Source organism: Stenotrophomonas sp. JAI102, assembly GCF_013409105.1.
GTDB lineage: Bacteria > Pseudomonadota > Gammaproteobacteria > Xanthomonadales > Xanthomonadaceae > Stenotrophomonas > Stenotrophomonas maltophilia_AA.
Genome location: NZ_JACCCI010000002.1, coordinates 679,112 through 794,137, shown reverse-complemented (window position 1 = coordinate 794,137; position 115,026 = coordinate 679,112). Strand labels below are relative to the sequence as shown.

Below are 115,026 nucleotides of genomic sequence, written 5' to 3'. Positions count from 1 at the left end.
TCGACGTGTCGTTCTTCGATCTGGTGATCACGCCACCGGGGCCGTATCCGGCGCTGTTCGGCCTGCCGCGCCAGCCGGTCAGCGATGCCGACTACGCGATCGGCCTGTACGCCAGCACGCTGGTGCGCGATGGCGGCACGCTGCAGATCGGCATCGGCACGCTGGCCGATGCGCTCAGCCATGCACTGGTACTGCGGCATACCGACAACGCCCGCTACCGGCAGATCCTGCAGGCGCTGGATCCCGGCCTGGCCAGCCACCCGACCGTGCTGGAATGCGGTGGCCTGGAGCCGTTCGAGATCGGCCTGTACGGCTGCAGCGAAATGCTCAACGAGGGCTTCCGCCGGCTGGTCCAGACCGGCGTGATCCGGCGCAAGGTGCACGACGATCTGGCGCTGCTGCAGCGGATCGAGAACGGCACCGCGTGGACCACCGATTACGCTACGCTCGAGGCCGAGGGCGAGTACCTGCACGGCGCGTTCTACCTGGGCTCGCCGGAGTTCTACCAGTGGCTGCGCGACCTGCCCGATGACGAGCGCAGCGCGATCGGCATGCGCCGGATCAGCGAGATCAACCAGCTCTACGGCGGCGATGAAACGCTGGAGCGGATGCAGCGCCGCGATGCGCGTTTCTTCAACTCCTGCATGATGGCCACCGCGCTCGGCGCCGCCGTCTCCGATGCGCTGGAAGACGGCCGCGTGGTCTCCGGCGTGGGCGGCCAGTACAACTTCGTGGCGATGGCGCATGCCCTGCCCGGCGCGCGCAGTGCGTTGATCTTCCGCGCCACCCGCGAGGACAAGGGCACGCTGCAGTCCAACGTGCGCTGGAACTATGGACACACCACGATCCCGCGGCACCTGCGCGATCTCTACATCAACGAGTACGGCATCGCCGACCTGCGCAACATGACCGACGAGGACTGCGTGATCGCCATGGCTGCCATCACCGATGCACAGTTCCAGGCCGCGTTGCTGGATACGGCGAAAGCCTCGAAGAAGCTGGCGACCGGTTTCACGCCGTCCGCGGATGGTCAGCGCAACACGGCCGCGGCGGTCAGTGCGTCGCTGGCGCCGTTCCGCCAGTCCGGGCTGCTGCCGGACTATCCGCTGGGCAGCGACTTTACCGAGGTCGAGCAGCACTTGGTCAAAGCGCTGGGCTGGCTGAAGCAGAACACGCAGACGCCGATGGCGAAGTTGCGCACGGTGCTGGCCGCGGTGGCCCAACCTGCCGGCGATGGCGATCAGGCCTATCTGCAGCGGATGGGGCTGGATGCGCCGAAGACGTTCGGCGAACGCATCGAAGCACGGCTGGTGCGGTTGGGATTGGCGCGCACCGCAGCCGGGTGACTGGGATCCACGCCGTGGATCTACCCTCGATCAAGGATCGTGGTTTTTGCCCGTCAACAAACGAAAAGGCCGGGGAATATCCCCGGCCTTTCGTTTTGCAGCTACCGGACAGAGCCCGGCGCCACGATCAGTTCGCCAGCTGCGCCTTGGCCGCGGCCACGACGTGTTCGGCGGTGATGCCGAAGTGCTTGTACAGCGCCTCCGCCGGCGCCGAGGCACCGAAGGTGTCGATGCCCACCACCGCACCGTCCAGGCCCACGTACTGGCGCCAGAAACCGGTGACGCCGGCTTCCACGGCCACGCGGTTGCGCACGGCGTTGGGCAGCACCGACTCGCGGTACGCCGCGTCCTGGCGCTCGAAGACATCGGTCGACGGCATCGACACCACGCGGGTCTTGATGCCGGCGGCATCCAGTTCCGCCTTGGCGGTCACGGCCAGGCCCACTTCCGAACCGGTGCCGATCAGGATCACGTCCGGCACGCCGCCTTCGGCGTCGGCCAGCACGTAGCCACCGCGCGCGATCTGGGCGACCTGCTCGGTGCTGCGCGGCTGGTGCGGCAGGTTCTGGCGGCTGAACACCAGGCAGCTCGGGCCGTCCTTGCGGGTGATCGCCGACTTCCAGCTCACTGCCGATTCGACCGCATCGCACGGGCGCCACACATCGTTGTTCGGGATGTAGCGCAGCGAGGCCAGGTGCTCCACCGGCTGGTGGGTCGGGCCGTCTTCGCCGAGGCCGATCGAATCGTGGGTGTATACGTGGATCGCGTGGGCCGGGATCAGCGCGCTCATGCGCACGCCGTTGCGGGCGTAATCGCTGAACACCAGGAAGGTGGCGTCGAACGGAATGAAGCCGCCATGCAGGGCCAGGCCGTTGGCGATCGCGGTCATGCCGAACTCGCGCACGCCGTAATAGACGTAATTGGCGTTCGGGTCATCGGTGGCGACCGACTTGCTGGCCTTCCACAGGGTCAGGTTGGAGTGCGCCAGATCGGCTGAACCGCCCACCAGTTCCGGCAGCAGCGGCGCGAACGCTTCGATCGCCAGCTGCGAGGCCTTGCGCGAGGCGATGGTCTGGCCGTCGGCCTGGACCTGGGCGATGTAGGCATCGGCCTTGGCGATGAAATCGGCCGGCAGCTCGCCGTGCGAACGACGGATCAGCTCATCGGCTTCGGCCGGGTACTGCGCGGCGTACTTGTCGAACTGCTGCTCCCACTCGGCCTGGCGCAGGGTGCCGGTACCGCCGGCACGCCAGCCGGCGTAGATCTCTTCCGGAATCTCGAACGGGCCGTACGGCCAGCCCAGCTGCTTGCGGGTCGCTTCCAGCTCGTCCTTGCCCAGCGGGGCGCCGTGGCTGGATTCCTTGCCGGACTTGTTCGGCGAGCCGAAGCCGATGGTGGTGCGGCAGCAGATCAGGGTCGGCTTGTCGAACTGCGCCAGCGCGCTGTCGATGGCGGACTTGATGCTCTCCGGATCGTGGCCATCGACGCCGCGCACCACGTTCCAGCCATAGGCTTCGAAACGCTCGGGGGTGTTGTCGGTGAACCAGCCATCGGTGTTGCCGTCGATGGAAATGTGGTTGTCGTCCCAGAAGCAGACCAGCTTGGACAGGCCCCAGGTGCCGGCCAGCGAGGCGGCTTCATGCGAGATGCCTTCCATCAGGCAGCCATCGCCGAGGAACACCCAGGTGCGGTGGTCGACGATCTCGTGTTCCGGGCGGTTGTAGCGCTGTGCCAGCAGCTTCTCGGCCAGGGCGAAGCCCACGGCATTGGCCAGACCCTGACCCAGCGGACCGGTGGTCGTCTCCACGCCGGGGGTTTCATGGTGTTCCGGGTGGCCGGCGGTCTTGCTGCCCAGCTGGCGGAACTGCTTGAGCTGCTCGATCGGCAGGTCGTAGCCGCTCAGGTGCAGCAGCGCGTACTGCAGCATCGAGCCGTGGCCGTTGGACAGCACGAAGCGGTCGCGGTTGAACCACTTCGGATTCTTCGGGTTGTGACGGAGGTAGTCGTTCCAGAGCACTTCGGCGATGTCGGCCATGCCCATCGGCATGCCGGGATGACCGGACTTGGCGGTTTCGACCGCATCAGCGGCGAGGAAGCGGATGGCATTGGCCAACTGGCGGCGGGTAGGCTGCGTCATGGTTCTGTCGGAGTCGGGAGGCTCCCGCGGAGCTGCGGGCAGCCCATTGTCCCACAGGTGATCGGCGGGGTCAGGCCGGAGACAGGCCAGGCCCTTAACGAAACGCCCCGCACAAGGCGGGGCGTCGGGAATCCGCAGGCCTGCGCAGGCTCAGTCGCGCGGGGCCGGAGCGGGTGCCGGGGCCGGGGCAACCGCGGCCACGACCGGGCCGTCGTCCACCTCGCCCTTGGCCACCAGGGTGGTCAGGGCCAGATCGCCGGTCACGTTCAGCGCGGTGCGGCACATGTCCAGGAAGTGGTTGACGCCCAGGATCAGGCCGATGCCCAGCGGGTTCACGCCGACCATGGCACAGATCATCGCCACCACCGGCAGCGAGCCGGAGGGCACGCCGGCGGTGCCGATGCCGCCCAGGATGCAGACCGCCATCACCATGATCTGCTGGCCGATGCTCAGGTCCACCCCGAAGAACTGCGCCAGGAAGATCACGGTCACGCCCTCGAACAGCGCGGTGCCGTTCTGGTTGGCGGTGGCGCCCACGGTCAGCACGAAGCGCGAGACCTTCTGCGGCAGGCCCATCTGGTCGGCCACGCGCAGCGCGGTCGGCAGGGTGGCGTTGCTGGAGGCGGTCGAGAAGGCCATCACGGTGGCCTCCTGGGTATCGCGGAAGAACGCCAGCGGCGAGCGGCCGGAGAGCCACACGGCCACGCCGTAGGTCACCACCATGTGCAGCCCAAGCGCCAGCACCACCACGCCCACGTAGGCGCCCAGGCGGATGATCAGCTCGAAGCCGAACAGGGCCGCCAGGTTGAACATGAAGCAGGCCACCGCGTAAGGGGCCAGCCGGATGACCAGGTTGATCAGGGTCATCGAGATTTCGAAGATGCCCTCGATGGCGCGACGCAGCGGGGCGACCTTCGCCTCATCGGTCAGCACCATGCCGATGCCGAACATCAGCGCGAAGAACATCAGCGAGAGGATCGCGCCATTGCTGGACGCCGCCGCGACCACGTTGCTCGGCACGATCGACAGCAGCATGTCCATGCCCTTCGGCACGCCATGGATGCCGGCGACGATTTCCTTGCTGCGCTCGGCATTCTCGGTGAGCATCTGCGCGGCCACGACCGGGTCCACGCCCACCCCCGGCTTGAGCACGTTGACCAGCACCAGGCCGATGCCCACGGCGATGCCGGAGAGCAGGATGGTGTAGGCCAGCGTCTTCCAGCCGATGCGGCCGAGGGCGCGGATGTCGCCCATCTCCGACACGCCCATGATCAGCGCCGAGAAGATCAGCGGCACGATCAGCATGAAGATCAGATTGAGGAACAGGCCCGAGGCCGGGGTGGTGATGTAATCCATCACCCACTTGGCACCGGTATGCAGGCCGTCGACGCTGCCACCGAGGGCATGGACGGTCAGCCCAAGGACCAGGCCGATGATGAAGCCGATGCCCATTTTCCAGTGCAAAGGCAGTTTCTGCCGGGTCGTTGCGGCCTCAGTCATGGAGCGGCGTTCCTCGAAAAAATGAAATCAGCTTAGCAAAGCGGGCCGCCCTGACCGATACGCCTTTTTATGAATGCGCGGGCGGGTACAACGGCGCCAACCCATTGTCCTTGGCGGCCGCAGACGCCCGCCAGTGCGGTCCGTCATGGAAGGCCCGCCGCAGCGACTGCCGCGCCTCGCCGACATCGCCGCCCTGCCCGCCCCAGCGGACCTGCTGCATCCGGATCAGCGTGTCGCGCTGCTGAGCGTCGTCGAGGCGCTCCAGCACCTGCTCCAGGGTCTGCACGCCGCCCATCCCGGCCAGCACGACGATGATCTCGTCGAACCCACCGGCTTCCATGGCCCGGCGCAGGTCGGCGCGGGTGTACGTGCCCGCTGATGGGGCAGAGGACACAGTGCCCTCGCCGCCCCGCACGACCCGCGGACGAGCGCGTCGGCGCCAGCCCCAGGCGAGGGTCAGCAGCCACTGCACCGCCAGGCCGGCCGACAGCGCGATCCAGCCCCACGGGCGCGATGCGGCCTGCATCGGCGCCAGCTGCAGATCGGAGGAAGCGGCCGCCGGTTCGCCCGGCAGGGCCGACGTGGTGTCCACCGGCAAAGTCGGCGCGGCGCTGCCGCCCACACCGGCGGTGATCGCCAGCTGCAGGTCCGGCAGGCTGGCCGTGCGCGCCTGGCCGGCCGCCACGTCCCACCACGCCATGCGCAGGCCCGGGACGGTCAGCGACCCGGCCTGGCGCGGCACGATCGCGAAGCGACGGGTCAGCGTGAGCTGCGGCGTGCTGCCATTGAAGGTTTCATCGAACTGCGGCGGCTCGGCGAATACCTGGGCGCCCGGGCCCACGTCGGGCACCGGCAGTTCCGGGAACTGCGCCTTGGTCGCGCCCTCGGCAACGGCCTCCACCACCACGGTGGCCGCTTCGCCGGCACGGCCGGTGGTGGGCGCAGCGGTGTAGCGAAGGCGCAGCCCATGCAGCGGCAGCCACGGTTGCGGTGCCGAGGCCGGTTGCGCCTGGACCTGCAGGGTGCGCGGGGCGGAGGCCGCGCGCAGGCGGCCATCGCCGCCGAACATGTCATCGAAGAAGCCGCCCGCGCTGCGCCCGTTGAACTGCGCCGCCGGCAGCGCCAAAGGACCGCTGCGCTCGGGGATCAGCAGGAAGCGCCGCTCCACCACGTTATAGCGGCGGCCGTTGACCTCGCGCACCTGGGTGCGGTCTTCGCCGACGCGCTGCAACGATGCGCCGGCAGGCGTATCGAGCACCAGTTCACCACTAAGGAGCTGTGCGGCGTAGAACAGGCGCACCACCACGCCGACGCTCTGCTGCACATACGGCGAGGCATCGTCGACCTCGGTTTCCAGGAACACGGCGGCGTTGCTACTGGCGGTCGCCGGGGCAGCGGCGCTGCTGGCGCCGACCTGCAGGGTCAGCGGCTGGGTACGGCTGCTGCCGACCTGCAGCGCCGGAATATGCAGGGTGCCGGCGCGCTTCGGGGTGAGCGCCACGGCGTACAGCGCGCGCGAGGTCGTCGCGCCATTGCTCCACTGCATCTGGCGGCTGCTGGTCTGGCTGCTGAGGTCGAAATCGGCTCGCAGCGGCGCGTAATCCGGTGCACCGCCGCCGGCATCGGATTCGATGTTGAGGGTAACCGTGTCGCCGTCGGTGATCTGCTCGCGGTCGAGCCAGGCGCGGGTCTGCGCGTGCGCGGCCATGCTCGCGCACAGCAGCAGGGCAAGCCCGGCGCGCAACCAGCGCTGTATCGTGGAATGTGTCATCGCCCTTCCCGTTTCCTGCGTTCGTTTTCCAGCTGGAACTTGGCCCGCAGCAGACTACCCGGGTCATCCGGCACGCGGCGCATCCAGGCTTCGACCGCCTGCTGCTGCTCGCGCTGCTGCGGCGTGCCGCTGACCTGGCCCTGCGCCTTGTCGTTGCCGTCGCCCTGCCCCTGGCGCTGCATGGCCTGCTGCATGCGTTCGCGCTGGGCCGCGTCGGCCTCGGCCTGCGCCTGGCTGTCGGCGGCCTGCGGCGGCGTCCCGCCCTTGGGTTGGCCGTCCTTCGGCTCACCGGTCGCGGGCGGCGGTGACTGGCCCTGTTCACCCTTGTCCTGCGGCGGCGCAGCGTCACCGTTCTGGCCCTGCCCCGGGTTCTTGCCGGGATCGGGCTTGTCGGAGGGCGGCTTCTTTCCGTCCTTCTGATCGTTGTTCCGGTCGTTGTTCTGCGGCGGCCTGCGCTTGCGGGCGGCGTCGACTGCCGCGCGATTGGCGACCGCGTCGGCCATGCCCGGATGCTTTTTCAATGCGCGGTCGTAGGCCTCGATGGCGGCATCGTACTGTCCCTGGCGCGCCAGCGCGTTGCCGAGGTTGTACCAGCCGGCATCGGTATCGATGCCCTCGAACTGCTGCTGCGCGGCCTTGAAGTCGCCTTTGCGATACGCATCCACACCGGTGGACAGGCGTTGCTGATCGAGCTGGTCGGCGCGTTGCCACCACGTGCCTTCGGCAGCGTGCGCCGGCATCGGCATCGCCATCGGCAGCGCCGCGACCATCACCAGCACCGCCAGCGCGCCGCGTCGGCGGAACGCGAACAGCGCCAACAGCGTCAGCGGCGGCAGCAGCCAGAAGCCTTCATCGCGCCAGGTGCGGCCCTGCCCTTCCCGGCTGTCATCGGCACTGACGCGCGGGGTCAACACGTCGAGCGCGGCCAGGTCCTTGTCATCGCTGGCCACGCGCGCATAGCGACCGCCACCGCGGCTGGCGACGCTGCGCAGCGCGCCCTCCTCCAGGCGCGCCGGCACGATCTGACCCTCGCCGTTGCGATAGGCCGCGCCCTGCGGCGTACCCAGCCCGAGCACGGAGACCACGAAGCCCTGCGCGCGGGCCGCGGCTGCCGCCTGTTCGGCATCGGCATCGGCGCGGTCGGTGAGCAGCAGGATGTCGCCGCCGCGTGCGCCGGACTGCTGCAGCAGCTTGACTGCCGTTTCCAGCGCGCGGTCGGCGCGCTGGCCATCGCGGGGCATCACATCGGGGGCCAGCGCATCCAGGTACAGCGCGACATTGGCCATGTCGTCGGTCAACGGCGCCACGGTATAGGCATCGTCGGCGTACACCACCAGGGCGACTTCCCCACCCTGGCGTTCGCGCAGCAGCGTGGCGAGCTTCGCGCGTGCCTGCAGCAGGCGCGACGGCGGCAGATCGGTCGCGGTCACCCGCGAGGACAGGTCCAGCGCGACCACCAGCGGCGACGGCGTCTGCCACAACGGCTGTGCGACCTGCCGCCATGAGGGACCGGCCAGCGCCACGATCGCGATGGCCGTGCCCAGCAACAACAGGATCAGCCCACCCCAGGCGCGACGGTCGCGGCCCACCAGCAGATGGCGGAGCAGATGCGCATCCACGGTCTGGCGCCAGACATTGGCGCGACGCCGGCGCAGCCACCAGATCGCCACCAGCAGCGGCAGCACGAGCAGCCCCCACAACGCATCGGGACGGATGAAATGCAGGGCGTTCCAGCTTGCGGTCATGTCCAGCGCCTCGGCAACAGCCACGCCAGGCCGGCCAGCAGCAGTGCCAACGCCAGCGGCAGGGCGTAACGCTCGATCCGCGGCCGCACCGCCGGCCCGGCCGATTTAACCGGCTCCAGGCGTTCCAGCTCGGCGTAGATGCCGGCCAGCTCATCGGTATTACGCGCCCGGAAAGAGCGCCCGCCGGTGAGCTCGGCGATCCTGTTCAACGTGGCTTCGTCGACCGGATCTTCGCCGGGCGCGATCTGCACGCCGAACAGGCTGATGCCGCCGTCACCGCCAAAGGCCACGGTGTAGACGCGGACCCCTTCGGCCTGGGCCAGTTCGGCCGCACGCAGCGGTTCGAGCACGCCGGCGTTGCTGACGCCGTCGGTCAGCAGGATCAGCACGCGCTGGCCTTCGGGTTGTTCGCGCAGGCGCTTGACCGCCAGCGCGATCGCGTCGCCGATCGCGGTCTCGCGCCCGGCCAGCCCGACCACGCTGTCGCGCAGCTGATCGCGCACGCTGGTGAGGTCGGCGGTCAACGGGGTCAACGTGTAGGCACGCTCGCCGAAGATCAGCAGGCCGACGCGATCACCGACGCGGCGATCCAGGAAGTCGGCCAGCACGGCCTTGGCCGCGGTCAGCCGCTCGACCACCTGGTTGCCGAGCATCATGTCCGCCTCGCTCATGCTGCCGGAGACGTCCACCGCGAGCATCATCTGGCGGCCCTGCTGCGGCGGTGTCACCGCGTCACCGAGCTGCTGCGGTCGCGCAGCCGCCACGCACAGGCAGGCCCACGCCAGCCACAGCAGCGCGCGGCCCAGCCGTGGGCCGGCACCGCCCGCGGCAGCACCCAGCGACTGCAGTTGATCGGCCGCGTAGGGCACGCGCAGTGCGGCGCCCGCGCCGGGCCGTGACGGCCACCAGCGCATCAGGATCGGCAAGGGCAGCGCCAGCAGCATCCACGGCCAGGCGAGGCTGTCGAGCCAGCTCAACCACGCCGGCAGGGTGATCGCGATCATCGGCGCCGCTCCGTGAGCAGCGACAGATAACGGCGGCGTGCAAGGACGCGCAGACGCTGCACCGCTTCGGCGTCGGCACGTGGGCGGTAGCTGCCGTCGAGCAGCAGCGCGCCATCGCCGTCGGAGAAAGCCCGGCTGTTCTTCTCATCGAGGAAGGCCAGCCATTCACTGCCCTGCAGCCGTTCGGCGCCGGGCTGATGCTGGCGCGCCGCGCGGCGCAGCAGGTCGGCGATCGCCGCGATCTCGGCAACCGGCGAGCCGGCCTGGGCCACCTCGGCATCGAACAGCGCCAGCCAGCGCTGGCGCGTACGCCGCCGACGCCACTGCCAGGCCCAGATCGCGGCGACCACCAGCGCAAGGGCCGCAAACACCAGCCACCAGCCGGGCGCCGGCGGCCACCACGGCGGTGAGGGCGGCAACTGCACATCGCGCAGCGGCAGCGAGGCGGCGGCGCTCATGCCACCACCGCAGTCGGCAGCGGACTCAACCAGCTGTCGCTGGCGTCGTCGGTGGCCACCACATGCACCTGGATGCGGCGCGCGGCCAGGCTGTTCTGCAGCGTCTCCAGCGGCGCCACGAACCGCTCGCGCCAGTGCTCGCGCACCGCAGTGCTGCCCAGATCGAGCAGCACGCGACGGCCCTGCGAGAGAAACGGCAGCGCGTCGGCCGGCGGCGCCAGTTCGAGGGGATCGACCAGCAGCATCACCACCACTTCGTGGTGCATGGCCAGCGCGGCCCAGCGCGCACTCCCGATCGTGGCCGCACGCGCCGGATCGGCCAGCACCACTACGCGCGCACCGGGGCGCAGCAGCCGCGCCGCCTGTTCCAGCGCGCGATCCAGCCCGGCATCCTCGGCGGGCGGTTCGGCGTACCAGCGGGTCAGCGCATCGAGCACGCGCAACACGCCGCGGGTGCCACCGGCCGGTGCGATCGGCGGCTCCTGGGTGCTGCCGCGCACGGCCGCGAGGCGGTCACCCTGACGCTGTGCCAGCCACGCTGCCACCGCGCCGACCCGCGCGGCCTGTACGGATTTGAAACGGACCCGGGTGCCGAAATACAGCACCGGGTCGGTATCGGCGACCAGCAGCGTCAACCGCTCGCGTTCGGCCTGGAACAGCTTGGTATGCGCGCGTCCGGTGCGGGCGGTCACACGCCAGTCGATATGCCGCGCGTCATCGCCGGGCACGTAGTCGCGGGACTCGGCATACTCCATGCCGCGTCCGCGTGCGGGCGACGGCGCACTGCCGGCATGACCCAGCCGGCCACGCCGCGCCGGCGGCGCGCGGTGCGCACTGCGGCGCAACGCCACCAGCTCGGCCAGACTCGGCCGCAGGCCATCGCCCTCCAGCGGCGTGGCGCTCTGCGCGGGGGTGTCCATCGCGCTCAGGGCGCCGGCACGCGGGCCAGCAGCTCGGCGACCAGGCGTTCGCCATCCCAGCCTTCGGCGGTGGCTTCATAGCTGGGCAGCACGCGATGGCGCAGCACATCGGGCGCGACGTTGCGCACATCCTCCGGGGTGACGAAGTCGCGCCCGGCCAGCCAGGCGCGCGCCCGCGCACAGCGCTCCAGCGCGATCGAGCCACGCGGGCTGGCGCCCCAGGCGATGCGCCGCGCCAGCGCCGGGTCGTAGCGCGCGGCATCGCGCGAGGCCAGCACGATTTCGATGAGGTAGCGTTCCAGCGCCGGCGCGACATGCAGCGACAGCACCGCCTTGCGGGCGGCGAACACATCGCTCAGCGGCATGCGCACCGGCGCGGCGGCCGGCGTGGACAGCGCTTCACGGGCGCGCTCGCGCGCCAGCCGCAGGATCTCGGTTTCGGCGTCCGAATCGGGGTAACCAATCCGCACATGCATCAGGAAACGGTCCAGCTGCGCTTCCGGCAGCGGGAAGGTGCCTTCCTGCTCGATCGGATTCTGCGTGGCCATCACCAGGAACAGCGAGGGCAGCGGATAGGTATGGCGGCCAACCGTCACCTGGCGCTCGCCCATCGCTTCGAGCAGGGCCGACTGCACCTTGGCCGGCGCACGATTGATTTCGTCGGCGAGCAGGATCGGATGGAAGATCGGACCCGGCACGAATTCGAACCGCCCTTCCTGCGGGCGCCAGATCTCGGTGCCGGTCAGGTCGGCCGGCAGCAGGTCCGGGGTGAACTGCACGCGCGAGAAATCCGCATCCAGCCGGGCGGCCAGCGCGCGGATCGCGGTGGTCTTGGCCAGGCCGGGGGCGCCCTCGACCAGCAGGTGGCCATCGGCCAGCAGCGCGGTCAGCAGGCGCTCGACGAGCGCACTCTGGCCGACGATCTCGGATGACAGGCCGTCGCGCAGCGCGCGGAAGGCATCGTGCAGGCGGTCGTGCTCCACCGGAGCGGGCGTCGGGGTATCGGGCATGGGGGGCGGCAGATTCATGGCATCCATGTGACCTCCACGGTGGGCAGAGGTTCCATCACCATGATGGCAGGACAGTGGCGGTTACGACATCAAGATTGGCTGAACGCAGAAAGGGCCGCACAGGGCGGCCCTTTCCTCATTGCAGCAGCGGTGCGGCTCAGTTGACGGCCGGATTGGCCTTGGCCACGCGCAGCACCTTCGGGGTCACGAACACCAGCAGTTCGGCCTTGTCCTTGTTGCGGCTGCGCTTCTTGAACAGATTGCCCAGGAACGGCACGTCGCCCAGGAACGGCACCTTGTTGATGCTGGTGCGGTCGGTGAACTCGTACACGCCACCGATCACCACGGTCTGGCCATCGTCCACCAGCACCGCGGTATTCACTTCGCGGCGGTTGATGGTCGGGACCTGGCCGTAGCCTTCCAGCAGGATGTACTGCTCCACTTCATCCTTCTTGACCGACATGTTGAGGAACACACGGTTGTCGTTGGTGATGGTCGGGGTGACCTTCAGTTCCAGCACCACTTCCTTGAACTGGACGTTGGGCTGGGCCGCGGCACCGGCCGCACCGCCACCGCTGATGGTGACGTAGCCGATTTCCTTACCCTGCTTGATCACTGCTTCGCGCTGGTTGGTGGTCACCACGCGCGGGTTGGAGATCACTTCGCCGCGCGATTCGGCCTGCATGGCCGATAGTTCCACGTCCAGCAGGTAACCGGCATTGAGGATCGACAGCGCCAGCGAACCGGGGTTGTTGATCGCGGCCACCGGCAGGTTCCAGTTCAGGCCGTCGGCGAACTTGGTCCCGCCACGGACCGGGATCGCACCGGTACGGCCACCGGCCACCCACTCGTTGATCGCCTTCTGGTACTCGAGGTCCTTGGTGCCGCGATCGGTGATGTTGGCGTGGTTCTGATCGGTGTTGGCGCCGAAGAACACGTCCTGGCGGCTGCCGCTGATGCCGAACTTGGCCCCCAGCTCGCGCGCGAAGGTATCGGTGGCGATCACGATCCGGCTTTCGATCAGCACCTGGTCGACCGGACGGTCGATCACGCTGATCAGCTCACGCATCCGCGCGATCTTCTTCGGGATGTCGCTGATCATCAGCGTGTTGGTGCGCTCGTCGGCTACGATCCGGCCGCGCGAGGACAGGAACCCGCTGTCTTCCTGCGAGCTGCCACCGCCACCGCCACCGCTGCTGCCGCCGATGCCCTTGGCTTCGGTCAGCGCTTTGAAGATCGCCGCGGCGTTGTGGTAGTTGATCTGTACGTAATCGGTGACCAGATCCTCGCGGTTCTCGATCGCGATGCGGGCGTCTTCCTTGTCCTGCTCGAACTTGGCCAGCTCCGGTTGCGGCGCCACCCAGATCACGCCGCCATCGCGGCGCTTGTCCAGGCCCTTGGCCCGCAGCACGATGTCCAGCGCCTGGTCCCACGGCACGTTGATCAGGCGCAGGGTCACGTTGCCCTGCACGCTGTCGGAGGCGACCACGTTGAGGTTGGACTCCTCGGCGACCAGCTGCAGCACGGTACGGACCGGCACATCCTGGAAGTTGAAGGTCACCGGCTTGCCGCTGTAGCCGCGCTGGCCGAGTGCCGCCGCGGCCTGGCTCACGCTGGTCGCGGTGATCGCACCGGCGGCCGGGGCCGCCTGGCGCGGGCTGATCTCGACCACGTATTCGTTGCCGCTCTGATACGCCAGCGACTCGAAGGCGGTATTGGTATTGAGCACCAGCTGGGTGCCGCCGCCATAGGGCTTGGGATCGATGCGCTGCACCGGCGTGGCGAAGTCGGTCACGTTGATCGACTTCTGCAGGCTTTCCGGCAGGCGCGCGTTGCCCACGTCGATGACGACGCTGTTGCCCTGGCTGCGCAGGTCCGGGCTGGCGCCCTGGCCGTCGAACTGCAGGATGAGCCGGCCGGCGCCATCGTCGCCGCGCTTGAAGTCGATCTTGGACACCGACAGCGATGCCGGTGCGGTCGCCGGCGCGGTGGTGGCCGCCGGTTTGGGCACGGCGCCGCTGGGCGTGGCCGCCATCAGCGTGCCGTTGGCCACCATGAGCGCGACTCCCAGCGCGCACAGGTGGAACAACTTCTGGCGCCGGACGGAACGCAGCCGCAGGGCGTTGGAAAAGGTCATCGTGCTATCCCCATAATCATTCATTGATCTTCAAGCGCGAGCGTTGCCGGCCGTTCCAGCCAGCCACCCGCGCCATCCGGCACCAGTTCAATCAGCTCAATCCGGTCCTCGAAGACCCCGGTCACCCGCCCGTCGCTCTGCCCCAGATAGACGCCCGGACGCACCCGATAGGTGACCTTGTCCGGCGCCATCACCAGCGCGACGAGCCCGCCCCCACGGCCGATCGAACCCACCATGTCCAGGCTGTCCAGCGGGAAATCTTCCAGCGGCTCCTTGCGGCGGTTCGGATCCGGACGCAGCCCCGATCCCCCTTGCGGATTGGTCCAGGCGTCGGTGAACGGGTCGCGCATCCCCTGCGCGGAATATTCAAACGTCTCGAACTGCTGCATCACCGGCAGCGGTTCGAGCGGCGGTGCCGGGCGTGCACGCACGTCGGCCACCCACTTCTCCAGGTTCGGCGCATCGCCGGGCGTGCTGGTCACGCCGCGGGCGCAACCGGCCAGCAGCAGTACCATCAACAGGCCGCATACCCGTGCGGTCGAGGTCAGGCGGCTCATTTCCGGCCTCCCTTCTTCGCCGCTTTTTCCTTCTCGGCGGCAGCCTTCTCCTGGGCTTCCATCTCCACGTCATCCAGGTAACGGTAGGTCTTGACCGTTCCGGACAACTCCAGCGCACCGCTGCGGGCGGTGATGCCGGTCTTGGGATCCTTCGGCTTCAGGTTGATGTCGTGCATGGTCAGGATGACCACGCGCGGCAGCGAGGCCACACCGCTGACGAACGCGCCGAACTGGTGGTAACTGCCCACCATGCGCAGGGCGATCGGCTTCTCGGCGTAGAACTCCTTGGGCTGCTCGGCACCGGGCTGGAACAGCTCGTTGGACAGGCCGCTGGACAACGCGGTCTGCGAGATGTCGATGATCAGGTCCGGCATCTCGGTCTTGCTGGGCAGCTGGCGCAGCATCTGCTGCAGCACCTGCTCCATCTGGGTCAGCTGCTGCTTGAGCGGCTCGAGGTTGACCGCGCGGCCCTGTTCCTTCTCGAACTCGGCACGCAGCTGGGTCTCGCGGCTTTCCAGCGAGGCCAGCTCATCGCGCTTGCCGCTGATCAGCAGGAACCAGGCCATGATCATGATGAACAGCGCCAGCAGCACGCAGAACACGACCTTGGCCTTCTGCGGCCAGTTGCCGATGTTGTTGAAGTCCAGCTCTTTGAGATTGATCTTCTGGCTCATGCGGCGGCCCCCTTCTGGGCCGGGGCCGGCGCCGCCGGTTGTGCAGGTTGCGCGGAGGGCGTGGACGGCACGATGCGGCTGCTGCCGGTCGGCTTGGCCGGATCGGCGGCATCGGGCGAGACCGGCGCGGCCGGTGCGTCGGCCGGTGCCGGCGACAGCGGGGCGACCGGTGCCACCGGGGTCGCACCCGGCGGGGCGGGATCGGCGGTCGGCTCGATCACGCTGCCATCGGCGGCCAGCTCGGTGACGCTGCTCTGGGCCGGCAGATTGACCTTGACCACGAACATGTACGGCAGCGACTTGATGTCCATCACCGGACCGCTGGCGGCCCCGGCCTTGTCACGCTCCGGCGCCTTGGCCTCGATGATCGACAGCTCCGGGTTGGTCATCCAGCCCGAGCTTTCCAGATTGCGCATGTAGGCACTGACGCGCGCATTGGACTGGGTACGACCTTCCAGGGTCAGCACGTCGCCCTCCTGCTTGAGCGTGGTCAGCACCACCCCGTCCGGGATGGTCCGCACCAGCGCATCGAACAGATGCACCATCTGCGAGCGCTTGGCCTGCAGTTCCTCGATCACGGCCTTGCGCGCCAGCAGGCGATCCTTCTGGCGGTCCAGGCGTTCGATCTCCTTGTTCTGCTCCTTGACCTTGTCGATCTCGGCCTGCAGGAAGGTGTTGCGATCGCCCTGTCCGCTGACCTGGCGGTCGTAGTAGAACCAGATCAACAGCGACAGCAGCAGGCCGCCGATGGCGGCCGCACCGAGCATGGCGTAGAAGTCGCGCTGGCGTTGCTTGCGCCGCTCGGCGCGCCAGGGCAATAAATTGATGCGCGCCATCAGTCAAAGCTCCTCAGGGCCAGACCAGTGGCGATCATCAGCGCCGGGGCATCCTGGGCCAGGGCGTGTGCCTGCACCTTCGGGCCCAGTGTCATCTGTGCCAGCGGGTTGGCCACCACGGTGGCCACGCCCAGCTGCTCTTCCACCATGTCCGGCAGGCCGGTCAGGGCCGCGCAACCGCCGGCAAGCACGATGTGGTCGACCCGGTTGAACTCGCTGCCCGCATAGAAGAACTGCAGCAGGCGGCTGATCTGCTGGACCGTGGCCTCCTTGAACGGCTCCAGCACTTCCATCTCGTAGCTTTCCGGCAGTCCGCCCTGGCGCTTGGCCAGGCCGGCCTCTTCGTAGGTCAGCCCGTAACGGCGCATCACTTCGTCGGTCAGCTGCTTGCCGCCGAACACCTGTTCGCGGCTGTACAGGCTGCGCCCGCCGCGCAGGACGTTCAGGGTGGTCATGGTGGCGCCGATGTCCACCAGCGCGACCACGCCATCACTGGCCACCGGCAGCTCGCTGGCGACCAGGGCGAAGGCGTTCTCCACCGCGAAGGCCTCCACGTCCATCACCCGCGCCACCAGCCCGCCCAGCTCAAGCGCCGACTGGCGCAGCTCGACGTTCTCCGACCGCGAGGCGGCCAGCAGCACCTGGACCATTTCAGGGTTGTTCGGAATCGCACCCAGCACTTCGAAATCGAGGTTCACTTCCTCGATCGGGTACGGGATGTAGTTGACCGCCTCGAGCTCGACCTGGGCTTCCATGTCGTTCTCGTCCAGATCGGCGGGCATCGGGATCAGCTTGGTGATCACGGCCGAGCCGGCCACGGCGGCGGCGGCATGCCGTGCCTTGGTTCCGGAGCGGTTCACGGCGCGTCGAATGGCCTCCCCGACCGCTTCGACTTCCACGATGTTCTTCTCCACCACCGCATTCGGCGGAAGTGGTTCCACAGCGTAATGTTCCACGCGGAAACGATTGCCGCTGCGGGATAGCTGCAACAGCTTTACTGCAGTCGAGCTGATATCGACGCCGATAAGAGGCGACTGGCTTTTTGGGATAAGCCCCACGGTTTCTCCCCTGCCGATGGGCACTTGGACGCAGAACCTGCGACCGCGCATTAATAACGTTTTTTTTGCAAATCGCAACCGTCAAGCTGTAAAACGAGCACCAGTGCTCGTTTCACGCGTCCCCAGACGGTGATCGACTGCTCTCCCCAGGAACACCCCCAGCCGTTCCCTTGCGTAATCTATACTCTGCGACCACGAAATTCGCAATCGGAATCTGTCACTGATGACACGTCTTCGCCGTTGGCTGCGCTGGATGCTGGTCGCGTTCCTGGTCCTGGCATTGATCGGCGCCGCGGTTGCCGGTGGCCTGTACTACGCCGTCTCCTCCAAGCTCCCGGACGTGCAGACCCTGCGCGACGTGGAGATGCAGGAGCCCATGTACGTCTATGCCAGCGATGGCAAGCTGATGGCGGTGTTCGGCGAGACCCGGCGCACCCCCATCACCATGAAGGACGTCCCCGAGCGCCTCAAGCAGGCCTTCCTGGCCACCGAGGACGCGCGCTTCTACGAGCACGGCGGCGTGGACTACAAGGGCATCGGCCGCGCGGTCTGGCTGCTGGCCACCACCAACGACAAGCGCGTGCCCGGTGGGTCGACCATCACCCAGCAGGTCGCCCGCCAGTTCTTCCTGAGCTCGGAATACAGCTACACCCGCAAGCTGGCCGAGATCCTGCTGGCGCGCAAGATCGAGAGCGAGCTGAGCAAGGACGAGATCTTCGAGCTGTACCTCAACAAGAGCTTCTTCGGCAACCGCGCCTATGGCGTGGCCGCCGCGGCCGAGTTCTATTACGGCAAGAAGCTGGGCGAGCTGGACCTGGACGAGATGGCCTCGCTGGCCGGCATCCCCAAGTTCCCGTCCTCCGGCAACCCGATCAGCAACCCCGAGCGCGCCCGCGAGCGCCGCGACTACTATGTGCTGCAGCGCATGGCCAGCCTGGGCTTCATCTCCCAGGCCGAGGCCGACGCGGCCAAGGCCGTGCCGATGCACGCCACCGCGCATGAGCCGCCGCTGCAGGTGGAAGCCCCCTACGTGGCCGAGCTGGTCCGCCAGGAAATGATCGCCCGCTTCGGCGGCGACGTGGTCAACAAGGGCTACCACGTGACCACCACGATCAACGCCGAGCTGCAGACCGCGGCCAACCTGTCGGTGCGCGATGGCCTGCTGGCCTACGACCACCGCCACGGCTGGCACGGCGTGGAGCAGCACGTGGAGGTCCCGGCCGACGCCGATGCCGCCGCGCTGGCCACCAAGCTGTCCGGCATTCCCGCACAGACCGGCCTGCTGCCGGCGATCGTGGCGGCGACCGCCGCCGATGGCAGCGCGACCGTGGTGCTGGGCAACCGCAGCGAAGTGGTGCTGCCCGCCAGTGCTGCCCGCTGGACCAACAAGACCCCGGCCAAGCTGGTGACCCGCGGCGATATCGTGCGCGTGCGGGCCGGCGGAAAGGACGGCGAGTGGCTGCTCGACCAGATCCCGCGCGGCCAGGCCGCCCTGGTCTCGCTGGACGCGGAAAACGGCGCGTTGAGGGCGCTGGTCGGCGGCTTCAGCTTCTCCGGCAACAAGTTCAACCGCGCCACCCAGGCCCGCCGCCAGCCGGGCTCGAGCTTCAAGCCGTTCATCTATGCGGCCGCCTTCGACAAGGGCTTCAACCCGGCCTCGATCGTGCTCGATGCCCCGGTCGTGTTCCGCGACCGCCGCGGCAAGACCTGGTCGCCGCAGAACGACGGCGGCGGCTTCCGTGGCCCGATGCGCCTGCGTGAAGCACTGGTGCAGTCGCGCAACCTGGTCTCGGTGCGCCTGCTCGATGGCATGGGCGTGGATTACGCGCGCAAGTACATCAGCGAGTTCGGCTTCGCCGAGGCCGAGCTGCCGCCGAACCTGTCGATGTCGCTGGGCACCGCCTCGCTGACCCCACTCTCGGTGGCGCGCGGCTATGCCGTGTTCGCCAACGGCGGCTCGCGCGTGGACACCTGGCTGATCGACCGGGTCGTCGACCGCGATGGCGTGGAAGTGTTCAAGGAAAACCCGGCCGTGGCCTGCCGCGACTGCGCCGGCACCAGTGGCGTGCCGGTCAGCCAGGTCGTGGACGGCTTCAACTTCGGCGCCGCGCCCGCGGCCAACGCCGCACCGGCCAAGCCGCAGCAGGCGGCCGCCGTGGAAGCCCCGGCCCCGGTCAACCCGGATGCCAAGGTCGCCCCGCGCGCGATCGATGCCCGCACCGCATACCAGCTCAACTCGATGATGCGCGACGTGGTCCAGCGCGGCACCGGTACCGCGGCCAAGGTACTCGGCCGCGAAGACGTGGGCGGCAAGACCGGCTCGACCAACGATCACCGCGACGCCTGGTTCTCCGGTTTCGGTGGCCCGTACGCGACCACCGTGTGGGTAGGCCGCGACGACTTCCGCTCGCTCGGCTACCGCGAGTACGGTGGCCGTGCCGCCCTGCCGATCTGGATCGAGTACATGCGCGTCGCGCTGAAGGACACCCCGGTCGCGCAGAACGAGCCGCCGTCGGGCATGGTCCAGGCCACGCTCAACGGCGCGACCGAGTGGGTCAAGGTGGAGGACATGGAGAAGCTGGAGGAGTACGACTTCAACAGCCACACCCCGCAGGCCGACGACGCCGCGTTCGACATCTTCTGACCGCATGCGCCGGGTACGCCCGGCGCCGCGATGGAACACAGGCCGGGCAGTGCCCGGCCTTTTTTTCAGCTCTACCCCCCTGTCACATCGCCGGTGTACATTGCCGTGCAGGTCGCCAAGGAGTTCCGGTCATGCATCGAGCCCGTCAGCATGCAGCCACGCAGACCCGGGAGCGCCGCCACCAGCTGGCGCACGAGGCCGCCCGCCTGATGGCCGAGGGCGGCATCCGCGACTACCACCAGGCCAAGCTCAAGGCCGCCACCCGGCTCGGCATCCACGACGATGCCTCCCTCCCCCGCAACACCGAGATCGAAGACGCGCTGCGCGAGTATCAGCGCCTGTTCGCCGGTGCCGACCATGGCGCGCAGCTGCGTCAACGCCGCGAGGCCGCCCTGCGTGCGATGGACTTCCTGCATGCCTTCTCACCGCGCCTGTGCGGCCCGGTGCTGGAGGGCACCGCCGATGCCAACAGCCCCGTGCAATTGCAGGTACACAGCGACGATGCCGATGCCGTGCAACGCTACCTCGATGAGCATGGCATCCCGGCCGAATCGCGCACGCGTCGGCTGCGGCTGGACCGCGAACGCAGCCTGGATGCGCCGGTATGGGTGTTCAGTGCCGAGGATCTGACCTTCGATATCGCCGTGCTGCCTTACGATGGCCTGCGCCAGCCGCCGCTGTCGGCCATCGATGAGAAGCCGATGCGGCGCGCGTCGGCCGCGCAGCTGCGCGAGCTGCTGGCCGACAGCGAGATCGAGGGGTACCTGGGCCGTCGCTGAGCAGGCATCTTGCGGCACTGCCACGGCAGTGGAACACTGACGGTCAGCCAAGGACGGTCACCCAAGGACCTGGAATCCCATGAAGATCATTGCCTCTGCCTCTGAAAGACGCGTCATTGCGCTGCTCTTGATCGCCGCCTTCTGCTGGATGGAGCGGGTCCATATCGCGGATTTCATCGACGGGGTCCTGGTCGGCTTCCACGGCGAGGACACGCCGTACACCGGCCCCTGATTGCCGCCAGCGCGCACATCGATCCACGACACCCTGCGCGGCCCGCTTCAAGTCTCGCCGAACGGGACCAGAAAGCGCTCGATCGCCGCAGCCAAGGCCAGCGGTGTTTCGTTCATCGGGTAGTGACCCGCATTTTCCAGCACCTCCAGAGTCGTCTGCCGATAGCGGCGCAGGTAGGTCCTGTCCATCAGTGCCGCGTTGAACACCGGATCGTGCTCGCCGATCAGCACCTTCACCGGGTGCCGGCCGACGATCTCCGCGCTGAAATCGGTGTCCGCCCAGGCCGGGAAGTACGCCGCGAATGCCTCCGGCGACGCGTGCGCCATCGAGTACTGCGCCTTCCAGTCCAGCCACGCGGCGGGCAACCGCCCACCGGTGCTGCGATCGATGATGCCCCGGCGGAGGCTCACGCTGCCCGCGGCCGCTTCAAGCAATTGCCGTGTGGGGGGATCGTAGGCAATGCCACCGCATGGCACGGGCGCCACGGCGACCAGCGCGCGCACGCGATCCGGGGCGAGCACCGCGATCCGCTCGATGGCCATGCCGCCCATGGAGTGCCCGATCAGGCTGAAGGTCTCGATGCCGAGCGCGTCTGCCAAGGTCAGTGCATCGCTCGCGATCTCATCGATGGTGTAGTTGCCACGCACATCGCGCATCCCGCCGTAGCCGCGGCAGTCCATGAACACATAGGTGAACTCCTCACCGGTCAGCCACGGTTCGATGGGGTCGAACGCGTGCGCGTCGCCAAACCAGCCGTGCAGGACCAGGACAGGATGTGCGCCGGTGCCGACGCGATGAAAGGTGGGGGGCATGGCGGCATTGTCAGGAAGAAAGGCTAGGCGATGATCGTAGGACGTCGGCGCGCGGCCCGCCTTCGATACCAGGTCAATACCTATAGAATCCGGGCCATGCGCAATGCCCTCCTCGATCCGTACGAAGACCTGCCGCGCGCGGTCGTGGTCACCGCGAACGATTACGCCGCCGGAGACGTGTTCCCGACCCACGCGCATCGGCGCGGTCAGTTCGCGTTTGCCTCGCGCGGCACGATCAGCCTCACCACGCCCGAGGGACACTGGCTGGTGCCACCGCAGCGTGCGTGCTGGGTGCCCGCAGGCGTCGCCCACGCCATGGCGATGCGTGGCCCGGTCACGATGCTCAATGTGTTCGTGGCGGCGGAAGAAGTGGCGGCCGCCCGGTTGCCAGCGCGCTGCGGCGTATATGCCGTATCGGCGTTGCTGCGGCACCTGATGGACGATGCGGTCGACCTGCCGGCGATGTACCACCAGAACGGTCGTGCCGGCCGGCTGATGCAGTTGCTGGTCGCAGAGATCGCGGTGATGCCACGCCTGTCACTGCATGCGCCGCTGCCCCGCGACCCACGCCTTGCGCGTGCCTGCCAGCAGGTGTCCGATGCGCCCTCGATCGCCTCCACACTCGATGCGGTCGCCGCGGAGGCCGGCATGAGCCGACGCACGTTCACCCGCCAGTTCCGCGCGGACACCGGGGTGGGGTTTGCCGAATGGCGCCAGCAGGTCTGCCTGCTCGCCGCGATCGAACGCCTGGGTGCGGGACAGCCCGTCACCCGGGTGGCGCTGGATCTCGGATACACCAGCCCGAGCGCGTTTTCGTCGGCATTCCGGCGTGCATTGGGGCAATCGCCCAGCCGCTATCTGGAGAGCCGCCGGACGACGTAGACACCGCACGGCCAAGCGGTAAGGCCGGTTGCCCGCGCAGGGAGGGACAGGCAAAAAAACGCCCCGCAGTGCGGGGCGTTTTCATCACGACCTGCCGGAGCGATCAGCCCTGGTAGTCGCGCACGTCGCTGCCGGTGTAGACCTGGCGCGGACGGCCGATCTTCATTTCCGGATCGACCTGCTGTTCCAGCCAATGTGCGACCCAGCCGGAGGTGCGGCCCAGGGCGAACATGACGGTGAACATTTCGGTCGGGATCTGCAGCGCCTTGTAGATGATGCCGCTGTAGAAATCGACGTTCGGGTACAGCTTGCGGGCGACGAAGTAGTCGTCCTGCAGCGCGGCCTGCTCCAGCTTGACGGCGACGTCCAGCAGCGGATCCTGCACGCCCAGCTGCTTGAGCACCTTGCCGGTCATCTCACCGATGACCTTGGCGCGCGGGTCGAAGTTCTTGTACACGCGGTGGCCGAAGCCCATCAGGCGGAAGCCGGAGGTCTTGTCCTTGGCCTTGAGCACGGCGGACTCGACGTTGTCGGCCGAACCGATCTCTTCCAGCATCTTCAGCACGGCTTCGTTGGCACCGCCGTGGGCCGGACCCCACAGCGCGGTGACGCCAGCGGCGACCGACGCATACGGGTTGGCACCGGTCGAACCGACCAGGCGCACGGTCGAGGTCGAGGCGTTCTGCTCGTGATCGGCGTGCAGGATGAACAGCAGGTCCAGCGCCTTGACCACGTCCTGGTTCAGCTCGTACTGGCCATCGGCGGACTCGAAGGTCTGCTTCAGGAAGCGGCTGACGTAATCCAGCGAGGTGTCCGGCTTGTTGGCCGGCAGGCCCTTGCCGTGGCGGTAGATCAGGGCCGACAGGGTCGGCACCTTGGCGATCAGGCGCACCGCGGCGTGGCGACGCTGTTCGGCGTCGGACAGGTCCAGCGAAGCGTGGTAGATGCCCGACAGCTGCGCGATGGCGGCGGTCAGGATGGCCATCGGATGGGCGTCCTTGGCGAAGCTGCCGATCAGCGTGTTGATCGACGGATCCACATCGGCTTCGGCCGCCAGCTCGTCGGTGAAGGCCTTCAGCTGCTCGGCGCTCGGACGCTCGCCGTTGATCAGCAGGTAGGCCACTTCGACGTAGCTCGACTTTTCCGAGAGCTGCTCGATGGGATAGCCGCGATACAGCAGCACGCCCTTGTCACCGTCGATGTAGGTGATGGCGGACTTGCAGCTGGCGGTGGCGGTGAAGCCGGAGTCGTAAGTGAAGAGACCGGTTTCCTTGGTCAGCTTCGAGATATCGACGCAATCGTTGCCGAGCGTGGGTTTGATGACTGGCAGAACAACCGACGTGTCGCCGGCGTTGAGCGTGACCTGATCAAGATCGGACACTGTGTGCGCTCCTCGAGGGAAGGCGCCCGCCCAAGCGCATGGGTCAGGCACGTGAAGGAAGTCCACGATCGTTATCGTGGATCCCGCCATTATCGCACAGCAACATTTTCGACGCCCTAGGACGGAAGTCGTAGACGCAGGTTCCGGATCGCGCGGAAGGCGTCATCCCAGCGCGCACAAGGGCTGGCGCGGCGTCACGGACACAGCGTTCCGTCGGCGGGGCGTGTGGGCCTCACCTGGCGTTCAGCAATCCGGAAACAACAAAAAACAACGGCCGCCAAGGCGACCGTTGTTTTCAAGCAGTTGCGTCGACAGATCAGGCTGCGGTCGGCGCCGGCTTGCCGAAACGCTTCTGGAACTTGTCGATACGGCCGCTGGTGTCGATCACCTTGTGCTTGCCCGTGTAGAACGGATGCGAAGCCGAGGAGATTTCAACCTTGACGAGCGGGTACTCGTTGCCGTCTTCCCACTTGATCGTGTCCTTGGTGGACATGGTCGAACGGGTCAGGATCTTGAAATCAGAGGTAACGTCGTGGAAAACCACGTCGCGGTAAGCAGGATGAATATCGGCCTTCATGGGCGCGCACCGTAATAAGGGCTGGTGGTCAAGAGCGGCATTATAGTCCCGGCCGCCGCAAAGGGCAAGCCGGGTCCATCAACCGTGCGAAAGGTCCGCCGCAGCGGCGTCGTCAGACGCCGAGTGCCGCCCTCACCTGGGTCTCGAAGCGACCCTGGTCGTAGGCCATCAGCAGCTGGGTGTTGTCCGGCTGCCCGGTCTGGCGGTTCCAGTCGACAATGGTAGCACCCCGGCTGTGCACACCGGCCAGTTCCACGTTCAGGGGACGCGATTCGACCCGCAGCGCGCCTTCCGGCTGCAGCGCCCAGGCCATCGCCAGGGCATCGGCGGCGTACCAGCGCTCGCCCCGGCTGTCTTCGGACCACAGGCGGGTCTGGCGCGAGATCAGCTCGTAGAAACGGGCCTTGTCGCTGTCCGCGGCCAGCCACTGCTCCACATCGGCATGCAGAAGGCCATGGGCCACGGTGGCTTCCCAATCCGCCACTTCGATGTGCGGGAAGCCGGTGAACACGATGTGCGCCGCCTCCGGGTCGAACGCAATGTTGAACTCGGCGGCCGGGGTGATGTTGCCGTGGCAGGTCACCGCCCCGCCCATCACGAGGAAGCGCTTCACGCGCTGCGGCAGGGTCGGGTCGAGCTTCAGGGCCAGGGCCAGGTTGGTCAGCGGACCGAGTGCGACCAGGAACAGTTCGCCGGCGTATTCGTGCGACAGGCGCAGGATCGCCAGGGCGGCGTGTTCGGCCTCGGCCTGGCGCTTGGCGGCCGGCAGGTTGACGTCGCCAAAGCCATCGGCGCCGTGCACATGGGCGGCATCGACCGAGGGGTGCAGCAGCGGATCGGCGGTACCGGCGTAGACCGGCACGTCTTCGCGGCCAGCCACTTCGCACAGTTTCAGGGCATTGCGGACCGTGTGGTCCAGGCCAACGTTGCCGGCGGCGATGGTCAGGCCAACGATATCGTGGCGCTCATCGGCGAAGGCCATCAACAGGGCCAGGGCATCATCGACACCCGGGTCGGTGTCGATCAACAGCGGAATCTTCTTGCTCATCGTTGCCGTCTTGATAATCGGCAAGGGACTTTCGCACCCTGCCATGACAAATACAAGGCGGTGCCCGCCCACTCCGCTTGGCGGCGCGCTATGCCGACGCGTACCGCACGGCCGTGCCGATCCAGCGCCGCACCACCTGATCGGCCACCTCGGGCGCCTCCACCAGCAGCCGCTCGGCAAGCGCGTGCACGCCCGGCAGCAGATCCGCATCGCGGGCCAGATCGGCCATGCGGAACCCGGCCAGGCCGGTCTGCCGCGTGCCCAGCAGCTCGCCGGGCCCCCGCAGCTCCAGATCCTTCTCGGCGATCAGGAAGCCATCGTTGGTCTGCCGCATGGTTTCCAGCCGCTCACGCGCCATGTTCGACAACGGCGCCTGGTACAGCAGCACGCAGCGCGACACCGCCGAGCCGCGCCCTACCCGGCCGCGCAGCTGGTGCAGCTGGGCCAGGCCGAGGCGCTCGGCGTTCTCGATGATCATCAACGACGCATTCGGCACGTCCACGCCGACCTCGATGACCGTGGTGGCCACCAGCAGATCGATTTCGCCGGCCTTGAACGCGACCATCGTGGCCAGCTTCTCGCTCGCCTTCAGCCGCCCATGTACCAGCCCCACCCGCACGCCCGGCAACAGCGCCTGCAGCGATTCGAACGTGGCCTGCGCCGGGGTCGCGTCCAGCTCTTCGCTTTCCTCGATCAGCGTGCAGACCCAGTACACCTGCTGGCCTTCGCGGCAGGCCACCGCGATGCGCTCGATCAGCTCCGGACGGCGGTCATTGTTGAGCGCCACGGTCTGCACCGGCGTACGCCCGGGCGGCAGCTCGTCGATCGCCGAGACGTCCAGATCGGCGTACTCGGACATCGCCAGCGTGCGCGGGATCGGGGTCGCGGTCATCACCAGCTGGTGCGGCACGCTGCGCCCGTCCGCGCCCTTGTCGCGCAGCGCCAGCCGCTGGTGCACACCGAAACGGTGCTGCTCATCGACGATGGCCAGTGCCAGGTCCTTGAACACCACGCTGTCCTGCATCAGCGCATGCGTCCCGACCACCACCTGGGCCTCGCCCGAGGCGACCTCGGCCAGGACCTTGGTGCGCGCCTTGCCGGTGACCTTGCCGGCCAGCCACGCCGTGCGCACGCCCAGCGGCTCCAGCCAGGCGCGCAGATTGTTCATGTGCTGCTCGGCCAGCAGCTCGGTGGGTGCGGCCAATGCGACCTGCTTGCCCCGCTCCACCGCCAGCATCGCCGCCAACGCGGCGACCACGGTCTTGCCCGAGCCGACATCGCCCTGCACCAGCCGCAGCATCGGGTGCGCCTTGGCCAGGTCCTTGCGGATCTGCTCGAACACGCGCTGCTGCGCACCGGTCAACTGGAACGGCAGGCTGTCGCGCAGCTGTGCCACCAGCAGGCCCTGCCCGCGCAGCGATGGCGCGTGGTGCGCCTGCAACGCCATGCGCTGGCGGCGCAGGCTCAGGTGGTGGGCGAGCAATTCCTCGATGGCCAGCCGACGTTGCGCCGGATGGCGGCCTGCGGCCAGCGCGGCAAGATCCGCGTCCGGCGGTGGCCGATGCACGGTCAACAGCGCACTGCGCAGCGATGGCAGGCCCAGGCCGGACAACCAGCCGGCGGGCAACAATTCCAGCGTCGATTCTTCGGGCAACCTGTCCAGCGCCAGCCCGATGAACTTCCGCATCGTCGCCGGGCCCACGCCTTCGACCGCCGGATAGACCGGATCGAGGCTGTCGCCCAGCGCATCCTCTTCATTGCCGCCCATCACCCGATAACTGGGATGGACGATCTCCAGCCCGTGATGGCCGGGCTTGGCGGTGCCGTAGCAGCGGATCCGCGTGCCCACGGCGAACTGCGACACCTGCTGGGCGCGGAAATGGAAGAACCGCAGCACCAGCGTGCCGTACGAATCATCCTCGATCGCCACCTTGAGCACCGGCCGATAGCGGAAGCCGCGCTCGACCGCGCTCACCCGCCCCTCCACCTGTGCCGCCACCCCCGGCTGCAGCGCCGCGATGGTGGTCAGCCGGGTACGGTCCTCATAGCGCAGCGGCAGATGCAGCCACAGGTCCTGCAGCGAAGACAGGCCACGGGCGGCCAGCTTGATCGCCACCGCCGGCCCGATACCGGAGAGCATCGACAACGATGCCTCCCCGGCCGCGGCCAGCGCCGGTGCAGGAGCCCGTGACCGCGCCACGTCAGGCCTGGTCGAGCACCATCACCGCATCGACTTCGAAGTTGGCGGCCTTCGGCAGACCCGCGACTTCGATGGTGGAGCGGGCCGGGAACGGCGCCTTGAAGTAGTCCTGCATGACGGCATTGACCTTGGCGAACTCGCCCAGATCGGTCAGGTACAGGCCCAGGCGGACGATCTGATCCAGCGAACCACCGGCCTCTTCAGCCACGGCCTTCAGGTTGTCGAACGCACGGCGCGCCTGCGCCTCGATATCGCCCACACCGACGATCTCACCGGTGGCCGGATCCAGCGGAATCTGGCCCGAGAAATACACGGTATTGCCCGCACGCACGGCCTGCGAATACGGACCGATGGCGGCCGGGGCCTTGGCACTGGTGATGATCTGACGGGACATGGGAGCTCCACGGTTCAAAAGGGGGAACGCAATTGTACCGCCGGAACGGGTAACGCCACGCCATGCGTGGCTCAGCGGGCCGGAACGGAGCGCATCCACGCGTGGCGTGGATCTACCGGGATGTCGTCATCCGGCTGGTCGCCGGGGCGATTATTGCCGCCGTACCGACTGCACCACCGAAAGACGGCGCAGCCTGCGCATCACTTCCGCCAGATGGTTCCGATCACGCACCTGCACGTTGAAGCACAGCACCGCCGCATTGAAATCGCGATCCAGATAATCCACGCGCTCGATGTTCGAATGGCTCTGCGCGATCGCCGCCGCCAACTGTGCCAGCACGCCGGTCCCGTTCTCGACCTCCACGATCAGCGACGTATCGTAATCGCCCGACACCGTCGTATCCCACCCGATCGGCACCCAGCGCTCCGGCGACTTGCGCAGCTCCGCCAGGTTCGGGCAATCCAGCCGGTGCACCACGATGCCCTTGCCGGCCGTGTGGTACCCCATGATGTCGTCGCCCGGGATCGGCTGGCAGCAGTTGGCGAAGCTCACCACCCCGCGCTCGCTGCCGTTGATCAGGATCTTTTCCTGCGAATGCTTGGAATGCGCCCCGCCGCGCAGCTCCGCATACGCCATCAGTGCCTGCGCGGCCTGGTTCGGCATCCAGTTGCCCAGTGCCACCTCGGCCAGCAGCGCCTCCAGGCGCGGGTACCGGTGTTCGGCCAGGAAGGCATCCAGGCGCCCCTTCGGCAGGCGCTCCAGCGAGCTGTCCATCGCCTCCAGCGCGCGGTCCAGCATCCGGTGGCCCAGTTGCACCGCGTCCTCGTGTTCCAGCTGTTTGAGCTGGTGACGGATCGCGGTACGCGCCTTCGAACTGACCACGAACTCCAGCCACTGCGGCTTCGGCGTGGCCGAACGGGCGGTGATCACTTCCACCGTCTGCCCGCTGACCAGTTTCGTGCGCAGCGGGACCAGCTTCTTGTCGACCCGCGAGGCCACCGCCATGTTGCCCACGTCGGTATGCACCGCATACGCGAAATCGAGCGCGGTGGAATTACGCGGCAAGGCCAGGATCTTGCCCTTGGGCGTAAACAGATAGACCTCGTCCGGGAACAGGTCCACCTTGACGTTGTCCAGGAACTCCAGCGACGAGCCGGCAGCCCGCTGCGAGTCGATCAGTTCCACGATCCACGCATGTGCGCGGCTCTGCGCGCTGTTGGGCGAATCGCCACCGAACTTGTACGTCCAGTGCGCCGCCACGCCGCGCTCGGCGATCAGGTCCATCTCTTCGGTGCGGATCTGCACCTCGATCGGCGAACCGTATGGCCCGAACAACACCGTATGCAGCGACTGGTAGCCGTTGGCCTTGGGGATCGCGATGAAATCGCGGAAACGCCCATCCAGCGGTTTGAACGTGGCATGCACCGAACCCAGCGCGTGGTAACAGTTGGGCACGTTGCGCACCACCAACCGGAACCCGAACACATCCATCACCTGATCGAAGGATTTGTTCTCGTCGCACATCTTGTTGTAGATGCTCCACGGCGTCTTGATACGGCTGACCAGGCGGTGCTCCAGCCCTTCCTTGGCCAGGCGCTGGCTCAACTGGACCTCCACCTGCGCCATCGCCTCGCGGCGCACCACCGGCTGGCTGCGGATGTGTTTTTCCAGGATCGCGTGGCGCCACGGGTACAGCGCCTTGAAGCCCAGGTTCTGCAGCTCGCTCTTGACCAGGCTCATGCCCAGCCGCTGCGCGATCGGGGCGTAGATCTCCAGCGTCTCGCGGGCGATGCGGCCGCGGGCCTCGCGGCTCTGCGCGCCCAGCGTGCGCATGTTGTGCAGGCGGTCGGCCAGCTTGATCATGATCACGCGCAGGTCGCGCGACATCGCCAGCAGCATCTTGCGGAAACTCTCTGCCGCCGCCTCCTGCCGATCGCGGAACTTCAGCTTGTCCAGCTTGGTCACGCCATCGACCAGCTCGGCCACGGCTTCGCCGAACTCGGCGGCCAGCTCCTCGCGGGTCAGCGGCGTGTCTTCGATGGTGTCGTGCAGGATCGCGGCGATCAACGCCTCCACGTCCAGGCCGAGCTCGGCCAGCACCTGGGCCACGGCGACCGGATGGGTGATGTAGGGCTCGCCCGACTTGCGGGTCTGGCCTGCATGCGCGGCCGCACCTACTTCCCAGGCACGGCGCAGCAGCGGCAGTTGATCGGGCGGCAGATAGTGCGCTGCGCGCTCAAGCTGGAGGACATAGTCGGGTACGGCCGCGCCGGCGGGCGTGGCGACCTTGGCAGTGGGGCCTGGGTTCATGCTCAAAGACTATGCCAGCGGCGTGATATCGGCAAATCCCTGAACAGGGAGTTTCACCTGCAACAGGACACCCCGACCGCAGCCAATGGCGGCACAAACGAAACAGCCCGCCAAAAGGCGGGCTGTTCGCAGCAACAACAACGGGCGCGCGAGGCGATCAGTCGTCGTTCTTGGACATGTCTTCGTCGGCGACGACTTCGGCAGCGGCCCATTCCAGTGCTTCACGCTCGGCACGCTCGCGCTCGGCCTTCTCGACTTCGTCGATCAGGGCGTTGTCGATCTTGCGGGCGGCAATTTCGCGCAGCGCCAGCACGGTCGGCTTGTCTTCGGTTTCGCTGTTGTCCAGGGTGGCCTGGACGCCATTGGCCAGCTGACGGGCGCGCTTGGACGCCATCATGACCAGTTCGAAACGGTTGTTCACGACTTCCAGACAATCTTCTACGGTGATGCGGGCCATGCGGGCTCCCGGCAGCCGGTGAGGGCTGCTCAATCGAATGAGGGAAAGGGGACGGATTGTACCGGCCAGGGCTGGACAAAATCAAGCCAACCGGCTAGCACCCCGTTTGGAATCAGTCGTTTGTGGGCGGGTCCTGGGTCAGCAGGGCCTGGATGAGGCCCGCGTGGCGGACCTTCTGGGCCTCCCGGCGCAGGCGGCTGGCCGTGAAGATGGCACACAGTTCATCCACCGCGGTCTCGAAGACTTCGTTGACGATCACGTAGTCGAAGTCGTTGAAGTGCAGCATTTCTTCACGCGCGGCGGCCAGGCGCTGGGCGATCACCGCCTCGCTGTCCTGCCCGCGCTTGCGCATCCGGTCCTGCAGCGCCTGCTTGGACGGCGGCAGGATGAACACGGTGACCGTGCCCGGCACCAGCTGGCGGACCTGCTGGGCGCCCTGCCAGTCGATCTCCAGCAGCACGTCCTGGCCGGCCGACAGCTGCGGCTCGACCGACTGCCGCGCGGTGCCCTTCCAGTCGCCATGCACCCAGGCATGCTCGAAGAAGTCGCCGGCGGCGATCATCGATTCGAATTCCTCGGCGCTGACGAAGTGGTAGTGCTCGCCGTTGATTTCACCGGGGCGGGTGGCGCGCGAGGTGAACGAGATCGACAGGGCGATCTGCGGGTCGCGGGCCAGGGTGGCGTTGACGATGCTGCTCTTGCCGGCGCCGGAGGGCGCGGCCACGATGTACAGGGTGCCGCGTGCAGGCGCACCGACGGGCGGGGTCTGGCTGCTCATTCGATGTTCTGCACCTGTTCGCGGATCTGGTCGATCAGCACCTTCAGCTCGACGGCGGCATTGGAGGTGCGGCTGTCCACGGATTTGGAGCCCAGCGTGTTGGCCTCGCGGTTGAACTCCTGCAGCAGGAAGTCCAGGCGGCGGCCGACCGGCTCGCGCTGCGTGAAGACGCGGCGGATCTCGGCGATGTGGCTGCCCAGGCGGTCCAGTTCCTCATCCACGTCCAGCTTCTGCAGCCACATCACCAGCTCCTGCTCGGCCCGGCCGGGATCGACCGGATGCGGCAGGTCGGCCAGGCGGGCGGCCAGCTTGGTGCGCTGGCCTTCGCGGATCAGCGGGATCAGGGTGGTGACCTCGGCGGCGATGCGCTCGATGCTGTCCACGCGTTCCTGGATCGCGGTGGCGAGCTTGTCGCCCTCACGCTCACGCGCGGCGACAAAGCCGTCCAGCGCGGTATCCAGCAGGGCCAGGGCTTCGGCATGCAGCGCGGCGGCATCGACCGCCTCACCCTGCATCACGCCAGGCATCTGCAGCAGCTCGGTGAAACTCACCTGCAGGCTCGGGAAGCCCGAGGACAACCGGGTCGCCAGCTCGCCGAGCTGGCCCAGCAGCGCATCGTTGACCACCAGGGCACCGGTGACCTCCGGCGCGCGCAGGCGCATGACCAGATCGATCTTGCCGCGGCTGCAGCGCGAAGCGACGCGCTCGCGCAGGTGCGGCTCCAACGCACGCAGTTCTTCGGGCAGGCGCACGCCGACCTCCAGGAACCGGTGGTTGACCGAGCGCAGCTCGCAGGCCAGCGTGCCCCAGCGGGTGGCGCGCTCGCCATTGGCATAGGCGGTCATGCTTCGAATCATGCGGGTTTCCGGTGCTCTCAAAGTGCAAATGGTACCCTAGCGATCTCCTCAGAGCCTCCTCGCCCGCCGGTCCCCGGCCCGGGCGTGGCCCCGCATCCCCCCGTCTTACCGGAACTTGAGCATGACTGATTCCCGTCCCAGCGGCCGCCAGGCCGACCAGCTGCGCGAAGTGCGCATCGAGCGCGCCTTCACCCGTCACGCCGAGGGCTCGGTTTTGGTCAGCTTCGGCGAGACCCGCGTGCTGTGCACGGCCAGCGTGGAAAACCGCGTGCCGGGCTTCCTGCGTGGCAAGGGCGAAGGCTGGGTGACCGCCGAGTACGGCATGCTGCCGCGTTCGACCCACACCCGTAACGATCGCGAAGCCGCCCGCGGCAAGCAGGGGGGCCGCACGCTGGAGATCCAGCGTCTGATCGGCCGCACCCTGCGCGCCTGCATCGATCGCGGCGCGCTCGGCGAGCGCACCATCACGCTCGACTGCGATGTCCTGCAGGCCGATGGCGGCACCCGTACCGCCGCGATCACCGGCGCTTACGTGGCGCTGGTGGATGCGGTGAACTTCCTGATCAAGCGCGGCGACATCAAGCGCAACCCGATCTTCGGTGCGGTCGCCGCCGTCTCGGTCGGCATCTACCGCGGCACCCCGGTGCTGGATCTGGATTACGCCGAAGACAGCGATTGCGATACCGACATGAACGTCGTGATGAACGACGGCGGCGGCTTCATCGAGCTGCAGGGCACCGCCGAAGGCCATGCCTTCCGCCGCGACGAGCTGGATGCGCTGCTGGCACTGGCCGAGAAGGGCATCAAGGATCTGTTCGCCGCGCAGCAGGCGGCCCTGGCCCAGGCATGAACCGTCGCATCGCCCTGACCACCCTGGTGGTGGCCGACTACGACGAAGCGATCGCCTGGTACACCGGCGCGCTGGGCTTCAGCCTGATCGATGACATCGACCAGGGCGACAAGCGCTGGGTGGTGGTCGGGCCAACCGACGGCAGCGCGGCCGCCTTGTTGCTGGCACGCGCCAGCAACGACGAACAGCGCGCGCGGATCGGCAACCAGACCGGCGGCCGGGTCGGCTTCTTCCTGAACACCGATGATTTCTGGCGCGACCACGCGGCGATGACCGCGCGTGGCGTGACCTTCCTCGAAACCCCACGCGAGGAGGTCTACGCAACGGTCGCGGTATTCCGCGATCTGTACGGCAATACGTGGGATCTGCTGGAGCCCAAGCAATGAAACTGGTCCTGGCCAGCGGCAACGCCGGCAAACTGAAGGAACTGCAGGCCATGCTCAGCGGCCTGCCGCTGGAGATCGTGGCGCAGGGCGAACTGGGCGTCAGCGACGTGCCGGAAACCGGCCTGACCTTCGTCGAAAATGCGCTGATCAAGGCACGCCATGCCTGCCAGAGCACCGGCCTGCCCGCGCTGGCCGACGATTCGGGCCTGATCGTGGATGCGCTCGACGGCGCGCCCGGCCTGTACAGCGCGCGCTATGCCGGCAGCCCGACCAACGATGCGGCCAACAACGCCAAGCTGCTCGAGGCGATGCGCGACGTACCGGCCGAGCGCCGCAGCGCCCGCTTCTACGCGGTGATCGTGCTGCTGCGCCATGCCAATGACCCGCAGCCGCTGATCTGCGAAGGCAGCTGGGAAGGCGTGATCGTCGATGAACTGCGCGGCAGCCACGGCTTCGGTTACAACCCGCTGTTCCTGGACCCGGTGCTGGCACAGACCGCCGCGGAAATGGCGCCGGACCTGAAGAACGCGATGAGCCACCGCGCCAAGGCGCTGCAGTTGCTCAAGCAGAAGCTGCCCGACCTGCTCTGATGTCACACGACCACTGCTCCCACCTGCCCGGCGAAGCCTGTTCGGGGGACCACGACCACGCCCCGCGGCTGGTGCCGCCGCCGCTGGCGCTGTACGTGCACCTTCCCTGGTGCGTGCGCAAATGCCCGTACTGCGATTTCAACTCGCATGCGGCCAAGGGCGAGCTGCCGTTCGAGGCCTACATCGATGCGCTGATCCGCGATCTGGACCAGGACCTGCCGCTGGTCTGGGGCCGGGTGGTGAGCAGTGTCTTCTTCGGTGGCGGCACGCCCAGCCTGTTCCCGCCGGAGGCGATCGACCGCTTCCTGCAGGCCGCCTCGGCCCGGCTGCGTTTCGCGCCGAACCTGGAAGTGACCCTGGAGACCAACCCGGGCACCGCCGAGCACGGGCGTTTCGACCGTTACCGCGCGGCCGGGGTGAACCGGATCAGCTTCGGCATCCAGACCTTCAACGACGAGGCGCTCAAGCGCCTGGGCCGCATCCACGACAGCAACGAGGCCGAGCGTGCGGTGAAACTGGCGCAGGACGCCGGCTACGACAACTTCAACATCGACCTGATGTACGCGCTGCCGCAGCAGACGCTGGCCCAGGCCGAGCATGACCTGGAGCGCGCCTTCGCGCTGCAGCCGACGCACATGTCGCACTACCAGCTCACGCTGGAACCGAACACGGTGTTCTTCGCGCGGCCGCCGCAGGGCATCCCCGACGAGGATTCGGCGTGGGACATCCAGGAGCACTGCCAGCAGATGCTGGCCGACGCCGGGTACGCGCAGTACGAGGTCAGTGCCTACGCCAGGGCCGGCCGGCAGAGCCAGCACAACCTCAATTACTGGCGCTTCGGCGACTACCTGGGCATCGGCGCCGGCGCGCACGGCAAGATCAGCAGCGGTGCCGAACAGCACGTGCTGCGCCGCTGGAAGCACAAGCACCCGCAGACCTTCATGGACACCGCCGGTACCGCGGCCTCGATCGGCGGTGACGATGTGATCAGTGCCGATCGCCTGCCGTTCGAGTACATGCTCAACCTGCTGCGCCTGCATGAAGGGTTCGGCCTGAAGGATTTCGAATCGCGCACCGGCCTGGACCGGGCGCAGATCGCCGCGCCGCTGGGCGTGGCCGTGGCCAACGGCTGGATGACCGTCAGCGGCGACCGCGCCACGCCGACTGAACTGGGCCGCCGCTTCACCAACGACGTGGTCGAGCTGTTCCTGCCCTGAAGGACGGCGCCTGCCTCAGGCGGTAGTGCCGGCCGCTGGCCGGCTCCCCGCCTATGCGCCGGCCGGCTCCCCGCATGCGCTGGTAGTGCCGGCCGCTGGCCGGCTCCCCGCGAAACCGTTAGATTCCGTGTTCTCAGGGGAGCTGGAAGAACATCGGATGTCTGCGCCCGCACCTTCGTCGTCCCAGCCCGACATGACCCGCTTCGCGGACGTGGCCGCACCGCCGCGCGTGCGCCGCCTGCTGGCCGCGCTGCACGGGCTGGCGGTGCAGACCCTTACCGCCCCGCTCAAGCTGACCATCGTGGAGCTCGAGCGCGAACTGTTCCGCGACGCCGAACGGGCGCGCAACAGCCAGATCCAGGCCGACATTTTTGCCCAGGCCCGCCAGCTGCACGAGGTCAACGCGCAGTTCGGCCCGCGCTTCCTGGACGCGCTGGCCGACAGCCTGGCCACGCTGCGCGGTCCGCGCCATACCCAGCGCATCGTGCCGACTGACGTCTCGGTCCCGGCGACCGCGCTGACCCTGGTCAACGACACCGACGTGGACCGCGACATCGTGCTGGGGGACATCATCCGCCGCGAAGCCCAACGTTCGGCCAGCGCCCTGCAGCTGCTTGGCCAGCGCTTCGGCGTGCTCGCCGCCGGACCCGCCTTCGATGCCGATGACCTGCCGTTCGGCCCGCAGGCGCTGTGCCGGATCGTGCGCGAGCTGGGCGAACAGTTCGCGCTGGGGCTGGAAACGCAGCTGGCGCTGTACCGCGTATTCGACCGGCAGCTGCTGGAGCGGCTCGGCGAACTGCTGGAGCGCGCCAACATCCTGCTCGCGCACGAGGGCGTGCTGCCCGGGCTGGTGTCCACCCCGTACCTGGCGCGCTCGGCGACCACGCGCCGGATCATCACCGGGCCCGAGCGCGGCCTGCCCGGCGCACGCGGAGGGGCCGCCGCGCGGCCGCTGACCGGCTGGAACGGCGGCGCGCCGCGCGCCGGCTGGGCGGCGATGACCCAGGAGGCCATGGCGATGACGGCGCCGGCTGCCGGCCCGGGCTGGAGCGCGCCCGGCGGTGACGCTGGCGCTGCACCTGCACCTGCACCTGCACCGTCGTCCGCCTCTGCACCGGCCAGCAACACCGCGCCTGCGCCGGCGGACCTCGGTGCCCCGGCGATGTCGGCCCTGCACCAGTTGCTCGGCGCCGCCCGCCAGGCGCATGCCGCCGGCACGGTGCCGGGCGGCGACGCGATGGCCGCGCAGGCCGTCGCGGCGACCAGCGAGCTGCCCGGGCAGTCCGGGCAGTCCGGGCAACCCACCGACAGTGCGTTTCTCGCCCCCGAATCCCCCGCCGCACTGGCCGTGCCCGCCGAAGCCGTGCACGCCACGCTGGCCAGGCTGCAGAGCCAGGCCGTCGCTCCGGGCGGGGCCCGCCGCAGCATGGCCGACCTGCACAACGCCCTGCTCGCCCAGGTCCGCGCCGACCATGGCGCGCACGCGGCCCTGACGGTCAAGGACAGCGACACCTTCGACCTGCTCGACATGTTGTACGGGCAGATCCAGCGCGAGGTCCGGCCCGAGGCCGTGGCCGCCGACCTGCTGACCCGTCTGCAGGTCCCCGTGGCCCGCGCGGCCCTGTCCGACCCGGCCTTCTTCGTGCGCGACCAGCACCCCGCGCGCGAACTGCTCAATGCGGTGGCCGAGGCCGGCGCCAACTGGCTGGGCGAGGAGGACGTGGATCCGCAGCTGGTGCAGAAGCTGGGGCATGCCGTGGATCAGGTGGTCAACGAATACGACGGCGACGTCGCCGTGTTCGACACCGCCAACGAAGAGATCCAGCAGCACTTCCGCGCCCTCGCCCACAAGGCCGAACTGGCCGAGCGCCGTCATGTCGAAGCGGCCCGCGGCAAGGAGCGGCTGGAAGCAGCCAAGCAGCAGGCCAGCGCCAGCATCGAGCAGCTCTGCACGCAGGCCGCGCCGCCCCGCTTCGTGCAGGCGCTGCTGAAACAGGCGTGGTCGGACGTACTTACGCTCACCCTGCTGCGCAACGGCGAGACCTCGCCGCAGTGGCAGCAGCGCCAGCAGGAAACCACCCGGATCGCCGAGGTCACCTGCCTGGCGCCGGGTGCGGCCGAACGCGACGAGGCGCTGGGCACCCAGGTCGAGTCCGCGTTGCTGCAGGTCGGCTACCACCAGGACGAAGCGGCCGCGATCGCGCGCCGGCTGTCCACGCCCGGCGGTGCGGACGACAGCAGCTCGCGTACCGAACTCACCGCCCGCCTGCGCGCACGCACACGCCTGGGCGAACAGGCCGAGGCCAGCGATCCACGCAGGGTCGCCCCACTGGCCCGCAGCACGGCCGAGGACGACTGCTATCGCCAGCTGCGCACGCTGCCGTTCGGCACCTGGTTCGAGTTCACCACCAACCAGCAGGGGGATGTCCGCCGTCAGCGGCTGTCCTGGTACAGCCTGATCACCGACAACGCCCTGTTCGTCAATCAGCGCGGACAGAAAGTCGGCGAACACTCCCTGGACGCACTGGCACGGCTGATGGCGCACGGCCAGGTGCGGATCGTCACTGAAGACAAGGGTCGGCTGATCGACCGCGCCTGGCAGGCCACGCTGCGTACGCTGCGTTCGCTGGCGGGCACCCCTGCGGAGAACGCCGAATGACCTCGCCCGATACCCGACGCGCACCCCGCCGCCAGGTGGCCGAGCTGGTGCCGGTGACCGACCGGATGGCCGAGGCCGTGATCGGTCGGCTGGGCAATGTCTCCGAAACCGGCATGCTGATGCTGGCCTCGGTGCCGATGCAGGACGACGCGCTTTACCAGCTGCAGTTCACCATCACCGGCCCGCAGGGGCAGCCCTTGCTGATCGATGTCGGCGTGCACCTGCTGTGGAGCGAGCAGACCCATGCACCCGGCCAGGCCTGGGTGGGCTTCCGCTTCCTGACCCTGGCGCGCGAATCGCGCGAGCAGCTGCGGCAGTGGATCGCCGAGGAAACTTCGGCAGTCTGAGCGCCGGTTCCGGCACAGCGCCGAAGGCCCGATTGCGGCAGAATCTAGGGCTGCATTCCGCACTGTCAGCGAGCCTCATGCCATGAACCAGCCAGACCTCGGCGCCCTGTATTCCCACCATGCCAGCGTGATGCGCCAACGCGCCGACGAAGCGCTGGCCCGTGGCGGCTTCGATCATCTGGTGATTCCCAGCGGCACCCAGCATTACCAGGCATTCGATGACCGCGATTACCCGTATGCGGTGAACCCGAACTTCAAGGCCTGGCTGCCGCTGACCAAGCTGCCCAACAGCTGGCTGGTGTACACCCCGGGCCAGCGGCCCACGCTGATCTTCTACCAGCCCTTCGATTACTGGCACGTGGTGCCGGATGCGCCGAACGGCTGGTGGGTCGAGCATGTCGACATCGAGATCATCCGCACCCCGGACGCTGCGCTGGCACTGCTGCCCAAGGATCCCGCCCGCTGCGCCATCCTCGGCGAACCGCAGAGCGCGCTGGCCGCGTTCGTGCCGAACAATCCGGCACCGGTCATCGACTACCTGGACTGGCAGCGCGGCTACAAGACCCCGTATGAAATCGCCTTGATGCGCGAAGCGCAGCGGCTGGGCGTACGCGGCCACCGCGCTGCCGAAGCCGCGTTCCGCGCCGGTGCCAGCGAATTCGAGATCCACATGGCGTACTGCCGCGCGGTCGGCCAGGATGCCAATGAACTGCCGTACGGCAACATCATCGGCCTCAATGAACATGCCGCCGTGCTGCACTACACCGACCTGGGCCGCAGCGCGCCGACCCCGCTGCGCAGTTTCCTGATCGACGCCGGCGCCAGCGCCCATGGCTATGCCAGCGACATCACCCGCACCTATGCCGCCAGCGGCCATGACGAATTCCAGGCGCTGATCGACGCGGTCGACGCGGCGCAGCAGCAGATGGGCGCGGGCGTGCGCGCCGGGGTGGACTACAAGCAGCTGCACATCGACGCGCACCTGTCGCTGATGGGCATCCTCAAGGACTTCGGCGTGCTCACCGTCTCGCCGGAGGCCGCGCTGGCCACCGGCGTGAGCGCGGCGTTCTTCCCGCACGGCCTCGGCCATCTGATCGGGCTGCAGGTGCACGACGTGGCCGGCTTTGCCGCCAGTGACCGCGGCGGCCGCATCGAGCGTCCGCAGGGCCACCCGTACCTGCGCATGACCCGCGCGCTGGAGCCAGGCATGGTGGTGACCATCGAGCCGGGCGTGTACTTCATCGACATGCTGCTGGACGAAGTGAAGCAGGCTGGCAACGGCGCCAGCATCAACTGGGACCGCGTGGACTTCTTCCGTCCGTATGGCGGCGTGCGCATCGAGGATGAAGTGCTGTGCACCGAAGGCGATGCCGACAACCTGACCCGGCCGGTGTTCGCGGCCGCCAGCTGAGGGGGAATGCGGGTGCCGGCCCACGGTCGGCACCACCCCGACAATCCCGACATCGCGGTAGTGCCGGCCGCTGGCCGGCTCCTCACGATGCCTGGATTCCATGAGGAGCCGGCCAGCGGCCGGCACTACCGGTGTGATGCGCCGCACGGCCACCGGTGCCTTCGTCACGCATCGCGCAGCCACCCATGGGGTTGCTCTACCCTGGGGCGGATCAGCGCTTCGCCATGTCTTCTTCGATCTCGTCGGCACTGCGTGCCAACGCCGCCGTCAGCACCTGATGGCCGTCCTCGGTGATCAGCACGTCGTCTTCGGTGCGGATGCCGATGCCACGCCAGCGCGCTTCCACGCTGCGGTCGTCCGGTGAGACATAGAGGCCCGGCTCGATGGTGAACACCATGCCGGGCTCCAGCATCCGCGAATCCCCGGCCAGCCGGTAATCGCCGACGTCGTGCACGTCCAGGCCGAGCCAGTGCCCGGTCTTGTGCCGGTAGAACCGCTGGTAATGCGCTTCGGCGATGTTCTCTTCCAGCGTGCCCTTGAGCAGGCCCAGCCGCAGCAGGCCCTCGGTCAGGGTCTCCACCGCAGCCAGGTGGCCAGCTTCATAGGCATTGCCCGGGCGGGCCTGGGCCAGCGCCGCCGCCTGCGCCGCACCGACCAGGTCATGCAGCGCGCGTTGCTCGGCGGTGAAGCGGCCGTTGACCGGGAAGGTACGGGTGATATCGCTGGCGTAGCCGCGGTACTCGGCACCGGCATCGATCAGGACCAGATCGCCATCGTGCGAGCGCGCATTGTTGTCGCGGTAATGCAGGATGCAGCCGTTGGCACCGGCACCGACGATGCTGCTGTAGGCCGCGCACGCATCATTCGCACGGAACACTCGTTCCAGATCGGCCTGCAGTTCGTACTCGTGGATGCCCGGCCGCGCCACGTGCATCGCGGCACGGTGGGCCTGCACGCTGATGTCGGCGGCGCGCTGCATCACCGCGATTTCCGCGGTCGATTTGAACAGCCGCTGCTCGTGCAGCAGGTGGCCCAGCTCGAGGAATTCATGCGGCGGCTGCGCGCCATGGCGCACCTGCGAGCGCACCCGGTTGACCCAGCCGATCAGCTTGAGATCGAACTCGGCATCGCGGCCGAAGTGGTAGTACACCCGCGAACGCCCTTCCAGCAGGCCGGGCAGGATGTCGTCCAGATCGTCGATCGGGTAGGCGTCGTCCATGCCGTACTGCGCCACCGCACCTTCCTGGCCGGCCCGCGCGCCATCCCAGGCTTCGCGGTCAGCGTCGCGCTCGCGGCAGAACAGGATCACCTCGCCATGGCGGCGGCCCGGAATCAGGACCAGCACGGCCTCCGGTTCCGGGAAGCCGCTCAGGTACCAGAAGTCCGAGTCCTGGCGGAACGGATAATGCGTATCCAGGCTGCGCACCCGCTCGGACGCGGCCGGCAGCACCAGGATCGCGTCATCGCCGGCCATTTCCATCAACTGCTGGCGACGACGCGTGTATTCGGCGGCGGAGATGCCGGTCAGCTGCCGGATATCCATCTCAGTTCAGGCGCTGCCGATGGCGCGCGGCCATGACGCAGTCACCGTGCAGCAGCAGCACCGCCACGCGGATGAACTCCTCGATCTCGGCCAGTGCGTCTTCGTCATCGTCGTTGCCGCTCTCGAAATCTTCGCTGGAGGCCTGGGCCAGCTTGGCCAGATCGGTCAGGGCCTCGTCGCCCTCTTCGGACAGCGCCGGGCGGTTCTGGCCCGAGCCGAGCCCGAAGCCCCCGAGGAACGCGCGCGCCCAGGTGAACAGCGCATCGGCCTGCGCCGCGGTGTCGCTGGCATCGCTCAGCAGCAGCTCGAACGCGAAATCGCGGTCTTCCAGCTGCGCCACGCTGGCATCGAGCAGCCGCGCCAGCGCGTCGCCTTCGGCCGGGGTCGGCAGGTTGTCATCGGCCAGCACGCGGGCCGGCCATTCACGCACCGGCGCACCGCCGGCGGACAGCCAGCCGCACAGGCCGCCGTGCAGTTCAGCGGCGCTGGCGCCCAGGCCCAGGGCCTGGCTGGCCTGGTTTACGTCGTCGACACTCGGGAGTTCGGTCATCTTGGGGCTACGGTTTGTGAGCGCTACAGTGTAGCAATCCACCCGTGTCCACCGGGTTGCGGTGGCCGCCACCGGGCCCCGCCCCGGTGCCCCGGGGCCGACCGTCCGCAGGTCCCGTCAATATTCGCTTGACCGCCCCGTCCGCCCTTGCCTATCGTGCCGGACATGGAACCCGCCGATGCCATCGCCCAACTGCAGGCCTTCGCCGCCCGGGTGGAGGCGTTGCTGGAGCGCAACCAGCGCCTGGCCGACGAGAACCGCAGCCTGCGCCACCAGCAGGAACAACTGGTCGCCGAACGCTCCCAGCTGCTGGCCAAGAACGAACAGGCCCGCTCCCGGGTCGAAGCGATGATCACCCGCCTCAAATCCCTGGAGCAGCACACATGAGCCAGACCGAACCGGTCAGTGTCCGCATCCTGGATCGTGAATACACGGTGGGCGTGGGCGCGGAGGAACGCGAGAGCCTGACCGCCGCCGCCCGGCTGCTGGACGCCAAGATGCGCGAGATCCGCGGCAGCAACCGGATGGCTGCGGTCGACCGTGTGGCGGTGCTGGCCGCGCTGAACCTGGCCCACGAACTGCAGCAGCTGCGCGATGAGCACGCCCGCCAGGCGATCGCCCTGCAGCAGACCCTGAGCGATCTGAACCGCCGCCTGGATCGCGCCTTCGACGGCGCAGGGTGATCCACGACGGGTTCCACGCGATGGCCGATTGCACAAGCACATCGCGTGGCCTTCATCGATCTGAATTGACGTGCAATCCGACCGACGAACGGACTGGTCGAATCGCACAAGAGGGCTATAATCCTCGTCGCGTTCTCTGCTGTGAACGACGGCGTGTGCAAACATTCGCCTTGTCCCTTAATTACGACCACGGGTGCGCGACGGCGCCGGGAGTGCAAGTCCGCCTTGTAGCGGGAAGCCCGATGGAACCCCAGCGTACCCACTTGAACCCCGGGTTCAAGGTCGTTTCGCATGCATCGTCACGGCGGAGAATGCAATATTCCAGCAAGAGCGGCGTTCCCTTGGGACGTCGCTCTTGTTTTATCCGCTTCCCCCGCACGCTCCGGACCCAGGCATGACCGACCCGCGCTCCGCACTGCGCCAGCAGCTGCGCCAACGCCGCCGTGATCTCCCCGCCGCCGTGCGCCTGGCCGCCGCCGAACAACTGGCTGATGGCCTGCTCTCCCTTCCTTTCGCGCCCACCCAGGGCCACGTCGCCGGCTACTGGGCGATGGATGGCGAAATCGCGCTGCACCGCTGGCAGATGCAGTTGCCCGCCGGGCTCACCTACTGCCTGCCGGTGCTGCATGAGAAAACGCTGCGCTTCGCGCCGTGGCGCCCGGGTCAGGCGCTGACCGCCAACCGCTTCGGCATCCCCGAACCCGACGTTGCGCTGGACGCCACGCTCGCGCCGGAACAGATGGCCTTGGTGGTGGCGCCGCTGGTCGGTTTCGACGCACAGGGCCGCCGGCTCGGCATGGGAGGCGGCTGGTATGATCGCAGCTTCGCATTCCGCCACCAGCGCCCGGCGCCGCCGTGGCTGGTCGGGGTCGGCTTCTCGGTCCAGCAGGTCGATGACCTGCCGGTACAACCGTGGGATGTCGCGGTGGATGCGATCTGCACCGACGTCTCCACCCTTGTCTGCGTACCGACCAACGGTCGGCACCGACAGTAATCAAAGACTCCGCATGACCGCACGCAAGCGCTACTGGCTGATGAAGTCCGAACCGGACGCCTTTTCCATCGATGATCTGCAGCGCGTAGGCCGGGAGCCCTGGAACGGCGTGCGCAACTACCAGGCGCGCAACTTCATGCGCGACGGCATGAAGGTTGGCGACGGGGTGATGTTCTACCACTCCAACACCAAGGTGCCGGGCATCGTCGGGCTGGCCACGGTGGCCAGCGAGGCCTACCCGGACGACACCCAGTTCGATCCCAAGTCCGATTACTACGATCCCAAGGCGACCCGCGAAGAACCGCGCTGGATGCTGGTGGACGTCGCCTTCGAGCGCAAACTGCGCCACACCATTTCGCTGGACGAGATCAAGCTGCACGCCGATGCGCTGGGCGAAGGGTTCCCGTTGACCGCGCGCGGCAACCGCCTCTCCATCCTCCCGGTGACCGCCGCGCAGTGGAAGCTGCTGCTGTCGCTGGAAAAGCACTGACCCCCTTTCCTCCAAGAGTTGCCCGCCATGTCCGAAGCCAAGCGCCTGGCCGCTGAAAAAGCCATTGAATACGTCGAAGACGGCATGATCGTCGGGGTCGGTACCGGCTCCACCGTCGCCTACTTCATCGACGCCCTCGCCAGGATCCAGCACCGCATCAAGGGCGCCGTGTCCAGCTCGGACCAGAGCACCGCACGCCTGAAGCAGCACGGCATCGAAGTGTTCGAGCTCAACCACACCGGCACCCTGTCGCTGTACGTGGATGGCGCCGACGAGTGCGACGGCAACAAGAACCTGATCAAGGGCGGCGGCGCCGCGCTGACCCGCGAGAAAATCATCGCCGAGGCCAGCGAGCGCTTCGTGTGCATCATCGACCCGAGCAAGCAGGTCAAGGTGCTGGGCAAATTCCCGCTGCCGGTGGAAGTGATCCCGATGGCGCGCAGCCTGGTCGCCCGCCGCATCCTGGACATGACCGGCGGCCAGCCGGCGTGGCGTGAGGGCGTGGTCACCGACAACGGCAACGTGATCCTGGACATCCACCATCTCGAGATCACCGATCCGGTGAAGCTGGAGCGCGAGCTCAACCAGCTGCCGGGCGTGGTCAGCGTCGGCCTGTTCGCACGCCGTCCGGCCGATGTGGTGATCGTGGGCGGTGAGCCGCCGATCGTGATCTGATTCCGTGGCCGTCGCCCCGCGACGGCCGCCCCAACGAGGCACTCCCATGTCCCTGCTGCGCCTGCTGCCCCTGCTCCTGCTGCTGACCCTCGCCGGCTGCGCCAGCACCAACGCCCGTCACTGGGTGGAACTGGACGGCAACCGTTACCACGTTGAACTGGCCACCAACGATGACACCCGCGCCCGCGGCCTGATGTTCCGCGACCAGATGCCCGAGGATCACGGCATGCTGTTCATCCACGAACGCGAAGAACTGCAGGCGTACTGGATGAAGAACACCAGGATCGCCCTGGACATCCTGTACTTCGACGCAGAGCGCCGCCTGGTCAGCCAGCAGCGCGATGTGCCGCCGTGCTCGGCCGGCGATCGTTGCCCGCCCTACCCCAGCAGCGAGCCGGCCCGGTACGTGCTGGAACTCAACGCCGGGCAGGCCGAGAAGATGGCGCTGAAAGACGGCACCGAACTGAAGTTCGGCCCCGGCATCGCCGACGACAAGTAAAACGGCCCCGATAAACGCGCCGCGCCCTTGAATCGCGGCGCGTTTGTCGCCAGTCTTGTCCCATGCAGGGGCAGATCACATTGCCGACGTGGGACTCACTGGCCGAGCTGGACGACGAGGCGCTGCCTCTGTTGCCGACCGCGCTGCTGATCGCCCGGGACGAATACCCGGACCTGGACCCTGCCGTCTACGACGCGGTCCTGCAGAGCCACGCCGACCACCTGCGCACCGAGATCGCCACGATTGACATGTGGCCGCTGAAAATTGCCGCGGTCAATCGCCACCTGTTCGACGAGCTGGGCTACAGCGGCGACCACGGCGAGTACTACGATCCGCGCAACAGCTATCTGAACCAGGTTTTCGAGCGTCGCCTGGGCAACCCGATCTCGCTGGCACTGGTGCAGATGGAAGTCTCGCGCCGGCTCGGCATTCCGTTGGACGGGGTGTCCTTCCCCGGCCATTTCCTGGTGCGCCTGCCGCTCAACGACGGCGTGCTGGTGATGGACCCGTTCAACGGGGGCCGCCCGCTGGGGGTGGAGGAACTACGCGAACGCGCACGCTCGCACCTGGGCGGTGAAGTACCTGACGACGACGTGCTGGCACAGATCCTCGACCCGGCCCCGGCGCGCGCGATCCTGATGCGGATGCTGCGCAACCTGCATGGCGTGTACGTCGAACGGGGGGAATGGGACCGCGCCGCGCGCAGTGCCGACCGCCTGCTGAAGCTGGCGCCCGAGCAGGACGACGCCCTGCGCGATCGCGGCATGGCCTACCTGCAGCTGGACTACGAGGCCGGCGCGCGCAGCGACCTGGGGCTGTACCTCAAGCGCAATGCCAAGGCCAGCGACGCCCAGTTCGTGCGCGAGAAGCTGGTCGGGCTGGGTGGTGCGGTGCCGCGCCTGCACTGAGGGCGCCGTGGTGCTCGCCGGGCGCTGATGCCCGGTCGTGCCTCAGTCCACTCAGTCGACTTCGACCATCTCGAAATCATCCTTGGTCACGCCGCAGTCCGGGCAGGTCCAGGTATCGGGAATGTCTTCCCAGCGCGTGCCGGGGGCGATGCCCTCTTCCGGCAGCCCGTCTTCTTCCCGGTACAGGAAGCCGCAGACAACGCACATCCAGGTGCGGAAGGTGGTGGCGGTAGCGTCGGTCATCGGATAATCACGGCGGGACAGGAGCTGACAGTGGTCATTGTCCCACTCCCGTTGCGCTACCGGTAGCCATTGATGAATCACGCTTCAGCCCCCACGCCGCCCCGCGGCGTCTACCTCATCACCCCCGACGAGCCCGATACCGCGCGGCTGCTGGCGCGCACCGCGCCGTTGCTGGCGGCGGGCGCGACCTGGCTGCAGTACCGCAACAAGACCGCCGACGCCGCCCTGCGCCGCGCCCAGGCGGCGGCACTGCAGGGTCTGTGCGCGCCGTACGCGGTGCCGTTGATCATCAATGACGACGTGGCGCTGGCCCAGGCCGTCGGTGCCGCCGGCGTGCACCTGGGCGAGGACGATGGCGATATCGCCAAGGCCCGCGCCCTGCTTGGCCCGGACGCCATCATCGGCGCGTCCTGCTATGACACGCTGGCACTGGCCGAGCGCGCGGTTGCCGCGGGCGCCAGCTACGTCGCCTTCGGGGCCTTCTTCCCCAGCACCAGCAAGGCCACCACCCGCCGGGCGCCGCCGGACCTGCTGCGGCAAAGCGCCGCACTGGGCGTGCCGCGGGTGGCGATCGGGGGGCTGAGCCCGGACAATGTGGGACTGCTCATCGCTGCCGGCGCCGATCTGGTCGCCGTCATCAGCAGCGTGTACGCCGCGCCCGACCCGGTCGCCACGCTGCACGCCTACCTTGCTTGCTTCCAGGAATCGACCGCATGAACCACGACCAGTCCCACGCCCTGTTCACCCGCGCCCAGAAGCTGCTCCCGGGCGGCGTCAACTCGCCGGTGCGCGCGTTCAAATCGGTCGGGGGCGAACCGTTCTTCGTGCAGCGCGCCGATGGCCCGTACCTGTATGACGTGGACGGCAACCGCTACATCGATTACGTCGGCTCCTGGGGCCCGATGATCGTCGGCCACAACCACACGGCCGTGCGCCAGGCGGTCAAGCAGGCGATCGGCAACGGCCTGTCGTTCGGCGCGCCCTGCGAAGCCGAAGTGACCATGGCCGAGACCCTGACCCGGCTGGTACCGTCCTGCGAGATGGTGCGCATGGTCAACTCCGGCACCGAGGCCACGCTGTCGGCGATCCGTCTGGCGCGCGGCGCCACCGGCCGCAGCCGCATCGTCAAATTCGAAGGCTGCTACCACGGCCACGGCGACTCGTTCCTGGTCAAGGCCGGCAGCGGCATGCTGACCCTGGGCGTGCCCACCTCGCCGGGCGTTCCCGCGGGCCTGAGCGAACTCACCCTGACGCTGCCGTACAACGATTTCGATGCGGCCACGGCGCTGTTCGCCGAACAGGGCGAGCACATCGCCGGCCTGATCATCGAACCGGTGGTCGGCAACGCCAACTGCATTCCGCCGCGCGAGGGCTACCTGCAGCACCTGCGCGCGCTGTGCACGCAGTACGGCACGGTGCTGATCTTCGATGAAGTGATGACCGGCTTCCGCGTGGCCCTCGGTGGTGCGCAGGCGCATTACGGCGTGACCCCGGACCTGACCACCTTCGGCAAGATCATCGGCGGCGGCATGCCGGTGGGCGCTTACGGCGGTCGCCGCGAGCTGATGTCGCAGATTTCCCCGGCGGGCCCGATCTATCAGGCCGGCACCCTGAGTGGCAATCCGGTGGCGATGGCGGCCGGCCTGGCGATGCTGGAGCTGGTGCAGGAACCGGGCTTCCATGATCGCCTGGGTGCCGCGGCGGCACGCCTGTGCACCGGGCTGGAAGCCGCCGCCGCCGAGGCCGGGGTTGCGGTGACCACGACCCAGGTCGGCGCGATGTTCGGCCTGTTCTTCACCGATCAGAAGGTGGAGACCTACGCCCAGGCGACCGCCTGCGACATCGCCGCGTTCAACACCTTCTTCCACGCGATGCTGGAGCGCGGCGTGTTCCTGGCGCCATCGGCCTATGAGGCCGGCTTCCTGTCCAGCGCCCACGACGACGCCATCATCGATGCGACGCTGGAAGCAGCCCGCGAAGCCTTCAAGGTCGTGAAAGGCTGACAAAAACGGGGACGGAGGTAATTAATAACCACCTCCGTCCCTGTTATTCAGCCGAACACGAAACGGCCCTTCATCATCGCGAAGTGGCCCGGGAACGAGCAGAAGAACGTGTAGTCGCCGCCCTTGGTCAGCTTGGCGGTGGAGAAGGTGACGCTGGTGGTCTGCCCACCGCCGATCACCGGCGTGTGCGCCAGCACGCGTGCATCGCCCTTGGGCAGGTAGCTGTCGGCCAACGTCGCGCGCATGCCGGCCATCGCCACCGGCTGGTAATCGGCCGTGCGGGTCAGCACCCAGTTGTGGCCCATCGCCGTCGCGGCGAGCTTGCCGGTGTGGCGCAGCGTCAGCTTCACCTGGGTGCAGTCCGCCGCAACCTTGAGTTCCTTCTGGCTGAAGCTCATCTGGTCGGTGCTGTCGAGGGCGATCGCGCAGACACGCGCATGGGCGGCCGGGGCCAGCATCAGGCCGGCGAGCAACACGGGGGCAAGCAGTTTCAAGGCGATCTCCATCGAACAGTCCCCGCGATTCTAGTGACCGCCCGTGCAGGCGACGTGCGACGCGATGTCGCAGCGCAGCCCCCGGCTGGGGTACGGTCATCCCTGGACCTGGACGAGACTCCCCCGATGCCCCCTGCGATCGAGTGCCTGCTGCTGGATTTCGATGGCGTGCTGGTGCGCTATGCACGGCATCTGCGGGTGCGCCATCTCGCCGCGGGCATCGGCTGCAGTGCGGCGCAGGTGCAGGCGGCGCTGTTCGACAGTGGACTGGAGCGCGCGTACGACAGCGGCATGGCGACGGACGCGTACCTTCAGCAACTGGGTGAAGCGCTGCAGACCACGATCAGCATCGCGCAATGGCAGGCGGCGCGCATCGCGGCGTGCGCACCAGAAGCAGGGGTCATCGAACGCGTGGCACGGATCGCCCGGTCGTTGCCGATCGCGATCCTGACCAACAACGGCGAATTGATGGCACGGACGATTCCGCTGCTGCTGCCGACCCTGGCCGATGCCCTGCACGGCCGCATCCTGTGCAGCGGTGCACTGGGCGGGCGCAAGCCGGACCCGGCGATATTCACCCGGGCAGTGGAACGGCTGGGCGCGTGTGCCGAGCGCACGCTGTTCGTCGATGACCTGTTCGTCAACGTGCGTGGTGCGCGGCAGGCAGGCCTGCAGGCCGAGACCGCGACGGACAGCCGCGCGTTCGGCAAGGTCATGAAACGGTACACCCTGCCGTAGAGCCGACCGTTGGTCGGCTGCGTTCGCCCCAGAACGACAGCAGCCGACCAACGGTCGGCTCTACCGCCATTGGCTAGCGCGACGCGATGAACGAGGCGACCGCTGCGCGAAGCCGCTTCAGGCCTTCGGCGATTTCTTCATCGGTGATGTTCAGCGACGGCACGAAGCGCAGCACGTCCGGGCCGGCCTGCAGGGTCAGCAGGCCGTGGTCTGCGGCGTGGTCGAGGATGGGCCCGGCCTGGCCGGCGAAGTCCTTGTCCAGCACCGCGCCCAGCATCAGGCCGCGGCCGCGGACCTGGCTGAACACCTTGAACTCATCGTTGATCCTGCCCAGGCCCTCGCGCAGCGCCTGCGACTGGCGGCTGACGTTGTGCGCGATCTCGGGTGAGGACAGCTTGCGCAGCGCCACGCGGGCCACCGCAGCCGCCAACGGGTTGCCGCCGAAGGTGGTGCCGTGCGCACCGAACTGCATCACCTCGGCGACCTTCGGGCCGGCCAGCATCGCACCGATCGGGAAGCCGCCGCCCAGCGCCTTGGCCAGGGTGACGATGTCGGGGGTGATGTTGTCCTGCCAGTGCGCGAACAGGGTGCCGGTGCGGCCCATGCCGACCTGGATCTCATCGAGCACCACCAGGGCATTGTGCTGGTCGCACAGCTCGCGCACGCGCTTCAGGAAGCCCGGCTTGGCCGGCATCACGCCGCCCTCGCCCTGGATCGGCTCGAGCATCACCGCGGCGACATCGCCGGCCGCCATCGCGGTTTCCAGCTGCACCTCATCGTTGAAATCGACATAGCGGAAGCCACCGGGCAGCGGCTCGTAGCCTTCCTGGTACTTCGGCTGGGCGGTGGCGGTGACCGCGGCCAGGGTGCGCCCGTGGAAGCTGCCGCGGAAGGTCACGATCACGCGCTGGTGCGCCGGGCGGCCCAGCGAAGAGGCCCACTTGCGGACCAGCTTGATCGCCACTTCGTTCGCTTCGGCGCCGGAATTGCACAGGAACACGCGCTCGGCGAAGCGCGAGGCGGTGACCAGCTCTTCGGCCAGGCGCAGCGGCGGCTCGCTGTAGAACACGTTGCTGGTGTGCCACAGCTTGCCGGCCTGCTCGATCAGCGCCGCGGTCAGGTCCGGATCGTGGTGGCCCAGGCCGCACACGGCGATGCCGGCGGCCAGATCGATGAACTCGCGGCCCTGGGTGTCCCAGACGCGCGCGCCCTGGCCGCGCTCGAGCACCACCTGGCGCGGTTTGTAGACCGGCAGGTAGTAATGCGACAGGGACAACAGCGGATCGGTGGCAGCGGCGGTCATGGCGGTCAGGGGCTCGGGAAATATCCCATTCTCGCGCTTTGGGCCAGTGGGGCACAATGCGGGCCATGCAACCGTTCACCGCCCCCCAGCTCAACCCCGCCACCGAGTCCGGCTGGCGCCGCCAGTGGTTCGACATCATCTACCGCCACGACACCCGGCCCTCGCGCAATTTCGACCTGCTGCTGGTCTACGCGATCATCGCCAGCGTGGTGGTGGTCATGTTCGACAGCGTGCAGCGCTTCCACGCGGCCCATGCCGACTGGCTGTACGTGCTCGAGTGGGGCTTCACGCTGCTGTTCACCGCCGAATACCTGCTGCGGCTGGTGGTGGTCAAACGCCCGCTTCGCTACGCATTCAGCATCTGGGGCATCATCGATCTGGCCTCGATCCTGCCGACCTACCTGTCGCTGTTCATCCCCGGCGCGCAGAGCCTGCTGGTGGTGCGCGCGCTGCGCATCCTGCGGGTGTTCCGGATCCTCAAGCTGACCCGCTACATCGAAGAGAGCGGCGTGCTGATGGAGTCGCTGTGGCGCAGCCGCCGCAAGGTGCTGCTGTTCCTGTTCACGGTGATCACCATCACCATCATCGCCGGCACCATGATGTACGTGATCGAAGGCCCCAACCACGGCTTCACCAGCATCCCCAGCAGCATGTACTGGGCGGTGGTGACCATGGCCACGGTGGGCTTCGGCGACATCGTGCCGCAGACCGTGCTCGGCCGCTTCGTCACCTCGGTGCTGATTCTGATCGGCTACAGCATCATCGCGGTGCCGACCGGCATCTACACCGCCGAACTGGCCAATACGATGCGCGATGCCGAGCATGCCGCGCGCCGGGATGCACGCGGCTGCCCGCACTGTGGCCTGGAAGGCCACGAACCGGATGCCGTGCATTGCCGCCACTGCGGCGACAAACTGCCGCCGGTGTTCAACGTCTGACCAGCGCGCGGCGGGCCGCCAGGCAGCCCGCCGCGTGACCGCTCAGCGTGCGCCGCTGGTCTGGGCCAGGCGGTTGCTCATGTCGACCAGGTCGTTGTAGCTGGCCAGCAGCGCTTCGGCCGAGCCCTGCGGGTTGCTGATCCGCCCACCGCTCTCCATCAGCATCTGCTCGCTGCGGGTGTACGGCTTCCTGGATTCCACGCGCTCGATGCGGCGACCGGCATCGCGGGCCAGCGCATCGGCCGCACGCTCCACGTGCCCCCACATCGCATCGCCCTTGCCGACCTTGTCATCCTGCGCCTGCTGCAACAGGGCCTGGAACGCGGCGAGCTGGGTGCGCGCGACCGCCAGATCCGGGGTCTCGCTGTTGAGCAACTGGGTCAGCTGCTTGCCATCGCCGAGGATCCTGATCTGGTAGTACGCCAGCGAGCGGCCTTCGGAGGCTTCAATCTCCTTCAGCTGTTCCGCGCGACGTTCGTCTTCGCGCTTTTCCAGCGCGGCATCCAGTGCGGTGCCTGCGTCGAAGAAGGCCATATAGGCTTTCATCAGCGGCGCATGCTGGCTGCGCATCCCGGCATGATCGTCGCGCAGGTAGTCCTCGCGGCTGTAATAACGGTCGGCCTGCTCGATCAACGCATACAGGTCGACGAAGGTCTTCTGGTAGTTGCGGGCCGCCGGATCCAGTGCCGGCTCGGCCGGCGTCATCGCGAGCGCAGCGACCATCGGCGCATTGCACGCCTCCACACGATGCGACAGCACCGTGCCCGGCCCACGCACCTTCTTCTCGTTGCCGGTCGGGCCGGCTTCCGGATCCTGCATCCAGCCGATGTATTGCTGGAAGCCTTCGTGGATCGGCTGTTCGACGGCGTTGAAGCAGGCGATGTAGGCATTCACCTTTTCCACGCCCTGGGTATCGGCGACGCTGCCCGGGCCCTTGCTGCAGGCGCCGAGCAGGCTGATCAAGGCGATGGCGGCGGCAAGCGGCGCGGTCCGTGTGCGAAATGACATGCGAGTGTCCATACAAAAAGGGGCACGCACCATACCAGTCCGGGGTGTGCAGCAGTTGTCATCACACGGGCAGCGCGGGCCAGGCGCGCGTCAATCCAGGAACAGATCCGGCAGCAGCGGCTGCGATGGATCGACGGCATAGCCGCTCAGATCGGTGATGCCCGCCTGCGCCAGCACCTCGTCATCGAGCAGGAACTGGCCACTGAAACCGGCGGCCTCCCGGGTCAGCACCGCGTGCGCGGCATCGGCCAGGATCTGCGGCGTGCGGCAGCCGGCGGGATCGACGCCGGGAATCATGTTGATCGCGTCGGTAGCGATGATGGTGCGCGGCCACAGCGCATTGACCGCTACGCCCTGCGGGCCGAACTCGGCGGCCAGCCCGAGGGTGACGAAGCTCATGCCCATCTTCGCCAGCGTGTAGCCGGTGTGCGGGCCCCACCACTTCGGGTCCAGGCTGGGCGGCGGCGCGAGGGTCAGGATGTGCGGGTTGGGCGCCTGCAGCAGGTGCGGCAGGCACGCTTGCGCGCACAGGAAGCTGCCGCGCGCGTTGACCTGCTGCATCAGGTCGAAGCGTTTCATCGGCGTATCCAGCGTGCCGCGCAGCCAGATCGCACTGGCGTTGTTGACCAGGATGTCGATGCCGCCAAACGTATCTACCGTGGCGGCCACCGCCGCACGCACCTGGTCCTCTTCGCGGATATCGCACTTCAGCGCCAGCCCCTGCCCGCCCGCGGCAGTCACCGCCTCTGCAGCGCTGTGGATGGTGCCCGGCAGCTTGGGATTGGGCACCGAGGACTTGGCCGCGATCGCGACGTTGGCGCCGTCGCGCGCCGCACGCAGCGCGATGGCCAGGCCGATCCCGCGCGAGCCGCCGGTGATGAACAGGGTTTTGCCTTGCAGACTGGCCATGTGCGGGTTCCTTCAGTGCGATTGCAATGGACCCGCATTATGCCGCCCCGGCGCACACGCCGGATTCATGCGCGGCGTCGATACTGGGCGTCCACGTTCTGCATGGAATGAGCGACATGACGGCGATCCGCCTTCCCCTGACTGTGCTTGCGCTGGTGCTCGGCGTTGCCGCCTGCCAGCCGGCGGGCGCTCCGACAAGCGCCGAGGCGCAGGCGGCCGCCACCATTCCCGGCACCGCGGGTGGCGCGTCCCCCTTCAGCGAAGCGGCGATCTGGGACGGCGAGGTCGATGCCTGCCGCGGCCAGGCACCGGTCGCCGATGATTGCCTGGCCCGCGCGATGCAGGCCGCCAAGGCCAGCCCGCAGGCGATCGCCGCCGCCCATCAGCTCGGCGCGCAGGGCAATCCCGGCTATGTGAGCGCATGGCGCGAACAGGACGGCGTGGGCATCGCCACCATCGAGTACCCGTTCCGCGCCAATACCAATGAAGGCACGCTGCTGGTCGACAGCGCCGGTCACACGGTGGATGTGGATGCGGACGTGCTGCCGGAAATGTCGCGCGCCGATGCCACGGTCAAGCCGTTCCTGGATGCGCACCCGGAGGCCACGCCCTTCGCACCGGCCGAGGCCAGCGGCAGTGAAGCGCAGCCCGACGGGGGCGTGCGCCTGATCTACGGCACGCCGATGCGTACCTGTCACGCCTGCGCGGATGTCGGGAGGCTGCGGGTCGCCTACGATTTCGATGCGCAACGCCGGTTCGCCGGCAAGCAGATTCTCGATCTACGCTGACTACCATCGCCTGGTCCCGGTCAGCCGGGCGCGCGCCCGGTCATTGCGGCGCGTGCGTGCTGCGCGCGCTCAGGGCTTCGGCCCCTGCCCTTCGTTGTCTTCCCAGTGCAGGATCCTGCGGGTGACGAAACGGTAGACCGGCTTGCCGGTGCGGAACCACAGATCGCGCACCCACGAGGTGCGCTTGAGCAGCCGCTTCTCCACCGGCGTCAGGTACTGCCGGCAGTACATGCGCTTGTGCTTGAGCAGATGGCGCAGGTCTTCGCGGGCCAGCAAGCGCATCCAGCGCGAGCGCGGGTTGCCGATCACCGCCAGCTGGAAATCGATCAGCGCCGGCGAACCATCGTCGCGTACCAGCCAGTTGGCTTCCTTGGCCAGATCGTTGTGCGCGATGCCATGGCGATGCACCTGCTGCAGCAATCGGCGGGCGGCACGGAAGTACGCCAGGTCGCCCTGCGGCGGACGCTGGTACATGGCATCACCGGCCATGAAGCTGCGGTCCAGCCAGCGCCCGTTCCAGGCCAGCAGGCGCGGGGTGTCGGGCATGCCATCCAGATGCGCCAGCGCGCGTGCCTCGCGCCGGGCCAGCCACCATGCCGGCAGCCGCAGCCACCACGGGGTCGCCTCCAGATCACGGCGCACGAAGCGCTGGCCGTCCTGCTCCATCAGCAGGATGCGGCCGAAGCTGTCGGCTTTGAGGGCGGTAGGGGCGGCGTCGGCGGGGCGTGTCATGCCGCCATTCTAGGCGGGTGATCGCGTTCATTCACTGCAGATGCCGCATATTCGCCGCCTCCGGCCGGCAGTCAGTCACTTTGCCCCCTCTATAATCCCCCTATGGACTCGTCATGGATCGATGCCACGCTTGCGTGGATCTCAGCTCACCCCGTGCTTGCCGGTGCGGTCATCTTCCTCATCGCGTTCTGCGATGCGGTCATCGTGCTGGGCGCGATCGTGCCCGCGTTGCCGCTGCTGTTCGCGGTCGGTGTGTTCATTGGCCTGGGCCAGATCTCCGGACCGTATGCGGTCGCCTGCGCAGCCCTCGGCGCGTTTGCCGGCGATGGCATCAGCTACTGGATCGGGCGGCGCTGGGGCGATCGCCTGCGGGGGTTCTGGCCCTTCAGCAAATACCCGCAGCTGCTCGACCGTGGCGAGACGATGTTCCGCCGCAATGCGTTCAAGAGCATCCTGGTGGCGCGCTATGTCGGCGCGATCCGTCCGTTCGTGCCCGCCATCGCCGGCATGATGAAGATGCCGCTGTCGCGCTACATCCAGGCCAGCGGCATCGCCAGCCTGTCCTGGGCGGTGCTGTTCCTCGCGCCCGGCTGGGTGCTCGGCGAGGCCTATGACGCAGTGGCTGCGGTCGCCGGCCGGCTGGTGATGGTGCTGGCCCTGCTCGGCGTGATCATGGGCCTGGTCTGGGCGATCGTGCTGTATGGCTACCGCTGGTCGGCCTCGCGCATGGACAGCTGGCTCGCCAGCCTGCTGGCCTGGTCGCAGCGGCACCCGACGCTGGGCCGCTATTCGGTGGCGGTGTTCGATCCGCAGCGGCGGGAGTCGGTGCCGTTGGCGATGCTGGCGGTGATGCTGCTGCTGCTCGGCTGGGGCTGGTTCGCGCTGTTGATGGCCGTGGTCGCCCACGGCGAACCGCTGATGGTCGATCTGGCCGTGCACCACGCGATGCTGGCGCTGCGCAATCCGCTGGCCGATTACCCGATGGCCGCGCTGGCCTCGTTGGGCGCCTGGCAGGTCCTGCTGCCGGCCACCGCCGCCGGCATGGGCTACCTGGTCTGGCGCCGGCGCTGGATGGCGGCGGCCCACTGGCTGGCCGCGCTCGCCTTCGGCCTTGCACTGTGCAAGCTGCTCGGCGCGACGGTGGACGTGGTCCGCCCGCCGGATGCGAGCAGCGGTTTCGGCTTCCCGTCGGTCTCGGTGACGATGGCCACGATCACCTTCGGCTTCTTCGCCGTGCTGATCGCGCGCGAGCTGCCGGGCCGCACGCGCGTCTGGCCTTACCTGCTCTCGGGCATCATCGTCAGCCTGATCGGCTTCGCGCGCATCTACCTCGGCGCGCATTGGCTGAGCGATGTGATCGGCGGCATGCTGTTCGGCCTGTTCTGGCTGCTGGTGCTGGGCATCGCCTACCGTCGCCGCTTCAACCGCTCGTTCTGGGTCAAGCCGGTGGCGTGGCTGTTCTACGGCACCTTCGCCATCGCCGCGCTCTGGTATGCCCCGCGCAACATCCCGGTCAAGCTGGCGCGTTTCGAACCGGCCCAGCCGACCCCGGCGCCGCTGGATGCCCAGGCCTGGTGGACCACCGAATGGCAGCACCTGCCCTCGCGCCGCAATGAGTTCGATGACGATCAGCGCTGGCCGCTGGATGTGCAGGTGGCCGGTCCGCTGGCCCCGCTGCAGCGTCGACTGGAAAGCCAGGGCTGGCGCGTGCAGCCGCAGGCCGGTTGGGAGCAGGCGCTGTTGATGCTCGACACGTCCGGCGACAAGGACACCGTGCCGGTGCTGCCGGCCACCTTGGACACGCAGGTCGAGTCGCTGCTGATGCTGCGCGCGGGCAATGCGCCCAACGAGATCTTCGCGCTGCGCCTGTGGCCGGCACCCGCACGCCTGGCGGCACCGGACAACGAACCGCTGTGGCTGGGCAGTGCGCAGACGCTGCACTACCAGCAGCACTTCAAGCTGATCGGGATGTGGCGGCCGATGCGTGGCATCGACCCGTCGCTCAATGCGGTCCGCCAGGCCCTGGAGGGCCTGCCGCAGCAGGTCGATACCCATCCGGACACGGAGATGCCGGTACTGCGCGTGCGCATGCCCCCGGCGGAATGAGGCGGCGGCGGGGCGTCCCCGGCCGATCGTGCAGCGGGGCCACGCCCCGCGTTACGGCATCCAGTCCAGCAGCGCCTGCAGGCGCTGGTGCGGATCATCGCGCTGCAGCAGCTGCAGGCGCTGTGCATCCTGGAGCGGCAGCAGTTCGGCCAGGCGCCAGCCGACCCAGCTGGCCTGCTCCATCTGCGCCGGGCTGACCGGGGCGAACGCGGCGCCCGCCTGCTCGATGATGTGCTCGAGCACCGTCGCCATCAGCGCGTGCTCGGGCTGCAGCTCGTCGTCGCTGTCGGGCGCGCACCAGGTCACCTCGGCGATGATCAGTCCGTTGTCGCGCACCCGGCTCCGTTCGACATGGAAGCGGCGCTGGCCGCGCAGGCGCAGCACCAGCACGCCATCGGCACCGACGTCGAAATCCTCGATCCGCGCCTCGACCCCGTATGCGGCGGGCAAGGCCGGCGCGCCGACCTCCTCGCCGTCCAGGATCAGGCAGACACCGAACGCGGTGCCCGCCCGGCTGCATTCGCGCAGCATGTCCAGATAGCGGCGCTCGAACACCCGCAGGCCCAGCGCCGCACCGGGCAGCAGCACGGTATGCAGCGGGAACAGGGGCAGCGAAGCGGTCTCGGTCATGGCCAGCGGCACTCAGGGCTGCTGAAGCTGCGCCAGGAAACGACGCGGGGCGCCGTCGAACCCGCCGTTGGACATGAACACCACATGGTCGCCCGGCGCGGCGATCGCGCCCAGCTGGGCCAGCAGCGCATCGGTGTCGGCTACCGCATGTGCCTCACCCCGCACGGCGGCGATCACGGCGGCGGCATCCCAGGCCAGCTCGGGGCGATGCAGGAACACCACCGCGTCGGCACCGTCCAGCGACGGCGCCAGGGCCTGCGCGTGTGCGCCCAGCCGCATCGAATTGCTGCGCGGCTCCATCGCCACCACGATGCGGGCATCACCGACCTTGGCCCGCAGGCCGTCCAGCGTGGTGCTGATCGCGGTCGGGTGGTGCGCGAAATCGTCGTAGACGGTGATGTCGCGCGCCTGGCCGATCACTTCCAGCCGGCGCTTGACGCTGCGGAACGCGGCCAGCGCCGGGATCACCGTGGCCAGCTCGACGCCCACTGCATGCGCGGCAGCCAGCGCGGCCAGGCCGTTGAGGACATTGTGGCGGCCGAGCAGCGACCAGCGCACTTCACCGACCCGTGCGCCGCGATGGTGCACGACGAACGCGCTGCCATCGGCTTCGACCAGTTCGGCGTGCCATTCCAGCGACGGATCGAAGCCGAAGCGCTCCACCGGGGTCCAGCAGCCCATCGCCAGCACCTCGGCGAGATAGGCATCTTCGCCATTGACGATCAGGCGCCCGCGCGCGGGCACGGTACGGATCAGGTGGTGGAACTGGCGCTGGATCGCGGCCACGTCCGGGAAGATGTCGGCGTGGTCGTATTCGAGATTGTTGAGGATCGCCACCAGCGGCCGGTAGTGCACGAACTTGCTGCGCTTGTCGAAGAACGCGGTGTCGTACTCGTCGGCCTCGACCACGAACTCGCGGCCGCTGCCCACGCGCGCGGACACGCCGAAATCCTCGGCCACGCCGCCGATCAGAAAGCCCGGTTCACGCCCGGCGCTGTGCAGCAGCCAGGTCAGGATGGTGGTGGTGGTGGTCTTGCCGTGGGTGCCGGCCACGGCCAGCGTGTCGCGGCCCGGCAGCACCTGCTCGGACAGCCACTGGGCGCCCGAGATGTAGCGCTGCCCGGCGTCCAGCACCGCTTCCACGGCGGGATTGCCACGCGACAGGGCATTGCCGATCACCACCTCGTCGCAGTCGGGCGCCACGCTGTCGGCGCGGTAGCCGGGATCCAGCGCGATGCCCAGGCGTTCGAGCTGGGTGGACATCGGCGGATAGATCGCCTGGTCGCTGCCGCGGACCGTATGGCCCTTCTCGCGTGCCAGGGCGGCGACGCCGCCCATGAAAGTGCCTGCAATGCCAAGAATATGAATCGTGCTCATGCGTACGATTGTCGCCGATCACCAGCGTCGATGGAGATCGCCGTCAGACAACTCCTAGTCGACTATCAGAAAAGTTCAGCAGGGTGTCGGGGAATTCCCGATAGCGCCGTACTGTGAAGACGGACACAATTTGCGTGGCCAGCCGTAGTACCCCATTGGTCCTACTCCCCAAGAGGCCATCCCCAGGGGGGCTCATGCTGCGGGGCTCTGAGCAAGCCCGCTCGCTGGCACCTTCAAACCCACGCGCCTGGTCCCTTCGGGGGCCGGGCGCGTGGGTTTTATCGATCCTGCACACGCGGCGCGGGTGCGGTGCCGCCGCAGCGGCACCGACCGGCTCAGGCCTGGATCGCGGCGCGGATGCGCGCTTCCACATCGTTCAGTTCGCCCACGCCATCCACGCGTGCGAGCGTGCCGCGGCCGGCATAGAAATCCACCACCGGCGCGGTCTGGTCGTTGTAGACCTGCAGGCGCTGGCGCACGGATTCGGGGTTGTCATCGGCGCGGCCCTGTTCGGCGGCGCGGCCGGCGATGCGCTCGACCAGCAGTTCGGTCGGCACGTCCAGCTGCACGACGGCATCCAGCGGCTGGCCGATCTTGGCCAGCAGGGCGTCGAGCGCGTTGGCCTGGGCCACGTTGCGCGGGTAACCGTCGAGGATGAAGCCCTTGGCCACGTCGTCCTGGCCCAGGCGCGACTCGAGCATGCCCAGCAGGATGTCATCGGACACCAGGTTGCCGGCATCCATCACGGCCTTGGCCTGCTTGCCCAGCTCGGTGCCGGCGGCCACTTCGGCACGCAGCAGGTCGCCGGTGGAAATGTGCGCAATCGACAGGTGTTCCTTCAGGCGCGTCGCCTGTGTCCCCTTGCCCGAACCGGGCGGTCCCAACAGAACCAATCGCATCAACCTGACTCCAACTTGGTAAGAAAATGGAAGGGCGCGCGCCCCGGGATTGTCCACAATCACGCTGCACCGCAATACGCGCACTTTACCCCATACCGGTAATGTCTCTGCAATGTCCTTCCCCCAGACCAAGGTCGCACCATGCCCAACGGTACCCTGCTCTACGCCCAGTCAGGCGGCGTCACCGCCGTCATCAATGCCACCGCCTCGGCGGTCATCAGCACGGCCAGGGCCAAAGGAATCAAGGTCTTGGCCGCGCGCAACGGCATCCTCGGTGCGCTCCGCGAAGACCTGATCGACACCTCCCGGGAGACCGCCGCCGCCATCGCCGCGCTCGCCCACACCCCGGGCGGTGCGTTCGGCTCATGCCGCTACAAGCTCAAATCGCTGGAGGCCGACCGCGGCAAGTACGAGCGCCTGCTCGAGGTTCTGCGCGCCCATGACGTGCGCTGGTTCCTCTACAACGGCGGCAACGATTCAGCCGATACCGCCTGGAAGGTCTCCCAGCTGGCCAAGGCCTTCGACTACGACCTGACCTGCATCGGCGTGCCCAAGACGATCGACAACGATCTGGCCGTGACCGACACCTGCCCCGGCTTCGGCTCGGCGGCCAAATACACCGCCGTCTCCGTGCGCGAAGCCGCGCTGGACGTGGCCGCGATGGCCGAGACCTCGACCAAGGTGTTCGTCTACGAGGCGATGGGCCGCCACGCCGGCTGGCTCGCCGCCGCCGCGGGCCTGGCCGGCCAGGACGCCGACGACGCCCCGCACATCATCCTGCTGCCCGAGCGCGCCTATGACGAGGCCGCGTTCCTGGCCAAGGTGAAACAGGTGGTCGAGCGCGTGGGCTACTGCGTGGTGGTGGCTTCCGAAGGCATCCAGACCGCCGATGGACGCTTCGTCGCCGATGCGGGCGGCGGCACCGATTCGTTCGGGCATACCCAGCTGGGCGGCGTCGCTTCGCAGCTGGCGGCGCGGGTCAAGGATGCGCTGGGCTACAAGGTGCATTGGACCCTGCCCGACTACCTGCAGCGTTCGGCGCGCCACATCGCCTCGAAGACCGACTGGGAACAGGCGCAGGCGGTCGGCAAGACCGCGGTGCAGTTCGCGCTGAAGGGCCAGAACGCGGTGATGCCGGTGATCGTGCGCACCAGCGATAAACCGTATCGCTGGAAGATCGAGGCCGCGCCGCTGCACAAGGTGGCCAATCACGAGAAGAAGATGCCGGCCGGCTTCATCCGGCGCGACGGCTTCGGCATCACCGACAGGGCCCGCGCCTATCTGGCCCCGCTGATCAAGGGAGAAGCCCCGTTACCGTACGGGCCCGATGGACTGCCGAAGTACGTGACGCTGAAGAACGTGGCAGTCAAGAAGAAGCTGCCTGCTTTCGAGGCATGAACGACCCCGGTAGTGTCGGCCGCTGGCCGGCATCGCGGTGTGCGGAAGAGGCCTGGGAGCCGGCCAGCGGCCGGTCTCACCGGGCATCTGACGGTCCGCGTGGAGCCGGCCAGCGGCCGGCACTACCGGGGTGTGGTCAATTCAGTTGCAGGCCTTGCCTTCGACCTTCATCTGCGCGGCGAACATCGGCACCTGGGCGATCTTGCCGGCCGCGGCCTGCTTCTTGGCATCTTCCAGGTAGATGCGCGACTGGCCCTGGCCATCCAGCTCGGGCTTGGTGGTGACCGGCATGCGCCACACACGGACGACGGCCTGCTGCGCCGGGCACGACGCATTCGGCACGCGGATCACGTCATTGAGTTTCCAGCCCTTGGCTGCGCTGGGCTGCGCCTTGTCGTAGTCGACGAAACGGGCACGCGGCTGGCACTGCTCGCTGGTGCGCACCAGGGCGAATGTGTACGGCTGGGCCGCTTCACCGGTGAACACGCCTTCCAGCCGCGCGCAGGCTTCGGGAATCTGGCGCAGGGTGTGGGCCGCGCCCACCGCCTGCGGGGTGCCCGCGGCGCGCTGCAGTTCGGGGGTCTCGGCGGCGAAGGAGGACACGGCGGGCAACAGGGCCAGCCACAACAGATGACGGGGGGACATGGCAGGACTCCAACGGCTGGGGATGGGCCGAGGCTGCCAGTGGGTGGCTGAACGGCGTGGCAAAGGCGGCTCTTCGTCCGGATCGGATCTGCGTGGTTGCCGGCCAGCGGCCGGCACTACCCATGTCACTGACAGTTCGGCCTCGCGCATGCGGTTTGTAATCCTTGCTGGCATGCATCGAGGATTTGCCCGCATACTCGGGTCACCAGGGATTGCTGAACACCGCCACACGCTTGAAGACCGGGCACGGTCTGAACGGGTTGGTTCATGGTTGCAGCCCGTTGTGCCCCCGCGTGGAGAAGTTCATCCGTTCACTGGATGTCATTCCATCACCCGGGAGGGGACATGCTGGAACGTTACGGGCTTTCTCTGGCGCTGTTCTGCGCCATTCTCGCGATTCTCTACGGCATCGTGTCGGCACGCTGGATCCTCCGGCAACCGGCCGGCAATGCCCGCATGCAGGAAATCGCCGCCGCCATCCAGGAAGGCGCGCGCGCCTATCTCAACCGTCAATACCTGACCATCGCCATCGCCGGTGCCGTGCTGTTCGTGCTGGTCGGTTTCTTCCTCAGCTGGTACACCGCGATCGGCTTCGCGATCGGGGCCGTGCTCTCCGGCGCGGCCGGCTACATCGGCATGAACGTGTCCGTGCGTGCCAACGTGCGCACGGCCGAGGCCGCCCGCAACGGCCTGAGCGCGGCCATGGACGTCGCCTTCCGCGGCGGTGCGATCACCGGCATGCTGGTGGTCGGCCTCGGCCTGCTGGGCGTGGCCGGGTATTACGCGCTGCTGCTGAAGCTGGGCCTGGATGTCGCGCAGACGCTGCATGCGCTGGTCGGGCTGGCGTTCGGCTCATCGCTGATTTCCATCTTCGCGCGACTGGGCGGCGGCATCTTCACCAAGGGCGCCGACGTCGGCGCGGACCTGGTCGGCAAGGTCGAGGCCGGCATTCCCGAGGATGATCCGCGCAACCCGGCGGTGATCGCAGACAACGTCGGCGACAACGTCGGCGACTGCGCCGGCATGGCCGCCGACCTGTTCGAAACCTATGCGGTCACGGTGATCGCCACGATGCTGCTCGGCAACCTGATGATCGCCGAGGCCGGTGCCAACGCGGTGCTGTATCCGCTGGTGCTGGGCGGAGTGTCGATCATCGCCTCGATCATCGGCGCGCTGTTCGTCAAGGTGAAGCCCGGCGGCTCGATCATGGGCGCGCTGTACAAGGGCGTGATCGTGTCCGGTGTGCTGGCGGCGATCACGTTCTACCCGATCACCACGCAGTTGATGCCGGACAACGCGCACGGTGCGCTGAACCTGTATTTCTGCGCCTTGATCGGGCTGGTGCTGACCGGGCTGATCGTGTGGATCACCGAGTACTACACCGGCACCCAGTACAAGCCGGTGCAGCACGTGGCGCAGGCCTCCACCACCGGCCACGGCACCAACATCATCGCCGGCCTCGGCGTCTCGATGAAGTCCACTGCCCTGCCGGTGATCGCGGTGTGCGTGGCGATCTGGCTGGCGCACTACTTCGGTGGCCTGTACGGCATCGCCATCGCCGCGACCGCGATGCTCTCGATGGCCGGCATGATCGTGGCGCTGGATGCCTACGGCCCGATCACCGACAACGCCGGCGGCATCGCCGAGATGGCCGAACTGCCGCCGGAAATCCGCGACATCACCGATCCGCTGGATGCGGTCGGCAACACCACCAAGGCGGTGACCAAGGGCTATGCGATCGGCTCGGCCGCCCTGGCCGCGCTGGTGCTGTTCGCCGATTACACGCACAACCTGCAGGCCGCCAATCCCGGCGAGGTCTTCGCCTTCGACCTGTCCAACCATGAGGTGATCATCGGCCTGCTGATCGGCGGCCTGATTCCCTATCTGTTCGGCGCGATGGCGATGGAAGCGGTGGGTCGCGCGGCGGGGGCGGTGGTGGAGGAAGTACGCCGCCAGTTCCGCGAAATTCCCGGGATCATGGACGGCACCGGCAAGCCGCAGTACGACCGTGCGGTGGACCTGCTGACCCGCTCGGCGATCCGCGAAATGATCATCCCGTCGTTGTTGCCGGTCGCGGTCCCGGTGGTGGTCGGCCTGCTGCTCGGGCCGCGTGCGCTCGGCGGCCTGCTGATCGGCACCATCGTCACCGGCCTGTTCGTGGCGATCTCGATGACCACCGGCGGCGGCGCGTGGGACAACGCCAAGAAGTACATCGAGGATGGCCACTTCGGCGGCAAGGGCAGCGAGGCGCACAAGGCCGCGGTGACCGGCGATACCGTCGGCGATCCTTACAAGGACACCGCCGGCCCGGCGATCAATCCGCTGATCAAGATCATCAACATCGTGGCCCTGCTGCTGGTGCCGCTGCTCTGAGGAATGACGGACGCGCTGGCCTCATGCCAGCGCGTCCGTGCAGCGCGTGCGGGTCGCCATGCCTCAACGCCGCCGGAGGAAGAACGTCACCGGCACCATCACCTCCACCGGGTCGCCGGTGATCTCCGCGGGCGGCGGTGGCAACGGGCTGCCGCGCCGCACCGTGGCCAGGGTCTCCTCATCCAGCAGCGCATGCCCGCTGCTCTGGCCCAGCCGGATGTTGGAGGCGTTGCCCTGCCGGTCCACCGAGAAGCGCACATAGGCCACGCCCTGCTGGCGCAGGCGCTCAGCCTGGCGCGGGTAGCGGCGGTACTGTTCCAGATGGCCCAGCAGCAGGCCCTGCCAGGTGACGGCCGCAGGGCCCTGGCGGCCGGCAACGGTCTGCGTGGCGGCGTAGCGCTCGGACGGGCGCGCCGACACATCCGGCGGTGCGAGCGTCTGCGCCACGTTGTGCTGGTCGGTCGGTTCTTCTTCGCGGGGTGTCTCGCGGCGCAGGACGTCCTGCGCGTCCGACGTGTCGTCCGGCGGGAGATCGACCTTGGGCACCGGCGTGGGCTCGGGCCGATGCTGCTCCTGCTGCAACGGCCCGGGCGGCATCTCCTTCGGTGGCGCGGTGGGCGCCTCCGGGACCGGCGCCAGCTCCACCATCACCGCTTCCGCCGGCATATCCCTGACCAGCACCGGCGCACGCTGCTGCCACCACACCGCGCCGCCGATCAGCAGCGCATGCGTGGCCAGCACCAGCGCCAGGCTGCCCGCCCAACGCAGCGATGCGGGAGTGTCGCGGCTCATTCGCTGCGCTGCTCCACGCCAACCAGTGCGATCCGGCGATACCCGGCGGCGCGCAGCGCGTTCATGGTCTGCATCAGCTCGCCATAGGGCACGGCCTGGTCGGCGCGCAGGTAGATGCGCTGCGCGTGATCACCGGCGGTCAGCCGTTCCAGCATTTCTTTCAGCCTGTCCGTGCCGACCGGCACGTCATTGATGCTCAGCGACAGATCGGCCTGCACCGAGAGGAACACCGGTTCCCCATCGCGCGGCTGCGGCTGTGCGGTGCTGGCCGGCAGGTCCACCGGCGTATCCACCGTGGCCAGCGGCGCGGCGACCATGAAGATGATCAGCAGCACCAGCATCACATCGATGAAGGGGGTGACGTTGATCTCGTGGCTTTCTTCCAGCGCGTCGTCGTCGTGGCGGGCGGTCTTGATGGCCATGGCCGCTCCTCAACGCGCGTCGCGCGCGGCAGACGCGTTGCCGCGCCGGTCCAGATCGCGCGAGACCAGTTGCTGCACCCCGGCGGACAGATCGCCCAGCAGCCCGCGGAGGCCGGCCAGCACGCGGGTGAAGTGGTTGTAGATCACCACGGCGGGAATCGCCGCGACCAGGCCCAGCGCGGTCGCGAGCAGCGCCTCGGCGATGCCCGGGGCGACCACGGCCAGGTTGGTGGTGTTGGCGTGGGCGATGCCGATGAAACTGTTCATGATCCCCCACACCGTGCCGAACAGGCCGACGAACGGCGCGATCGCGCCGATGCTGGCGAGCAGGCCGACCCCGCTGCGCAGCTGCCGCGCGTGCGCCAGTTCAATGCGCTCCAGGCGCGAGGCGACGCGCTCCTTGATGCCGACCGGATCGTGCGCGTCCTGCGACAGGCGCAGCTCGGTGCGGGCCGCGTCGATCAGTTCATGGGCCGCGCCCTCGTCGAGCAGCGCATGCGTCTGTGCCGCCGGCAGGTGCGCCGACTGCAGCAGCAGCGCGCGGGCCTGGCGCAGCCGCGTGCGCTGCCGGCCCAGTTCCCAGGTCTTGGCGACCAGCACCGTCCAGGTGGCGATCGAGGCGAGTGCCAGCCCGATCATCACGGTCTGCACCACGCCGTCGGCGGCCTGGTACATGCCCCAGGGGGTCAGGTCATGCGGCAATGCCGCCACGGCGGCAGGAACATTGATCGGGAGGGTCATCAGCAGGGTCGTCTGTCAGGGGCGTCGCGGCGCGAGCGGCGCCGGAGGCAGGAGGGAGGCGGAGAAGTATCGGGGTGATGCGGTGCGGATCCGCGCAGGCGAGGCACTGCGTTCAGCGCTCCGACGGGGGAACCGGCACGCCGGGCGGCCGTGGCGCGGGCCGCGACAGCACATACACCGCGCTGGCCGCGAAGAACACCCCGACGCCAAGCAGCAGCGGCCAGGACGGATGCGCGCCCCAGCAGAACATGACGAAGCCGAACGCCATGCCGGCGCCGGCGAAGGCCTTGCCCTTGCGGCTGATCGCGCCCTGCTCGCGCCACAGGCGCAGCGGGGGCCCGTAACGGGGGTGCTCGAGCAGCCGGCGTTCGAACTTCGGCGAGCTGCGCGCGAAACAGCCGACGGCCAGGATCAGGAAGATCGTGGTCGGCATCACCGGCAGCAGGGCGCCGATGACGCCCAGCGCCACCAGGATCCAGCCCAGGCCGAGCCAGAGCCAGCGCATCACGGGCAGCCGTGGGGGTCCGGCACCGCGGGCGTGGCGCGGGCGGCGATCATGCGAATTCTTCCTCGACATGGCCGTGCACGCTGCGGAAGGCCGCATCGGCCGCATCGATCACCTGCTGCTCCTGCGCGGCGGTCAGCACCACACCATCCAGCGCGGCAGTGAACTCGCGCCAGTGGCGGGCCGCGCCATCCGGATGCGCGGCCAGATGGCGCGCGCCAAAATCGCTGTCCAGACCGAGCCTGGCCGCCATCTTGTACAGCACGGTGCCACCGAGGTTGGAGCCTTCGGCGACGTACAGCCAGCCCAGCGCGGCCGGCAGCGGCAGATCGCCATCCAGGCGGGTCGACGCCGGCAGCGGCTGGGTCTGTTCGAGGTCGGCCAGATCGCGGGCGATCAGCGGCAGACGGCGGCGCTCGTCCAGATCGGGCAGGAGCGCGTCCAGCGCGGGGTTGCCGTAGAGCGCATCAATATCGCGGTGGAAGCGGTACTGCACGCGCAGGAATTTTGCGAACAGCTCGCGGCTGGCGAAGATGTCGCCGGCCATGATGCGCTTGTCCAGCGCGCCATGGCTGTCGCGGGTGGCGGCCTTGAGGCGTTGGCTGCGGGTGGCTTCGGGAGTATCGATGACGATCATGGCAGTGCTTGCAGGGGAAGTGGGCGCGGTTCTCTGTTGAAGACGTCTGGCACGGGTGCAACCCCAAGCCCGTGTCGCGTGGACCCGTGTTGCGTCCGTCACATGCCACCGTCACGGCGTTGCCCCGATAATACGGACCACGCCCTGCCACTGGAATGACACGATGATCACGACCGAACCGCGCATGACCAACCTGTTCCTGCAGCTCGGGCTGGACGCCAGCGAGGCGGCGATCGCGGCCTTCATCCGCGACCACCAGCTCTCCAACGAGATCCGCCTGATCGAAGCGCCGTACTGGAACGACGGTCAGCGCCAGTTCCTGACCGAGCAGCTGCGCTCGGATGCGGAGTGGGCGATCGTGGTCGATGAGCTCAGCGAAGCCCTGCACGCCGATGCGACCCAGCAGGCCAACGCCGGCTGATCGGTTGCGCGATCCTGACAGCGGCCGGGCACGGTGTGTGCCGGCCGGATGCACGCAGGGGCCGGCAATGCCGGCCCCTGTCGTGTCCGGGCATCAGTAGCGGTAGGTCAGCGCCAGCCGCACGGTCCGGCCCGGTGCGGGCATCACGCCCAGCGCCAGCGGATCGAGATAGTAGCGATCGGTCAGGTTGTCCACGTTGAGGTCCACCGCGAACTGCTCGCTGGCCTGCCAGCTGGCGAACAGGTCGACGATGGTCGCCGGGCGGTACAGCTGCTGGATCGCCGAGAGACCGACGTTCCATTCCTTGTCCAGCCTGCTGATCGGGCCAGCGTTGTGGATCACCCGGGTGCCAACGCTCAGACGCTGGTCGAACAGCCGCGAACCCAGGGTCAGGTTGACGGTGTAGCGCGGCGGGTTCTGGGTGTTGCTGTACGACCCTTCGAAGCCACCATCGACGCAGTCCGGCGTGTTCTTCAGCTCCTCGATCTTCCGCTGGATGCCGTAGGCGCGGCGCTCGGCGGCGATGTCCGGCGCACAGGTCTTGGCCTGGAAGTAGTAATGGGCGGACAGATCGGCGAACACCGTGCCCCTGTCATAGCTGGACTGCAACTCCACGCCGGAAACCTTGAAGCGGTCCACGTTGCGGATCAGGCCGGCCGACAGGGTGCGGTAGTCGCGGGTGATCAGATCATCGATGCGCGTATTGAAGTAGGCCAGCTTGAACCCGGCCTGGTCGCCCTCGGTGAACAGGCCGTGCCGCACCGTGCTCGCGCCGATTTCCCAGCTCCCGGCCCGCTCCGGCTTGAGCTCACCGGTCGGCTTGGCCGCGGTGAACAGGCCCAGCGTGGTCTCGAACAGGCTGGGCAGCTTCACGCCTTCGGCGTACTTCACGTACACCATCGTGTCTTCATCAAAGCGGTAGGCAACGCTGGCGCTGGGCATGAAGGCACTGTCGCGGCGACGGATCGGCTGTGACCAGGTCCAGCTGACCGGCACGCGCAGATCTTCGGCGTCATCCGCATCGTAGAAGTTCCAGCCGGTGATGTCGCCGACCGTGCCCTTCTCGTACGGCGAGGCCAGCAGCGAGGCCTCGGTGAACTGGCCATTGGCATCCGGATACCAGTTCAGCATGGCGATGCGCTTGGCCCGCCATGCCGGCAGGTTCGGGTTGCCCTCCAGCAGCTGGGTGTAGCGGTACTGACCGATCACGCCGTAGCTATCCGGCGTGGCCAGGCGGTTGCGGTCATGCACGTTGACGCGGTTGTACCGCCCGCCGAGGACCACTTCCCAATGCTCGTCCGGTTGCCATTTGACCGAGGCCACCGCGCTGTATTCCCTGCGCTCGGCGTTGCGCAGGAAGCGGTTGTTGACCAGGTCGTCGTGCATGACCGGCGAGTGCGGGCCGGGGCCGACGTCCTCGTCGCTGAAGGACAGGCCGTAGTCCAGCGTGAACAGGCCGGCACCGGACGCCAGGTGCGTGGTGTTGCCCACGTCGAAGCCGAGCCGGGTCTGGGTCAGCTCGTTGCGGTAAGCGTCCTTGTAGCCCGGATCGGTGTTGAACGACGGGCCGTCGTACCACTCGGTGCGGCGATCGAAGTACCACGGCGTGATCCCGGTCAGGCCGTTGTACATCAGGCTGTCGGCGTCGGTGTACCAGAGGTTGGCCTTCAGATCGATCAACTCGTTGTCCGGGTTGAAGCGGTAGCGCAGGTTGTAGGCATCCATGTCGACATGGCCCGGATCCCACTGCGGCACGCGGTCGCGGTCCACGCGGATGATCTGCGAGGCCATGATCTCGCCGGCGGTGCCTTCATAACGGCGATAGCCGGCTTCCAGCGTCTGGTTGTCATCGATGCGCCAGGTGCCCTTCAGCAGGAACGACTCCGAGCGGGAGGAGGTATTGAACACCTCGGTGTCCGGCGGATTCAACGGCGCCAGGGTTCGGCGGGTCTGCGGGAAATCATCGTAGCCGTGCTTGCCCGAGAAATAGTTGCCGTTCTCGCGCCAGGCATAGGCCGCCACGAGGTCGAAACGATCCCAGTGCCTGGCGGTGGCGATGTTGAAGAACTGGCTGCCCAGCGCGCTGCGGTCGGTACGCGGTGCGGCGTCGTAGGCGGGCACGTTGTTGGCGCTGGCATTGGCCATGCCGGTGCGCACGCGCAGCCCGGCATCGCGGCCGTCGCGCAGCACGTCCTCGATCTTCAACGTTTCCATCTCGACCACGCCGCCGATGCCACCGGAAGCGTTGACGCCCAGGCTCGGCCCCTTGGTGATGGTGACGTTGGAGATCAGGTCCGGATCGAGATACGTGCGCTGCGACTGCCCCGCGTAACCGCGGTAGGTGTCCATGGTCGACTGCCCGCCATCGATGATCACCGGAATGCGGCTCTGGCCCTGGATGCCGCGGATGTTCACGTCCAGCGCGTTGGCGGTACGCGGGTCACCTGCGGTGACGCCGGCCACGCCCTTGACGATGTCCGCAGTGGAGGTACCGCGGAAGCGTTCGAGGGTGGCGCGCGCGATGTAGGCGCTGGAGCCGGCGGTGCGGTACACATCCAGCGCGCGTTCGGCATCGCTGCCGCCGTCGATGCGGTCACCGGCCACGCTCAGCGCGTCGGTGACGATCAGGCCATCGTCACCAGCCGCCACCGCCGCGCGCTCCAGGGTCACCGCGTCGGGGCCTACCGGGCGCATGCTCAGCCCACTGCCCTGCAGCAGGCGCAGCAACGCCGCCGGCGCGTCCATCTGCCCGGTCACCGGGCTGGAGATCACCCCCTCGGCCAGCGCGGCCGGATAGGCGACCTGCACACCGGACTGGCGCATGTAGGCGCGCAGCGCATCGGACAGCGGCTGGGCGGGAATGTTGAAACGCAGGGTTGCCGCAGCAGACGTCGGGCCGGACTGGGCCAGTGCCGACAGTGCGGGCGCGGCCGCCAGGCCGGCAGTGAGCAGGGCGATGCAGAGACGTGACGGGCGCGGACGATGGCCCGCGCGGGTGGAGATGCGCATGGAAAAACCTGTCAGAGGATCAGTGCCGCAGAGGCGGGTCACCCGCACGCAGGTGCGGATGCAGCGGACGTACGTGGCGGCGGCGGGTACGTTATGCCGGATAAGACGAACGAACGGGGCGCAGCCCCAAGACCAATGCGCGTGCGTGATGTGCGTGACGCGCGGATGCCATGGCGGCATCGCGTGCGGTCTTACTCCGTCGTGGTCGTGGTTGGTGCGACGATCGCCACGCCCATCGGCAGCCGGGTGACGGTCAGTCCAGCGCTCACCGCCAGCGCATCCAGCGCCTGCTCTGGCCGGTCGATGCGGAAGGCCGCATTGACCGACGGCAGGGTCGACAGATCCCCGCGCACGAACGTAGCGCCGGGCCGATAGCGGGCGATGCGCCGGACCGCATCCTCGACACCGGCCGCCTCGATCAGCAGTTCACCCTCACGCCAGGCGGCGATCCGGTCCAGCGCCACGTCCTCCTGCCGGGTCACCCGCTCGCCCGCTGCGAAACGCGCGCGCTGGCCCGCATCCAGGTAGGTCCAGCCCGTACGATCGGCCGCCGCGACGCGGACCCGTCCCTGCTCGACGATCGTCTCCACGTGATCGTCTTCGCGCGCGACCGCGAACGCCGTGGAGATGTCTTCGATCACGCCGCCCTGCGCATCCACCTGGAACGGGCGCGCCGGATCAGGCGTCACCTGGAACCAGGCCTGCCCGCGCAGCAGCGCGATGCGGCGCACCTGGCCGTCGTAGCGGACCGCGATCGCGCTGTCGGCATCGAGCACGGCGCGGCTGCCATCGGGCAGCGCCACGGACTGGATGCCCGTCCCGCTGCGGTGATCCGCCTGCAGCCGCAGCCACGCCTCCGGTGCCACCCAGGTCAGTGCGAGCAGTGACGCGGTGGCCGCCGCGGCGACGGGCCAGCGCGCGCGACGCCGCGACCGTGTCCCAGCCGGGGCCGACGCCGGGCGCGGCCCGAGACTGCGCCACAGCTGACGCTCGTATTCGAAGGTGCGGCGGTTGTCCGGCTCGGCCAGCCACTGCTCGAACGCCTGCATCTGGGTCGGCTCGACCGCTCCGGAGGCCAGCCAGGCAATCCAGGCACGGGCCTGGACGGCAGCAGGATCGGACGGCGGCAAGGGTCGGGGCATCGGAGGCGGTTCGTGCGGGCTCATGGCTGGCGGGGTCGCGCGGTCGCGCGCGGACAAGGGAAGATGCCGGAAGGGACGGCATTATGATCAAGACGGATGGGAAACGGGCTTCCCCAAGCCCGCGTGCATGACGCTCAGCGCCCGCTGCGTGCCCAGGCCAGCCGCTGGAGCGCGCTGCGCACGTGGTTTTCGACGGTTGTCACCGACACGCCCTGGCGTCTGGCGACCTCCACCTGGGTCATGCCCTGCAACCGGTTGAGACGGAAGATGGTACGGGTGGGCTCGGGAAGATGCCCGGCCGCCTCCAGCACGCGCTGCAGTTCGTCCTGCGCCATCGCCTGCTCTTCGGTCGAGAGCACCTCATCCGGCCCCCACAGATAGTGGTCGGCCAACAGCCGCGTGCGCCGGGTGCGTTCACGGCCATGATCGGTCGCCAGGTTCGCCGCCAACCGATACAGGTAGGCCCGGGGATTGCTGATCGCTTGGCCGTTATCGACGCTGCGGGCCTTGAACCAGATCGACTGGATCACATCCTCTGCGCCGCCGTCACTGCCCAGGATGCGCTGGACCAGACGCAGCAGCGCCGGGCGCTCGCGGATCAACAGCTCGGTGAGGGTGGAGGCGATGGAGGACATGGGGCCGATGCACGAAGCGGGACCGCCGGAGGGCGGCCATCCGTAAGGCGCGGCATGTTACTCCCCAAATGAGAATGAGTCACGTTTGAGCGCGTGGCACTACAGGCACTCGGTCAGCCCGTCATAGATGCTGTCCGAGGTTCCCGGCAACGCGACATGCAGTGCGTCGCCTGCCTCCAGGGTCTGCAGCAACACCGCAAGCAGCGTGTCGTCCTGCAGCGGCGCCCGGCAGGCCCAGGTCCGTGCGTCCACCGCGATGCGGCCGGTAACGGTGTCCACGCGCGCGGTGCTGCCGGTGAATGTCCACAGGCATTCCCCCACCCGCCCCGTGGCGGCCTCCACCGAACAGCGGAAACGCAGCGCCTGCAGGTTGTGGTAGTCGCCTTCGCAGAAGGTGTCGCCACAGATGGCATCGAAGCCGCGCACCAGCCGCGCTTCCACTGCACGGAAGCGTTCCCAGCCTTCGGACTGGGTGGGGTACACCCGGGCATCGACGTAGGGCCCGGCAGCATGGCCGGTGGCGACAGCAGTACAGCAGGCAAGCACCAGCAGCACGCGCGGAATGAAGTTCTTCATCGGCAGTCTTCCTGTACGGAGTGAGAGGGACGCCCAACCGGTCAGTTGAGGCAGTCGATCAGGGCGTCGTGCATGGATCGGCCCGACCCGGGCAGCGGTCTGCGCAACGGGTCGCCCAGCGCCAGGACCGCATGCAGCGCCTCCACCGGCGTATTGGCCCCCAATGGCGTGGCGCAGGCCCAGGTACGGCTGTCGGGGACCACCTGGCCGGTGCCGCCGTCCACCTCGAGGTTGCCGGCGCCGATCACCAGGCTGCAGGCGTGGACCGTGCCGCTGGCCGCGTGCACCGAGCAGCGGAACTGGAGCGCGATGTGGTTGCTGTACGCGCCCTCGCAGTAGGTGTCGCCACAGATCTCGTGGAAGGCGCGGATCAGGTGGTCTTCCAGGGCGTAGAAGCGATCCCAATTGGCCTCCTGGTGCGGGAAGTCGACCAGGTCGACATAGGCGTCCTGCCGGGCGGGGGCGCCACTGGCGCCGGTTGCCAGCAGCAGTCCCAGGGCCAGCGACACGGTCGCCAGCGGGTTCATCAGCATCATCACCAGGCTCCAGACGGGTTGGCTGCCATGATCGGCGGCCGCGCCGGGCGGGGACATCGGCGCCAACCGCACCGCTGCGTGGGGATTTCCGGCAGTGGTGCCAGCTCTCCCGCCCGCGGCAGGGTCGGTCAAACACCCTTTGCGCCCCCGGCCGCTGCACGGCGGCCGGCAAAGGCATAAAATGGCGGACTTTGCGCCCTACCCCCTCTCAGCTGGAGCACACCCATGGGTCTGGAACTCGTTTCGCCGGGCAAGAACCCGCCGGAAGAAATCAACGTCATCATCGAGATCCCGAAGGATTCCGAGCCGGTGAAGTACGAAGTGGACAAGGAAACCGGCGCGATCTTCGTCGACCGCATCCTGTCCACCCCGATGCGCTACCCGTGCAACTACGGCTACGTGCCGAGCACCCTGTGTGGCGACGGCGATCCGGCCGACGTGCTGGTGGTGCTGCCGCTGCCGCTGGTCCCGGGCTCGGTGGTGCGTTGCCGTCCGGTCGGCGTGCTCAAGATGAGCGATGAAGCCGGCAGCGACGAGAAGATCCTGGCCGTGCCGATCTCCAAGGTGTTCAGTGGCTACGCCCACGTCGAGGACATCGAGCAGGTGTCCAGCCACTGGCTGGAGCGCATCGGCCACTTCTTCGAGCACTACAAGGACCTGGAAAAGGGCAAGTGGGTCAAGCTCGACGGCTGGGGCGGCGCCGCCGAAGCCAAGAAGATCCTGGTCGAAGCGCACCAGCGCTACCTCGGCAACATCGCCTGAGAGTGACGCCATCGCTCCGGCACAGCGCTGCCGGAGCGATGCGCATCACGTTTTTTCAATGCGGCACATCACTATTCGCGCCGGATTGGGTACATTGCGTCTCTTCACACCGTCCACGGTGCGTTTCACCGTGGTCAGCCAGGGGACCGTGTCGTGCGCATTCTGCTTGTTGGGGACGAAGCCAGCCTGTCGGCTGAGCTGTTGGAATTCATTGCCGATCTTGGGGAAGAGTGGCAACCGCTGACCGCTACCGATGGCCAGAGCGCCATGGGCATCGTCGCCGGTTCGCCGGTGGATGCGGTGATCGTGTGCCCGCAGTTGCCCGATCTCAACGCCACCACGCTGCTCGGCCAGATCCGCACGCTGCGTCCTGAGACCATCCGCATCGCGCTGGTGGATGCCGAGCACGGCAACCGCCCGCCGCCGGCCCGCCTGATCGGCGTGGCCCATCGCTTCCTGCCGATGCCGCTGGCCCCGGAAGTGCTGCTCGAGGCCCTGACCAGCCTGGAGGAGCTGCGCGAGCTGCTCGACAGCGCGCGCCTGCGCAGCGCCATCGGGCGGATCGAGAAGCTGCCCTCCCCGCCGCATCTGTACCTGACCCTCACCCAGGCGCTGGAACACGACGACGACACCAATACCGCCGACGTGGCCAAGCTGGTCGCGGCCGACCCGGCCATCGCGGCCAAGGTGCTGCAGCTCTCCAACTCCGCCTTCTTCAACAATGGCCGGATCATCTCCGACCTGCGCACGGCGGTGACCCGCCTGGGGCTGTCGACGCTGCGCGACCTGGTACTGGCCAGTGAAGTGTTTTCCGCCCAGCCGCTGTCCGGGGCCGAGCGCAACTCACTGCAGCAGCGCGCGCTGCTGGCTTCGCGCCTGGCCGCCAAGCTGCTGCCCGACTCCAGCGCGGAACTCGGGGCCACCGCCGCCCTGCTGGCCGACATCGGCCTGCTGCTGCCGGGCGTGCGCAACGAGCGCACGCCGGACGCCACGGCCGACGATCGCCCGGGCCATGCCGAGGCGGGCGCCTATCTGCTGGGGCTGTGGGGCCTGCCGATGCCGATCATCGAGGCCGTCGCCTTCCACCTGCAGCCGCAACGCTCGAACACCCGCAGCTTCTGGGTGACCGGCGCGGTGCACGTGGCGCTGGCGCTGATCAATGGCGACCCGGTCGACGAGGAGTACCTGCAGCGCGCCGGCGTGCTCAACAAGCTGCCGCAGTGGCGTGATCACGCCAATGGGCTGATGGGGTTGGTGGCTGCGGAGTCGTAAGCCGGCGGGTGTCACGCGGCGTTGCAGTGATGAGAGGCGGGCCCTGTGGGGTCCGCCTTTTTTTTGTTTACGGGAGGGGGCGAAAGCGGCTGTGGCCAACATTCTTCCGTAGCTCTGCGGCAGAATGCCTCTGCATAGGAAATGGAACATCCGTGGGATCGCTGCTCATGAAAATTCCAATAGCCCATGCCGAGTAGTAGGCTCAAAACGCCGTCAACGTGAAACGCCTGGCCGACGCACCACTACCAAGAAACGAAGTTCAAGCCGCCACGCCGCTTCATCTGATCCAATTTGCAGGCCCTGAGTTAACTACAACCTTCACGACCGCAACCTCTTTTGGCTCCGCGCATTCCATAGCCATCGAATCGAAGCATTTTGGATCGAACATGTCCTGGCGCAAGCCAAAAACAACGTTCGTACCGTTGACGAAATTCGCGAACGACCCGTCTTCATCCCCTATCAAGAGCCGACCCGCTGGATAGGTCGCCCTCAATTCGGATAACGTTGAGCCAACCCCCATCCCTTCTTCATCACGTGGCAAAGGCGAAGTCACTGTGAGCGAGTAGACTTTTCCGGACTCCATCAAGCACTCAACAACCGCTCCAGATTCAATCACTGCGTCAACAACCGCGTAAGAGTCGCCCTCCATAAGAACTGAGCGGAAGCGCATTGGCAGCCCAAGTGCCGATAGATCGGCTGAGCTCATTCCGGTTCTAATATTCGCCACAGAGCCGAGAGAGGAATTGATCGCAGCCTCATCAGCACGACGTGTCGCTTCGCCCCTGCATCCACTTGCAACCATGGCCAAAGCCACCAGGTAGAGACGAATCCTCTTCATCTCTGCGGAGACCAGTCATAGAGACGGCCCTGCGTTCCTTTCGGACTTGAATCCACGTGAACACCTCTATTGTTAGAGTGCTCATTCGCCATGTTGACTTCACCGAACGCATGCACAACGTCCGCTTTCTGTCCTGACATCCACACACCTAGAATGTAACCCGCGCGCGGTTTCCAATGAGCAACATCAACACAGGGGTGATGAACATCCTCAGCAGATCTATTGCCAAGGCTTGTCGCCTCAGCCCCATGCGTCGGCAAACCCGCGAGTAGCCGCGGAATCCGGCAAGCCTCCACATCCGCGCTGCCTTGGCATGGCACTTCTTGGCAGATACCAGATCGGGCTCCACGTTCGTTTCGTAGTATTCGGCCAAGCAGAGAACAGCCTCTGGTATCAGCGGATAGTCCAAAGCGACGTTCAAGAAGCGCCGTGCATCCTGATGACCTCCGCTGCGCTTCATACTCACTCTAGCCAAGTTGACGAATGAAGCAGAACAAGGCGATATCAGACTGACACGTCGAAAATTCTCCAGCGACTTCTCCAAGTTCCGCTCGACACCAACACCCCCCTCCTCATACACGATGCCACGACAAAGATAACCGGCGATTAGACTGACTTCATCGCTCTTCTCGAGGAAGCGTTCAGCAATATCCAAGGCATCCCGCGCAAAGCCCATGTCGATCAATCGCGTCGCCCTTTCGAATTCATAATTTCTTTCAGAGGCCATGGCAATGGCACCTCGATGTCCTTTCTCCTAGATTCTCTAATCGCGCCATCCCGCGCCTGGCTTACATTTCGTTCGAACTTCGGCCGATGCAGGGAGTATCCAAGCCCCCCGCATCAAAGGCGCCGAAATACTCCAGATCCGGGCAGGGCTCCATGCTAAAACGGCGCTTCACTTGAACCGGCAGAGCATTATTTACCGGCAGGCCCACATCGATAATGGATAATTTGGCCGAACCGCTGTACTGGTGGATAAGATCCCTAAACAAGTCGGAGATCAACGGTGCGACTTCCTGCGCTGATCGTGCTCTGTGCGTGTTCCTGATAGATCATCAAGGGCGTCAGTCGGTGCACATGCTTTACGCCCCCACAGCCCAGCGAAGCACTCCACGTCAGCTCCCACTGCCACATCCCCACGCTGCCTTCCTCGCCTTGGCGCGGCGACACGTCGACCCGCCGCGATCCCGTTCCATTCCACGCCCCGTGATCTATGCACCAGTCTCACCTCGGCCTGAGGCGCACGCTAGCAACCAGGCTGCGGTGGTCGCATCGGACGTCGCCGCCATGGAATGACGGACCTTACTGGTTGGGAATACGGAAAAATCTGCAATTGGGGCGGGACTTGAGATGGAGCCGATAAAAGAAGGGCCGACCTTGCGGTCCACCCTCTGCTGTTCTGTGCAAACGCCTGTGTGAATCTGAAGCGTCGAGAGTGCTTCATGCAGAGAAATCAACCGATATCGACGCTGCCCCATTGGCGCGACCACGCCAATGGGCTAATGGTGTTGGTGGTTGCGGAGTCGTAAGCCGCCGGGTGCCGAGCGGTGTAGCTGTATAAAGACCTGCTGATACAACATACGATGTCATGGCGCCTTCCTCCGTGTGTTCGGTGATCGGTCTCGGACGAGCGCAGCTACGCTTCATCTGTTCAACACTGTCACCGGGCGCACGCAGAATGCGATGTCTTCGGCGCTTGCGCTGGCTGCCACCAACACCGCCAGCATGGCCAAGACCAGCGCGGAAGATGCACTCCCATATCTCCTCCTCTTACGCAGACCGAGGGGAGCTCTGATAGCGTGCGCATCGATGATCATCGTCGCTCCCCCCAATAGACCGCGATGACCCTAGCCTTCGCAAGTGCACTTTCGTCACCCGTTTCCAGCTCCCAGGTGTCTGGAATGCCGTAGAGATCAAAAACGATGAACACCTCACTTTTCCTGTCATGTAACGCCAAATGCCCGCCTTCCTCCCAACCAAATACAAGCTCCATTTTTTTGCGGATCGAGCGCACCTTCGAGAAGCTATCGCCGATGCTTATTCCTGGAATCGGCAAGGGCTCTTGATTGAATCTAACTACATCAACAATCCCAGCGTCCGGAACCACGGTTGCTGTATAGCCCCCCGTTGACACGACAAACGCCTGCACCTCACCCGCCTCCGTGTACTCGGTTATCGGCCTTATCTGCGGACAGTTGCCCCACATACGCTCGATGCGCTCACCCGGCAGCACGCAAAATGCTATTCCCTCGGCATAGGATGAACTCATAGAAACAGTACAAAACAGGAAGATGCCTGCCTGAATAATTTTCATGGATTCACCCTGGTCCAGTCGCGGTACAACTGTGTTCCCTCGCCGACATCAAGATAGTCGACATGCACACCTGCGGCCGCAGACCCGTATACATTTACCCGCTCGAATCGCCCAAGCTTATGAGCTGCCGCCCCGACTTCTTGTTGAGTCATACCCGGAATCTTTATGTCGGCCGCACTACCACGCGTATGCTGACTTGACTTAACCGCTCGTGGGTTGCGCTGCGCTATCAATCCATCCTGCTTCTCCTTGCTCCTATACCCGCTGATTACATCTATATCCTTTCCATCCAAGCTATTACTCAACGCTTGCAGGTCAGTCTGTATCGCATCATCTTTCAGCTGCACCCCGGCCCGAAGCTTGACATTCGGAGTTGGATCCACTGACATTGCCCTGGCGAGATCTCCCGTATCCAGCCCGCTCCTGGCGGATGTACGAAGGCCGGGCACCCCCCCGCTATCACAAACAATTTTTATTCTGGTGCCTGTGCAGCCTACCCTGCCGTCCGGATCAAGGTAGCGGTAGGGATTCCGGTTGCCATAGTTGTATCGATTGAACAGATTTGTGGATTTTCCGTATGCCGGGACAGGGTCTGCACTTAAGAATATTCCAATATGCGAATCGTAATATCGCTGCTGCATGTACACCAACCCCGTCTCTGCATCCTGGACATGGCCGGTGTACCCCGGCCCGTCCTGCAAATCCGGCATCAATTGTGCGCCATAGGGCTCGTACTCCCGCCGCTCTATCACGCGACCATTGGCGTCGGTCGCAGCGACGATCGAGCCCAACGCATCCGTATGGATGTACTTGATCGTTTCCTGCGTCACAGCTTGCGCACCACCCGCTGCCAGCACCGTTCCAAGCATTAGAAGCGTCGACAATGTCCTCATGGCCGCGCCCTCCGACGGATCGGAATCCCACCACCGCCCGGGTCAGTGGGTATGATTTCCACGTATTGCGTCACCGGGGCGGACCAGGCGGAGCATCCTGTGGCATTGCAGGACCGCACCACGTGCTGGGAAGCGCAATGCCGGGTATGTTCGTAGTAGTTCAACCACGAGCCGCCGACCGAAGTACTGGGCCCGTCATACTGCAGTTGATAGAGCTGACCATTGGAATACGCCCGAAGCTCGTAGCGCGCCGCATGCGCTATCGGCGTCCAGGAAACAGCGCAGGCGATTCTGATCGGAGATCTATCGGTTTGCAGCTTCAATGAGTTGGTGATCGACGGCACATCAGGAATGCGCAGCACCTGAACCGCCCGCTGCGGAGACAGCGGGCCGCATCCACCTCTGTTGCACGCACGCACCACATATCCCCAACTGCCGCTGGCCTTCCCGGCCACGGCGCGCGCTCGACTGGCGCCGTCCTGTATGAGCGCGGTGCCGCCACCATTCTGCTCGAACAGCTGGTAGCTGTCGGCGTGATGAACCTCCGACCAACTGACGTCAAAGCTGCCACTGCCGCTGTTTGCCGGAGCCGAGATCGACGGTGCGTAGGTCGGCGCAACGGTGACTGCGATCAATTGAATCCCCGAATGAGCGCTGCACCCTACGCTGTTGCATGCCCTGACCCGGTACTGGTAACGGCCGGTCTTCCGACCAGTCAGCGCGGCCACCGTGGCGCCGTCGTGGTGCACCTGCGTCCAGCTTCCGCCATTGAACGCTTCATCCAGCCGGTAGCTGCTGGCGTTGACGCTGGCATGCCATGACACCCCGTAGCTCCCCGTGAGGCTCTCCTGTGGGAGGCCCAACCCCTCGGGGACCGGCGGTGGGTAAATCACCGTTACCGGGTTTCCACCCTGCACGTAGTCGCTGCAGCCATAGGGATTACAGGCCTTCAAACGGTAGTGATACGTACCTGCTGGTCTACCGGAGATCGCGAGCATCAGCTCGGCTCCGCTGTAGACCTCGCCCCAATCAGCCCCTTCCCTGGCCTCCTCCAAGGCATAGGTGGTCGGGCCGGTCTCACGAGGAATCGGCGGCAGCCAGGTGATGCTGTACGTGCCGCTCGGTCCGATCAGTGGTGCCGTCACACCACCCGAAGGCCCTGGTTTCCTGCGGATGAAGATCGTTGCCGACACGCTCCACCCTCCGCACCCGGCCGCATTGCAGGCCCGCACTTGATAGCTGACATGTCCTTGTGTCTTTCCGGAGACCGCGTGCTCACGAGCAGCACCGGTGATGACAGTGGACCAGCCGGCGCCATTCTCTGATTCCTGCAATTCGAATATCTGAGCGCCCGGCACCGCACTCCACTGCATTGCGTAGGCGCCGTCCGTGCTGTATCCCGGGAGTGTGATCGTCGGCGCTGCGGGCGCAATCAAGCCGTCGACCCGTGCGACTTGAGTACCATTGAGTAGGATGTAGTCGCTGGACGTCGCCATGCGTGTGTTGTGCTGCACACGCAGCGCCCCCTTTCGGTCATACACCGAAACGATTTCCCCCAGAGAGGGGCTCGCGGCACGGATTCTGCGCCCGTGCCCGTCATAGCGATATCGCTCCTTGTCGACGACCTCCCTCAGGCGGTTGCCGAAGTCGAATTGATACGACTGGCCATTCTTTCGGAAAAGGTTTCCCTGATCGTCGTAGCGCAGCCCGACCAATGTGGCGCCGGTCCCTGCGTCCACTACATTGGTCAGGTGATTACGTGCATCGTAGGCGTAGCTGTGGTCACGGTCCGCGACCTTGACACTCGTCAGGTTGTCCAGGACGTCGTAGCGATACTGCGCGTCGCCGAACATCGGTGAGGCGGCCGTCGTCAGCCTGTCCAACCCGTCGTAGGACATGTCGCGATTTCCGCGGCTCCCAGTCAGCCCGTCGCTGATGGCAAGGACGTTGCCATTGCCGTCGTAGTCATAGCTGTCATCCAGTACGACCCCCTGATCGTTGCTGTGCCGACTGCGCTCGAGGAGCCCACGCACATTCTGACTCAGCGAATGCACGACCCCGTTGCCGTACCGATAGCTAGCCATGGAACCGTTGGGAAAATAGCGCACGTCCGCGGCAAACGCCCCCGCACGCGTTGGCTGCCCGAGGGCGTTCGGTGCGTAGTCGATCACGCGCCCTGAAGGATAGCGTTGCTCCGACAGTGCGCCTGACGCGCTATAGGTGTAAGAAAAAGGCCATATCCTGGCATCAGACTGGAGCAGGCTTTCAGCGATCAGCAGCCCGCGTTTGTTGTAACTGTAGCTGTTGGTCGCGATTCGCCCATCGTTGGTTGTGGCGATGGACTTCACTTTCCCGTCGGGCCAGTAGGACCACCTCTGGTCACCGTTTCCGTCCGGAAAGATCATCGCGACCAGTTGGTTCCGGGCGTCGTATTGCCGTCGGACTGCGCGGCCCGATGCATTCGCCTGCTCCGTGCTGCACTCCAGCGCCCCCGTAAGACTCAGACCTGCAGCCGTCCACGCAACGTTGCCCGCCGCGTCATAGTCCTGCACCGTCGCACCTGTTTCAGGTTCAATCGTCTTGCATAGTCGGCGATGCGCGTCGTAGACATACTGCCGGGTGACAGCCGTCCTGCTGTCCACATCTCGCCTGCGCAGCGCGGCGGGCATACCAAAGCGGTCGCGAACGATCTCGGTGAAACTTCCCTCCGGATGCACGATGGCGACCGGCAAGTCCGTACCTGGCTTGTCGTACGCCGCGTAGGACGTCAGCGTGCTGTAACCACGGGCGTTGGTCACGCGCTGCTTGAACCCGGACAGGTACTCCGTAACCGTCGCCAACACCCCCAGTTCACTGTCCTGTTCATGCCTCACCACTCTCCCCAATCCGTCGAAGTGGCTCCTGGTTCCGTTGACGGCGTCGGCATGGGTGCTGAGGCCACGCAACGGGAACGACTGGAAGACCTTTCTTCCCAGTGAATCGTAGCGATGCAGGGTCTGGCTCAGGGTCTGCGCCGGATCGGTCGCATCGAAGCGCTCCTCAACCACTGGTCGCCAGAACGCATCGAAGTAGGTCGATTCGCGTGCGTTGCCGGTGTTCACATGCCTCTGCCAGTGGCCGGCCGGCAATCCGTATCGCCGCTCTGTCGAACGAATGAAGCTGGACAGCGTAGGCTCCCATGCCACCGTATCGCCTTCAGGGTGATCCAGCCTGGTAATCCGCCCCCCCGCGTCGTAGTCGTAACGGGTGGCGTATCCATTTTCATCGGTCACCGAGCGAATCCAACCATTGTCGTCCACGGTGGACAGACGGGACGTGCCGTCGGCGTACACCATGTGCTGGGGAATGCCGCGCTTCCAGGCGGCCAGCGTGGTTGTGTTGCCCTTTCCATCCTGCAGCGCGGCGAGACTACCATCGAGGTGATATGCCATCGTCTGCTGCAATGCCCCGAAGCGATAGGTTCGCCATGGGAGGTCGGCCGCGTCATAGTCGGTCTGCGACACCACAACCGCCGGTGTGGGATAAACGTGCGTGACGCTCTGCACTTGGCCAAGCGTCCACGTCGATCTGTTGTCGTGGTATCGGATGCGCTCAGCACGGCGGTAGCGCCCGTAGTCCAGACTGCTTGCCTTGGTGACCTCGACCGGGCGGGCCAGTTCATCAAACCTGGTGACGGTGTGTTGGAAAGTCTCTCCATCCTGATGAATGGTGGTCTGCCGCGCAGGCCTCAATCGAAGGGCTGTCGGATCGTCCGGGCCGTAGTGGCTGGACCCATAGAAGTCCGGGAACGGCAGGGAGGGCGCTTCTGTCTCCGTTACGTAGTCCGTCGTCTCTGTCTTGACTACACTGCCGTCTGCGTCGATGACGCGGGTCTCAAGCAGTCGCCCATCATTGACCCCGTATCGGATGCCGAAAATCCGTTCGATTTTCGTACCGTCCGGCTGCCGGACAAAACTGCTCTTGCGATCCGGGCAGTCTGCACCGTTCCTGCATACGGGACCGGTTGCGCCATAGCTCCATGACTGCTCTGGAATTCCAGGGCCGGCCAGCGTTTTCTCGTGGATGGAATAGAGATCGAAGTAGTCCGGCGTGCGCAGTTGATACTTCGGGGGCTCCAAACCGGGGACGTGCGTCGGGATGCAGCTGTCCGCAGGCATTGACGTTCTGTGGAAACGTTCGTAACCGAAGCGAAAATGTCCGGTCGCTCCCGACGGATGTGTTGCTGAGAGCGTGAACAGATCCACTCCCGGAAACGGCTCAGGGCATCGTCGATCACCGATCAGGTCAACGTCCAACTGGTGGTACTCAGGTCCGAGCATTCCCGGGCACCCCACCCCCACACCGGTACAACCGTCGGTGTCCTCGTACCGGTACGTCCAGGACGATCCGTCAGGCTGTCTCACGGCAGTGAGGAGGTGGTTCTGAAGGTTCAGGCCGAACGTCACGGGCGCATACTCGTAGCGCCATACGCGGCCGTTGGCCGAGACTTCGCTGACGGTGTTGCCGATGTAGTGCAGGTCGATTCGCCGCCCGTCGCTCGCCTCGATCGCGACCAGCCTGTCGTCACTGTAGTGGTAGTTCACCCAGTTGCCATGCCGGTCTTCCACGCGACTGGCCATCAGAAACACCTGCGTCCTGCCTTTTTTCCGGATGGACCCTCCGGAGGTGTTGAACTTGTACTTGGCCAGGTTGCCGCCGTGGCGCTCCCGGCCGGCATTCAACGTGTAGCGCAGGCCGTCGGACGTCACCACTACAAATCCTTCGCCCGGATAGCCATTCACTGTCCCAGCGACGCAGGTCACGCTGGTGAAGTCCTGGGCCACGTAAGAATAGACGCGGCCGTCCGTTGGCGTGTTCGGGTTGCGATCGCTCTTGACAAGGAGATCGCGGTCGCCTGAGCCAGGAAGGTGTATGCGGATGCCGGTGAAAAGATCGCCCATCTCGAAAGGCTCTTCCGGAACGGGGGGACCCCAGTTTCCCGGCGTGCACCGGCGCGGATCGGCTGCGTTCGCGTTCCACTCGTTCCACTTCACGTGGCGATCAAAATTGCCGTAGATATATGGGATATCCAGGTCCCAAACCCCGAACCCTCCAAAGTTCTCAAGCTCCGAACGCCGCTCTACCTTGAAACGCCGTTTGATCTGGACAGGGAGTTCATTGTTGCCCGGCAGATCAATGTCCACGACGACAAACTCCGTCGCCCCGGTGTACAGACTGATCGAGTCGCCAAACAGCTCGGACGTCAGCGGCTCGACTTCCTGGCCCGATCGGATTCGCTTTTCGTGCTCTTGATAGGGCATCAGCGGCGTGAGCTCCTGGCTCCCTGCCGGCAGCGAGCAGCCCAGCATTGCCAGGGTCAGCGCGACGCGCGGCACCAACAATAGGCCGCCTTTGCCGGGTTCACCCGTACGAGGCTCCCCCCAATTCCCGTAATGTCTCCACATAGCGTGCCCCCAGCCGTATATAGGACCTGAGATAGGCAAGCTAACGATCTGCAGGGATGCTTCGAATAGGAATACCGCTCGGCATCGACTAGGGCGGAAGCACAGCGTCGCCCCCGAAAACTCCTGACGCAGCAAAAAGGGCAGACCCTGTGGCCTGCCCTCCCTAGCTTTTCCGCAGCGCGTCGATGGATGAGAAGCGCTAGCGGGTGCCTTGCGCCCGGCGGCGCGCCATCTCGTGTCAGCGCTGCGGACAGGCGTCCAGTACGCACAGGCGCCACAGGCGCTCGCACATGCCGGCAGAGCCACCGTCGGCGAGGCATTCAACGCGGACATCTTCGCAGTAGCGCCCTCCCCCGCAGATGATCAGGCCGGGCGATGCACTGGCCGCAGTCGCCAGGGAGGCAAGCAGGACAGCGGAAGTCTTCTGAGCGAGCGTCATTTTCATATCGATCTCTCAATCGTCCACGATTGGACCAATTGACGGTATCAACTGCATTTCCGCTCGAAACGTGAGGCGGATCACCCTTCGCTGAAACTCAGATTTTCCTTACCCCACAATGCAAAGAGGGCGGACCTTGCGGTCCACCCTCCTTTTTTTTGCACCAATGCTTCGATGGATCAGAAGCGCTGGGTGTACTTCATGTACAGGAAGCGACCGATGTCGAAGCCGCCGTAGTAGGCGAAGCTCGAGTTCGGCTGCGTGAACATGATCGGGCCCTGCTTGTCGAACACGTTGTTCGCACCCAGCGCGATCGTGGCATCCCACGGCGCGTTGTAGCTGACCTGCAGGTCGTGGAACGTGTTCGAACCCGTCTTGCGGACCGGCATTGCATCGCCGTTGACGTAACGGTCCGGCAGGGTGCACGGACGTGCAGCGACGCAGTCTTCCTTCATGCCCGAGTAGTAACGGGCCATGTAGGACACGCCGAAATCGCCACGCGACCAGGTGATGCCGACGTTGGAACGGACGCGGAACAGGCCGGCGTCGCCAACCTTGCCTTCCATGACCGTGTTGCCTTCACCGTTCTGGGTTTCTTCGTCGTACTTGGACAGGTAGCTGGTCTGCCAATCGATGGCGAACTGACCGATCGACAGTTCCGGCAGGCGGTACTTGATGCCCAGGTCGTAGCCTTCGGTCTCCATGCGGCCCAGGTTGGCCAGGCCGTAGGTCATCGAGTTGATGTGACCATCGGCTGCACGGGTATGGCTGGCGCAACGCGATGCGTCACCGGCCACGTAGCACTCGCGCAGGATACGGTCGACGCTGTCAGCGATGATCATGTCGCTGATTTCGTACTTGTACCAATCCAGCGAGATGTCCAGGCCCTGCACCCAACGCGGGCTCCAGACCATGCCGAAGGTGGTGCTCTTCGAGGTTTCCGGCTTCAGGTTTTCGTTGGAGCCGGAGATGAACTGGTCCGGCGTCGCGCACGGGGTCGCGGTGCACGGGGTCAGGCCCTGGCCCACCTGGGTGTAGCCCACCGGCACGCCAGCAGCAGAGCACGAGGCGTTGCCGTTGACGCTGCCCGGCGCGGTGATGCCGCACGGATCGGTGTACGACTCGAAGCTGCTGTTCAGGCCGCCGTAGAGATCGTTGATCGACGGAGCACGGAAGCCCTGAGCGTAGGTACCACGCACCAGCAGTTCATCCAGCGGACGCCAGGTGAAGCCGAACTTGGAGTTGATGGTGTCGCCGAAGTTGCTGTAGTCCGAGTAACGGCTTGCAGCGTTCAGGGTCAGTTCCTTGGCGAACGGCAGATCCGACAGGATCGGCACATTCAGTTCCAGGTAGAACTCGTCCAGCTCGTACTTGCCCTGGGTGGTCTGAGCGCCCAGACCGGTCGACTGACCCGACTGCGCGAACGCGTCCGGCGAGAAACGGCCTTCTTCTTCACGGTGCTCCACGCCCATCGCGATACCCACTTCGCCGGCCGGCAGCTCGAACAGCGAGCCGGACAGGTTGGCGGTGTAGCTGGTGGTCTTGGTGTAGCCGGTGTCGGTGAAGTACGGGAACAGGAAGGCCTGCGTGGCCGGATCGGCCAGCGAGCCCTGACCTGCCACGCCGTACGGCAGCAGCGGGTTCCACGGGCGGCAACCGGTGACTGCATCACCCGGCGAGCCGCACTGCGCAACACCATTGCCGTCGATGTAGGAAGCACCCAGCGCCTGGCGAGCCGCGATCAGGCTCATGTCGCCATGGCCGGTCTTGGTCGATTCGTTGCGGTTCCACAGCGCGCCGACGTCCCAATCCCAGGTCTTGCCGCCGAACTCGAAGAAGCCGCTGACGGTCGGCGCAAAGCGCAGGGTCTTCAGCTGGCTTTCGGTGGTACGCGGCATTTCCCACAGGCGACGACGGAAGTCCAGGTCGGTGCCGGTCGGGTTGAACGCACTGTCAGCCGACAGCTTGGTGCCGAAGGCCTGCGACTGGTACGGGTAGCCGGCGATCTGCTGGTCCGTGGTGCGCTCGTTGTAGAGCACGTCCGCGTTGAAGGTGATCGAATCGGTCAGGTCGTAGTTGCCGTTGACGTACACGGACTTACGCTCGATACCGGTCTGAACCATCATCTGCTGGTTGGCATTGACGCGATCAGCCGAGGTTTCGGCGCGGTAGTCGGCACGATTGGTCGGATCGCCACCTTCGCGCAGGGTGAACCAGCGCTGGTCGGCCGAACCGACGTAGCCCGGCTGGCCTTCTTCCAGGTCCGGCGTCAGGCAGGGCTCGCAGAACGCGCCGTTCTGGTTGATCGGGCTGTTGCCCGAGCCCGGGTAGTTCGGACCGGCATTGCCGTCACGGCTGAAGAAGCGATCGCTCGCCCACACCGGATCGGCCTTGTAGTACTCGGCGGCCATGGTGATGCCACCGCGCTCGCCTTCCGAACCCAGGGTGAAGGAGTACTGCTTGGTCGAACCGTCGCCCTTGCCGTACTGGCCGAAGTAGACGCTGGCTTCGCCGCCTTCCACGCGCTTGCGGGTGATCACGTTGACCACGCCGGCGATGGCGTCGGAGCCGTAGATCGACGAGGCGCCGTCCTTCAGGATCTCGATGCGCTCGATGGCGGCCATCGGGATCTGGCTCAGATCCTGCAGGCCCGAGGTGGATGCGCCCAGGCGCTTGCCGTTCATCAGGACCAGCGTACGCTGCGCGCCGAGGTTGCGGATGTCGACGTAGTAGCCGCCCACGTCCTCGCCCGAGGCCAGCGATTCCGAACGCGAGATGGCCGGGGAACCGGCCGAGGTCATGTTCTGCAGCACGTCGGCGACGGAGGTGTAACCCTGCTTTTCCAGGGCTTCACGGGTCATCGTCAGGATCGGCTGCTGGGTCTCCATGTTGGCACCGCGGATGCGCGAGCCGGTGACCGAAATACGGTCCAGGTCAGTGGTGCCGGCAGCAGCTTCCTGCGCCGAGGCAAAGCTCGGCACGAGCGCGAGCGCAATGCCGGCGGGCAGGAGGCCCAGCCGCACTGCAGGAGTACGAAAATTCATTTATCTCTCCGAGGTACGTTAGTAGCGTGTTAAACCGCCTCGGAAAGTTACGATTGCGTTGCAGCTAATTATTTGCGTGATGCAACCAAAGGCTTTGCCGACTCTGGCGACAGGTTCGCACCTGCCTCACGGTAGCGTGACGCAGACAGCCCAAAACGGGCCCGAAACGCCCGTGCGAAGCTGCAGCAGTTGTCAAACCCGCTGGCCGCGGCCACCTCGCCCACCATCATGTCGGTATCACGCAGCAGATCGGCCGCACGCTCCAGGCGCAGGCGCGCCGAGAGCGACTGCGGGCTCTCCGCGTACAGACTCTGGAACGTCTTGGACAGGTACCAGCTGGAGAAGTTGGTGAGCTCGGCCAGTTCACCGATGCGCACCACGCGGTGACTGTTGCCTTCCAGGTAGAGGCGCGCGCGCTGCATGCGTCCGAACACCTGGCGCTTGCGGCTGCGCGAACGGCCCGGGCAACGCTGCACGCCGGTGGCCATGCCCTGCTGCAGTGCCGCCAGGTGCAGCAACGCCGGACGCAGGCCCTGCATCGGCCGGTCGCTGGTCAGTGCGTCACGCCACAGGCGCATCGCCACGCGCATTTCGCCACGCGTCATCGTGCCGCGGCCCGCATAGAGGTTGCAGTCGGCCAGTTCGCCCAGCGCGCGCAGCGCATCCGGCGACAGGCTCAAGCCGATGCACAGGCCATCGCGCCCGGCCTGCACCAACGGCTTGGAGTCCTTCTCGAAGGCGATCCACTCACGTTGGCGCAGACGGAACTTGCCCTCCTTGGATTCCACCCATGCGCTGCCACGCACCTGCATCCAGACCGTGAACGTCGTGCCAGCGGTCTGCAGGCTGCCCAACCGGGCAACGCCCAGGCAGTTCGGCAACGCGCCATCGTCGATGGCCTTGTCCAGGGAAAGAGATTGACCGCGATCGGCCAGGGAGAGCTGACGCATGACTGCACCGTGAGTTTGCCTTTGCTGGCGTGCAGTTTTGCCAAATCAGGCCACTGCCCTCAGGACGTCTTGGCGAGATTGATCCGAATTCGGCACGACAACCTCACGAAGAACTTACGAAGGATCTTTTCCCTTCATAAACAGTGGGTTGGAGAAGGCCGGAAAGAACGACGAGGTCGCTTCGGGCAGGCTCATGATCCCGATGTCGGACCCATCGGCCACGGCAAGGGCGACATACACCGCACTGCCATCCGGGCTTGCGCTGAATCCATTGCCGGTGCCCAGCCGATCCGCGTCCAGGCAGTGCGGGCCGCCGCCCGAGGTCGCGCTGAGGCGGGCGAACACGGTGGCGCAATCGGCGCGGTTGGCCAGGTAGTCGATCTGCCCATTGCCGGAGACGGTCCATGCGCGGTACCGCCAGCGCGAGGGCTGATCGCTGCGCACCTGGCGGATGCTCTGCGGCGTCAGCGCGACATCGGCCGACCACAGGCCACTGGCGGACAAGCGGGTGAACAGCACGCGTTCGCCCGCCACGTCATAGCGTGCCTGGGAGACGCCCTCGATGCTGCCCAGCAAGCGCCAGGGCGTGGTGGTGCGATCAAACAGCGACAGACGCATGCGTTCGTCGCGATCGCGCTCGACCACCAGCAGCTGTTCCGGCCGCTGCCCGTACAGGGCCTGCAGCGGCTGCGCCACCGGCACCGCCAGGCGCACGGTCTGCTCGTCGCGCGGGGACACTTCGAAGATGGCCGGATTGGCGTGTTCATCACGCCCCAGCACCAGCAGATGGCGGGCGTCGCGCGACCAGTCCGGAATCTGGCGGGTTTCCGGGCGCAGGCCTTCGATCGGCCGCAGCGATTCAGGCCGCTGCAGGTCCGCCCACCACAGCGCATAACTGCCGGAGCGGTTGGAGCTGAAGACCAGCTGCCGGCCATCCGGCGCGATCATGGGCTGTGCATCACGCCCGCCCGAGGCGAACAGCCGTTCGGGCACGCCCGGGCCCTCCGCCCCGATCGGCACTTTGAACAGCCCGAACTGCGCACGGCGGTGCATGAAGGCCAGCATGTTGTTGCTGCGCGACAACGCCGGCGCCTGGGCATCGTCGAGCCCCAGGTCACGCAGCGTGCGCGTGCGCGTATCCAGTTCATACAGGCGCGCTTCGCTGTCCACGCGGCGGCCGAACACGATGTGGCGGCTGTCGCTGCGCCAGGCCCAGCCGCGGATTTCCGCCGAATCGTTGGTGAGCTGTTCCGGCGTTCCGCCCTCGGCCGGAATCCGCCACAGATCGCCAACCTGCGGATTGCGCACGAACACGATCCAGCGGCCGTCGGGCGAATAGCGCGGCGCGTATTCGAAGCTGTCCGCATCGATCGTGTAGTCGAGCGCGGTCCAGCTCCCGCTGGCGATGTTCAGGGTCCGGATGCCGCGATGCGCGTACTTGCCCGACAGTGAGCCGAACAGCAGGCCGCGACCGTCCGGGGTCCAGTCGAAGCTGAGCAACTCGGTGCCATCGCAGCGGGTGACATGACGCAGGGCACCGCCGGTGGCGCTCGAGATGATGACCTCGCAACTGCCGTCCGGACCGAACCGCGCGAAGGCGATGTCGCGCCCGTTGGGCGACCAGTTCGGGAACCGGTCGGAGTACGTGGCCGGCGTATCCATCAGGATGCGTGCCGGCGCGTTGCCGGAGGTCTGCACCTTGATGACACTGCCCTGGCGTGCCGGCGTATCAGCCTCGTAGGCGACCTGCGAACCATCCGGGGACAGCGTGGGATACGTCTCGAAGCCCGAGGTGGCGGTGATCAGCCGGTACGGCCGCTGCGGGCTGCCGATCACCCGGGTGCCATCCTCGATCGCGGCGTCCACCGCGGTGGCGGGTCGTTCGCGCTGTACCAGCAGGGCGGCCATGACCAGCAGGGCGATCAACATCGCCACGCCGATGGCGAGCAGGATGTAGCGCCGGGTGCGGCGCCACTGCCGGCGCAGCGGGCCGTCAACGCGCCTGCGCGACGGCGCGGTGGCCGGAGGCAGCAGCGTGGCGTCATCCAGCGCCTCGGGGTCGACGCCGTCCACCGCCGCCAGGCCCCGCACGTCCTCGACCGCACTCACGGGCACGAGCAGGCGATAGCCGGTCTTGGCGATGGTTTCGATATAGGCCGTACCGGCTTCTTCGTCGGTGGCAAAGGCCTTGCGCAGCTGGGTGACGGCCTGGGTCAGCACGTCGTTGGTGGGCAGCGTATCCGGCCAGACCTCGGCGAACAGTTCGTCGCGGGTCACCACGGCGCCCGGTGAGCGCATCAATGCCTTCAATACGCCCAGCGCCTTGGGCGTCAACCGGCGCGGGCGACGCACGCCCACCACCATCACTTCCCGCGAGGAAAGAATGACGGTGCAATCGCCGATTCGAACTACATCGGCTGACGGTCGCTCACTGTCGTTGATGATCATTCCGGTGACACGAGTGAATGCAGGACTACGGGAACGCAGCATTCATCACAATCGACAACGACCGAACGAACCGCCAGATTCCGCACAAGGCATCAGCGCAAAGCGCAAAAACACTGAAGCGCGCGAATACTAGCCTATGTGGGTTAACCGCACCTGTGCGTGTGGCCAACACCAGGCTCTCTCTCGCCGACGAATCCACATAAATCGATTCAGCATTCGCGCCTTCGGGCGCGAATTTTTTATGCGCGATTCAGCTTTGTATGCGACGTATCATCGTGAGTCCGACCAAGCGCGACACCACCAGCGCTACGTACATCACACCGGCGAACTGTTCCAGCATCACCAGCGCCCGTGCCTGCGCATGGATCGGCACCACGTCGCTCAGTCCGACGCCGGACAGCAAGCTGAAGCTCAGATAAAGCAACTCCATCCAGGTGCGCAGTTCGCTCTCGCTGGTTGCCATGAAACTGCCTGGGTACCACTGCTGGCACACCGCGAACGCGAAGGCGAATGCCCAGGCCAACAGCGTGAAGGTGGCCCCTGCGGCGAACAGCTCGTCACGGGTGACCTTGTGGTCCTGCAGCATGTAGGCGATCAGGCTGCCGGCGGTATAGAAGTACAGCAGGCATTCGAGCAGCTGGGCGGTGGTGGCCAGCGCCGGACGCCCCAACAGCGCGCCCGAGATCGAGAACACCACCGAGGGGATCGCCAGCACCAGCGCCACCCACATTCCCAACGGGCTGCGGCGTACCACCCACAGGGCCAGACCGAGCACCGCGATCCCGAACGCACCGAACAGCGCGCGGCTGGCGCCGGCCTCGTCCATCGCCGGGTACAGCAGCACGCCCAGCAGTTGCACCGCCAGCAGCCACGCCGAGGGATGCCGGCGCGCGATCGCCAACCATTTGGTGCTGCGTGCTATCGCCATCGTTGTCCCCGCCCCTGCCTGGTCGCGCCGAGCTTAGCCGGAATCGCGCGGGCACTGGATGATGGCCGGGGCGGCGGGCACCGCCCCGGCCACTGCCTCACTCCTGGCGATACACCTCGGCGCCCAGATCGCGGAACTGGGCGGACTTCTCCGCCATGCCGGCTTCCAGCGCCTGGTGCGTATCCAACCCCTGCCCCGCCGCATAGTCGCGCACGTCCTGGGTGATCTTCATCGAGCAGAAGTGCGGGCCGCACATCGAGCAGAAATGGGCGAGCTTGTGCGCATCCTTGGGCAGCGTCTCGTCGTGGAATTCCTTGGCCTTCTCCGGATCCAGCCCAAGGTGGAACTGGTCCTCCCAGCGGAACTCGAAACGCGCCTTGCTCAGTGCGTTGTCGCGCACCTGCGCGCCGGGATGGCCCTTGGCCAGATCCGAGGCGTGCGCGGCAATGCGGTAGGCCATGATGCCGTCGCGCACGTCCTGGCGGTTGGGCAGGCCGAGGTGTTCCTTCGGCGTCACGTAGCAGAGCATGGCGGTGCCGTACCAGCCGATCATCGCCGCGCCGATCGCGCTGGTGATGTGGTCGTAGCCCGGCGCGATATCCGTGGTCAGTGGGCCGAGCGTGTAGAACGGCGCTTCACCGCACTCGCGCAGCTGTTTGTCCATGTTTTCCTTGATCAGCTGCATCGGCACGTGGCCGGGGCCTTCGATCATGGTCTGCACGTCATGCTTCCACGCGATCCTGGTCAGCTCGCCCAGGGTTTCCAGTTCGCCGAACTGCGCGGCATCGTTGGCATCGGCGATGCAGCCCGGGCGCAGCCCGTCGCCCAGCGAGAAGGTCACGTCGTAGGCCTTCATGATCTCGCAGATGTCCTCGAAGTGCGTGTAGAGGAAGTTCTCCTTGTGATGTGCCAGGCACCACTTGGCCATGATCGAGCCACCGCGCGAGACGATGCCGGTCACGCGCTTGGCGGTCAGCGGCACGTAACGCAGCAGCACGCCGGCGTGGATGGTGAAGTAATCCACGCCCTGCTCGGCCTGCTCGATCAGGGTGTCGCGGAAGATCGCCCAGTTCAGTTCTTCGGCGCGGCCATCGACCTTCTCCAGGGCCTGGTAGATCGGCACGGTACCGATCGCCACCGGCGAGTTGCGCAGGATCCATTCGCGCGTTTCATGGATGTGTTTGCCGGTGGACAGGTCCATTACGGTGTCGCCGCCCCAGCGGATCGCCCAGACCAGCTTCTCCACTTCCTCGGCGATGCCGGAGGACACCGCGCTGTTGCCGATGTTGGCGTTGATCTTGGTAAGGAAGTTGCGGCCGATGATCATCGGCTCGCTTTCCGGGTGGTTGATGTTGTTGGGCAGCACCGCGCGGCCGCGGGCGATCTCGTCACGGACGAATTCGGGCGTGATGATCCTCGGGATCGAGGCGCCGAAGGACTCGCCGGGGTGCTGCTTCAGCAGCGCGGCATCGCGGATCGCGTCCAGGCGCTGGTTCTCGCGGATCGCCACGAACTCCATCTCCGGCGTGATGATGCCGCGGCGTGCGTAGTGCATCTGGGTGACGTTGGCGCCGGCCAACGCGCGTCGCGGTTGCAGGCGCGACGGAAACCGCACCGCGTCGAGCCGGGCATCGGTTTCGCGCGAGCGGCCGAACGCGGAGCTCAGACCCTCCAGCACTTCGGTATCGCCTCGCTCGGCCACCCAGGCGGCGCGCAGCGCAGGCAGGCCGACCGAAAGGTCGATGGCAACACCCGGGTCGGTGTACGGACCGGAGGTGTCGTAGACGGTGACCGGCGCGTTCTCCTCGCCGCCGAACAAGGTGGGCGTGCGGGTCAGCGTGATCTCGCGCATCGGCACCTGCAGATCGCTGCGCGAGCCCTGCACGTGGATCTTGTGCGAGCCGGGAATCGGCCGGGTGACCGATTCGGAGAGTTGCTGGGCCTGTTGCTGCAGGGCGGAGAGCTGTGCGTTCATCGAGGCATCGTCCTAGGTTCAATCCCCGCACAGGGACTGTGCGGTTCTATGCGAGGGACTCGCATGGGAGGGACGAAACGGCGGCGCTCGACGGACGGATTGCGGGCGGTCTCCGGGCGCGGTGGCCCTACGGCGCAATGCATCTGCAGATGCGAAGCTTCCCTACGCCGGTATCAACCGGATCAGGTTCGAAGGGACTGTCTCAACCTTGGCCACTGGGCCGCGGTACCCCCGCTTCGGGCCGAATTAGACCACAAAGGCGAGCGCGAGGGGCACACGGGTGAGGCGCGCACTGGCGGGTACGGGTTGGATGTGAACACAGCGCCGACACCCGATGCACTACCATGCTGCGGCGCGGTATGCGGTGCGATACAGGGGGTGAAATCCCACATCGTGCGCGCACCACGCTCTGCTCGACGCCATTGACGTCCGTACTGACCGGCCTCGACCGGCTTGATCCGCCCCAGTCGTTGCCGCTGTGCCGCTGGAGATTGCAAGCCTCGGCTCGCCCCTACTGATCGGAGACACGCCTTCATGGTGTTCCGCATTTCCATCGCACTGGTCGCACTGCTCGTGCTGATCGCCGGCCTCGCGCCGGGCCCCTTCAACGAGGTCGTCCAGAGCGGCCTGTCCACCATCATCCGCAGTACCGGCTGGCTGTACCTGCTGGTGGTGTTCATCACCCTGTCGTTCCTGATCTACCTGGCCTTCGGCCGCTTCGGTTCACTGCGCATCGGCGGTGAAGATGCCGAACCTGATTTTTCCAATGCGAGCTGGATGTCGATGCTGTTCGCTGCGGGCATGGGCATCGGCCTGGTGTTCTGGGGCGCGGCCGAACCGATCTCGCACTTCGTGAAACCGCCGGAAGGATTGGCACCACAGAGCATGGAAGCGGCGCGCGCGTCGATGCGCTATGCGTTCTTCCATTGGGGCCTGCATCCGTGGGCGATCTATGCCCTGATCGGCCTGGCGATGGCGTGGTTCCAGTTCAACCGCAATGGCCGCGGGCTGATCAGCGATCTACTGCAACCGATCATCGGGGCGCATCACCGTGGCTGGATGGGCACGGTCGTCAACGTCGCTGCGGTGGTGGCCACCGCGATCGGCGTTGCCACCACGCTGGGCTTCGGTACGATCCAGATCGCCGCCGGCCTCGAGCGCGTGTTCGGCCTCCAGTCCACGGTGCCGGTGCAACTGACCATCATCGCGGTGGCATTCGTGCTGTACATGGCCTCCACCACCAGCGGTGTCCACCGCGGTATCAAGTGGCTGTCGAACTTCAATCTCGGCCTGGCGGCCTTGCTGCTGGCGCTGATCCTGGTGCTGGGGCCGACCGGCTTCATCTTCGACACCTTCACCACGACGATCGGTTCGTACCTCAATTCGCTGGTGACGATGAGCCTGCGTATGTCGCCGTTCTCGGGCAGCACCTGGGTGGCGGACTGGACGATCTTCTACTGGGCCTGGTGGATCGCGTGGGCGCCGTTCGTGGGCTCGTTCATCGCGCGCGTGTCGCGAGGGCGCAGCATCCGCGAGTTCGTACTGGGCGTGGTGATCGCACCGAGCGTGCTGGGCTTCCTGTGGTTCTCGGTGTTCGGCGGCACGGCGCTGTGGTCGCAGATTTTCGGCCACGTGGACCTGGCGCAGGCGCTGGGCAATGGTTACGAGACGGTGCTGTTCACGATGTTCGACAGCCTGCCGATGCCCATGATGTTGTCGGTTGTCGCACTGGTGCTGTTGATCATCTTCTTCGTGACCTCGGCCGATTCGGCGGTGCTGGTGCTGGCGACCATGTCGACGGAGGAGGCCGGCGATCCGCCGTTGGCGCGCCGGATGGTGTGGGGCGTGGCGATTGCGTTGATCGCGGGCGTGCTGTTGTTGGCCGGTGGACTCAATGCGCTGCAGGGGATGATCACGATCGCGGCGTTGCCGTTCGCGTTGTTGATGCTGGCGGTGATGTGGTCGTTGTACCGGGTGCTGGACATGGAGCATGCACTGCAGCGGCGCCGCGCGCAGCGTGCGCGGCGATTGATGGACGAGTGGATCGAGCGGGAGATCGCAGCGCAGGAAGAGACGCGCGATGAGGCGGCTCGGGCGCCTTAGGGTGGTCGGGTTGGTCGCTTGGAGCGGCACGCTTCCCGGGCTATCGGTGGGCGGGCCGGGCCGGGTGGGTTGGCGGGACACGCCGTGAATCCCGCTCCGCGGCCCGGCCCAGCCGCTGGCGGCTGGGCGTTCAGTCGCATGCGAGGCAGTGCCTCGCAAGCAATGCGCCTTCACCCCTGGAGGCTCATGTCGCGCCATCCATGGCGCTCATGGTCCCGACAACCCACCCGCCCCGTCCCGCTCACGGTTTCAAGGTGGTGTCGGAGAGAGCTGCCGGGAGAATCTCGGCGCAGCAGCGTGCACCTGACGCGTTGGATCCTGTTTGAGGCAAAGCAGCCACGCATGGCGTGGCTCTACGTCGGATCGTTGCCCGGGAAGAGCAGCCACGCATGGCGTGGGTCTACCGTATCAGCCGTGTGCGCTTTTGCCGTGCGCACCGACCCATTGTGGGTGGGTCGGCCTGGGTGGGTTGGCGGGACCATGAGCCGCATGGATGCGGCGACATGAGCCTCCATGGATGGATTCACGGCGTGTCCCGCAAAGCCACCCAGGCCGGCCCACTACCCGCAGCCCCAAAGCGCAATGCTCTACGCTCTGCCATGCGCTCTGCCATGCGCTCTGCCATGCGCTTCTACCGACCAGCGATCGGCGCTACAGAGCGCGAGAGAATCAGTACCCCGCCGCCTGCCCATCCTTGCGGCTCTCCGAAGCGCCGTAGTACACCCCGGTCTCCGGATCACGCAGGATCGCCTGATACCCGCCGTACGGACCATCCGCGAACACCACCCGGTGGCCCTTGCGCATCAGCGCGCGCACCGTCTCATACGGAAAGCCGGTTTCCAGATTCACCTCGCCCCCGTCGCTCATCGCCGTCGCCTGCCCGGTCGGCTCCGTCGACCCCTCGTGCTGGATACGCGGCGCATCGCCTGCTTCCTGCAGATTCATCCCGAAATCGACCATGTTCATCACGATCTGCGCATGCCCCTGCGGCTGCATCGCACCACCCATCACCCCGAAGCTCATCCACGGCTTGCCATCCTTGGTGACGAAACCCGGGATGATCGTCTGGAACGGCCGCTTGCCCGGGGCATAGCCATTCGGGTGATCCTTCTGCAGCACGAACATCTCGCCGCGGTCCTGCAGGATGAAGCCCAGGCCCGGGGGCGCCATGCCGCTGCCCATGCCGCGGTAATTGGACTGGATCAGCGAGACCATCATGCCGTCCGCATCGGCCACCGTCAGGTAGATCGTGTCGCCCTCCTTCAGCTGCTTCGGCGTGCCCGGCTGCACTTCGCTCAGGGCCTTGTCCATCGAAATCAGTTTGCGGCGCTCGGCGGCGTAGCCCTTGGAAATCAGTCTGTCGACCGGCGCCGGATGGAAGGCCGGGTCGGTGTAGAAGCGCGCACGGTCGGCGAAGGCCAGCTTCTTGGCCTCCACGAACAGGTGCACGTGTTCCGGCGAGCCGAAGGGAATCGTGGAGAAGTCGTAGCCTTCCAGCACGTTGAGGATCTGCAGCGCGGCGATGCCCTGGCTGTTCGGCGGCAGCTCCCACACATCGTAGCCACGGTAATTGCTGCTCACCGGCTCGACCCACTCGCCGTGATGGCTGGCCAGGTCGTCGTAGCTCAGGTAGCCGCCGTTGGCCTTGAAGTAGCTGCCGATGGTGCGGGCGATGTCACCTTTGTAGAAGGCGTCGCGGCCGCCCTGGGCGATCTGCTCGAGGGTGTGCGCCAGGTTCGGGTTCTTCCACAGCTCGCCCTTGCGCGGGGCATGGCCGTCGATCGTGAACTGCTCGGTGAAGCCGGGATACCTGGACAGCCGCGGGACCGAGCGGTCCCAGTAGTAGGCGATGACCTCCGCGACCGGGTGACCTTCGCGGGCGTAGCGGATCGCCGGGGCGAGGTTGTCCGCCATCGGCTTGCGGCCGAAGCGCTCGTGCAGGGCGAACCAGCCGTCGACCGCGCCGGGCACCGAGACCGGCAGCGGGCCGGTGGCCGGGATCTCCTTCAGCCCGCGGCGCTGGAACTCGGCCAGGGTCAGCGACTTCGGCGAGCGGCCCGAGCCGTTGTAACCGTAGAGTTTCTGCGTCCTGGGGTCCCACACGATCGCGAACAGGTCGCCGCCGACGCCGTTGCCGGTCGGCTCCATCAAGCCGAGCGCGGCATTGGCGGCGATCGCGGCATCGACCGCCGAGCCGCCGGACTTCATCACGTCCAGCGCGATCTGGGTGGCCAGCGGCTGGGAGGTGGCGGCCATCGCGTGCGGGGCGATCACCTCCGAGCGGGTGGCGAAGGTGTGGCCGGTGATCCGGTCGGCGGCGATCGCGGCGGCAGGCAGCGTACACAGGACGGCGGCGGCGAGCAGGCCGCGGGCAAGGCGTGAGGACACGGGGTGGTTCCTGATGAGTGGTAGCCCCCCGATGGTGGCGGCAGATGCCTCCGGATGACATCCCACCATGGTCATGCACCGCGGGAAGCAGCCCTCGAATCCGCGCAGTACGGCGCGCCAAAATTTTGAATTCCGGTTCACCCGAACGCTTTCAGCCGCAACCATCCTTGCGCGGCGGGGCCTTGCGGTGGATGCAGGCGAAACCGATGGAAATTGCGTTCCCAGGGTTGACACCGCCAAAAGCCGTGTGGTTTTCTCGATCTCATGTTGCAGCGCACAGCCACCCGCGAATCCACCGAGCACGCCGACCACGGCGCGGCCTCCGTCCATTCGCTTCTCGTCCTCGTACTTATTACCCAACCAACAGGTGCGGGACGGACCGGCGTGTAAGCAAGACTGCCAGGTATCCATCAAAACCCGCACCCGACCAGGTGCGGGTTTTTTCGTTTCAGAGCCCTTCGATTTCCATCCTCCCCCGAGTTGCCTTCCACCATGACCCGCCAGCCCACCTCGAGCCAGCCGATGCCCACCGCCCCCACGGCGGGTGCGTCCGCGTGTGGTCGCGGCCAGGCCGGCGCCCCCCCTTCCCCTGATGGGCCGACGCGTCGCTGACCGTCGGCCCTCTTTTTTCTTGCCTCCAAAGGACCTCCCCCATGAGCACCAACGACCTGCCCCAGATCAAGATCGCTGTTGTCGGCTACGGCAGCCAGGGCCGCGCGCACGCGCTGAATCTGCGTGAATCCGGCTTCGATGTCGTCGTCGGGCTGCGCCCGGGCGGTCCGACCGAGGTCAAGGCCCAGGCCGACGGCTTCACCGTCAAAGCCCCGGCCGAAGCGGTGAAGGACGCCGACCTGGTCGCCGTGCTGACCCCGGACATGGTGCAGAAGAAGCTCTACGAAGACGTGCTCGCGCCGAACATGAAACAGGGGGCGGTGCTGCTGTTCGCGCATGGCCTGAACGTGCATTTCGACATGATCAAACCGCGCGAGGATCTGGACGTGGTGCTGGTCGCACCGAAGGGCCCGGGCGCGCTGGTCCGTCGCGAGTACGAGATCGGCCGCGGCGTGCCGTGCATCTGGGCGGTCTACCAGGACAAGAGCGGCAAGGCCGCCGAGTTCGCCCTGGCCTACGCCGGCGGCCTGGGTGGCGCCCGCGCCAACCTGATCCAGACCACCTTCAAGGAAGAGACCGAAACCGATCTGTTCGGCGAACAGGCGGTGCTGTGCGGCGGTGCCTCGGCCCTGGTGCAGGCCGGTTTCGAAACCCTGGTCGAAGCCGGCTACCAGCCGGAAATCGCTTACTACGAAGTGCTGCACGAACTGAAGCTGATCGTCGACCTGTTCTACGAAGGCGGCATCACCCGCATGCTGGAATTCATCTCCGAGACCGCGCAGTACGGCGACTACGTCAGCGGCCCGCGCGTGATCGACGCCGGCACCAAGGCCCGCATGAAGGACGTGCTGACCGATATCCAGAACGGCACCTTCACCAAGAACTGGGTGGCCGAGTACGAAGCGGGCCTGCCGAACTACAACAAGTTCAAGCAGGCCGACCTGGAGCACCCGATCGAGAAGGTAGGCAAGGAACTGCGCGCCAAGATGGTCTGGCTGCAAAGTCAAGCCGCGTAAAACGCGCGGCTCCCCCACCCGCTTTCGTAAAGGTCACCGCATGAATACCTCCGCACACAGCACCGCGCCCCGCAACGGCGCACGCTGGTTGACGCAGGCCCTGGAAGCCGAGGGCGTGCATACGCTGTTCGGCTATCCGGGCGGCACCATCATGCCGTTCTATGACGCCCTGGTGGATTCCGGGCTGAAGCACATCCTGGTCCGCCACGAGCAGGGCGCGGCCCTGGCCGCCAACGGCTTCGCCCGTGCCAGCGGCCGGGTCGGCGTCTGCGTCGCCACCTCCGGCCCGGGCGCCTCCAACCTGGTCACCGGCATCGCCGACGCGATGCTGGATTCGGTGCCGATGGTCTGCATCACCGGCCAGGTCGCCACCCCGCTGCTGGGCACCGACGCGTTCCAGGAACTGGACGTGTTCGGGCTGACCCTGCCGATCGTCAAGCACAGCTGGCTGGTGCGTCGGGTCGAAGACCTGCCGCAGGTGGTCGCCGATGCGTTCCGGATCGCCCGCGAGGGCCGTCCCGGCCCGGTGCTGATCGATCTGCCCAAGGACGTGCAGGTGGCCGATGCGTCGCACCTGCCCGACCACGTGCCGTCCACCGTGGTCGCACCGCCTGCGCCGCAGGACGAGGCCATCGCGCAGACCATCGCCGCGATCGCCGGGGCAGAGAAGCCGGTGATCTATGCCGGTGGTGGGGTGGCGCTGGGCGATGCGGTGGAGGACTTCCGCGCCTTCGTCGAGGCGACCCGTATGCCGACCGTGCTGACCCTGCGTGGGCTGGGCGCGCTGCCGCCGCAGCATCCGCATTACCTGGGCATGCTGGGCATGCACGGCACCCGCGCAGCCAACATGGCCGTGCAGGAAAGCGATCTGCTGGTCGTGGTCGGCGCACGCTTCGATGACCGCGCGACCGGCAAGTTGAACGAGTTCGCGCCGTTCGCGCGCGTCGTGCACATCGATGCCGATGCGTACGAGATCTCCAAGCTGCGTACTGCCGACATCGCGGTGCCCGGCAATGTCGGCACGGCATTGCGTGCGCTGACCGCCGCCGCCACGGTACCGGCCGCGCAGGACGCCTGGCGCCAGCGCTGCCAGGGCCATCGTGAACGCTTCGCCCCGCGCTACGACGCGCCGGGCAAGCACATCTACGCCCCGGCGCTGCTGAAGCGCCTGAGCGAGCTGGCGCCGAGCGACGCCATCATCGCCTGCGATGTCGGCCAGCATCAGATGTGGGTCGCCCAGCATTGCCGCTTCAACCACCCGCGCAACCACCTGACCAGCGGCGCGCTGGGCACCATGGGCTTCGGCCTGCCGGCGGCGATGGGCGCGCAGTTCGCCTGCCCCGACCGCACCGTGGTGCTGGTCTCCGGCGACGGCAGCTTCATGATGAACGTGCAGGAGCTGGTCACCATCGCCCGCTGCCGCCTGCCGGTGAAGATCGTGCTGCTGGACAACAGCTCGCTGGGCATGGTCCGCCAGTGGCAGGAGCTGTTCTTCGCCGAGCGGTACAGCGAGATCGATCTGTCCGACAACCCGGACTTCGCCGCGCTGGCCCAGGTGTTCGGCATTCCGGCCACGCGCATCGAAGCGCGTGACGATGTCGAAGGTGGCCTGGCCGCGATGCTGGCCCAGCCCGGCCCGGCGCTGCTGCATGTCGCCATCGATGCGCGTGCCAACGTCTGGCCGCTGGTGCCGCCCAACAACGCCAACAGCACGATGCTGGAAAGCAACCCCGCCCATCAGTCCCAGGAGTTCCCCAATGCAATACCGGCTTGACCTGGTGCTGACCCCCGCCGAAGGCGCGCTGCTGCGCGTGATCGGCATGGCCGAACGCCGCGGCTTCGCGCCGCGCGCGATCGCCGGTGCGCCGAATGCCGCCGATGATGGCCGCTGGCACCTGCAGCTGGTGGTGGACAGCACGCGCCCGCCGGAGACGCTGCGCCGCCAGATCGAGAAGATCTACGACTGTGTTTCGGTGCGCATCAGCGCGCTGGAACCGGGAGTATCCGCATGAACGCCCGCACCGTTGCATCGGTGCCGGTACGGAGGTGTCTTCTTGCAGCACATGGATGTGCAAATGGTGCGCGTGCAGGATGCACAACGTCGCACCGCGCTGCAGGAGGCACGACGTCGCACCGTGCGCCGTGGCAGCGCGCGTCGCTCCGCGACGATGACCATGGCCGGGTGCGTGATGCCGGCTAGCCGTACCCCGCAGGAACCGGATGTAGGCGACGTAAGCGTCGCCGATGTGCTGGCCGCGCAGGCGCGGCTGCGCCGCTTCCTGCCGCCCACGCCGCTGCATTACGCCGAGCGCTTCGGCGTCTGGCTGAAGCTGGAAAACCTGCAGCGCACCGGCTCCTACAAGGTACGCGGCGCACTGAACGCCCTGCTGGCCGGCCGTGAACGCGGCGATGACCGCCCGGTCATCTGCGCCTCGGCCGGCAACCACGCCCAGGGCGTGGCCTGGGCCGCCTACCGCCTGAACATTCCGGCGATCACGGTGATGCCGCACGGCGCACCGGCCACCAAGATCGCCGGCGTGGCGCATTGGGGCGCGACTGTCCGCCAGCACGGGGAGAGCTACGACGAGGCCTACGCCTTCGCCCGCGCGCTGGCCGACCAGCACGGTTACCGCTTCCTGTCCGCCTTCGACGACCCCGACGTGATCGCCGGCCAGGGCACCCTGGGCATCGAGCTGGCGCCGCACGCCCCGGACGTGGTGATCGTGCCGATCGGCGGCGGTGGATTGGCGTCCGGCGTGGCGCTGGCGCTGAAATCGCAGGGCGTGCGCATCGTCGGTGCGCAGGTCGAGGGCGTCGATTCGATGGCCCGCGCCATCCGCGGCGACGTACGCGAGATCGCTCCGGTCGCCACCCTGGCCGACGGCGTCAAGGTAAAGATCCCCGGTTTCCTGACCCGCCGGCTGTGCAGTGCCCTGCTGGACGACGTGGTGATCGTGCGTGAAGCCGAGCTGCGCGAAACCCTGGTGCGGCTGGCGCTGGAAGAACACGTGATCGCCGAAGGCGCTGGCGCGCTGGCGCTGGCCGCCGGCCGGCGCGTCGCCGGCAAGCGCAAGTGCGCGGTGGTCTCCGGCGGCAACATCGATGCGCTGGTACTTGCCCAGCTGCTGGCCGACATCCGTCCCCGTCCCCCGCGCAAACCGCGCCGCCGCGCCAGCGAGCGAACACGCCCGCCCCTACCAACCGTGCTCGCGACACCCCCGATATCCGTTTCGATTCCTACCTCTGCCATTCCATCCGACATTGCTGTCGAGGAGACCTCCTGGTGACCATGCCCAACTCCCCCCGCATTAGAATTTTCGACACCACCCTGCGCGATGGCGAGCAATCGCCCGGCTGCAGCATGAGCCCGCAGCAGAAGCTGGTGATGGCCCGCGCACTGGACGAACTGGGCGTGGACGTCATGGAAACCGGCTTCCCGGCCAGCTCCCAGTCCGACCGCGAAGCCATGGCGATGATCGCCCGCGAAGTGCGCCGCCCGACCCTGGCCGTGCTGTCGCGCTGCCTGGCTGCCGACATCGAAACCTCGGCCAAGGCGCTGGAGGCCGCAGCGAACGCGCGCCTGCATGTCTTCCTGTCGACCAGCCCGCTGCATCGCGAGCACAAGCTGCGCATGACCCGAGAGCAGGTGCTGGAATCGGTGCACAGGCACGTCAGCCTGGCCCGTGGCTATGTGGATGACGTCGAGTTTTCCGCGGAAGACGCCACGCGCACCGAGGAGGACTTCCTGATCGAGGTCGCCCGCGTGGCCGTGGCCGCCGGCGCGACCACCATCAACCTGCCCGACACCGTGGGCTTCACCACGCCGGAAGAGATCCGCGGGATGTTCCAGCGCGTGATCGCCGGGGTGCCGGACAGCGACCGCATCATCTTCAGCGCGCACTGCCACAACGATCTGGGCCTGGCCGTGGCCAACTCACTGGCCGCCATCGAAGGCGGCGCGCGCCAGGTCGAATGCACCATCAACGGCATCGGCGAACGCGCCGGCAACTGCTCGCTGGAAGAGATCGCCATGGTGCTGAAGGTACGCAACGCCTTCTACGAGGAAGACACGCGGATCCATACGCCGCGCATCGTCGGCACCTCGCAGCTGCTGCAGCGCCTGGTCGGCATGCCGGTCCAGCGCAACAAGGCGATCGTCGGCGCCAACGCCTTCGCGCACGAGTCCGGCATCCACCAGCACGGCATGCTGCGCCACCGTGGCACCTACGAAATCATGCGCCCGGAAGACGTGGGCTGGGAGTCCTCGCAGATGGTGCTGGGCCGCCACAGTGGCCGCGCCGCGGTCGACCAGCGCCTGCGTGCGCTGGGCTTCTGGCTGGAAGAAGAAGAACTGAAGCTGGTCTTCGAGCAGTTCAAGGCGCTGTGCGAGCAGCAGCGCGTGGTGACCGATGCCGACCTGCAGACCCTGATGCAGGGCAGCGCCACCCAGAACGGCTACCGCCTGGCCTCGATGACGATCAGCGATGTCGGCAGCCGCGCCAATGCGCTGGTCGAGCTGTCCGACCCGGAGGGCAACCGCGTCGCCGAGACGGCGCAGGGCGATGGTCCGGTCGATGCGTTGTTCGGTGCACTGTCGGCCGCCACCGGCGTGCAGTTGATGCTGGACAGCTACCACGTGCACAGTGTGGGCATCGGCGCCGATGCGCGCGGCGAAGCCAACCTGAGCGTGCGCCACGAGGGCGAGGAGTACGAAGGCACCGGCACCAGCCGCGACATCATCGAAGCCTCCGCATTGGCGTGGCTGGACGTGGCCAACCGCCTGCTGCGCCAGCGCAACGCGACGACCGAACAGCCCGCGGCCACCGCCGCGGCCTGAGCACCCATGAAGCACCCCGAACCGCAGCAAGGCCAGTCCATGACCCCAGCTCCCCGCACCCTGTACGACAAACTGTGGGATGCCCACGTCGTCGTTCCCGAGACCGACAGCGCGCCCGCCGTGCTGTACATCGACCTGCACCTGATCCATGAAGTGACCTCCCCGCAGGCCTTCACCGAACTGCGCGAGCGCGGCCTCTCCCCGCGCCGGCCGGACCGGACCAAGGCGACGATGGACCACTCCACTCCGACCCTGCCGGCCGGTGCCGACGGCAAGCTGCCCTACGCCAGTGCCGCCTCCGAGGCACAGGTGGCGATGCTGGCCGCCAACTGCGCCAAACATGGCATCGAACTGTTCGACCTGCAGTCGGCCAGCCGCGGCATCGTGCACGTGATCGCCCCCGAGCAGGGCTTCACCCAGCCGGGCATGACCATCGTCTGCGGCGACAGCCACACCTCCACGCATGGCGCATTCGGCGCGCTGGCCTTCGGTATCGGCACCAGCGAGGTCGGCCATGTGCTGGCCACCCAGTGCCTGCTGCAACGCAAAGCCAGGACCATGGCGATCACCGTGGATGGCGTGCTGGCCCAGGGCGTCGGCGCCAAGGATGTGGTGCTGCACATCATCGGCGTGATCGGCGTCAACGGTGGCACCGGGCATGTGCTGGAGTTCCGCGGCAGCGCGATCGAAGCGATGGACATGGAGCAGCGCATGACGTTGTGCAACATGTCCATCGAAGCTGGCGCGCGAGCCGGCATGGTCGCCCCCGACCAGATCACCTTCGACTGGGTGGCCGCCACCCCGCGTGGCCCCAAGGGCGCCGACTTCGATGCCGCCGTCAACGCGTGGTCGCAGCTGCGCAGCGATGCCGGTGCGCGCTTCGACGTGGAGGTCCACATCGATGCCGCCGACATCCGCCCGACCCTGACCTGGGGCACCCACCCCGGCACCGCCATCGCCGTGGACCAGCCGATTCCGGCGGCCAACGATGCTGCCGCGCAGAAGGGCCTGGACTACATGCATTTCCACGCCGGGCAGACCCTGGCCGGCACACCGGTGGATGTGGTCTTCGTCGGCTCCTGCACCAACGGCCGCCTGAGCGACATGCGCGAGGTGGCGCAGGTGCTGCAGGGCCGCCGCGTCGCCCCGAGCGTACGCATGCTGGTGGTGCCGGGCTCGGAAATCGTCAAGCGCCAGGCCGAAGCCGAAGGCATCGATGTGATCGTGCGCGCGTCCGGCGCCGAATGGCGCGAGCCGGGCTGCTCGATGTGCATCGCCATGAACGGTGATCTGGTCGCGCCGGGGCAACTGGCGGTCAGTACCAGCAACCGCAATTTCGAAGGCCGCCAAGGGCCGGGCTCGCGCACCCTGCTGGCCTCGCCGATGACGGCCGCGTGGGCGGCGGTGAACGGCCGCGTGGCCGACCCACGCGAACTGTATGCCACGCTGGAGGTGGCCTGATGAGCGGCTTCCGTACCCTGACCTCGACCAGCGTGGTGCTGCGCGAGACCAACATCGATACCGACCAGATCATTCCGGCGCGCTTTCTGTCCACCACCGAACGCGTCGGCCTGGGCAAGTACGCCTTCAATGACTGGCGCTGGCAGAGCGAGGGCGTGCCAAACCCGGCGTTCGCCTTCAACCAGCCGCACAACGCCGGCCGCAGCATCCTGCTGGTCGGGCACAACTTCGGCTGCGGCTCCTCGCGTGAGCATGCGCCGTGGGCACTGACCGACCTGGGCCTGCGCGCCATCGTCAGCAGCGAGATCGCCGATATCTTCCGCGGCAATTCGCTGAAGAACGGCCTGCTGCCGATCGTGCTGGACGAAGCCGATGTGCAGACGCTGATGCAGCGCCCGGATGACGCACTGACCATCGATGTGGCCGCGCGCGAACTGCGCACGCCCGATGGACGCGTGTATGCCTTCCCGCTGGACGGCTTCTCGCAGACCTGCCTGCTGGAAGGCGTGGACCAATTGGGGTATCTGTTGGGCCGTACCCCTGACATTGAACGTTACGAGAGTGAACATGCACGCTGAGATTGTCGTATTGCCGGGTGACGGCATCGGTCCGGAAGTCGCCGCCGCCGCCGTGGCGGTGCTGGAGGCCGTCGCCACCCGTTTCGGGCACACCTTCGGGTTCCAGGAACACGACATCGGTGGCATCGCCATCGATCGCCACGGCGAGCCGCTGCCGGCCACCACGCTGGAGGCCTGCCGCAAGGCGGACGCCATCCTGCTCGGTGCGGTGGGCGGGCCGAAGTGGTCCGATCCCAACGCCAAGGTCCGGCCGGAACAAGGCCTGCTGGCGATCCGCAAAGCGCTGGGACTGTACGCCAACCTGCGCCCGGTGCGCACGCACGCGGCCGCGCTCGGGGCCTCGCCGATCAAGGCCGAACTGCTGGAAGGCGTGGACTTCGTCGTTGTGCGCGAACTGACCGGCGGCATCTATTTCGGGGAGAAGACCCGCACCGCCGACACCGCCAGCGACCTGTGCAGCTACAGCGTGGGCGAGATCGAGCGCGTCATGCGCACCGCGTTCCGGCTGGCACAGACCCGCCGCGGCAAGCTCACCTCGGTGGACAAGGCCAACGTGCTGGAAACCTCGCGCCTGTGGCGCGACGTCGCCGCGCGGATCGGCCGCGAGGAATTCCCGGAGATCGCGCTGGAGCACCAGCTGGTCGATTCGATGGCCATGCACCTGCTGGCCAAGCCGCGCGAGTACGACGTGATCGTGACCGAGAACATGTTCGGCGACATCCTCACCGATGAAGCCTCGATGCTGGCCGGCTCGCTCGGCCTGCTGCCGTCGGCCTCGCTGGGCGAACCGGGTGCGGTCGGCATCTACGAACCGATCCACGGCTCGGCGCCGGACATCGCCGGCAAGGACATCGCCAATCCGTACGCCACCATCTTCAGCGCGGCCATGCTGCTGCGCCATTCACTGGGGCTGGACGAAGAGGCTGCTACGGTCGAGGCAGCGGTATATGCCGTGCTCGATGACGGCGTGTTCACCGCCGATCTCGCCGCCAAGGGTTTTGCGGTGAGTACCGCCGCAGCCACCGACGCGGTCCTTGCCAAGCTGCAATGACCGTACGAACGCGGCCTGAGGCCGCGTTCCTGTCTGTACATCCCGCACGGCCTCCCTGTCCCGTCGGCCACGTCGCTGCCAGCGGCTGGCCCCCAACAAGGAAAGCCTTTGAACCCTCGTTCCGCTGCCGATTTTCTCAACCACGTGGCCCAGCGCGATCCGCATCAGCCGGAATTCCTGCAGGCCGTGAAAGAAGTGATCCAGAGCCTGTGGCCGTTCCTGGAGCGTCACCCCCGCTACCTGGAACACGGCCTGCTGGAGCGGCTGGTAGAGCCGGAGCGGGTGATCCAGTTCCGCGTGGCCTGGGCCGATGACGCAGGCAAGACCCATGTGAATCGCGGCTGGCGCGTGCAGCACAGTTCGGCGATCGGTCCGTTCAAGGGCGGCATGCGCTTCCATCCGTCGGTCAACCAGTCGATCCTGAAGTTCCTTGCCTTCGAGCAGACCCTGAAGAACGCGCTCACCACCCTGCCGATGGGCGGCGGCAAGGGCGGCTCGGATTTCAATCCGAAGGGCCGCAGCGACGCCGAAGTGATGCGCTTCTGCCAGGCACTGATGCTCGAGCTCCATCGCCACCTGGGTGCCGATACCGATGTGCCGGCCGGCGACGTCGGCGTGGGCGCACGCGAGGTCGGTTACATGACCGGCATGATGAAGAAGATCACCAACGATGCCTCCTGCGTGTTCACCGGCAAGGGCTTGTCCTACGGTGGCAGCCTGATGCGCCCGGAGGCGACCGGCTTCGGCACCGTCTACTTCGTCGAGCAGATGCTGCACCATGCCCGTCGCGATACCGATGGTGCGAAGGTGTTGATTTCCGGCGCTGGCAACGTCGCCCAGCATGCCGCGATCAAGGCCATCGAGCTGGGCGCGAAAGTGCTCACGCTCTCCGATTCCGGCGGCACGCTGTACGCCCGCGATGGCTTCGATGAAGCGGCGCTGCAGGAGGTGGTGGAACTGCGCAACGAGCGCCGTGGTTGCTTGGCCGAGCTGGCCGACGACAAACGCTTCGAGTACCTGGAGGGCAAGCGTCCCTGGCACATCCCGGCCGAGATCGCCCTGCCCTGCGCCACCCAGAATGAACTGGACGAAGATGATGCCCGCGCCCTGGTCGACAACGGTGTGCTGTGCGTGGCCGAAGGCGCCAACATGCCCTCCACGCTGGAGGCGGTGGACGTCTTCCTCGCGTCCGGCACCCTGTACGCACCGGGCAAGGCCAGCAATGCCGGCGGCGTGGCCACCTCCGGGTTGGAAATGAGCCAGAACGCGCAGCGGCTGTCCTGGCAACACGCCGATGTCGACGAGCGCCTGCACGGGATCATGAAGGACATCCACGCCAACTGCGTGCGCCACGGCAAGCGCGCCGACGGCAGCGTGAACTACGTGGACGGCGCCAATATCGCCGGGTTCGTGAAGGTGGCCGACGCGATGCTGGCGCAGGGTGTTTACTGAGGGCAGACCGATGAACGGGCGCAGCGATCAGTCCGCCGAGCGGACCTCGCTCGTCATGCAGCCGGCCAGCACGGCACCGCTGTCGGTGGGTATCACGCTGAATGCCCGCACGCGCGTGTATCCGGAGGACGCCTCCCGCGTTGCTTCGCGCATCCAATACCCCTCTACCTGTCGATCCGCCCCCCCCAGGCGCGTGGCATCGAGCACCGCCTTCAGCGGCGCATCGCCCATGTCCGCAGCGAAATAGCCGCCTTGGGCGATGCCGAGCGACTGTACGGGCAGCCCCTGCAGCATCACAGGGTGGTCCAGCGTGACGGCGAGGAGAGACATCGTCTGTCCGCCGACACCGTACTCACGCTCGGCCACCGCGCTGACATTGTCCGGCCAGGCCACCGGCGACAGTTCCGAAACACGCTCCCACGTGTTCGCGATGCGCTGCATGGCAGCGTCGTCCGCCCGACATTCGAGCGCGGCGCCAACATCACTGGCCGAGGCAGTCTCGCGCAATCGAAGGGGAACACGCGCCTCGCGCATCGGACCGGGGTAGTCACATCCCACCCGAAAGCCCTCCCCATCGCTGCGCACCACGAGTGCGGCAGGCAATGACGCATCGCCGGATGGCTCGGGTGGAGACCAGACCTGGAACGGCTCACGCAGGCTGCTCGACCGCAGCCGCAGCCCGTTCCCGCTGACGATGCGGGCGCGCTGCCCGGCATCGACGGGAATCGAGAAGCCCATGTCATCGGCCACCACGCGGTGCGTTGTGATGCCGTGCACCGTCAACGCGTCCGGCATGTCGATGAAGGTCGTCGTGTCGTCCCCGTCACCGCTGAAGCCCCAACCCTGCAGATGGGCCGGACGCTCCTGCGGCGCGCCGTACCGTGCGCCACGCAGCGCCGTCGTCACCGCCTGCATTGCCGCCGGTGAGGCACGGCATTCCAGGAGCGCGACGAGATCGCGCTGGAAGCTGGCAGCGGTGTTCGCCTGCACTGGCGGCGCACCGGCCATCGACACGGCGACGGCCGCGGCAGCAGCGAGCGGAGGGAAAAAACGTAGCGGCATCATGCGCGACCGAAGGAGATCCGATGTGCATTTTACGCTTGCCACTGCCGCGAAGACGGCAGGCAGTCACGTCGCGCCGAAAGAATGAAGCCGGCCATCGGCCGGCTTCATCGTCCCTCAGCCTTCGCTGGTCTTTGCCTCATCCGGCTTCACCCGGAACCACGCCGCATACAGCGCCGGCAGGAACACCAGGGTCAGCACGGTGCCGACGATCAGGCCGCCCATGATCGAGATCGCCATCGAGCCGTAGAACGCGCTGCGCGACAGCGGGATCATCGCCAGCACCGCGGCGAGCGCGGTCAGTACGATCGGGCGGAAGCGGCGCACAGTGGCATCGATGATCGCGTGCCAGCGGTCGTGGCCGGCATCGATGTCCTGCTGGATCTGATCGATCAGGATCACCGAGTTGCGCATGATCATGCCGGCCAGCGCGATCGTCCCCAAAAGCGCCACGAAGCCGAATGGCGCGCGGAACAGCAGCAGGAACAGGGTCGCGCCGATGATGCCCAGCGGCGCGGTGACCAGCACCATCGCCGCACGCGAGAAGCTGCGCAGCTGCAGCATCAGCAAGGTCGCCACCACGATCAGGAACAGCGGCATGCCGGCCTTGATCGAATCCTGGCCGCGGGTGGAATCCTCCACCGTGCCGCCGGTTTCAAGCAGGTAGCCGGACGGCAGCTCGGCACGGATGTCCTCCAGTGTCGGCAGGATCTGCTGCACCACGTCCAGCGGCTGCTTCGCGTCGGCAATGTCGGCGCGCACGGTCACCGTCGGCAGACGGTTGCGGTGCCAGATGATGCCGTCCTCGAACACATACTCCAGGCGTGCCACCTGGGACAGCGTCACCGAGGTGCCGCTGGCGGTCGGAATGGCAAGGCTGCCCAGCATGTCCAGCCGCACACGCTCGTTGTCCGGGCCACGCAGCAGCATCTCGATCAGGCGGTTGCCCTCCCGGTAGGTGCTCACGCTCATGCCCGACAACGAGGTGCCCAGCAACTGGCTCACCTGCGCACTGCTCACGCCCAGTGCGCGTGCACGGTCCTGGTCGATCACCAGCCGTACCACTTTGCTCGGCTCGCTCCAGTCCAGGTTGACGTTCATCACGTGCGGGTTTGCGCGCACCTTGGCTTCCACCTGCCGGGCAATGGCCTGCACCTGCGCGATGTGCTCGCCGGAGATGCGCATCTGCACCGGGTAGCCGACCGGAGGGCCGTTCTCCAGGCGGGTCACGCGCATCTGCACGTCCGGGAACTGCGGAATCACGTCCTTGAGCAGCCAGTCGCGGGTCGCTTCGCGGGCTTTGGCATCTTCAGTCAGCACCACGAACTGCGAGAAGTTGGTGGCCGGCAGCTGCTGGTCCAACGGCAGGTAGAAACGCGGCGAGCCGGTGCCGACGTAGGCCACATAGTTGCTGATGCCCGCGCGGTCCTTGAGCAGCTTTTCCAGCTTGGTCGCCTGCGCCTGGGTCGCCTGCAACGAGGCACCCTCGGCCAGTTCAATGTCCACCATCAGTTCCGGGCGGGTCGAATCCGGGAAGAACTGCTGGGGCACGAAGCGGAAGATCAGCAACGAGAATACGAACAGGGCGGCCGTGGCAGCGATCACCCACCAGCGATGGCGCAGGCAGACATCGAGGAAACGGCGGAAGCGCACGTAGAACGGACGCTGGTACGGATCGTGGTCGTGCGCATGCACCTTCGGCGCGATCCAGCGCGCGAACGCGGGATGGCGGTCGGCCCAGCGCAGGCGACGGGCATGCCAGCGCCCTGCCAGGCTGTCCGGCTTGGGCGGCTGCGGGTTGAACAGGTCCGGCAACATCTTGTCGCCCAGGTACGGGATGAACAGCACCGCGGCGATCCACGACACCACCAGCGCGATGGTCACCACCTGGAACAACGAGCGGGTGTATTCACCCGTGCTCGAGGCGGCCGTGGCGATCGGCAGGAAGCCGGCCGCGGTGATCAGCGTGCCGGTCAGCATCGGGAAGGCGGTCGATTCCCACGCGAAGCTGGCCGCGCGCAGGCGGTCGTAGCCCTGCTCCATCTTGGTGGCCATCATCTCCACCGCGATGATCGCATCGTCCACCAGCAGGCCCAGCGCCAGCACCAGCGCGCCGAGGGAAATCTTGTGCAGGCCGATGTCGAAGTAATGCATGACGAAGAACGTCATCGCCAGCACCAGCGGAATGGTCACGCCCACCACCAGGCCGGTGCGCAGGCCGAGCGAGAAGAAACTCACCAGCAGAACGATCACCACCGCTTCGGTCAGCACCTGCACGAACTCGCCGACGGACTCCTCCACCGCATGCGGCTGGTCGGAGACCTTGCGCAGCTGCATGCCGGCCGGCAGTGTCTTCTGCAGGCGTTCGAACTCGGCATCCAGGGTACTGCCCAGCTTGAGGATGTCGCCGCCGTCTTTCATCGCCACGGCGATGCCGATCGCGTCTTCCCCCATGAAGCGCATCTTCGGCGATGCCGGATCGGCAAAACCGCGTTTGATCTCGGCGATGTCGCCCAGGTGCACGGTGCGGTCGCCGGCCTGGATCGGGAAGCTGCGGATGTCCTCCACGCTCTGGAACTGGCCGGTGACGCGCAGCTGCACCCGGTCGGTCGGGGTTTCAAAGAAGCTGGTGGCGGCAATGGCATTCTGGTCGGCCAATGCCTGCTGCACCTGCTGCAGCGACACGCCCAGGGTGGCCAGCTTGGTGTTGGACAGCTCGATCCAGACCTTCTCGTCCTGCAGGCCTTCCAGCTCGATCTTGCCCACGTCGGGCACGCGCTGCAGTTCCAGCTGGATGCGATCGGCGTAGTCGCGCATCACTGCGTAGTCGAAGCCCTGCCCGGTCAACGCGTA

The 115,026-nt window shown here is 66.9% G+C and carries 100 protein-coding genes, 1 other RNA gene and 1 riboswitch (2 of these 102 only partly in view); of the genes, 41 read left to right on the top strand and 60 right to left on the bottom strand.

Translation table 11 applies throughout. The annotated features are described in order from the left end of the window. Positions 1-1,346, top strand: the 3' portion of a protein-coding gene (locus HDC96_RS12160) for an acetyl-CoA hydrolase/transferase C-terminal domain-containing protein (protein WP_179460196.1). 607 nt of this gene lie to the left of the window's left edge; only the last 1,346 of its 1,953 coding nucleotides appear in the window; the start codon falls outside the window, past its left edge; the stop codon is at positions 1,344-1,346. A 127-nt stretch (positions 1,347-1,473) separates the two neighbouring features. Here the strand turns inward: HDC96_RS12160 and tkt are convergent, their stop codons facing one another. The 13 genes from tkt to HDC96_RS12095 form a co-directional block, all read right to left on the bottom strand. Beyond that, positions 1,474-3,483, bottom strand: coding sequence for a transketolase (gene tkt, locus HDC96_RS12155; protein WP_179460195.1), 2,010 nt, complete (start codon positions 3,481-3,483; stop codon positions 1,474-1,476). 150 nt (positions 3,484-3,633) lie between these two features. Beyond that, complete coding sequence (locus HDC96_RS12150) at positions 3,634-4,983, bottom strand: dicarboxylate/amino acid:cation symporter (protein WP_179460194.1); 1,350 nt, start codon at positions 4,981-4,983, stop codon at positions 3,634-3,636. A gap of 67 nt (positions 4,984-5,050) precedes the next feature. Then, positions 5,051-6,754 carry a BatD family protein gene (locus HDC96_RS12145; protein WP_179460193.1) on the bottom strand — a complete coding sequence of 568 codons (1,704 nt, stop codon included), beginning with the start codon at positions 6,752-6,754 and terminating at the stop codon, positions 5,051-5,053. Beyond that, complete coding sequence (locus HDC96_RS12140) at positions 6,751-8,499, bottom strand: VWA domain-containing protein (protein ID WP_179460192.1); 1,749 nt, start codon at positions 8,497-8,499, stop codon at positions 6,751-6,753. Before HDC96_RS12140 ends, HDC96_RS12145 begins: the two co-directional genes overlap by 4 nt. Next, on the bottom strand, positions 8,496-9,503 hold the full coding sequence (locus HDC96_RS12135) for a VWA domain-containing protein (RefSeq protein ID WP_179460191.1): 1,008 nt from the start codon (positions 9,501-9,503) through the stop codon (positions 8,496-8,498). The genes HDC96_RS12140 and HDC96_RS12135 overlap by 4 nt, the downstream gene beginning before the upstream one ends. Beyond that, positions 9,500-9,961 carry a DUF4381 family protein gene (locus HDC96_RS12130; protein WP_179460190.1) on the bottom strand — a complete coding sequence of 154 codons (462 nt, stop codon included), beginning with the start codon at positions 9,959-9,961 and terminating at the stop codon, positions 9,500-9,502. The genes HDC96_RS12135 and HDC96_RS12130 overlap by 4 nt, the downstream gene beginning before the upstream one ends. Continuing rightward, positions 9,958-10,881 (bottom strand): DUF58 domain-containing protein, encoded by a 924-nt coding sequence (locus HDC96_RS12125; protein WP_176988340.1) that lies wholly within the window; start codon positions 10,879-10,881, stop codon positions 9,958-9,960. The genes HDC96_RS12130 and HDC96_RS12125 overlap by 4 nt, the downstream gene beginning before the upstream one ends. Positions 10,882-10,886: 5 nt before the next feature. After that, entirely contained in the window at positions 10,887-11,909 is a 1,023-nt protein-coding gene (locus tag HDC96_RS12120; protein ID WP_179460189.1) for a MoxR family ATPase, read from the bottom strand. A 139-nt stretch (positions 11,910-12,048) separates the two neighbouring features. Next, entirely contained in the window at positions 12,049-14,028 is a 1,980-nt protein-coding gene (locus HDC96_RS12115) for a type IV pilus secretin PilQ family protein (RefSeq protein ID WP_179460188.1), read from the bottom strand. A gap of 20 nt (positions 14,029-14,048) precedes the next feature. After that, positions 14,049-14,543 (bottom strand): pilus assembly protein PilP, encoded by a 495-nt coding sequence (locus tag HDC96_RS12110; RefSeq protein WP_257018742.1) that lies wholly within the window; start codon positions 14,541-14,543, stop codon positions 14,049-14,051. A 38-nt stretch (positions 14,544-14,581) separates the two neighbouring features. Then, on the bottom strand, positions 14,582-15,259 hold the full coding sequence (locus HDC96_RS12105) for a type 4a pilus biogenesis protein PilO (RefSeq protein ID WP_179460186.1): 678 nt from the start codon (positions 15,257-15,259) through the stop codon (positions 14,582-14,584). Beyond that, positions 15,256-16,095 (bottom strand): PilN domain-containing protein, encoded by an 840-nt coding sequence (locus tag HDC96_RS12100; protein ID WP_179460185.1) that lies wholly within the window; start codon positions 16,093-16,095, stop codon positions 15,256-15,258. The genes HDC96_RS12105 and HDC96_RS12100 overlap by 4 nt, the downstream gene beginning before the upstream one ends. Further along, entirely contained in the window at positions 16,095-17,153 is a 1,059-nt protein-coding gene (locus HDC96_RS12095; protein WP_019183880.1) for a pilus assembly protein PilM, read from the bottom strand. The genes HDC96_RS12100 and HDC96_RS12095 overlap by 1 nt, the downstream gene beginning before the upstream one ends. Positions 17,154-17,376: 223 nt before the next feature. Here HDC96_RS12095 and HDC96_RS12090 point away from each other — a divergent pair, with 223 nt between their 5' ends. The 3 genes from HDC96_RS12090 to HDC96_RS12080 all read left to right on the top strand — a co-directional run bounded on the left by HDC96_RS12090 (position 17,377) and on the right by HDC96_RS12080 (position 20,808). Further along, on the top strand, positions 17,377-19,797 hold the full coding sequence (locus HDC96_RS12090; protein WP_179460184.1) for a penicillin-binding protein 1A: 2,421 nt from the start codon (positions 17,377-17,379) through the stop codon (positions 19,795-19,797). A gap of 131 nt (positions 19,798-19,928) precedes the next feature. Next, the gene (locus HDC96_RS12085; RefSeq protein WP_179460183.1) at positions 19,929-20,576 is read left to right on the top strand and encodes a hypothetical protein; all 648 of its coding nucleotides are present in this window, start codon (positions 19,929-19,931) and stop codon (positions 20,574-20,576) included. Positions 20,577-20,655: 79 nt separating this feature from the next. After that, positions 20,656-20,808, top strand: coding sequence for a hypothetical protein (locus HDC96_RS12080; protein WP_179460182.1), 153 nt, complete (start codon positions 20,656-20,658; stop codon positions 20,806-20,808). Positions 20,809-20,855: 47 nt separating this feature from the next. Here the strand turns inward: HDC96_RS12080 and HDC96_RS12075 are convergent, their stop codons facing one another. Then, positions 20,856-21,620 (bottom strand): alpha/beta hydrolase, encoded by a 765-nt coding sequence (locus tag HDC96_RS12075; RefSeq protein ID WP_179460181.1) that lies wholly within the window; start codon positions 21,618-21,620, stop codon positions 20,856-20,858. 96 nt (positions 21,621-21,716) lie between these two features. Here HDC96_RS12075 and HDC96_RS12070 point away from each other — a divergent pair, with 96 nt between their 5' ends. After that, positions 21,717-22,502: a helix-turn-helix transcriptional regulator gene (locus tag HDC96_RS12070; protein ID WP_179460180.1), complete on the top strand. Its 786-nt coding sequence runs from the start codon at positions 21,717-21,719 to the stop codon at positions 22,500-22,502. 103 nt (positions 22,503-22,605) lie between these two features. Here HDC96_RS12070 and HDC96_RS12065 read toward each other — a convergent pair whose 3' ends face one another. The 9 genes from HDC96_RS12065 to HDC96_RS12025 all read right to left on the bottom strand — a co-directional run bounded on the left by HDC96_RS12065 (position 22,606) and on the right by HDC96_RS12025 (position 32,504). After that, entirely contained in the window at positions 22,606-23,883 is a 1,278-nt protein-coding gene (locus tag HDC96_RS12065) for a citrate synthase (protein WP_121039442.1), read from the bottom strand. Positions 23,884-24,199: 316 nt separating this feature from the next. After that, complete coding sequence (locus HDC96_RS12060; protein ID WP_019183873.1) at positions 24,200-24,460, bottom strand: type B 50S ribosomal protein L31; 261 nt, start codon at positions 24,458-24,460, stop codon at positions 24,200-24,202. 112 nt (positions 24,461-24,572) lie between these two features. Next, positions 24,573-25,508, bottom strand: coding sequence for a nucleoside hydrolase (locus HDC96_RS12055; protein ID WP_176988329.1), 936 nt, complete (start codon positions 25,506-25,508; stop codon positions 24,573-24,575). Positions 25,509-25,596: 88 nt separating this feature from the next. After that, on the bottom strand, positions 25,597-27,708 hold the full coding sequence (recG, locus tag HDC96_RS12050; protein WP_179460179.1) for an ATP-dependent DNA helicase RecG: 2,112 nt from the start codon (positions 27,706-27,708) through the stop codon (positions 25,597-25,599). A 1-nt stretch (position 27,709) separates the two neighbouring features. Further along, on the bottom strand, positions 27,710-28,102 hold the full coding sequence (locus HDC96_RS12045; protein WP_176988327.1) for a RidA family protein: 393 nt from the start codon (positions 28,100-28,102) through the stop codon (positions 27,710-27,712). 150 nt (positions 28,103-28,252) lie between these two features. Next, a complete protein-coding gene (locus tag HDC96_RS12040) occupies positions 28,253-30,412 on the bottom strand; it encodes a bifunctional (p)ppGpp synthetase/guanosine-3',5'-bis(diphosphate) 3'-pyrophosphohydrolase (protein ID WP_179460178.1) in 2,160 nt (719 codons plus the stop codon). A gap of 157 nt (positions 30,413-30,569) precedes the next feature. Further along, positions 30,570-30,869, bottom strand: a complete 300-nt coding sequence (rpoZ, locus tag HDC96_RS12035) for a DNA-directed RNA polymerase subunit omega (RefSeq protein ID WP_005410877.1) — start codon at positions 30,867-30,869, stop codon at positions 30,570-30,572. Between the two features lie 112 nt (positions 30,870-30,981). Next, positions 30,982-31,647, bottom strand: coding sequence for a guanylate kinase (gmk, locus tag HDC96_RS12030; protein ID WP_176988324.1), 666 nt, complete (start codon positions 31,645-31,647; stop codon positions 30,982-30,984). Next, positions 31,644-32,504: a YicC/YloC family endoribonuclease gene (locus tag HDC96_RS12025; RefSeq protein ID WP_179460177.1), complete on the bottom strand. Its 861-nt coding sequence runs from the start codon at positions 32,502-32,504 to the stop codon at positions 31,644-31,646. The genes gmk and HDC96_RS12025 overlap by 4 nt, the downstream gene beginning before the upstream one ends. Before the next feature lie 121 nt (positions 32,505-32,625). On the opposite strand from HDC96_RS12025, the gene rph reads away from it, so the two are divergent. The 7 genes from rph (at position 32,626) to pepQ (ending at position 39,964) form a co-directional block, all read left to right on the top strand. Beyond that, positions 32,626-33,354 (top strand): ribonuclease PH, encoded by a 729-nt coding sequence (rph, locus tag HDC96_RS12020; RefSeq protein WP_176988322.1) that lies wholly within the window; start codon positions 32,626-32,628, stop codon positions 33,352-33,354. Beyond that, on the top strand, positions 33,351-33,740 hold the full coding sequence (locus HDC96_RS12015) for a VOC family protein (RefSeq protein WP_179460176.1): 390 nt from the start codon (positions 33,351-33,353) through the stop codon (positions 33,738-33,740). The genes rph and HDC96_RS12015 overlap by 4 nt, the downstream gene beginning before the upstream one ends. Further along, positions 33,737-34,330, top strand: a complete 594-nt coding sequence (gene rdgB, locus HDC96_RS12010; protein ID WP_179460175.1) for an RdgB/HAM1 family non-canonical purine NTP pyrophosphatase — start codon at positions 33,737-33,739, stop codon at positions 34,328-34,330. Before HDC96_RS12015 ends, rdgB begins: the two co-directional genes overlap by 4 nt. After that, the gene (gene hemW / locus HDC96_RS12005) at positions 34,330-35,547 is read left to right on the top strand and encodes a radical SAM family heme chaperone HemW (RefSeq protein WP_257018702.1); all 1,218 of its coding nucleotides are present in this window, start codon (positions 34,330-34,332) and stop codon (positions 35,545-35,547) included. Before rdgB ends, hemW begins: the two co-directional genes overlap by 1 nt. Positions 35,548-35,704: 157 nt before the next feature. Continuing rightward, the gene (locus HDC96_RS12000; RefSeq protein WP_179460174.1) at positions 35,705-38,206 is read left to right on the top strand and encodes a DUF1631 domain-containing protein; all 2,502 of its coding nucleotides are present in this window, start codon (positions 35,705-35,707) and stop codon (positions 38,204-38,206) included. After that, entirely contained in the window at positions 38,203-38,553 is a 351-nt protein-coding gene (locus tag HDC96_RS11995) for a PilZ domain-containing protein (RefSeq protein ID WP_179460173.1), read from the top strand. The genes HDC96_RS12000 and HDC96_RS11995 overlap by 4 nt, the downstream gene beginning before the upstream one ends. Before the next feature lie 82 nt (positions 38,554-38,635). Beyond that, positions 38,636-39,964 (top strand): Xaa-Pro dipeptidase, encoded by a 1,329-nt coding sequence (gene pepQ / locus HDC96_RS11990; RefSeq protein ID WP_179460172.1) that lies wholly within the window; start codon positions 38,636-38,638, stop codon positions 39,962-39,964. 211 nt (positions 39,965-40,175) lie between these two features. Here the strand turns inward: pepQ and HDC96_RS11985 are convergent, their stop codons facing one another. Together HDC96_RS11985 and HDC96_RS11980 are read right to left on the bottom strand one after the other, a co-directional pair. Next, complete coding sequence (locus HDC96_RS11985; protein WP_179460405.1) at positions 40,176-41,501, bottom strand: aminopeptidase P N-terminal domain-containing protein; 1,326 nt, start codon at positions 41,499-41,501, stop codon at positions 40,176-40,178. A 7-nt stretch (positions 41,502-41,508) separates the two neighbouring features. Next, the gene (locus HDC96_RS11980) at positions 41,509-42,057 is read right to left on the bottom strand and encodes a UPF0149 family protein (RefSeq protein WP_179460171.1); all 549 of its coding nucleotides are present in this window, start codon (positions 42,055-42,057) and stop codon (positions 41,509-41,511) included. Positions 42,058-42,222: 165 nt separating this feature from the next. Between HDC96_RS11980 and HDC96_RS11975 the strand changes: the two genes are divergently transcribed. The 8 genes from HDC96_RS11975 (at position 42,223) to HDC96_RS11940 (ending at position 46,306) form a co-directional block, all read left to right on the top strand. Further along, a complete protein-coding gene (locus tag HDC96_RS11975; RefSeq protein WP_019183857.1) occupies positions 42,223-42,444 on the top strand; it encodes a TIGR02449 family protein in 222 nt (73 codons plus the stop codon). Then, entirely contained in the window at positions 42,441-42,740 is a 300-nt protein-coding gene (locus HDC96_RS11970; protein ID WP_123730298.1) for a cell division protein ZapA, read from the top strand. Before HDC96_RS11975 ends, HDC96_RS11970 begins: the two co-directional genes overlap by 4 nt. Before the next feature lie 130 nt (positions 42,741-42,870). After that, positions 42,871-43,055: non-coding RNA, 6S RNA (gene ssrS / locus HDC96_RS11965), on the top strand. A gap of 79 nt (positions 43,056-43,134) precedes the next feature. Further along, positions 43,135-43,734: a 5-formyltetrahydrofolate cyclo-ligase gene (locus tag HDC96_RS11960; RefSeq protein ID WP_179460170.1), complete on the top strand. Its 600-nt coding sequence runs from the start codon at positions 43,135-43,137 to the stop codon at positions 43,732-43,734. A gap of 13 nt (positions 43,735-43,747) precedes the next feature. Then, complete coding sequence (locus HDC96_RS11955) at positions 43,748-44,224, top strand: EVE domain-containing protein (protein ID WP_179460169.1); 477 nt, start codon at positions 43,748-43,750, stop codon at positions 44,222-44,224. A 27-nt stretch (positions 44,225-44,251) separates the two neighbouring features. After that, positions 44,252-44,899, top strand: a complete 648-nt coding sequence (gene rpiA / locus HDC96_RS11950) for a ribose-5-phosphate isomerase RpiA (protein ID WP_179460168.1) — start codon at positions 44,252-44,254, stop codon at positions 44,897-44,899. Between the two features lie 46 nt (positions 44,900-44,945). Further along, positions 44,946-45,398, top strand: a complete 453-nt coding sequence (locus tag HDC96_RS11945) for a DUF192 domain-containing protein (RefSeq protein ID WP_179460167.1) — start codon at positions 44,946-44,948, stop codon at positions 45,396-45,398. Between the two features lie 62 nt (positions 45,399-45,460). Further along, a complete protein-coding gene (locus HDC96_RS11940; protein WP_179460166.1) occupies positions 45,461-46,306 on the top strand; it encodes a tetratricopeptide repeat protein in 846 nt (281 codons plus the stop codon). A gap of 51 nt (positions 46,307-46,357) precedes the next feature. Here HDC96_RS11940 and HDC96_RS11935 read toward each other — a convergent pair whose 3' ends face one another. Continuing rightward, positions 46,358-46,549: a rubredoxin gene (locus HDC96_RS11935; RefSeq protein WP_037553342.1), complete on the bottom strand. Its 192-nt coding sequence runs from the start codon at positions 46,547-46,549 to the stop codon at positions 46,358-46,360. Between the two features lie 72 nt (positions 46,550-46,621). Here HDC96_RS11935 and thiE point away from each other — a divergent pair, with 72 nt between their 5' ends. Together thiE and hemL are read left to right on the top strand one after the other, a co-directional pair. Further along, positions 46,622-47,266: a thiamine phosphate synthase gene (gene thiE, locus HDC96_RS11930; RefSeq protein ID WP_179460165.1), complete on the top strand. Its 645-nt coding sequence runs from the start codon at positions 46,622-46,624 to the stop codon at positions 47,264-47,266. Beyond that, a complete protein-coding gene (hemL, locus tag HDC96_RS11925) occupies positions 47,263-48,552 on the top strand; it encodes a glutamate-1-semialdehyde 2,1-aminomutase (RefSeq protein ID WP_179460164.1) in 1,290 nt (429 codons plus the stop codon). Before thiE ends, hemL begins: the two co-directional genes overlap by 4 nt. Positions 48,553-48,599: 47 nt before the next feature. Here hemL and azu read toward each other — a convergent pair whose 3' ends face one another. After that, positions 48,600-49,058, bottom strand: a complete 459-nt coding sequence (gene azu, locus HDC96_RS11920) for an azurin (protein WP_179460163.1) — start codon at positions 49,056-49,058, stop codon at positions 48,600-48,602. 114 nt (positions 49,059-49,172) lie between these two features. Between azu and HDC96_RS11915 the strand changes: the two genes are divergently transcribed. Then, positions 49,173-49,784 carry an HAD-IA family hydrolase gene (locus tag HDC96_RS11915; RefSeq protein WP_179460162.1) on the top strand — a complete coding sequence of 204 codons (612 nt, stop codon included), beginning with the start codon at positions 49,173-49,175 and terminating at the stop codon, positions 49,782-49,784. Positions 49,785-49,857: 73 nt separating this feature from the next. Here the strand turns inward: HDC96_RS11915 and HDC96_RS11910 are convergent, their stop codons facing one another. Next, a complete protein-coding gene (locus HDC96_RS11910) occupies positions 49,858-51,087 on the bottom strand; it encodes an acetylornithine transaminase (RefSeq protein ID WP_179460161.1) in 1,230 nt (409 codons plus the stop codon). Positions 51,088-51,152: 65 nt separating this feature from the next. Here HDC96_RS11910 and HDC96_RS11905 point away from each other — a divergent pair, with 65 nt between their 5' ends. Next, positions 51,153-52,025 (top strand): ion transporter, encoded by an 873-nt coding sequence (locus HDC96_RS11905; protein WP_179460160.1) that lies wholly within the window; start codon positions 51,153-51,155, stop codon positions 52,023-52,025. A gap of 42 nt (positions 52,026-52,067) precedes the next feature. Here the strand turns inward: HDC96_RS11905 and HDC96_RS11900 are convergent, their stop codons facing one another. Beyond that, the gene (locus HDC96_RS11900; protein ID WP_179460159.1) at positions 52,068-53,033 is read right to left on the bottom strand and encodes a YiiG family protein; all 966 of its coding nucleotides are present in this window, start codon (positions 53,031-53,033) and stop codon (positions 52,068-52,070) included. A 90-nt stretch (positions 53,034-53,123) separates the two neighbouring features. Then, positions 53,124-53,942, bottom strand: coding sequence for an NAD(P)-dependent oxidoreductase (locus HDC96_RS11895; protein ID WP_179460158.1), 819 nt, complete (start codon positions 53,940-53,942; stop codon positions 53,124-53,126). A gap of 116 nt (positions 53,943-54,058) precedes the next feature. Here HDC96_RS11895 and HDC96_RS11890 point away from each other — a divergent pair, with 116 nt between their 5' ends. Next, positions 54,059-54,730, top strand: a complete 672-nt coding sequence (locus HDC96_RS11890; RefSeq protein ID WP_179460157.1) for a hypothetical protein — start codon at positions 54,059-54,061, stop codon at positions 54,728-54,730. Between the two features lie 69 nt (positions 54,731-54,799). Here HDC96_RS11890 and HDC96_RS11885 read toward each other — a convergent pair whose 3' ends face one another. Further along, positions 54,800-55,462 carry a phosphotransferase gene (locus HDC96_RS11885; RefSeq protein ID WP_179460156.1) on the bottom strand — a complete coding sequence of 221 codons (663 nt, stop codon included), beginning with the start codon at positions 55,460-55,462 and terminating at the stop codon, positions 54,800-54,802. Positions 55,463-55,564: 102 nt separating this feature from the next. Between HDC96_RS11885 and HDC96_RS11880 the strand changes: the two genes are divergently transcribed. Next, positions 55,565-57,568: a bifunctional DedA family/phosphatase PAP2 family protein gene (locus HDC96_RS11880; protein WP_179460155.1), complete on the top strand. Its 2,004-nt coding sequence runs from the start codon at positions 55,565-55,567 to the stop codon at positions 57,566-57,568. A 51-nt stretch (positions 57,569-57,619) separates the two neighbouring features. Here HDC96_RS11880 and HDC96_RS11875 read toward each other — a convergent pair whose 3' ends face one another. The 3 genes from HDC96_RS11875 to HDC96_RS11865 all read right to left on the bottom strand — a co-directional run bounded on the left by HDC96_RS11875 (position 57,620) and on the right by HDC96_RS11865 (position 60,474). Then, positions 57,620-58,198 (bottom strand): LON peptidase substrate-binding domain-containing protein, encoded by a 579-nt coding sequence (locus HDC96_RS11875; RefSeq protein ID WP_179460154.1) that lies wholly within the window; start codon positions 58,196-58,198, stop codon positions 57,620-57,622. A 12-nt stretch (positions 58,199-58,210) separates the two neighbouring features. Continuing rightward, positions 58,211-59,575, bottom strand: coding sequence for a UDP-N-acetylmuramate:L-alanyl-gamma-D-glutamyl-meso-diaminopimelate ligase (gene mpl / locus HDC96_RS11870; RefSeq protein ID WP_179460153.1), 1,365 nt, complete (start codon positions 59,573-59,575; stop codon positions 58,211-58,213). A gap of 335 nt (positions 59,576-59,910) precedes the next feature. Then, on the bottom strand, positions 59,911-60,474 hold the full coding sequence (locus HDC96_RS11865) for an adenylate kinase (protein WP_176988293.1): 564 nt from the start codon (positions 60,472-60,474) through the stop codon (positions 59,911-59,913). A gap of 141 nt (positions 60,475-60,615) precedes the next feature. On the opposite strand from HDC96_RS11865, the gene HDC96_RS11860 reads away from it, so the two are divergent. After that, positions 60,616-61,872 carry a 6-phosphofructokinase gene (locus HDC96_RS11860; protein ID WP_179460152.1) on the top strand — a complete coding sequence of 419 codons (1,257 nt, stop codon included), beginning with the start codon at positions 60,616-60,618 and terminating at the stop codon, positions 61,870-61,872. 141 nt (positions 61,873-62,013) lie between these two features. Here HDC96_RS11860 and HDC96_RS11855 read toward each other — a convergent pair whose 3' ends face one another. After that, positions 62,014-62,517 carry a hypothetical protein gene (locus HDC96_RS11855; RefSeq protein WP_179460151.1) on the bottom strand — a complete coding sequence of 168 codons (504 nt, stop codon included), beginning with the start codon at positions 62,515-62,517 and terminating at the stop codon, positions 62,014-62,016. A gap of 345 nt (positions 62,518-62,862) precedes the next feature. Between HDC96_RS11855 and HDC96_RS11850 the strand changes: the two genes are divergently transcribed. Beyond that, on the top strand, positions 62,863-64,890 hold the full coding sequence (locus tag HDC96_RS11850) for a sodium-translocating pyrophosphatase (protein ID WP_179460150.1): 2,028 nt from the start codon (positions 62,863-62,865) through the stop codon (positions 64,888-64,890). Positions 64,891-64,953: 63 nt separating this feature from the next. Here the strand turns inward: HDC96_RS11850 and HDC96_RS11845 are convergent, their stop codons facing one another. The 5 genes from HDC96_RS11845 to HDC96_RS11825 form a co-directional block, all read right to left on the bottom strand. Further along, positions 64,954-65,682 (bottom strand): energy transducer TonB, encoded by a 729-nt coding sequence (locus HDC96_RS11845; protein WP_179460149.1) that lies wholly within the window; start codon positions 65,680-65,682, stop codon positions 64,954-64,956. Further along, positions 65,679-66,104, bottom strand: coding sequence for a TonB system transport protein ExbD (gene exbD, locus HDC96_RS11840; RefSeq protein WP_179460148.1), 426 nt, complete (start codon positions 66,102-66,104; stop codon positions 65,679-65,681). The genes HDC96_RS11845 and exbD overlap by 4 nt, the downstream gene beginning before the upstream one ends. A 9-nt stretch (positions 66,105-66,113) precedes the next feature. Next, a complete protein-coding gene (exbB, locus tag HDC96_RS11835) occupies positions 66,114-66,845 on the bottom strand; it encodes a tonB-system energizer ExbB (RefSeq protein WP_179460147.1) in 732 nt (243 codons plus the stop codon). A gap of 112 nt (positions 66,846-66,957) precedes the next feature. Continuing rightward, positions 66,958-67,350, bottom strand: coding sequence for a YbaN family protein (locus HDC96_RS11830; protein ID WP_179460146.1), 393 nt, complete (start codon positions 67,348-67,350; stop codon positions 66,958-66,960). 49 nt (positions 67,351-67,399) lie between these two features. Beyond that, positions 67,400-67,987, bottom strand: coding sequence for a biliverdin-producing heme oxygenase (locus tag HDC96_RS11825; protein WP_179460145.1), 588 nt, complete (start codon positions 67,985-67,987; stop codon positions 67,400-67,402). A gap of 163 nt (positions 67,988-68,150) precedes the next feature. Between HDC96_RS11825 and HDC96_RS11820 the strand changes: the two genes are divergently transcribed. Continuing rightward, positions 68,151-68,408: a DUF2789 domain-containing protein gene (locus tag HDC96_RS11820; RefSeq protein ID WP_179460144.1), complete on the top strand. Its 258-nt coding sequence runs from the start codon at positions 68,151-68,153 to the stop codon at positions 68,406-68,408. Positions 68,409-68,501: 93 nt separating this feature from the next. Here HDC96_RS11820 and HDC96_RS11815 read toward each other — a convergent pair whose 3' ends face one another. The 5 genes from HDC96_RS11815 to HDC96_RS11795 form a co-directional block, all read right to left on the bottom strand. Next, positions 68,502-71,417 (bottom strand): TonB-dependent receptor, encoded by a 2,916-nt coding sequence (locus tag HDC96_RS11815; protein ID WP_179460143.1) that lies wholly within the window; start codon positions 71,415-71,417, stop codon positions 68,502-68,504. 191 nt (positions 71,418-71,608) lie between these two features. Next, the gene (locus tag HDC96_RS11810) at positions 71,609-72,559 is read right to left on the bottom strand and encodes a FecR domain-containing protein (RefSeq protein ID WP_257018701.1); all 951 of its coding nucleotides are present in this window, start codon (positions 72,557-72,559) and stop codon (positions 71,609-71,611) included. 134 nt (positions 72,560-72,693) lie between these two features. Next, the gene (locus tag HDC96_RS11805) at positions 72,694-73,194 is read right to left on the bottom strand and encodes an RNA polymerase sigma factor (protein WP_179460141.1); all 501 of its coding nucleotides are present in this window, start codon (positions 73,192-73,194) and stop codon (positions 72,694-72,696) included. A gap of 99 nt (positions 73,195-73,293) precedes the next feature. Beyond that, entirely contained in the window at positions 73,294-73,770 is a 477-nt protein-coding gene (locus HDC96_RS11800) for a hypothetical protein (RefSeq protein WP_179460140.1), read from the bottom strand. A gap of 41 nt (positions 73,771-73,811) precedes the next feature. After that, the gene (locus HDC96_RS11795) at positions 73,812-74,363 is read right to left on the bottom strand and encodes a hypothetical protein (protein ID WP_257018700.1); all 552 of its coding nucleotides are present in this window, start codon (positions 74,361-74,363) and stop codon (positions 73,812-73,814) included. A 168-nt stretch (positions 74,364-74,531) separates the two neighbouring features. Here HDC96_RS11795 and ppa point away from each other — a divergent pair, with 168 nt between their 5' ends. Together ppa and HDC96_RS11785 are read left to right on the top strand one after the other, a co-directional pair. Further along, positions 74,532-75,068 carry an inorganic diphosphatase gene (gene ppa / locus HDC96_RS11790; protein WP_019183821.1) on the top strand — a complete coding sequence of 179 codons (537 nt, stop codon included), beginning with the start codon at positions 74,532-74,534 and terminating at the stop codon, positions 75,066-75,068. A gap of 153 nt (positions 75,069-75,221) precedes the next feature. Next, positions 75,222-76,340: an HDOD domain-containing protein gene (locus HDC96_RS11785; RefSeq protein ID WP_179460139.1), complete on the top strand. Its 1,119-nt coding sequence runs from the start codon at positions 75,222-75,224 to the stop codon at positions 76,338-76,340. Between the two features lie 277 nt (positions 76,341-76,617). Here HDC96_RS11785 and HDC96_RS11780 read toward each other — a convergent pair whose 3' ends face one another. From HDC96_RS11780 to thiC, 12 genes are all read right to left on the bottom strand, one after another. Next, complete coding sequence (locus tag HDC96_RS11780; RefSeq protein ID WP_179460138.1) at positions 76,618-77,178, bottom strand: hypothetical protein; 561 nt, start codon at positions 77,176-77,178, stop codon at positions 76,618-76,620. A gap of 148 nt (positions 77,179-77,326) precedes the next feature. Beyond that, complete coding sequence (locus tag HDC96_RS11775) at positions 77,327-77,905, bottom strand: hypothetical protein (protein ID WP_179460137.1); 579 nt, start codon at positions 77,903-77,905, stop codon at positions 77,327-77,329. A 61-nt stretch (positions 77,906-77,966) separates the two neighbouring features. Next, positions 77,967-78,182 carry a hypothetical protein gene (locus HDC96_RS11770; RefSeq protein WP_179460136.1) on the bottom strand — a complete coding sequence of 72 codons (216 nt, stop codon included), beginning with the start codon at positions 78,180-78,182 and terminating at the stop codon, positions 77,967-77,969. 809 nt (positions 78,183-78,991) lie between these two features. Then, entirely contained in the window at positions 78,992-79,492 is a 501-nt protein-coding gene (locus HDC96_RS11765; protein ID WP_179460135.1) for a hypothetical protein, read from the bottom strand. Next, the gene (locus HDC96_RS11760; protein ID WP_179460134.1) at positions 79,489-80,385 is read right to left on the bottom strand and encodes an RHS repeat-associated core domain-containing protein; all 897 of its coding nucleotides are present in this window, start codon (positions 80,383-80,385) and stop codon (positions 79,489-79,491) included. Before HDC96_RS11760 ends, HDC96_RS11765 begins: the two co-directional genes overlap by 4 nt. Next, positions 80,382-85,760, bottom strand: a complete 5,379-nt coding sequence (locus HDC96_RS11755; RefSeq protein ID WP_343203014.1) for an RHS repeat protein — start codon at positions 85,758-85,760, stop codon at positions 80,382-80,384. The genes HDC96_RS11760 and HDC96_RS11755 overlap by 4 nt, the downstream gene beginning before the upstream one ends. Before the next feature lie 307 nt (positions 85,761-86,067). Continuing rightward, positions 86,068-86,274 (bottom strand): hypothetical protein, encoded by a 207-nt coding sequence (locus HDC96_RS11750; protein WP_179460132.1) that lies wholly within the window; start codon positions 86,272-86,274, stop codon positions 86,068-86,070. A 173-nt stretch (positions 86,275-86,447) separates the two neighbouring features. Continuing rightward, a complete protein-coding gene (locus HDC96_RS11745) occupies positions 86,448-89,312 on the bottom strand; it encodes a TonB-dependent receptor (RefSeq protein WP_179460131.1) in 2,865 nt (954 codons plus the stop codon). Between the two features lie 68 nt (positions 89,313-89,380). Further along, a complete protein-coding gene (locus HDC96_RS11740; protein ID WP_179460130.1) occupies positions 89,381-90,262 on the bottom strand; it encodes a helix-turn-helix transcriptional regulator in 882 nt (293 codons plus the stop codon). A gap of 114 nt (positions 90,263-90,376) precedes the next feature. Then, entirely contained in the window at positions 90,377-92,710 is a 2,334-nt protein-coding gene (locus HDC96_RS11735; protein WP_179460129.1) for a winged helix-turn-helix domain-containing protein, read from the bottom strand. 250 nt (positions 92,711-92,960) lie between these two features. After that, the gene (locus HDC96_RS11730) at positions 92,961-93,638 is read right to left on the bottom strand and encodes an ion channel (RefSeq protein WP_179460128.1); all 678 of its coding nucleotides are present in this window, start codon (positions 93,636-93,638) and stop codon (positions 92,961-92,963) included. A gap of 97 nt (positions 93,639-93,735) precedes the next feature. Further along, positions 93,736-95,613: a phosphomethylpyrimidine synthase ThiC gene (thiC, locus tag HDC96_RS11725; protein WP_179460127.1), complete on the bottom strand. Its 1,878-nt coding sequence runs from the start codon at positions 95,611-95,613 to the stop codon at positions 93,736-93,738. A gap of 141 nt (positions 95,614-95,754) precedes the next feature. Then, positions 95,755-95,856: riboswitch (TPP riboswitch) on the bottom strand. A 291-nt stretch (positions 95,857-96,147) separates the two neighbouring features. Here thiC and HDC96_RS11720 point away from each other — a divergent pair. Beyond that, positions 96,148-97,716 carry a BCCT family transporter gene (locus HDC96_RS11720; RefSeq protein ID WP_179460126.1) on the top strand — a complete coding sequence of 523 codons (1,569 nt, stop codon included), beginning with the start codon at positions 96,148-96,150 and terminating at the stop codon, positions 97,714-97,716. Positions 97,717-98,385: 669 nt separating this feature from the next. Here the strand turns inward: HDC96_RS11720 and ggt are convergent. Further along, positions 98,386-100,104 carry a gamma-glutamyltransferase gene (gene ggt / locus HDC96_RS11715; RefSeq protein WP_179460125.1) on the bottom strand — a complete coding sequence of 573 codons (1,719 nt, stop codon included), beginning with the start codon at positions 100,102-100,104 and terminating at the stop codon, positions 98,386-98,388. Between the two features lie 653 nt (positions 100,105-100,757). Here ggt and ilvC point away from each other — a divergent pair. The 9 genes from ilvC to gdhA all read left to right on the top strand — a co-directional run bounded on the left by ilvC (position 100,758) and on the right by gdhA (position 111,111). Continuing rightward, complete coding sequence (ilvC, locus tag HDC96_RS11710; protein WP_070473592.1) at positions 100,758-101,732, top strand: ketol-acid reductoisomerase; 975 nt, start codon at positions 100,758-100,760, stop codon at positions 101,730-101,732. A 40-nt stretch (positions 101,733-101,772) separates the two neighbouring features. Next, on the top strand, positions 101,773-103,506 hold the full coding sequence (gene ilvG, locus HDC96_RS11705) for an acetolactate synthase 2 catalytic subunit (protein WP_179460124.1): 1,734 nt from the start codon (positions 101,773-101,775) through the stop codon (positions 103,504-103,506). After that, positions 103,490-103,744, top strand: a complete 255-nt coding sequence (locus HDC96_RS11700) for an ACT domain-containing protein (protein ID WP_019183810.1) — start codon at positions 103,490-103,492, stop codon at positions 103,742-103,744. Before ilvG ends, HDC96_RS11700 begins: the two co-directional genes overlap by 17 nt. A gap of 177 nt (positions 103,745-103,921) precedes the next feature. Beyond that, entirely contained in the window at positions 103,922-105,019 is a 1,098-nt protein-coding gene (locus tag HDC96_RS11695) for a threonine dehydratase (RefSeq protein WP_026069874.1), read from the top strand. Positions 105,020-105,021: 2 nt separating this feature from the next. After that, positions 105,022-106,569 (top strand): 2-isopropylmalate synthase, encoded by a 1,548-nt coding sequence (locus tag HDC96_RS11690; protein ID WP_179460123.1) that lies wholly within the window; start codon positions 105,022-105,024, stop codon positions 106,567-106,569. Between the two features lie 39 nt (positions 106,570-106,608). Continuing rightward, the gene (leuC, locus tag HDC96_RS11685) at positions 106,609-108,030 is read left to right on the top strand and encodes a 3-isopropylmalate dehydratase large subunit (RefSeq protein ID WP_179460122.1); all 1,422 of its coding nucleotides are present in this window, start codon (positions 106,609-106,611) and stop codon (positions 108,028-108,030) included. Beyond that, positions 108,030-108,608, top strand: a complete 579-nt coding sequence (leuD, locus tag HDC96_RS11680; RefSeq protein WP_179460121.1) for a 3-isopropylmalate dehydratase small subunit — start codon at positions 108,030-108,032, stop codon at positions 108,606-108,608. The genes leuC and leuD overlap by 1 nt, the downstream gene beginning before the upstream one ends. Continuing rightward, positions 108,598-109,659, top strand: coding sequence for a 3-isopropylmalate dehydrogenase (gene leuB / locus HDC96_RS11675; RefSeq protein ID WP_179460120.1), 1,062 nt, complete (start codon positions 108,598-108,600; stop codon positions 109,657-109,659). Before leuD ends, leuB begins: the two co-directional genes overlap by 11 nt. A gap of 108 nt (positions 109,660-109,767) precedes the next feature. Further along, positions 109,768-111,111 (top strand): NADP-specific glutamate dehydrogenase, encoded by a 1,344-nt coding sequence (gene gdhA, locus HDC96_RS11670; protein WP_179460119.1) that lies wholly within the window; start codon positions 109,768-109,770, stop codon positions 111,109-111,111. Positions 111,112-111,138: 27 nt separating this feature from the next. Here gdhA and HDC96_RS11665 read toward each other — a convergent pair whose 3' ends face one another. After that, on the bottom strand, positions 111,139-112,176 hold the full coding sequence (locus tag HDC96_RS11665; protein ID WP_179460118.1) for a hypothetical protein: 1,038 nt from the start codon (positions 112,174-112,176) through the stop codon (positions 111,139-111,141). 114 nt (positions 112,177-112,290) lie between these two features. Next, on the bottom strand, positions 112,291-115,026 hold the 3' portion of the coding sequence (locus tag HDC96_RS11660) for an efflux RND transporter permease subunit (RefSeq protein WP_179460117.1). The gene runs 435 nt beyond the window's last position; 2,736 of the gene's 3,171 nt are visible here — the last part of the coding sequence; its start codon lies beyond the right edge, outside the window — the gene reads right to left on this strand; its stop codon occupies positions 112,291-112,293.

Bases quoted from the DNA above. Each gene is read 5' to 3' on its own strand.
- HDC96_RS11830 (WP_179460146.1), bottom strand. From the start codon at position 67,350: ATGCGCTGGCTCTGGCTCGGCCTGGGCTGGATCCTGGTGGCGCTGGGC.
- HDC96_RS12105 (WP_179460186.1), bottom strand. From the start codon at position 15,259: ATGAGCCAGAAGATCAATCTCAAAGAGCTGGACTTCAACAACATCGGC.
- HDC96_RS12070 (WP_179460180.1), top strand. From the start codon at position 21,717: ATGCGCAATGCCCTCCTCGATCCGTACGAAGACCTGCCGCGCGCGGTC.
- rpiA (WP_179460168.1), top strand. From the start codon at position 44,252: ATGTCCGAAGCCAAGCGCCTGGCCGCTGAAAAAGCCATTGAATACGTC.
- HDC96_RS11885 (WP_179460156.1), bottom strand. From the start codon at position 55,462: ATGACACGCCCCGCCGACGCCGCCCCTACCGCCCTCAAAGCCGACAGC.
- azu (WP_179460163.1), bottom strand. From the start codon at position 49,058: ATGGAGATCGCCTTGAAACTGCTTGCCCCCGTGTTGCTCGCCGGCCTG.
- HDC96_RS12025 (WP_179460177.1), bottom strand. From the start codon at position 32,504: ATGATTCGAAGCATGACCGCCTATGCCAATGGCGAGCGCGCCACCCGC.
- HDC96_RS11850 (WP_179460150.1), top strand. From the start codon at position 62,863: ATGCTGGAACGTTACGGGCTTTCTCTGGCGCTGTTCTGCGCCATTCTC.
- HDC96_RS12100 (WP_179460185.1), bottom strand. From the start codon at position 16,095: ATGGCGCGCATCAATTTATTGCCCTGGCGCGCCGAGCGGCGCAAGCAA.
- HDC96_RS11805 (WP_179460141.1), bottom strand. From the start codon at position 73,194: ATGTCCTCCATCGCCTCCACCCTCACCGAGCTGTTGATCCGCGAGCGC.
- HDC96_RS11905 (WP_179460160.1), top strand. From the start codon at position 51,153: ATGCAACCGTTCACCGCCCCCCAGCTCAACCCCGCCACCGAGTCCGGC.
- HDC96_RS11935 (WP_037553342.1), bottom strand. From the start codon at position 46,549: ATGACCGACGCTACCGCCACCACCTTCCGCACCTGGATGTGCGTTGTC.
- pepQ (WP_179460172.1), top strand. From the start codon at position 38,636: ATGAACCAGCCAGACCTCGGCGCCCTGTATTCCCACCATGCCAGCGTG.
- HDC96_RS11750 (WP_179460132.1), bottom strand. From the start codon at position 86,274: ATGAAAATGACGCTCGCTCAGAAGACTTCCGCTGTCCTGCTTGCCTCC.
- HDC96_RS12040 (WP_179460178.1), bottom strand. From the start codon at position 30,412: ATGAACCCAGGCCCCACTGCCAAGGTCGCCACGCCCGCCGGCGCGGCC.
- ppa (WP_019183821.1), top strand. From the start codon at position 74,532: ATGGGTCTGGAACTCGTTTCGCCGGGCAAGAACCCGCCGGAAGAAATC.
- HDC96_RS11780 (WP_179460138.1), bottom strand. From the start codon at position 77,178: ATGAAGAGGATTCGTCTCTACCTGGTGGCTTTGGCCATGGTTGCAAGT.
- HDC96_RS12125 (WP_176988340.1), bottom strand. From the start codon at position 10,881: ATGGACACCCCCGCGCAGAGCGCCACGCCGCTGGAGGGCGATGGCCTG.
- mpl (WP_179460153.1), bottom strand. From the start codon at position 59,575: ATGAGCACGATTCATATTCTTGGCATTGCAGGCACTTTCATGGGCGGC.
- HDC96_RS11800 (WP_179460140.1), bottom strand. From the start codon at position 73,770: ATGAAGAACTTCATTCCGCGCGTGCTGCTGGTGCTTGCCTGCTGTACT.
- HDC96_RS11820 (WP_179460144.1), top strand. From the start codon at position 68,151: ATGATCACGACCGAACCGCGCATGACCAACCTGTTCCTGCAGCTCGGG.
- leuD (WP_179460121.1), top strand. From the start codon at position 108,030: ATGAGCGGCTTCCGTACCCTGACCTCGACCAGCGTGGTGCTGCGCGAG.
- gmk (WP_176988324.1), bottom strand. From the start codon at position 31,647: ATGAGCAGCCAGACCCCGCCCGTCGGTGCGCCTGCACGCGGCACCCTG.
- exbB (WP_179460147.1), bottom strand. From the start codon at position 66,845: ATGACCCTCCCGATCAATGTTCCTGCCGCCGTGGCGGCATTGCCGCAT.
- HDC96_RS12055 (WP_176988329.1), bottom strand. From the start codon at position 25,508: ATGAGCAAGAAGATTCCGCTGTTGATCGACACCGACCCGGGTGTCGAT.
- HDC96_RS11875 (WP_179460154.1), bottom strand. From the start codon at position 58,198: ATGACCGAGACCGCTTCGCTGCCCCTGTTCCCGCTGCATACCGTGCTG.
- HDC96_RS11720 (WP_179460126.1), top strand. From the start codon at position 96,148: ATGGTGTTCCGCATTTCCATCGCACTGGTCGCACTGCTCGTGCTGATC.
- HDC96_RS11700 (WP_019183810.1), top strand. From the start codon at position 103,490: ATGCAATACCGGCTTGACCTGGTGCTGACCCCCGCCGAAGGCGCGCTG.
- HDC96_RS12135 (WP_179460191.1), bottom strand. From the start codon at position 9,503: ATGATCGCGATCACCCTGCCGGCGTGGTTGAGCTGGCTCGACAGCCTC.
- HDC96_RS11900 (WP_179460159.1), bottom strand. From the start codon at position 53,033: ATGTCATTTCGCACACGGACCGCGCCGCTTGCCGCCGCCATCGCCTTG.
- HDC96_RS11995 (WP_179460173.1), top strand. From the start codon at position 38,203: ATGACCTCGCCCGATACCCGACGCGCACCCCGCCGCCAGGTGGCCGAG.
- HDC96_RS11795 (WP_257018700.1), bottom strand. From the start codon at position 74,363: ATGTCCCCGCCCGGCGCGGCCGCCGATCATGGCAGCCAACCCGTCTGG.
- HDC96_RS11775 (WP_179460137.1), bottom strand. From the start codon at position 77,905: ATGGCCTCTGAAAGAAATTATGAATTCGAAAGGGCGACGCGATTGATC.
- HDC96_RS12080 (WP_179460182.1), top strand. From the start codon at position 20,656: ATGAAGATCATTGCCTCTGCCTCTGAAAGACGCGTCATTGCGCTGCTC.
- HDC96_RS12150 (WP_179460194.1), bottom strand. From the start codon at position 4,983: ATGACTGAGGCCGCAACGACCCGGCAGAAACTGCCTTTGCACTGGAAA.
- leuC (WP_179460122.1), top strand. From the start codon at position 106,609: ATGACCCCAGCTCCCCGCACCCTGTACGACAAACTGTGGGATGCCCAC.
- HDC96_RS11825 (WP_179460145.1), bottom strand. From the start codon at position 67,987: ATGATCGTCATCGATACTCCCGAAGCCACCCGCAGCCAACGCCTCAAG.
- HDC96_RS11855 (WP_179460151.1), bottom strand. From the start codon at position 62,517: ATGTCCCCCCGTCATCTGTTGTGGCTGGCCCTGTTGCCCGCCGTGTCC.
- HDC96_RS11735 (WP_179460129.1), bottom strand. From the start codon at position 92,710: ATGATCATCAACGACAGTGAGCGACCGTCAGCCGATGTAGTTCGAATC.
- ilvC (WP_070473592.1), top strand. From the start codon at position 100,758: ATGAGCACCAACGACCTGCCCCAGATCAAGATCGCTGTTGTCGGCTAC.
- HDC96_RS12000 (WP_179460174.1), top strand. From the start codon at position 35,705: ATGTCTGCGCCCGCACCTTCGTCGTCCCAGCCCGACATGACCCGCTTC.
- hemW (WP_257018702.1), top strand. From the start codon at position 34,330: ATGTCACACGACCACTGCTCCCACCTGCCCGGCGAAGCCTGTTCGGGG.
- HDC96_RS12110 (WP_257018742.1), bottom strand. From the start codon at position 14,543: ATGGTACTGCTGCTGGCCGGTTGCGCCCGCGGCGTGACCAGCACGCCC.
- HDC96_RS11815 (WP_179460143.1), bottom strand. From the start codon at position 71,417: ATGCGCATCTCCACCCGCGCGGGCCATCGTCCGCGCCCGTCACGTCTC.
- leuB (WP_179460120.1), top strand. From the start codon at position 108,598: ATGCACGCTGAGATTGTCGTATTGCCGGGTGACGGCATCGGTCCGGAA.
- thiE (WP_179460165.1), top strand. From the start codon at position 46,622: ATGAATCACGCTTCAGCCCCCACGCCGCCCCGCGGCGTCTACCTCATC.
- HDC96_RS12140 (WP_179460192.1), bottom strand. From the start codon at position 8,499: ATGACCGCAAGCTGGAACGCCCTGCATTTCATCCGTCCCGATGCGTTG.
- HDC96_RS12130 (WP_179460190.1), bottom strand. From the start codon at position 9,961: ATGAGCGCCGCCGCCTCGCTGCCGCTGCGCGATGTGCAGTTGCCGCCC.
- HDC96_RS11810 (WP_257018701.1), bottom strand. From the start codon at position 72,559: ATGCCCCGACCCTTGCCGCCGTCCGATCCTGCTGCCGTCCAGGCCCGT.
- HDC96_RS11880 (WP_179460155.1), top strand. From the start codon at position 55,565: ATGGACTCGTCATGGATCGATGCCACGCTTGCGTGGATCTCAGCTCAC.
- HDC96_RS12090 (WP_179460184.1), top strand. From the start codon at position 17,377: ATGACACGTCTTCGCCGTTGGCTGCGCTGGATGCTGGTCGCGTTCCTG.
- HDC96_RS12145 (WP_179460193.1), bottom strand. From the start codon at position 6,754: ATGACACATTCCACGATACAGCGCTGGTTGCGCGCCGGGCTTGCCCTG.
- HDC96_RS11860 (WP_179460152.1), top strand. From the start codon at position 60,616: ATGCCCAACGGTACCCTGCTCTACGCCCAGTCAGGCGGCGTCACCGCC.
- HDC96_RS12085 (WP_179460183.1), top strand. From the start codon at position 19,929: ATGCATCGAGCCCGTCAGCATGCAGCCACGCAGACCCGGGAGCGCCGC.
- HDC96_RS11915 (WP_179460162.1), top strand. From the start codon at position 49,173: ATGCCCCCTGCGATCGAGTGCCTGCTGCTGGATTTCGATGGCGTGCTG.
- HDC96_RS11760 (WP_179460134.1), bottom strand. From the start codon at position 80,385: ATGAGGACATTGTCGACGCTTCTAATGCTTGGAACGGTGCTGGCAGCG.
- rph (WP_176988322.1), top strand. From the start codon at position 32,626: ATGACTGATTCCCGTCCCAGCGGCCGCCAGGCCGACCAGCTGCGCGAA.
- hemL (WP_179460164.1), top strand. From the start codon at position 47,263: ATGAACCACGACCAGTCCCACGCCCTGTTCACCCGCGCCCAGAAGCTG.
- HDC96_RS11945 (WP_179460167.1), top strand. From the start codon at position 44,946: ATGTCCCTGCTGCGCCTGCTGCCCCTGCTCCTGCTGCTGACCCTCGCC.
- HDC96_RS11730 (WP_179460128.1), bottom strand. From the start codon at position 93,638: ATGGCGATAGCACGCAGCACCAAATGGTTGGCGATCGCGCGCCGGCAT.
- HDC96_RS11665 (WP_179460118.1), bottom strand. From the start codon at position 112,176: ATGATGCCGCTACGTTTTTTCCCTCCGCTCGCTGCTGCCGCGGCCGTC.
- rpoZ (WP_005410877.1), bottom strand. From the start codon at position 30,869: ATGGCCCGCATCACCGTAGAAGATTGTCTGGAAGTCGTGAACAACCGT.
- HDC96_RS11865 (WP_176988293.1), bottom strand. From the start codon at position 60,474: ATGCGATTGGTTCTGTTGGGACCGCCCGGTTCGGGCAAGGGGACACAG.
- HDC96_RS11690 (WP_179460123.1), top strand. From the start codon at position 105,022: ATGCCCAACTCCCCCCGCATTAGAATTTTCGACACCACCCTGCGCGAT.
- HDC96_RS12120 (WP_179460189.1), bottom strand. From the start codon at position 11,909: ATGAATCTGCCGCCCCCCATGCCCGATACCCCGACGCCCGCTCCGGTG.
- HDC96_RS11970 (WP_123730298.1), top strand. From the start codon at position 42,441: ATGAGCCAGACCGAACCGGTCAGTGTCCGCATCCTGGATCGTGAATAC.
- HDC96_RS11845 (WP_179460149.1), bottom strand. From the start codon at position 65,682: ATGAGCCGCGACACTCCCGCATCGCTGCGTTGGGCGGGCAGCCTGGCG.
- HDC96_RS11910 (WP_179460161.1), bottom strand. From the start codon at position 51,087: ATGACCGCCGCTGCCACCGATCCGCTGTTGTCCCTGTCGCATTACTAC.
- HDC96_RS11765 (WP_179460135.1), bottom strand. From the start codon at position 79,492: ATGAAAATTATTCAGGCAGGCATCTTCCTGTTTTGTACTGTTTCTATG.
- HDC96_RS11695 (WP_026069874.1), top strand. From the start codon at position 103,922: ATGCCGGCTAGCCGTACCCCGCAGGAACCGGATGTAGGCGACGTAAGC.
- HDC96_RS11740 (WP_179460130.1), bottom strand. From the start codon at position 90,262: ATGCGTCAGCTCTCCCTGGCCGATCGCGGTCAATCTCTTTCCCTGGAC.
- HDC96_RS11745 (WP_179460131.1), bottom strand. From the start codon at position 89,312: ATGAATTTTCGTACTCCTGCAGTGCGGCTGGGCCTCCTGCCCGCCGGC.
- tkt (WP_179460195.1), bottom strand. From the start codon at position 3,483: ATGACGCAGCCTACCCGCCGCCAGTTGGCCAATGCCATCCGCTTCCTC.
- exbD (WP_179460148.1), bottom strand. From the start codon at position 66,104: ATGGCCATCAAGACCGCCCGCCACGACGACGACGCGCTGGAAGAAAGC.
- HDC96_RS12115 (WP_179460188.1), bottom strand. From the start codon at position 14,028: ATGACCTTTTCCAACGCCCTGCGGCTGCGTTCCGTCCGGCGCCAGAAG.
- ilvG (WP_179460124.1), top strand. From the start codon at position 101,773: ATGAATACCTCCGCACACAGCACCGCGCCCCGCAACGGCGCACGCTGG.
- HDC96_RS11890 (WP_179460157.1), top strand. From the start codon at position 54,059: ATGACGGCGATCCGCCTTCCCCTGACTGTGCTTGCGCTGGTGCTCGGC.
- rdgB (WP_179460175.1), top strand. From the start codon at position 33,737: ATGAAACTGGTCCTGGCCAGCGGCAACGCCGGCAAACTGAAGGAACTG.
- HDC96_RS12075 (WP_179460181.1), bottom strand. From the start codon at position 21,620: ATGCCCCCCACCTTTCATCGCGTCGGCACCGGCGCACATCCTGTCCTG.
- HDC96_RS11980 (WP_179460171.1), bottom strand. From the start codon at position 42,057: ATGACCGAACTCCCGAGTGTCGACGACGTAAACCAGGCCAGCCAGGCC.
- HDC96_RS11960 (WP_179460170.1), top strand. From the start codon at position 43,135: ATGACCGACCCGCGCTCCGCACTGCGCCAGCAGCTGCGCCAACGCCGC.
- thiC (WP_179460127.1), bottom strand. From the start codon at position 95,613: ATGAACGCACAGCTCTCCGCCCTGCAGCAACAGGCCCAGCAACTCTCC.
- HDC96_RS11955 (WP_179460169.1), top strand. From the start codon at position 43,748: ATGACCGCACGCAAGCGCTACTGGCTGATGAAGTCCGAACCGGACGCC.
- HDC96_RS12015 (WP_179460176.1), top strand. From the start codon at position 33,351: ATGAACCGTCGCATCGCCCTGACCACCCTGGTGGTGGCCGACTACGAC.
- HDC96_RS11940 (WP_179460166.1), top strand. From the start codon at position 45,461: ATGCAGGGGCAGATCACATTGCCGACGTGGGACTCACTGGCCGAGCTG.
- HDC96_RS12045 (WP_176988327.1), bottom strand. From the start codon at position 28,102: ATGTCCCGTCAGATCATCACCAGTGCCAAGGCCCCGGCCGCCATCGGT.
- HDC96_RS11895 (WP_179460158.1), bottom strand. From the start codon at position 53,942: ATGGCCAGTCTGCAAGGCAAAACCCTGTTCATCACCGGCGGCTCGCGC.
- HDC96_RS11975 (WP_019183857.1), top strand. From the start codon at position 42,223: ATGGAACCCGCCGATGCCATCGCCCAACTGCAGGCCTTCGCCGCCCGG.
- HDC96_RS12060 (WP_019183873.1), bottom strand. From the start codon at position 24,460: ATGAAGGCCGATATTCATCCTGCTTACCGCGACGTGGTTTTCCACGAC.